This window comes from Frigoribacterium sp. PvP054, assembly GCF_040547465.1.
Taxonomy (GTDB): Bacteria; Actinomycetota; Actinomycetes; order Actinomycetales; family Microbacteriaceae; genus Frigoribacterium.
The window spans coordinates 56,713-172,055 of the sequence record NZ_JBEPPU010000004.1 but is presented as its reverse complement, the minus strand read 5'-3'; the positions used below and the strand labels follow the sequence as shown (position 1 = coordinate 172,055).

Annotated in this window: 107 protein-coding genes and 2 tRNA genes (2 of these 109 only partly in view); 71 read left to right on the top strand and 38 right to left on the bottom strand. The window is 70.9% G+C overall.

What is annotated here, in order from left to right; genetic code table 11:
- From carB to ABID81_RS07740, 24 genes are all read left to right on the top strand, one after another.
- A protein-coding gene (carB, locus tag ABID81_RS07855) for a carbamoyl-phosphate synthase large subunit (RefSeq protein ID WP_354594238.1) crosses the window boundary here: on the top strand, positions 1–215 show its end. Its footprint begins 3,061 nt before the window's first position; the window shows 215 of its 3,276 coding nt (coding positions 3,062–3,276); its start codon lies off the left edge, out of view; the stop codon is at positions 213–215.
- Complete coding sequence (gene pyrF, locus ABID81_RS07850) at positions 212–1,066, top strand: orotidine-5'-phosphate decarboxylase (protein ID WP_354594237.1); 855 nt, start codon at positions 212–214, stop codon at positions 1,064–1,066. Before carB ends, pyrF begins: the two co-directional genes overlap by 4 nt.
- Positions 1,054–1,968, top strand: coding sequence for a guanylate kinase (gene gmk, locus ABID81_RS07845; protein ID WP_354594236.1), 915 nt, complete (start codon positions 1,054–1,056; stop codon positions 1,966–1,968). The genes pyrF and gmk overlap by 13 nt, the downstream gene beginning before the upstream one ends.
- 77 nt (positions 1,969–2,045) lie before the next feature.
- Positions 2,046–2,312: a DNA-directed RNA polymerase subunit omega gene (gene rpoZ / locus ABID81_RS07840; RefSeq protein WP_043592764.1), complete on the top strand. Its 267-nt coding sequence runs from the start codon at positions 2,046–2,048 to the stop codon at positions 2,310–2,312.
- Between the two features lie 167 nt (positions 2,313–2,479).
- Entirely contained in the window at positions 2,480–3,661 is a 1,182-nt protein-coding gene (gene metK / locus ABID81_RS07835; RefSeq protein WP_354594334.1) for a methionine adenosyltransferase, read from the top strand.
- Between the two features lie 2 nt (positions 3,662–3,663).
- Positions 3,664–5,748, top strand: coding sequence for a primosomal protein N' family DNA-binding protein (locus tag ABID81_RS07830; protein ID WP_354594235.1), 2,085 nt, complete (start codon positions 3,664–3,666; stop codon positions 5,746–5,748).
- A gap of 14 nt (positions 5,749–5,762) precedes the next feature.
- Complete coding sequence (gene fmt / locus ABID81_RS07825; RefSeq protein ID WP_354594234.1) at positions 5,763–6,764, top strand: methionyl-tRNA formyltransferase; 1,002 nt, start codon at positions 5,763–5,765, stop codon at positions 6,762–6,764.
- Complete coding sequence (locus tag ABID81_RS07820) at positions 6,761–8,131, top strand: RsmB/NOP family class I SAM-dependent RNA methyltransferase (RefSeq protein WP_354594233.1); 1,371 nt, start codon at positions 6,761–6,763, stop codon at positions 8,129–8,131. The genes fmt and ABID81_RS07820 overlap by 4 nt, the downstream gene beginning before the upstream one ends.
- A gap of 9 nt (positions 8,132–8,140) precedes the next feature.
- Complete coding sequence (gene rpe / locus ABID81_RS07815) at positions 8,141–8,806, top strand: ribulose-phosphate 3-epimerase (protein ID WP_354594232.1); 666 nt, start codon at positions 8,141–8,143, stop codon at positions 8,804–8,806.
- Complete coding sequence (locus tag ABID81_RS07810) at positions 8,803–9,066, top strand: phosphoribosyl-ATP diphosphatase (protein ID WP_056256365.1); 264 nt, start codon at positions 8,803–8,805, stop codon at positions 9,064–9,066. Before rpe ends, ABID81_RS07810 begins: the two co-directional genes overlap by 4 nt.
- Before the next feature lie 64 nt (positions 9,067–9,130).
- Positions 9,131–9,970 (top strand): ATP phosphoribosyltransferase, encoded by an 840-nt coding sequence (hisG, locus tag ABID81_RS07805; protein WP_354594231.1) that lies wholly within the window; start codon positions 9,131–9,133, stop codon positions 9,968–9,970.
- 2 nt (positions 9,971–9,972) lie between these two features.
- Positions 9,973–10,764 (top strand): imidazole glycerol phosphate synthase subunit HisF, encoded by a 792-nt coding sequence (gene hisF, locus ABID81_RS07800; RefSeq protein WP_354594230.1) that lies wholly within the window; start codon positions 9,973–9,975, stop codon positions 10,762–10,764.
- Positions 10,765–10,857: 93 nt separating this feature from the next.
- Positions 10,858–11,274, top strand: a complete 417-nt coding sequence (hisI, locus tag ABID81_RS07795; RefSeq protein WP_354594229.1) for a phosphoribosyl-AMP cyclohydrolase — start codon at positions 10,858–10,860, stop codon at positions 11,272–11,274.
- Positions 11,267–12,799 (top strand): anthranilate synthase component I, encoded by a 1,533-nt coding sequence (locus ABID81_RS07790; protein WP_488627671.1) that lies wholly within the window; start codon positions 11,267–11,269, stop codon positions 12,797–12,799. Before hisI ends, ABID81_RS07790 begins: the two co-directional genes overlap by 8 nt.
- On the top strand, positions 12,799–13,443 hold the full coding sequence (locus tag ABID81_RS07785; RefSeq protein WP_354594228.1) for a Trp biosynthesis-associated membrane protein: 645 nt from the start codon (positions 12,799–12,801) through the stop codon (positions 13,441–13,443). The genes ABID81_RS07790 and ABID81_RS07785 overlap by 1 nt, the downstream gene beginning before the upstream one ends.
- 81 nt (positions 13,444–13,524) lie before the next feature.
- Positions 13,525–13,803, top strand: a complete 279-nt coding sequence (locus ABID81_RS07780; protein ID WP_354594332.1) for a DUF6704 family protein — start codon at positions 13,525–13,527, stop codon at positions 13,801–13,803.
- Positions 13,804–14,577, top strand: a complete 774-nt coding sequence (gene trpC / locus ABID81_RS07775; RefSeq protein WP_354594227.1) for an indole-3-glycerol phosphate synthase TrpC — start codon at positions 13,804–13,806, stop codon at positions 14,575–14,577. It begins immediately after the preceding gene.
- Between the two features lie 2 nt (positions 14,578–14,579).
- Positions 14,580–15,788 (top strand): tryptophan synthase subunit beta, encoded by a 1,209-nt coding sequence (trpB, locus tag ABID81_RS07770; protein ID WP_354594226.1) that lies wholly within the window; start codon positions 14,580–14,582, stop codon positions 15,786–15,788.
- Entirely contained in the window at positions 15,785–16,600 is an 816-nt protein-coding gene (gene trpA / locus ABID81_RS07765; RefSeq protein WP_354594225.1) for a tryptophan synthase subunit alpha, read from the top strand. The genes trpB and trpA overlap by 4 nt, the downstream gene beginning before the upstream one ends.
- An 85-nt stretch (positions 16,601–16,685) precedes the next feature.
- Positions 16,686–17,684, top strand: a complete 999-nt coding sequence (gene lgt, locus ABID81_RS07760) for a prolipoprotein diacylglyceryl transferase (RefSeq protein WP_354594224.1) — start codon at positions 16,686–16,688, stop codon at positions 17,682–17,684.
- Between the two features lie 288 nt (positions 17,685–17,972).
- A complete protein-coding gene (gene gltB / locus ABID81_RS07755) occupies positions 17,973–22,550 on the top strand; it encodes a glutamate synthase large subunit (RefSeq protein WP_354594223.1) in 4,578 nt (1,525 codons plus the stop codon).
- Positions 22,543–24,000 (top strand): glutamate synthase subunit beta, encoded by a 1,458-nt coding sequence (locus tag ABID81_RS07750; RefSeq protein ID WP_354594222.1) that lies wholly within the window; start codon positions 22,543–22,545, stop codon positions 23,998–24,000. The genes gltB and ABID81_RS07750 overlap by 8 nt, the downstream gene beginning before the upstream one ends.
- Positions 24,001–24,079: 79 nt before the next feature.
- On the top strand, positions 24,080–25,528 hold the full coding sequence (gene pyk / locus ABID81_RS07745; protein ID WP_354594221.1) for a pyruvate kinase: 1,449 nt from the start codon (positions 24,080–24,082) through the stop codon (positions 25,526–25,528).
- Positions 25,529–25,613: 85 nt separating this feature from the next.
- Entirely contained in the window at positions 25,614–26,234 is a 621-nt protein-coding gene (locus ABID81_RS07740; RefSeq protein WP_354594220.1) for a hypothetical protein, read from the top strand.
- 140 nt (positions 26,235–26,374) lie between these two features.
- Here ABID81_RS07740 and ABID81_RS07735 read toward each other — a convergent pair whose 3' ends face one another.
- Positions 26,375–26,578, bottom strand: a complete 204-nt coding sequence (locus tag ABID81_RS07735; protein WP_043592793.1) for a cold-shock protein — start codon at positions 26,576–26,578, stop codon at positions 26,375–26,377.
- Positions 26,579–26,869: 291 nt separating this feature from the next.
- A tRNA-Leu gene (locus ABID81_RS07730) sits at positions 26,870–26,955 on the bottom strand.
- A 39-nt stretch (positions 26,956–26,994) separates the two neighbouring features.
- Here ABID81_RS07730 and ABID81_RS07725 point away from each other — a divergent pair.
- On the top strand, positions 26,995–27,600 hold the full coding sequence (locus ABID81_RS07725) for an ANTAR domain-containing response regulator (protein WP_043592796.1): 606 nt from the start codon (positions 26,995–26,997) through the stop codon (positions 27,598–27,600).
- A 54-nt stretch (positions 27,601–27,654) separates the two neighbouring features.
- Here ABID81_RS07725 and ABID81_RS07720 read toward each other — a convergent pair whose 3' ends face one another.
- Positions 27,655–28,011 carry a PaaI family thioesterase gene (locus ABID81_RS07720; protein ID WP_488628702.1) on the bottom strand — a complete coding sequence of 119 codons (357 nt, stop codon included), beginning with the start codon at positions 28,009–28,011 and terminating at the stop codon, positions 27,655–27,657.
- Between the two features lie 184 nt (positions 28,012–28,195).
- Here ABID81_RS07720 and polA point away from each other — a divergent pair, with 184 nt between their 5' ends.
- The 20 genes from polA (at position 28,196) to ABID81_RS07620 (ending at position 52,491) form a co-directional block, all read left to right on the top strand.
- Positions 28,196–30,868 (top strand): DNA polymerase I, encoded by a 2,673-nt coding sequence (polA, locus tag ABID81_RS07715; protein ID WP_354594218.1) that lies wholly within the window; start codon positions 28,196–28,198, stop codon positions 30,866–30,868.
- A gap of 401 nt (positions 30,869–31,269) precedes the next feature.
- The gene (locus tag ABID81_RS07710) at positions 31,270–32,031 is read left to right on the top strand and encodes a DeoR/GlpR family DNA-binding transcription regulator (protein ID WP_354594217.1); all 762 of its coding nucleotides are present in this window, start codon (positions 31,270–31,272) and stop codon (positions 32,029–32,031) included.
- 110 nt (positions 32,032–32,141) lie between these two features.
- Positions 32,142–33,338, top strand: coding sequence for a mannitol-specific PTS transporter subunit IIC (mtlA, locus tag ABID81_RS07705; protein WP_354594216.1), 1,197 nt, complete (start codon positions 32,142–32,144; stop codon positions 33,336–33,338).
- A 47-nt stretch (positions 33,339–33,385) separates the two neighbouring features.
- Positions 33,386–33,694, top strand: a complete 309-nt coding sequence (locus tag ABID81_RS07700; protein ID WP_054146078.1) for a PTS lactose transporter subunit IIB — start codon at positions 33,386–33,388, stop codon at positions 33,692–33,694.
- 2 nt (positions 33,695–33,696) lie between these two features.
- Positions 33,697–34,161 carry a PTS mannitol transporter subunit IIA gene (locus ABID81_RS07695; RefSeq protein ID WP_354594215.1) on the top strand — a complete coding sequence of 155 codons (465 nt, stop codon included), beginning with the start codon at positions 33,697–33,699 and terminating at the stop codon, positions 34,159–34,161.
- 26 nt (positions 34,162–34,187) lie between these two features.
- Positions 34,188–34,457 carry an HPr family phosphocarrier protein gene (locus ABID81_RS07690; RefSeq protein ID WP_043592801.1) on the top strand — a complete coding sequence of 90 codons (270 nt, stop codon included), beginning with the start codon at positions 34,188–34,190 and terminating at the stop codon, positions 34,455–34,457.
- A 131-nt stretch (positions 34,458–34,588) separates the two neighbouring features.
- Positions 34,589–36,280, top strand: a complete 1,692-nt coding sequence (locus ABID81_RS07685; RefSeq protein ID WP_354594214.1) for a DUF885 domain-containing protein — start codon at positions 34,589–34,591, stop codon at positions 36,278–36,280.
- Positions 36,281–36,494: 214 nt separating this feature from the next.
- Entirely contained in the window at positions 36,495–37,943 is a 1,449-nt protein-coding gene (rpsA, locus tag ABID81_RS07680) for a 30S ribosomal protein S1 (protein WP_043592805.1), read from the top strand.
- A gap of 78 nt (positions 37,944–38,021) precedes the next feature.
- Positions 38,022–38,672 carry a dephospho-CoA kinase gene (gene coaE / locus ABID81_RS07675; RefSeq protein WP_354594213.1) on the top strand — a complete coding sequence of 217 codons (651 nt, stop codon included), beginning with the start codon at positions 38,022–38,024 and terminating at the stop codon, positions 38,670–38,672.
- 10 nt (positions 38,673–38,682) lie between these two features.
- Complete coding sequence (uvrB, locus tag ABID81_RS07670) at positions 38,683–40,749, top strand: excinuclease ABC subunit UvrB (RefSeq protein WP_354594212.1); 2,067 nt, start codon at positions 38,683–38,685, stop codon at positions 40,747–40,749.
- Positions 40,739–41,653, top strand: a complete 915-nt coding sequence (locus tag ABID81_RS07665) for an SDR family NAD(P)-dependent oxidoreductase (RefSeq protein WP_354594211.1) — start codon at positions 40,739–40,741, stop codon at positions 41,651–41,653. The genes uvrB and ABID81_RS07665 overlap by 11 nt, the downstream gene beginning before the upstream one ends.
- A 71-nt stretch (positions 41,654–41,724) precedes the next feature.
- On the top strand, positions 41,725–44,676 hold the full coding sequence (uvrA, locus tag ABID81_RS07660; protein WP_354594210.1) for an excinuclease ABC subunit UvrA: 2,952 nt from the start codon (positions 41,725–41,727) through the stop codon (positions 44,674–44,676).
- On the top strand, positions 44,673–46,580 hold the full coding sequence (gene uvrC / locus ABID81_RS07655) for an excinuclease ABC subunit UvrC (protein ID WP_354594209.1): 1,908 nt from the start codon (positions 44,673–44,675) through the stop codon (positions 46,578–46,580). Before uvrA ends, uvrC begins: the two co-directional genes overlap by 4 nt.
- Positions 46,581–46,620: 40 nt before the next feature.
- Positions 46,621–47,502 (top strand): RNase adapter RapZ, encoded by an 882-nt coding sequence (rapZ, locus tag ABID81_RS07650; RefSeq protein WP_354594208.1) that lies wholly within the window; start codon positions 46,621–46,623, stop codon positions 47,500–47,502.
- A 69-nt stretch (positions 47,503–47,571) separates the two neighbouring features.
- On the top strand, positions 47,572–48,552 hold the full coding sequence (gene whiA, locus ABID81_RS07645; protein ID WP_354594207.1) for a DNA-binding protein WhiA: 981 nt from the start codon (positions 47,572–47,574) through the stop codon (positions 48,550–48,552).
- 166 nt (positions 48,553–48,718) lie between these two features.
- Positions 48,719–49,723 (top strand): type I glyceraldehyde-3-phosphate dehydrogenase, encoded by a 1,005-nt coding sequence (gap, locus tag ABID81_RS07640; RefSeq protein ID WP_043595015.1) that lies wholly within the window; start codon positions 48,719–48,721, stop codon positions 49,721–49,723.
- A 61-nt stretch (positions 49,724–49,784) separates the two neighbouring features.
- Entirely contained in the window at positions 49,785–50,996 is a 1,212-nt protein-coding gene (locus ABID81_RS07635) for a phosphoglycerate kinase (protein WP_354594206.1), read from the top strand.
- On the top strand, positions 50,990–51,778 hold the full coding sequence (gene tpiA, locus ABID81_RS07630) for a triose-phosphate isomerase (RefSeq protein ID WP_354594205.1): 789 nt from the start codon (positions 50,990–50,992) through the stop codon (positions 51,776–51,778). Before ABID81_RS07635 ends, tpiA begins: the two co-directional genes overlap by 7 nt.
- Positions 51,779–51,883: 105 nt before the next feature.
- Positions 51,884–52,135, top strand: coding sequence for a preprotein translocase subunit SecG (gene secG, locus ABID81_RS07625; RefSeq protein ID WP_043595012.1), 252 nt, complete (start codon positions 51,884–51,886; stop codon positions 52,133–52,135).
- Positions 52,135–52,491 carry an RNA polymerase-binding protein RbpA gene (locus tag ABID81_RS07620; protein WP_043595011.1) on the top strand — a complete coding sequence of 119 codons (357 nt, stop codon included), beginning with the start codon at positions 52,135–52,137 and terminating at the stop codon, positions 52,489–52,491. The genes secG and ABID81_RS07620 overlap by 1 nt, the downstream gene beginning before the upstream one ends.
- A gap of 111 nt (positions 52,492–52,602) precedes the next feature.
- Here ABID81_RS07620 and pgl read toward each other — a convergent pair whose 3' ends face one another.
- The 6 genes from pgl to tkt all read right to left on the bottom strand — a co-directional run bounded on the left by pgl (position 52,603) and on the right by tkt (position 60,821).
- Entirely contained in the window at positions 52,603–53,373 is a 771-nt protein-coding gene (gene pgl, locus ABID81_RS07615) for a 6-phosphogluconolactonase (RefSeq protein ID WP_354594204.1), read from the bottom strand.
- A gap of 14 nt (positions 53,374–53,387) precedes the next feature.
- A complete protein-coding gene (locus ABID81_RS07610) occupies positions 53,388–54,335 on the bottom strand; it encodes a glucose-6-phosphate dehydrogenase assembly protein OpcA (protein ID WP_354594203.1) in 948 nt (315 codons plus the stop codon).
- On the bottom strand, positions 54,332–55,867 hold the full coding sequence (gene zwf, locus ABID81_RS07605; RefSeq protein ID WP_354594202.1) for a glucose-6-phosphate dehydrogenase: 1,536 nt from the start codon (positions 55,865–55,867) through the stop codon (positions 54,332–54,334). Before zwf ends, ABID81_RS07610 begins: the two co-directional genes overlap by 4 nt.
- A gap of 113 nt (positions 55,868–55,980) precedes the next feature.
- Positions 55,981–57,576: a phosphoglucose isomerase-related protein gene (locus ABID81_RS07600; protein ID WP_354594201.1), complete on the bottom strand. Its 1,596-nt coding sequence runs from the start codon at positions 57,574–57,576 to the stop codon at positions 55,981–55,983.
- Entirely contained in the window at positions 57,573–58,700 is a 1,128-nt protein-coding gene (tal, locus tag ABID81_RS07595) for a transaldolase (RefSeq protein WP_354594200.1), read from the bottom strand. The genes ABID81_RS07600 and tal overlap by 4 nt, the downstream gene beginning before the upstream one ends.
- 27 nt (positions 58,701–58,727) lie before the next feature.
- Positions 58,728–60,821, bottom strand: a complete 2,094-nt coding sequence (gene tkt, locus ABID81_RS07590; protein ID WP_354594199.1) for a transketolase — start codon at positions 60,819–60,821, stop codon at positions 58,728–58,730.
- Positions 60,822–61,105: 284 nt separating this feature from the next.
- Between tkt and ABID81_RS07585 the strand changes: the two genes are divergently transcribed.
- Both ABID81_RS07585 and ABID81_RS07580 read left to right on the top strand, forming a co-directional pair.
- Positions 61,106–62,029, top strand: a complete 924-nt coding sequence (locus ABID81_RS07585) for a heme o synthase (protein WP_354594198.1) — start codon at positions 61,106–61,108, stop codon at positions 62,027–62,029.
- 3 nt (positions 62,030–62,032) lie between these two features.
- Positions 62,033–62,467, top strand: a complete 435-nt coding sequence (locus ABID81_RS07580) for a GNAT family N-acetyltransferase (RefSeq protein WP_354594197.1) — start codon at positions 62,033–62,035, stop codon at positions 62,465–62,467.
- Between the two features lie 39 nt (positions 62,468–62,506).
- Here the strand turns inward: ABID81_RS07580 and ABID81_RS07575 are convergent, their stop codons facing one another.
- A complete protein-coding gene (locus ABID81_RS07575; RefSeq protein ID WP_354594196.1) occupies positions 62,507–63,475 on the bottom strand; it encodes a COX15/CtaA family protein in 969 nt (322 codons plus the stop codon).
- A gap of 299 nt (positions 63,476–63,774) precedes the next feature.
- Here ABID81_RS07575 and sufB point away from each other — a divergent pair, with 299 nt between their 5' ends.
- Genes sufB through ABID81_RS07550 form a run of 5 tightly spaced genes read left to right on the top strand, consistent with a single transcriptional unit; the run spans position 63,775 to position 67,886 of the window.
- A complete protein-coding gene (gene sufB / locus ABID81_RS07570; protein ID WP_354594195.1) occupies positions 63,775–65,193 on the top strand; it encodes a Fe-S cluster assembly protein SufB in 1,419 nt (472 codons plus the stop codon).
- Positions 65,194–66,420, top strand: coding sequence for a Fe-S cluster assembly protein SufD (gene sufD / locus ABID81_RS07565; protein ID WP_354594194.1), 1,227 nt, complete (start codon positions 65,194–65,196; stop codon positions 66,418–66,420).
- Positions 66,420–66,752, top strand: a complete 333-nt coding sequence (locus ABID81_RS07560) for a non-heme iron oxygenase ferredoxin subunit (RefSeq protein WP_354594193.1) — start codon at positions 66,420–66,422, stop codon at positions 66,750–66,752. The genes sufD and ABID81_RS07560 overlap by 1 nt, the downstream gene beginning before the upstream one ends.
- Positions 66,753–66,765: 13 nt before the next feature.
- Positions 66,766–67,551 carry a Fe-S cluster assembly ATPase SufC gene (sufC, locus tag ABID81_RS07555; RefSeq protein ID WP_056256284.1) on the top strand — a complete coding sequence of 262 codons (786 nt, stop codon included), beginning with the start codon at positions 66,766–66,768 and terminating at the stop codon, positions 67,549–67,551.
- 2 nt (positions 67,552–67,553) lie between these two features.
- Positions 67,554–67,886, top strand: coding sequence for a metal-sulfur cluster assembly factor (locus ABID81_RS07550; RefSeq protein WP_043594998.1), 333 nt, complete (start codon positions 67,554–67,556; stop codon positions 67,884–67,886).
- 75 nt (positions 67,887–67,961) lie between these two features.
- Here the strand turns inward: ABID81_RS07550 and ABID81_RS07545 are convergent, their stop codons facing one another.
- Positions 67,962–68,567 (bottom strand): biotin transporter BioY, encoded by a 606-nt coding sequence (locus tag ABID81_RS07545; RefSeq protein WP_354594192.1) that lies wholly within the window; start codon positions 68,565–68,567, stop codon positions 67,962–67,964.
- A 148-nt stretch (positions 68,568–68,715) separates the two neighbouring features.
- Between ABID81_RS07545 and ABID81_RS07540 the strand changes: the two genes are divergently transcribed.
- On the top strand, positions 68,716–70,314 hold the full coding sequence (locus ABID81_RS07540) for an ABC-F family ATP-binding cassette domain-containing protein (protein WP_354594191.1): 1,599 nt from the start codon (positions 68,716–68,718) through the stop codon (positions 70,312–70,314).
- 46 nt (positions 70,315–70,360) lie between these two features.
- Here ABID81_RS07540 and ABID81_RS07535 read toward each other — a convergent pair whose 3' ends face one another.
- The 3 genes from ABID81_RS07535 to ABID81_RS07525 are packed head-to-tail and all read right to left on the bottom strand — an operon-like array spanning position 70,361 to position 71,843.
- Entirely contained in the window at positions 70,361–71,212 is an 852-nt protein-coding gene (locus ABID81_RS07535) for an SURF1 family cytochrome oxidase biogenesis protein (protein WP_354594190.1), read from the bottom strand.
- On the bottom strand, positions 71,209–71,445 hold the full coding sequence (locus tag ABID81_RS07530; protein ID WP_354594189.1) for a hypothetical protein: 237 nt from the start codon (positions 71,443–71,445) through the stop codon (positions 71,209–71,211). The genes ABID81_RS07535 and ABID81_RS07530 overlap by 4 nt, the downstream gene beginning before the upstream one ends.
- Positions 71,445–71,843, bottom strand: a complete 399-nt coding sequence (locus ABID81_RS07525; protein ID WP_354594188.1) for a DUF3099 domain-containing protein — start codon at positions 71,841–71,843, stop codon at positions 71,445–71,447. The genes ABID81_RS07530 and ABID81_RS07525 overlap by 1 nt, the downstream gene beginning before the upstream one ends.
- Positions 71,844–72,049: 206 nt before the next feature.
- Here ABID81_RS07525 and fabG point away from each other — a divergent pair, with 206 nt between their 5' ends.
- On the top strand, positions 72,050–72,760 hold the full coding sequence (fabG, locus tag ABID81_RS07520; protein ID WP_354594187.1) for a 3-oxoacyl-ACP reductase FabG: 711 nt from the start codon (positions 72,050–72,052) through the stop codon (positions 72,758–72,760).
- Between the two features lie 58 nt (positions 72,761–72,818).
- On the opposite strand, the gene serB is transcribed toward fabG, so the two are convergent.
- Both serB and ABID81_RS07510 read right to left on the bottom strand, forming a co-directional pair.
- Complete coding sequence (serB, locus tag ABID81_RS07515) at positions 72,819–73,457, bottom strand: phosphoserine phosphatase SerB (RefSeq protein WP_354594186.1); 639 nt, start codon at positions 73,455–73,457, stop codon at positions 72,819–72,821.
- A gap of 53 nt (positions 73,458–73,510) precedes the next feature.
- Entirely contained in the window at positions 73,511–74,752 is a 1,242-nt protein-coding gene (locus ABID81_RS07510; RefSeq protein ID WP_056256261.1) for a glucose-1-phosphate adenylyltransferase, read from the bottom strand.
- Positions 74,753–74,799: 47 nt separating this feature from the next.
- Here ABID81_RS07510 and glgA point away from each other — a divergent pair, with 47 nt between their 5' ends.
- The 3 genes from glgA to ABID81_RS07495 all read left to right on the top strand — a co-directional run bounded on the left by glgA (position 74,800) and on the right by ABID81_RS07495 (position 77,147).
- Complete coding sequence (gene glgA / locus ABID81_RS07505; protein WP_354594185.1) at positions 74,800–75,984, top strand: glycogen synthase; 1,185 nt, start codon at positions 74,800–74,802, stop codon at positions 75,982–75,984.
- Between the two features lie 10 nt (positions 75,985–75,994).
- Entirely contained in the window at positions 75,995–76,780 is a 786-nt protein-coding gene (locus ABID81_RS07500) for an ABC transporter ATP-binding protein (protein WP_354594184.1), read from the top strand.
- A 118-nt stretch (positions 76,781–76,898) separates the two neighbouring features.
- Positions 76,899–77,147, top strand: coding sequence for a type B 50S ribosomal protein L31 (locus ABID81_RS07495; protein WP_043594989.1), 249 nt, complete (start codon positions 76,899–76,901; stop codon positions 77,145–77,147).
- A 91-nt stretch (positions 77,148–77,238) separates the two neighbouring features.
- Here ABID81_RS07495 and ABID81_RS07490 read toward each other — a convergent pair whose 3' ends face one another.
- Positions 77,239–77,961: a 3'-5' exonuclease gene (locus ABID81_RS07490; RefSeq protein WP_354594331.1), complete on the bottom strand. Its 723-nt coding sequence runs from the start codon at positions 77,959–77,961 to the stop codon at positions 77,239–77,241.
- 54 nt (positions 77,962–78,015) lie between these two features.
- Positions 78,016–79,755, bottom strand: coding sequence for a maltose alpha-D-glucosyltransferase (gene treS / locus ABID81_RS07485; RefSeq protein WP_354594183.1), 1,740 nt, complete (start codon positions 79,753–79,755; stop codon positions 78,016–78,018).
- Between the two features lie 70 nt (positions 79,756–79,825).
- On the opposite strand from treS, the gene ABID81_RS07480 reads away from it, so the two are divergent.
- Both ABID81_RS07480 and ABID81_RS07475 read left to right on the top strand, forming a co-directional pair.
- Positions 79,826–80,731, top strand: a complete 906-nt coding sequence (locus tag ABID81_RS07480) for an alpha/beta fold hydrolase (protein ID WP_354594182.1) — start codon at positions 79,826–79,828, stop codon at positions 80,729–80,731.
- A complete protein-coding gene (locus ABID81_RS07475; protein WP_354594181.1) occupies positions 80,728–81,816 on the top strand; it encodes a glycosyltransferase family 4 protein in 1,089 nt (362 codons plus the stop codon). The genes ABID81_RS07480 and ABID81_RS07475 overlap by 4 nt, the downstream gene beginning before the upstream one ends.
- 58 nt (positions 81,817–81,874) lie before the next feature.
- Here ABID81_RS07475 and ABID81_RS07470 read toward each other — a convergent pair whose 3' ends face one another.
- Both ABID81_RS07470 and ABID81_RS07465 read right to left on the bottom strand, forming a co-directional pair.
- On the bottom strand, positions 81,875–82,522 hold the full coding sequence (locus tag ABID81_RS07470; protein ID WP_354594180.1) for a histidine phosphatase family protein: 648 nt from the start codon (positions 82,520–82,522) through the stop codon (positions 81,875–81,877).
- Between the two features lie 28 nt (positions 82,523–82,550).
- Complete coding sequence (locus ABID81_RS07465; RefSeq protein ID WP_354594179.1) at positions 82,551–83,393, bottom strand: NAD-dependent protein deacetylase; 843 nt, start codon at positions 83,391–83,393, stop codon at positions 82,551–82,553.
- Positions 83,394–83,496: 103 nt separating this feature from the next.
- On the opposite strand from ABID81_RS07465, the gene ABID81_RS07460 reads away from it, so the two are divergent.
- Both ABID81_RS07460 and ABID81_RS07455 read left to right on the top strand, forming a co-directional pair.
- A complete protein-coding gene (locus ABID81_RS07460; protein ID WP_354594178.1) occupies positions 83,497–84,321 on the top strand; it encodes a TrmH family RNA methyltransferase in 825 nt (274 codons plus the stop codon).
- 47 nt (positions 84,322–84,368) lie between these two features.
- Positions 84,369–85,547, top strand: coding sequence for a D-alanyl-D-alanine carboxypeptidase family protein (locus ABID81_RS07455; RefSeq protein ID WP_354594177.1), 1,179 nt, complete (start codon positions 84,369–84,371; stop codon positions 85,545–85,547).
- Between the two features lie 27 nt (positions 85,548–85,574).
- On the opposite strand, the gene ABID81_RS07450 is transcribed toward ABID81_RS07455, so the two are convergent.
- Complete coding sequence (locus ABID81_RS07450; protein WP_354594176.1) at positions 85,575–86,363, bottom strand: SGNH/GDSL hydrolase family protein; 789 nt, start codon at positions 86,361–86,363, stop codon at positions 85,575–85,577.
- Between the two features lie 22 nt (positions 86,364–86,385).
- Between ABID81_RS07450 and ABID81_RS07445 the strand changes: the two genes are divergently transcribed.
- The 4 genes from ABID81_RS07445 to ABID81_RS07430 all read left to right on the top strand — a co-directional run bounded on the left by ABID81_RS07445 (position 86,386) and on the right by ABID81_RS07430 (position 91,113).
- Positions 86,386–87,588 (top strand): acyl-CoA dehydrogenase family protein, encoded by a 1,203-nt coding sequence (locus ABID81_RS07445; RefSeq protein WP_354594175.1) that lies wholly within the window; start codon positions 86,386–86,388, stop codon positions 87,586–87,588.
- A 100-nt stretch (positions 87,589–87,688) separates the two neighbouring features.
- Positions 87,689–88,972, top strand: coding sequence for a DNA polymerase IV (locus tag ABID81_RS07440; RefSeq protein WP_354594174.1), 1,284 nt, complete (start codon positions 87,689–87,691; stop codon positions 88,970–88,972).
- An 86-nt stretch (positions 88,973–89,058) separates the two neighbouring features.
- Positions 89,059–90,840 (top strand): DEAD/DEAH box helicase, encoded by a 1,782-nt coding sequence (locus tag ABID81_RS07435; protein ID WP_354594330.1) that lies wholly within the window; start codon positions 89,059–89,061, stop codon positions 90,838–90,840.
- 18 nt (positions 90,841–90,858) lie between these two features.
- Positions 90,859–91,113, top strand: coding sequence for a hypothetical protein (locus ABID81_RS07430; RefSeq protein WP_354594173.1), 255 nt, complete (start codon positions 90,859–90,861; stop codon positions 91,111–91,113).
- On the opposite strand, the gene ABID81_RS07425 is transcribed toward ABID81_RS07430, so the two are convergent.
- The 11 genes from ABID81_RS07425 to ABID81_RS07375 all read right to left on the bottom strand — a co-directional run bounded on the left by ABID81_RS07425 (position 91,062) and on the right by ABID81_RS07375 (position 103,494).
- Positions 91,062–91,619: a hypothetical protein gene (locus tag ABID81_RS07425; protein ID WP_354594172.1), complete on the bottom strand. Its 558-nt coding sequence runs from the start codon at positions 91,617–91,619 to the stop codon at positions 91,062–91,064. The two genes, ABID81_RS07430 and ABID81_RS07425, sit on opposite strands and share 52 nt — an antisense overlap.
- Positions 91,620–91,711: 92 nt before the next feature.
- Entirely contained in the window at positions 91,712–92,254 is a 543-nt protein-coding gene (locus ABID81_RS07420; RefSeq protein WP_354594171.1) for an FAD synthase family protein, read from the bottom strand.
- 38 nt (positions 92,255–92,292) lie between these two features.
- The gene (locus ABID81_RS07415) at positions 92,293–93,744 is read right to left on the bottom strand and encodes a hypothetical protein (RefSeq protein ID WP_354594170.1); all 1,452 of its coding nucleotides are present in this window, start codon (positions 93,742–93,744) and stop codon (positions 92,293–92,295) included.
- Entirely contained in the window at positions 93,741–94,547 is an 807-nt protein-coding gene (locus ABID81_RS07410) for a CDP-alcohol phosphatidyltransferase family protein (protein WP_354594169.1), read from the bottom strand. Before ABID81_RS07410 ends, ABID81_RS07415 begins: the two co-directional genes overlap by 4 nt.
- Positions 94,544–95,809 (bottom strand): glycosyltransferase family 4 protein, encoded by a 1,266-nt coding sequence (locus ABID81_RS07405; RefSeq protein ID WP_354594168.1) that lies wholly within the window; start codon positions 95,807–95,809, stop codon positions 94,544–94,546. The genes ABID81_RS07410 and ABID81_RS07405 overlap by 4 nt, the downstream gene beginning before the upstream one ends.
- A gap of 80 nt (positions 95,810–95,889) precedes the next feature.
- Entirely contained in the window at positions 95,890–97,476 is a 1,587-nt protein-coding gene (locus ABID81_RS07400) for a sugar transferase (RefSeq protein ID WP_354594167.1), read from the bottom strand.
- A 693-nt stretch (positions 97,477–98,169) separates the two neighbouring features.
- On the bottom strand, positions 98,170–99,183 hold the full coding sequence (locus tag ABID81_RS07395; protein WP_354594166.1) for a glycine betaine ABC transporter substrate-binding protein: 1,014 nt from the start codon (positions 99,181–99,183) through the stop codon (positions 98,170–98,172).
- On the bottom strand, positions 99,180–99,968 hold the full coding sequence (locus tag ABID81_RS07390; protein ID WP_502915189.1) for an ABC transporter permease: 789 nt from the start codon (positions 99,966–99,968) through the stop codon (positions 99,180–99,182). Before ABID81_RS07390 ends, ABID81_RS07395 begins: the two co-directional genes overlap by 4 nt.
- A complete protein-coding gene (locus ABID81_RS07385; RefSeq protein ID WP_354594165.1) occupies positions 99,965–101,227 on the bottom strand; it encodes an ATP-binding cassette domain-containing protein in 1,263 nt (420 codons plus the stop codon). The genes ABID81_RS07390 and ABID81_RS07385 overlap by 4 nt, the downstream gene beginning before the upstream one ends.
- Positions 101,214–101,864, bottom strand: coding sequence for an ABC transporter permease (locus ABID81_RS07380; RefSeq protein ID WP_354594164.1), 651 nt, complete (start codon positions 101,862–101,864; stop codon positions 101,214–101,216). The genes ABID81_RS07385 and ABID81_RS07380 overlap by 14 nt, the downstream gene beginning before the upstream one ends.
- A 241-nt stretch (positions 101,865–102,105) precedes the next feature.
- Positions 102,106–103,494, bottom strand: coding sequence for an LLM class flavin-dependent oxidoreductase (locus ABID81_RS07375; protein WP_354594163.1), 1,389 nt, complete (start codon positions 103,492–103,494; stop codon positions 102,106–102,108).
- Between the two features lie 82 nt (positions 103,495–103,576).
- On the opposite strand from ABID81_RS07375, the gene ABID81_RS07370 reads away from it, so the two are divergent.
- Complete coding sequence (locus ABID81_RS07370) at positions 103,577–104,788, top strand: MFS transporter (RefSeq protein WP_354594162.1); 1,212 nt, start codon at positions 103,577–103,579, stop codon at positions 104,786–104,788.
- A gap of 20 nt (positions 104,789–104,808) precedes the next feature.
- On the opposite strand, the gene ABID81_RS07365 is transcribed toward ABID81_RS07370, so the two are convergent.
- A complete protein-coding gene (locus ABID81_RS07365; RefSeq protein ID WP_354594161.1) occupies positions 104,809–106,266 on the bottom strand; it encodes an MFS transporter in 1,458 nt (485 codons plus the stop codon).
- A gap of 81 nt (positions 106,267–106,347) precedes the next feature.
- Here ABID81_RS07365 and ABID81_RS07360 point away from each other — a divergent pair, with 81 nt between their 5' ends.
- A complete protein-coding gene (locus ABID81_RS07360) occupies positions 106,348–106,920 on the top strand; it encodes a TetR/AcrR family transcriptional regulator (protein ID WP_354594160.1) in 573 nt (190 codons plus the stop codon).
- 89 nt (positions 106,921–107,009) lie between these two features.
- Here ABID81_RS07360 and ABID81_RS07355 read toward each other — a convergent pair whose 3' ends face one another.
- From ABID81_RS07355 to ABID81_RS07340, 4 genes are all read right to left on the bottom strand, one after another.
- Positions 107,010–108,341, bottom strand: a complete 1,332-nt coding sequence (locus tag ABID81_RS07355) for an NAD(P)/FAD-dependent oxidoreductase (protein ID WP_354594159.1) — start codon at positions 108,339–108,341, stop codon at positions 107,010–107,012.
- 114 nt (positions 108,342–108,455) lie between these two features.
- Positions 108,456–108,749 (bottom strand): hypothetical protein, encoded by a 294-nt coding sequence (locus ABID81_RS07350; protein ID WP_354594158.1) that lies wholly within the window; start codon positions 108,747–108,749, stop codon positions 108,456–108,458.
- Between the two features lie 97 nt (positions 108,750–108,846).
- A complete protein-coding gene (locus ABID81_RS07345) occupies positions 108,847–109,824 on the bottom strand; it encodes an aldo/keto reductase (protein WP_354594157.1) in 978 nt (325 codons plus the stop codon).
- Positions 109,825–109,878: 54 nt separating this feature from the next.
- A complete protein-coding gene (locus ABID81_RS07340; protein WP_354594156.1) occupies positions 109,879–110,796 on the bottom strand; it encodes an alpha/beta hydrolase fold domain-containing protein in 918 nt (305 codons plus the stop codon).
- A gap of 180 nt (positions 110,797–110,976) precedes the next feature.
- Here ABID81_RS07340 and ABID81_RS07335 point away from each other — a divergent pair, with 180 nt between their 5' ends.
- A complete protein-coding gene (locus ABID81_RS07335) occupies positions 110,977–111,927 on the top strand; it encodes a ferritin-like domain-containing protein (protein WP_354594155.1) in 951 nt (316 codons plus the stop codon).
- A gap of 128 nt (positions 111,928–112,055) precedes the next feature.
- Here ABID81_RS07335 and ABID81_RS07330 read toward each other — a convergent pair.
- Positions 112,056–112,140, bottom strand: a tRNA-Leu gene (locus tag ABID81_RS07330).
- A gap of 109 nt (positions 112,141–112,249) precedes the next feature.
- Between ABID81_RS07330 and ABID81_RS07325 the strand changes: the two genes are divergently transcribed.
- The 3 genes in view from ABID81_RS07325 to mshC are tightly spaced (at most 28 nt apart) and all read left to right on the top strand, a layout consistent with a single transcriptional unit that may run on beyond the window.
- On the top strand, positions 112,250–113,578 hold the full coding sequence (locus ABID81_RS07325) for a M20/M25/M40 family metallo-hydrolase (protein ID WP_354594154.1): 1,329 nt from the start codon (positions 112,250–112,252) through the stop codon (positions 113,576–113,578).
- A gap of 28 nt (positions 113,579–113,606) precedes the next feature.
- Complete coding sequence (locus tag ABID81_RS07320) at positions 113,607–114,449, top strand: undecaprenyl-diphosphate phosphatase (protein ID WP_354594153.1); 843 nt, start codon at positions 113,607–113,609, stop codon at positions 114,447–114,449.
- On the top strand, positions 114,446–115,343 hold the 5' portion of the coding sequence (gene mshC, locus ABID81_RS07315; RefSeq protein ID WP_354594152.1) for a cysteine--1-D-myo-inosityl 2-amino-2-deoxy-alpha-D-glucopyranoside ligase. Its footprint extends 365 nt past the window's final position; only the first 898 of its 1,263 coding nucleotides appear in the window; the start codon lies at positions 114,446–114,448; its stop codon lies beyond the right edge, outside the window. Before ABID81_RS07320 ends, mshC begins: the two co-directional genes overlap by 4 nt.

Below are 115,343 nucleotides of genomic sequence, written 5' to 3'. Positions count from 1 at the left end.
CCGACGAGGTCGACATCGTGATCAACACCCCGAGCGGGTCGACCGCCCGGGCCGACGGCTACGAGATCCGCGCGGCGACCGTCGCGGCCGACAAGGCGCTCTTCACGACCATCGCCCAGCTCGGGGCGGCCGTGGCGTCCATCGAGGCCGTGCAGAGCGACCTCGAGGTGACGAGCCTGCAGGACTACGGTCTCGCCCGGGCGGCCCGACGGTGAGCTCGTCGTTCGGCGACCGGCTCGCGGCGGCCTTCGCCGCGACCGGTCCGCTGTGCGTCGGCATCGACCCCCACCCCTACCTGCTCGAGCAGTGGGGACTTCCCGCCGGTGCCGCGGGCGTGCGCGAGTTCGGCCTGCGGGTGGTCGACGGCGTCGCGGGTTCGGCGTCGATCGTCAAGCCGCAGGTGGCGTTCTTCGAGCGGTGGGGCTCGGCCGGCTTCGCCGCCCTCGAGGACGTCCTCGCCGCGGGACGCGATCGGGGACTGCTGCAGATCGGTGATGCCAAGCGGGGTGACATCGGCACGACCATGGACGCCTACGGCGACGCGTGGTTCGATCGCTCGTCGCCCTTGCGGGTCGACGCGCTGACCGTCTCGCCCTACCTCGGCTTCGACTCGATGGCCGGGTTGGTCGGTCGTGCACGCGCCGTCGACGCGGGCGTCTTCGTCCTGGCCGCGACGTCGAACGTCGAGGCGCTGACGACCCAGACGGCCGTCCGGACGGACGACCACGGCGCGGAGGGCACCGTTGCGAGCGGTATCGTCGACGACGTGCTCCATGACAACCAGACGGCGGGCGACGCCCCGTTCGGCAGCGTCGGCCTCGTGCTCGGCGCCACCGTCGACCTCGACGACTACGGCATCGACGCGGCCCGGCTGACGACGACGCCCGTTCTCGCCCCGGGCTTCGGGCACCAGGGCGCTTCGTACGCCGACCTGCCCCGCCTGTTCGGTGCCGCTGCGGGTGCCGTGCTCGTCTCCGCCTCGCGGGCGCTCCTCTCGGCGGGTCCCGCCGGGTTCGCCGAGGCCGTCCGTCGTGACGCCGACGAGGTGCGCTCGTGCCTCGTCTGACGCCTCCTCCGGTCGACCGGGCCGCCGCCGCCCGGGCCGCCGTGGCCGCCCGGCGCGGACGCGCGACGGTCAAGAACGCCGTCGCCTCGCGCAGCCGGAGCGCCCTCGACGTCGCCGAGACGGCCTGGGCCGGCGAGCCCACGAGCGCCGAGGGATCGCTGCGGGTCCGCGAGCTGTTGACGAGCATCCCGGGCATCGGACCGACCCGGGTCGCCCGGATCATGACCGAGCTCGGCATCGCCGAGTCCAAGCGCGTCGGCGGGCTCGGCGTCCGCCAACGGCGCATCCTCGGCGACTGGCTGGCCGCCCGCGAGGCCAAGGGGCGCCTCCGGTCCCGGCTCGTCGTGCTCGCCGGCCCCACGGCCGTCGGCAAGGGCACGGTCTCGACCTACATCCGCGAGAACTACCCCGACGTCCACCTCAGCGTCTCCGCGACGACGCGCGCCCCGCGACCGGGCGAGGTCGACGGCGTCCACTACTACTTCGTCGACGACGCCGAGTTCGACCGGATGATCCGCGACCGCGAGCTGCTCGAGTACGCCACCGTCCACAACTCGTACCGGTACGGCACCCCCCGTCCCCCCTTGGACGCCGCCCTGAACGAGGGCCGCAGCGTGCTGCTCGAGATCGACCTGCAGGGTGCCCGGCTCGTCCGCGCCGCGATGCCCGAGGCCGTGCTGGTCTTCCTGCTGCCCCCGACCTGGGACGAACTCGTCCGGCGCCTCATCGGCCGGGGCACCGAGGACGCCGCCGAGCAGCAGCGCCGCCTCGAGACGGCGAAGGTCGAGCTGGCCGCCCAGGACGAGTTCGACGCGCGTGTCGTGAACCACGACGTGGCCGAAGCGGCCCGCGAGGTCGTAGAATTGATGACTGCGCCCGAACCGGGCCGCACCCGCGCGTGAACCGCGCCCCGATCTCGGTGCCCACGCTCGTCTCGAGCGGTGCCGGCACCCACCCCCATCGACACGAGGAGCAACCAATGGCCGACAAGAACCAGGGCATCATCGATCCGCCCATCGACGAGCTGCTGTCGAAGGTCGAGTCGAAGTACGCACTCGTCATCTTCGCCTCGAAGCGCGCGCGTCAGATCAACGACTACTACGCCGACCTGCACGAGGGCAGCCTGTTCGACAACGTCGGCCCGCTGGTCGACAGCTCGATCGACGACAAGCCGCTCTCGGTGGCCATGCACGAGATCAACGAGGACAAGCTCGAGGTGAAGCCGCTCGCCGCTCCCGCCGAGTAGCGCGGCGAGACGACCGACCATCGTGACGGTGGTCGGTCCTATCATCTGACGAGGCCCCCGGGAGTCCATCCCGCGGGGCCTCATCGCGTCCCCACCCCCGTACGACCCAGAGGAACACCGTGACCCTGACCGACACGACCGACCAGACCACGACGACACCGGCCTCCCTGCGACTGTTCACGTCCGAGTCGGTCACCGAGGGCCACCCCGACAAGATCTGCGACCAGATCTCGGACGGCATCCTCGACGCGTTGCTCGCCGTCGACCCCGCCAGTCGGGTCGCGGTCGAGACGATGGTCACCACGGGGCTCGTGCACGTCGCCGGCGAGGTCACCACCAAGGGCTACGTCGACATCCCCACGATCGTGCGCGACCTCATCGTGGGCATCGGCTACGACTCGTCGGCCGTGAGCTTCGACGGTCGCACCTGCGGCGTCGAGGTGTCGATCGGGTCGCAGTCTCCCGACATCGCCCAGGGCGTCGACACGGCCCTCGAGGCGCGCGGTGGCGACGACGACCTGCTGAACCGCCAGGGCGCCGGCGACCAGGGCATCATGTTCGGCTACGCCACGAACGAGACGCCACAGTTCATGCCCCTCCCGGTCTGGCTCGCCCACCGGTTGGCGGAGCGCCTGGCGGCCGTGCGCAAGTCGGGCACCCTCACCTACCTGCGCCCCGACGGCAAGACCCAGGTCACGGTGGGCTACGACGGCGTCGTGCCCAAGACGGTCGACACCGTCGTGCTGTCGACCCAGCACTCGCCCGAGGTCTCGAGCGAGCAGCTCGAGTCCGACGTCGTCGAGCACGTCATCCGCCCCGTTCTCGACGAGGCGGGCCTGTCGTCGGTCGACACCCGGTTCATCATCAACCCCACGGGTCGCTTCGAGATCGGCGGCCCGCAGGGCGACGCCGGCCTGACCGGCCGCAAGATCATCGTCGACACCTACGGCGGCGCGAGCCGACACGGCGGTGGCGCCTTCTCGGGCAAGGACCCCTCGAAGGTCGACCGATCGGCCGCGTACGCCATGCGGTGGGTCGCCAAGAACGCCGTGGCCGCGGGCCTCGCCGACCGCCTCGAACTGCAGGTGGCCTACGCGATCGGCCGGGCGGCCCCCGTCGGCCTGTACGTCGAGACCTTCGGCACCGGCCACGTGGGTGACGACGTCATCACCGAGGCCATCCGCTCGGTCTTCGACCTCCGCCCGGCCGCGATCATCCGCGACCTCGACCTCTTGCGGCCGATCTACGCCGCGACGTCGACCTACGGCCACTTCGGTCGCGACCTGCCCGACTTCACCTGGGAGGCGCTCGACCGCGTCGACGCCCTCCGGGCCGCCGCCGGGCTCTGACCGTGCCGGCGGTCGCCGACACGCCCCTCGAGGGCGACCCGCGCGTCGTCCGGGTGATGGTCGAGTCGCCCCTGCCGCAACTCGACCGGTTGTTCGACTACTCCGTTCCCGAGCGCCTCCGCGAGCAGGTCGCGCCGGGCATCCGGGTCAGGGTGCCGCTGCGCTCGGCCGGTCGCATCGCCGACGGGTTCGTCGTCGAGGTCACGTCGTCCTCCGAGCACGGCGGCGACCTGAGCGAGATCGACGACGTGGTGTCGACCGTCCCGGTCCTCGCGCCCGAGGTCTGGCGACTCGCGCGCGCCGTCGCCGACCGGGCCGGCGGGTCGGCCAGCGACGTGGTCCGGCTGGCCGTGCCACCGCGTCAGGTCCGGGTCGAGAAGGCCCACCTGGCCGCGGCCGCCGCACCCCGAGCGCCCGAGGCGGCAACCGGTCCGGCGCCGTCGGCCGCGGCGGCCGCCGACGCGGCCGAGGCGTCCGCCGACGCGGCCGGGCCGTCCGCTGAAGCGGCCGAGGCGTCCCCGGGGGTCGTGGGCTACCGGTCGACCGACCTCGCGGGCCTCGTCACGGCCCGCGGCCGGGCCGCGGTCGACGCCGTGCCGCTGCTCGTCGAGTTGCCCGACGGCACGTGGGTCGGGCACTGGGCCCTGACCGCGGCGCAGCTCGCCGCCGTCGCACTCGACGCCGGTGACAACGCCATCGTCGCCGTCCCCGACTACCGCGACGAGGAGCACGTCCTGCAGGCCCTCGCCGCCGTGCTCCCGTCCGACCGTGTCGTCCGCCTCGACTCCCGGCAGTCCAACGCCGACCGGTACCGGGCGCTCCTCCGCGCCCGGGGCGACGAGCCCGTCGTCGTGGTCGGCAACCGCTCGGTGCTGCTGGCGCCCTCGGCGCGACTCGGGGTCGTCGTGGTGTTCGACGACGGCGACCCGTCGTTCGGCGAGCCGTTGGCCCCGTACGTCCACGCTCGTGACACGGCGCTGCTGCGGCAGGCCCAGCAAGACAGCGCCCTGGTGTTCCTCGGTCACTCGCGCAGCACCGACGTGCAGCGCCTGGTCGAGATCGGGTTCCTGGCCGAGGTCCGCCCCGACCCGCGGTACCAGCCCCGCGTCGTGCCCACCGTCCACCAGGCGGCGTCCGACGGTTTCGCGGCCAGGGCCCGCATCCCGTCGTCCGCCTACGGCGAGGCGAAGGCGGCGGTGGAGCACGGGCCCGTCCTCATCCAGGTCGCCTCACCGGGCTACTCGCCGCGCCTGGCCTGCGTGGACTGCGGCGACACGGCCCGCTGCCTGCGCTGCAACGGCCCCCTCCAGCAGCGGGAGCGTGGAGCGACCCCCGCCTGCGCCTGGTGCGGCGCGTTGGCCGTCTCGTGGCACTGCCGCACCTGCGAGGGCACGCGCATGCGCGCCGTCGGCACCGGCGCCTCCCGCACGGCCGACGAGCTCGGCAAGGCTTTCCCGGGCGTGCGGATCATCGTCTCTGACGGTGCCAGGGCCCTGACCCACGTCGACGACGCCCCCGCCATCGTGGTCGCCACGCGGGGCGCCGAGCCGGTGGCACCCGGCGGCTACCGTGCGGTGCTGCTGCTCGACGGCGAGCGCATGCTCGCCCGAGAGAGCCTCCGCGTCGCCGAGGACTGCCTGCGCTGGTGGGCCAACGCGACGGCCCTGGCCGCCCGCCGTGCGCCGGTCGTCCTGGTCGGCGTGGGCGGGGCCATCGCCTCGGCCCTCGCCACGTGGGAGCTCGCGCGCTTCGTCTCGGCCGAGCTCGCCGACCGTCGGGTCCTCCGGTTCCCGCCCGCCGTCCGCGTGGCCACCGTGACCGGCACCGTCGACACCGTCGCCCGCGCCCTCGACGACCTGCCCGACGAGGTCCGGGCCGAGACCCTCGGCCCCGTCGACGTCGAGTCGGCGGGGGTCCGTGCGATCGTCCGGTTCGACTACTCGCGGGGTCACGACGTGGCCCTTGCCCTCCGCTCGCAGGTGATCCGTGCGGCGACCGACCGCCGCAAGGCCCTCGGTCAGAAGCGCGCGAGAGCCGTCCCTACACTCAGAGTGCGGTTCGACGACGTCGAGCCGTTCGCCGACTGACCGCCAGGAACCCCATGCGCCTCGTCTTCGCCGGCAGCCCGACGGCTGCCGTGCCCTCGCTCACCGCCCTCGCCGCGGGCCCCCACGAGATCGTCGCCGTGCTCACCCGCGACGACACACCGCAGGGACGCAAGCGCGTCCTCACGCCGACCCCCGTCGCCGTCGAGGCCGATCGCCTCGGCCTGCCCGTGGTCAAGGCCCGGCGCCTCACGCCCGAGGTCACGGCCGAGCTGACGGCCCTCGAGCCGGACCTCGGCGTCGTCGTGGCCTACGGCGCCCTGCTGCGCGACCCCCTGCTCGGCACGCCGCGACTCGGCTGGATCAACCTGCACTTCTCGCTGCTGCCGGCCTGGCGCGGGGCGGCTCCCGTCCAACGCTCGCTCATGGCGGGCGACGAGGTGACGGGCGCGGCCGTCTTCCGGCTCGTCCCCGAGCTCGACGCCGGTGACGTCTACGACACCCTCACGCGTCCGCTCGACGGCACCGAGACGGCCGGCGACCTGCTCGTCGAGCTGTCGCGCTCGGGTGCCGAGCTGCTCGTCGGCGTGGTCGACCGCCTGGCGGACGGCACGGCCGAGGCGACCCCGCAGTCCGGTGATGTCACGCTCGCCCCGAAGCTCACCCTCGCCGACGGCGACCTCGACGCCGGCCGTCCCGCCGCCGAACTGATCGACCGCTTCCGGGGGGTCACCCCAGAGCCCGGCGCCCGGGTCGACATCGACGGCACGACCCTCAAGATCACGGAGGCGCGGGTGACGCCCGCGGGTGAGGCACCCCTCGAGGCCGGTCGCCTCGAGTCCCGGGGCCGACGCCTGCTGCTGGGCACCGCCTCCTCGCCCGTCGAGCTGGTCCGCGTCCAGCCCGCCGGCAAGAAGGAGATGCCGGCGGCCGACTGGTGGCGCGGGCTGTCCGAGACGGAAGACCGCCGTGTGACCCTCCCCACCCCGCCCGGCACGACCGACGTCGACACCCGTGCGGACGCCGACACCGACACCGACACGAAGAGCACCTCATGAGCCGAGTCCAGCCCGCCCGCCAGGTCGCCCTCGACGTCCTCCGGGCCGTCGAGCACGACGACGCGTACGCCAACCTGCTGCTGCCGCAACGCATCGTCCGGGCGCGTCTCGGGGCGCAGGACGCCGGGTTGGCGACCGAACTCACCTACGGCACGCTGCGCCTCCGGGGCTACTACGACCGCGTCATCGCCCTCGCCGCGCGTCGAGCGACGGACGCCATCGACCCCGCCCTGCTCGACGTGCTGCGGCTCGGCACGCACCAGCTGCTCTCGACGCGCGTGGCCGTGCACGCGGCCGTCGACGAGAGCGTCGAGCTCGCCCGCCAGGTCGGCAGCCGCTCGGGCACGGGCTTCGTCAACGGCGTCCTCCGGACCATCTCGCGGTCCACGCCCGCCGAGTGGCGCGAGCGCGTCCTGGCCGGGACGACCGGTGACGACGACCGTCTGGCGGCCGAGTGGTCGCACCCCGCCTGGGTGGTGCGGGCCTTCCGTCGGTCGCTCGCCGCCGAGGGACGCGAGGGCGAGCTCGTCGACCTGCTCTCGGCGGACAACGACGCCCCCAAGGTCAGCCTGGTGGCCCTCCCCGGGCTCGCCGAGGTGGCCGAGCTCGGTGCACCCGGCGGACGCCTGTCGCCGCTCGCGGCGACGAGCGGCGGGGGAGACCCGGCCCAGCAGACGGCCGTGCGAGAGGGTCGCGCCCGCGTCCAGGACGAGGGCTCGCAGCTCGCCGCCCTGCTGCTCAGTCGCCACCGGGCCGCCGAGCCGGGCGAACGGTGGCTCGACATGTGCGCCGGTCCCGGGGGCAAGGCCGCGCTGCTCGGTGCCGAGGCCGCCCGCGTCGGGGCCCACCTCGTCGCCAACGAGCTCGTCCCCGCCCGGGCCGGTCTCGTCCGGCAGGCCCTCGAGGCGGTCCCCGGTGACGTCGAGGTGCTCGAGGGTGACGCCACCCGGTTCGGCACCGAACGTCCCGGCGGGTTCGACCGCATCCTGCTCGACGCCCCGTGCACGGGCCTGGGCGCCCTGCGGAGGCGACCCGAGGCCCGGTGGCGCAAGCAACCCTCCGACGTCGGTCAGCTCACGGCCCTTCAGTCCCGACTGTTCGCCAGCGCCCTCGACGCACTCGCCCCCGGGGGAGTCCTCGCGTACGTCACCTGCTCGCCGCACACCGCCGAGACACGCGGCGTGGTCGAGACGGGCCTGCGCGGCCGCGAGGCCGACCTTACGCTGCTCGACGCGACGGCCGGGGTCGAGCGCATCGCCGGTCGACCCGTCGACCTGGCGTCGGCTCCGTTCGTGCAGCTCTGGCCCCACCGCCACGGCACGGACGCCATGTTCGTCGCCCTGATCGAGCGACGCGCCGGACGGTAGGCTCGTCCCGTGTCGATCCGCATCAGCCCCAGCATCCTCTCGGCCGACTTCGCGAACCTCGAGCGCGACCTGCAGCGCATCGCCGACGCCGACCTCGTCCACGTCGACGTCATGGACGGCCACTTCGTCCCCAACCTCACCCTCGGCCTTCCGGTCGTGCAGCGACTGGGCGAGGTGAGCCCGGTGCCGCTCGACCTGCACCTCATGATCGACGACGCCGACCACTGGGCACCGCGGTACGCCGAGACGGGTGCCTTCTCGGTGACGTTCTCGGCAGAGGCCGCGGTCGATCCCGTCGCGACGGCCCGGGCCATCCGCGCCAACGGGGCCCGTGCCTCCGTCGCCGTGAAGCCCGGCACCGACCTCGAGCCGTACCTCAGGACGCTCGACGCCTACGACATGATCCTCGTCATGACCGTCGAGCCCGGCTTCGGCGGGCAGTCGTTCATGCCCGAGACGATGGCCAAGCTCTCCCGTGCGCGGGACGCCGTCCGCGCCTCGGGTCTCGACGTCTGGCTCGAGGTCGACGGCGGCATCACGACCGAGACGATCGTCACGGCGGTCGAGAACGGCGCCGACACGGTCGTCGCGGGGTCGGCGGTCTACGGCGGGTCGCCCGCCGAGAACATCGCTGCACTCCGGGCCGCCGCCGCGACGGTAGCCTTGACGTCGTGAAATCCTTCGACGACCTGTACTCCGAGCTCAGCGACAAGGCCCGTGACCGTCCCGAGGGGTCGGGCACCGTGGCCGAGCTCGACGCCGGCGTGCACCAGATCGGCAAGAAGATCGTCGAAGAGGCCGCCGAGGTGTGGATGGCCGCCGAGTACGAGGGCGACGTCGCGACCGCCGAAGAGATCTCGCAGCTGCTCTACCACCTGCAGGTCATGATGATCGCCAAGGGCATCACCCCGGCCGACGTCTACCGACATCTCTGAGCCGGCCTCCGTCACCCCCGTTCGTCAGGCCGCCCCCGCGGCTCCCCAGCAGACAGAGAACCCCATGCTCCGCGTCGCAGTGCCCAACAAGGGCTCGCTCAGCGAGACCGCCTCCGCCATGCTCGCCGAGGCCGGCTACACCGGTCGCCGAGACCCTAAGACCCTCCACGTCGAAGACCCCCGCAACGGCGTCGAGTTCTTCTACCTCCGCCCCCGCGACATCGCCACCTACGTGGGCTCGGGCGCGCTCGACGTCGGCATCACCGGCCGCGACCTGCTGCTCGACTCGCACTCGCCCGCCCACGAGGTCGCCCCGCTCGACTTCGGCGGGTCGACCTTCCGCTTCGCCGGTCCTCCCGGCCGGTTCGCCGACCTCCGCGAGCTGCAGGGCACACGGGTCGCGACGAGCTACGCGGGGCTCGTCGGCACGTTCCTCGAGGGCCACGGCGTCACCGCCACGCTCGTGCCCCTCGACGGTGCGGTCGAGAGCGCCGTCCAGCTGGGCGTGGCCGACGCCGTGGCCGACGTCGTCTCGACCGGTGCCACCCTCCGGGCCGCCGGGCTCGAGATCTTCGGCCCGGTCATCCTCGAGTCGACCGCCGTGCTCATCTCGTCCGACGCCGACGTCGACGGCCTGTCGGTGCTGCACCGGCGCCTCCAGGGCGTCCTCGTCGCCCGTCAGTACGTGCTGATGGACTACGACGTGCCCGTGGGCGCGCTCGACGCCGCCACCGCCGTCGCGGGCGGCATGGAGTCCCCGACCGTGTCGCCGCTGCACGACCCCGACTGGGTCGCCGTGCGCGTCATGGTGCCGCGAGCCGACACGAACCAGGTGATGGACGCCCTCTACGACCTCGGCGCCCGGGCGATCCTCGTCAGCCCGATCCACGCCGCGAGGCTCTGACCGTGTCCGCCACCGGTGCGGCCGCCGGCGACGAGTCGCTCGCCGTCCGGGTGATCCCGTGCCTCGACGTGGCGGCGGGCCGCGTGGTCAAGGGCGTGAACTTCCTCGACCTCCGCGACGCGGGCGACCCGGTCGAGCTGGCCCGGACGTACTACGAGCAGGGCGCCGACGAGATCACCTTCCTCGACGTGACGGCCACGGTCGACGAGCGGTCGACCACCTACGACGTCGTCCGCGCCACGGCCGAGCAGGTCTTCATCCCCCTCACCGTCGGCGGAGGGGTGCGCACGACCGACGACGTCGCCCGGCTGCAGGCAGCGGGGGCCGACAAGATCGGCGTCAACAGCGCGGCGATCGCCAGGCCCGACCTCATCGGCGAGATCGCCGACCGGTTCGGCGCCCAGGCCGTCGTCCTCTCGCTCGACGTGAAGCGCTCGTCCGGCACCGCGTCCGGCTTCGCCGTCACGACCCACGGCGGTCGCACCGAGACGACCCTCGACGCGCTCGACTGGGCCCGAGAGGCCATCGAGCGCGGCGCCGGCGAACTGCTGGTCAACTCGATCGACGCCGACGGCACCAAGCAGGGCTTCGACCTCGAACTCGTCCGGGCGATGCGCGCACTCAGCCGCGTCCCGGTCGTCGCATCCGGAGGCGCGGGCCGGCTCGAGCACTTCGCCCCCGCCATCGAGGCGGGCGCCGACGCCGTGCTCGCGGCCTCGGTCTTCCACAACGGCGAGCTGACGGTCGGCCAGGTCAAGGACGAACTGGCCCGGTCGGGGGCCGTCGTCCGCTGAGCCGGGCCGACGTCACCCACCCGACCACGTCACGGCACCGACCTACGCACCGCACCGCACCGCACCGCACCGCACCGCACCGAGGAGCACACCATGACCGACCAGCTGACGCGCGAGACGGTCGAGCCCGTCGTCGCCCGGGCCCGGTTCGACGCGTCGGGCCTGCTGCCCGCCATCATCCAGCAAGAGGGCACGAAGGACGTCCTCATGATGGGCTGGATGGACGCCGAGGCACTGCGACGCACGCTGACCGAGGGGCGGGTCACGTTCTGGTCGCGCTCCCGGCAGGAGTACTGGCGGAAGGGCGACACGTCCGGCCACGCCCAGTTCGTCCGGGCCGCGGCCCTCGACTGCGACGACGACGTGCTGCTCGTCACGGTCGAGCAGCTCGGCGCCGCGTGCCACACCGGTGCCCACTCGTGCTTCGAGGTCGACCCGCTCGAGCCGGCCACCGCCTCCTCGTCCCCGTCGTCCGGCACCACCGACCCGACCGGAGGCCCGCGTGCCTGACGCACCGATCCGCACCTCGACGACCCGCGCGCAGTTCGACGAGCGGCTGGCCGGCCACCGGGTCGTCCCGGTCGTCCGAGACCTCTTCGCCGACGGCGAGACGCCGGTCGGCGTGTACCGCAAGCTCGCCGACGGTCGACCGGGCAGCTTCCTGCTCGAGTCCGCCGCCCAGGGCGGCATCTGGTCGCGGTGGTCGTTCGTGGGCGTCTCGTCCTTCGGCGTGCTGACGACCGACGGCGGCGAGGCGAGCTGGATCGACTACGGAATCGACCGCGACCGGGCACTCGGCGACGCCTCGGGGCGTCCCCTCGAGGTGCTGTCGGCGCTGCACCAGCGCTGGGCGACGCCCCGCATCGACGGCATGCCGCCCCTCACGGGCGGGCTGGTCGGCTTCATCGGCTGGGAGGCCGTCCGCGAGCTCGAGCACCTGCCCGACGCACCCCCCGCCGAGTTCTCGGTGCCGTCGCAGGCGCTGAGCTTCGTCTCCGAGCTCGTGGCCCTCGACCACCGGACCGGCGCGGTGCTGCTCGTCGCGACCGCCCTGAACGACGGGACCGACGACGCTGACGCCCTCTGGGCCGACGCCCAGGCCCGCCTGGACGACCTCCAGTCGCGACTGGCCGCGCCGAGCGAGACGTTCCTCGCCGACGTCGACCTGTCGATCGAGTCGACGCCCACCCGGCGGACGACCGACGCCGAGTACTCGCAGGCCATCGAGCGGTCGAAGCGGTACATCCACGACGGCGACGTGTTCCAGGTCGTCGTCTCGCAGCGCTTCGACCACGAGGTGACGGCCGAGCCGCTCGACGTCTACCGGGTGCTGCGCACGCTCAACCCGAGCCCGTACATGTACCTGGTGACCCTCGACGACGTCGACGGTCGGCCGTACACGATCGTCGGGTCGTCGCCCGAGGCGCTCGTCAAGGTCGACGGCCGACGGGCCTACACGCACCCCATCGCCGGGTCGAAGCCGCGCGGCGCGACGCCCGACGAGGACCAGCACCTCGCCGACGAGCTCTCGTCCGACGAGAAGGAACGCGCCGAGCACCTCATGCTCGTCGACCTCGCGCGCAACGACCTGCTCAAGGTCTGCACGCCGGGCACCGTCGAGGTGACCGAGTTCATGCAGGTCGAACGGTTCAGCCACATCATGCACCTCGTCTCGAGCGTCGAGGGCGACCTGGCGCCCGGGCGGGACGCCATCGACGCCTTCCGTGCCACGTTCCCGGCCGGCACCCTCTCGGGTGCACCCAAACCACGGGCGCTCGAGATCATCGACGAGCTCGAGCCCGCACAGCGGGGCGTCTACGGGGGAGTCGTGGGCTACTTCGACTTCGCCGGGTCCGCCGACGTCGCGATCGCGATCCGCACGGTCCTGCTGCAGGACGGCGTCGCCCGGGTCCAGGCGGGCGCCGGGCTCGTCGCCGACAGCGATCCCGCCGCCGAGAACCAGGAGGCGCGCAACAAGGCCGCGGCCCCGTTGCGTGCCGTCGCGGTCGCCAACGCCATGTCGAGGCTGCGCTGATGACCGCCCGCCGCCTGAAGCTGACGACGATCCTGCTCGGCATCGTGCTGGCCGGGCTCGCCCTGCTCTCGTGGACCCAGGACTGGTTCCACGTCGTCGTCGCCTCGCCTCAGGGCGGTGACCTGCCCCTCGACGTCGCGGGCGACGTGGCCGGCGCCCCGTTGTCCGCGCTCGCGTTGGCGAGCCTCGCCCTGTTCGGTGCGCTCACGATCGCCGGCCGCGTCTTCCGCGTCGTGCTCGGCCTGCTGCAGGTGGTCCTGGGCGCCAGCGTCGTGCTGACGACGGCGACGGCCGTGGCCGACCCCGTCCGGGCCTCCGGCAGTGCCGTGACCACCGCCACGGGCGTCGACGGCACCGACTCGATCCGGGCCATCGTCTCGTCGGTCGAGCCGACGGCCTGGCCCTGGTTGGGCCTCGTGGCCGGCGTGCTGGCCGCGGTGCTCGGACTCGCCACCGTCCTGTTCTCGGGCGCCTGGCCCGAGGCCACCCGCAAGTACTCGGCCACCCGGCTGGTCTCGGCGGACCCCACGGCCGACCCCGCCGCCGCCTGGGACTCCCTCTCGGGAGGCGACGACCCGACCGACGACGGACCCCGTCCCGGCGGAGGCGGGTCGGGTCCGAGCGACCCGGGCGGCACCCGGTAGACTCGGCCCTCGTACCGACCTGATCCAAGGAGCACTGTGAGCACGAACACGACGAGCACCCCCTCCGGTGGCGACGCGCCCCTGAAGAACGCCCCGGCGAAGGTCGACTCCGGCTCGAAGGGCCACGACGCCGAGTCGGCCGACGACCTCGGTCACGGCAACTCGCCTGCGGCGTGGACGGCCGTGGTCATCATGCTGGTCGGCTTCGCCATCGGCACCCTCGCCTTCTTCCTCGACATCCCCTGGATCGTCTGGGCGTCGGCCGGCCTCGTCGTCGTGGGCCTGGTCGTCGGTTTCGTGCTGAAGCGGGTCGGCTACGGCGTCGGCGGGCACCGGTACGTTCCGAAGGCCCACAACTAGGTGCTCGACGACCTGTACGCGGGTGCCGTGGCCGACGCCGAGGCACGCCGCGAAGCGCTTCCGTTCGCCGCCGTCGAGGCGGCCGCCCTGGCACGCCCGGCCGCCCTCGACGCGCGGGCCGCGCTCAGCCCGGCCGACCGGGTGAAGGTCATCGCCGAGGTCAAGCGGGCCAGCCCCTCACGCGGCCACCTCTCGACCATCGCCGACCCGGCCTCCCTCGCCGTCTCGTACGCCACCGGCGGAGCGAGCGCGATCAGCGTCCTCACCGAGGGGCGCAAGTTCAAGGGGTCGCTCGCCGACCTCGAGGCCGTCCGGGCCGCGGTCGACGTCCCCGTGCTCCGCAAGGACTTCATCGCCGACCCGTACCAGGTCTTCGAGGCCAGGGCGGCCGGGGCCGACCTCGTGCTGCTCATCGTCGCCGGTCTCGAGCAACGCGTGCTCGTCGACCTGCACGACTTGGTGCGTCAGCTCGGCATGACGGCTCTCGTCGAGACCCACTCGGCCGACGAGGTGTCGCGTGGCCTCGACGCGGGCGCGACGGTCCTCGGCGTCAACGCCCGAGACCTGACGACGTTCGAACTCGACCGCGACCTCTTCGGTCGGTTGTCCGACTCGATCCCGTCCGGCGTCACGCGCGTCGCCGAGTCCGCCGTCCTGTCACCCGACGACGTCGCCCACTACCGGCGGGCAGGTGCCGACGTCGTGCTCGTGGGCGAGGCCCTCGTCACCCACGGCGACCCCGCCGACGCCATCACCCGTTTCCTGGAGGTCTGACCATGGCACTACGCGACGAGACGGGCCCCTACTTCGGCTCCTTCGGCGGGCGCTTCGTGCCCGAGTCCCTGGTGGCGGCCCTCGACGAACTCGACGCGGCCTACAAGGCCGCTTCGGTCGACCCCGAGTTCGCCGCCGAGCTGAACGCCCTGCACGCCACCTACACGGGACGTCCCTCGATCATCACCGAGGTGCCCCGCTTCGCGGAGCACGCCGGCGGGGCCCGCGTCATCCTCAAACGCGAAGACCTCAACCACACCGGGTCGCACAAGATCAACAACGTGCTCGGCCAGGCCCTCCTGGCCCGCAAGCTCGGCAAGACGCGGCTGATCGCCGAGACGGGGGCCGGACAGCACGGCGTCGCCACGGCCACGGCCGCCGCCCTCTTCGGCATGGAGTGCGTGGTCTACATGGGCCAGGTCGACACCGAGCGTCAGGCCCTCAACGTCGCCCGGATGCGGTTGCTCGGCGCCGAGGTCGTCTCGGTGACGACCGGGTCGCGCACGCTCAAGGACGCCATCAACGACGCCATGCGCGACTGGGTCGCGAGCGTCGACACGACGCACTACGTGCTCGGCACCGTCGCCGGCCCGCACCCCTTCCCCGCGATGGTGCGCGACTTCCACAAGATCATCGGTGAAGAAGCCCGCCAGCAGGTCCTCGACCTGACGGGATCGCTGCCCGACGCCGTGACGGCGTGCGTCGGCGGCGGGTCGAACGCCATGGGCATCTTCCACGCGTTCCTCGACGACCCCTCGGTGCGGCTCTTCGGCTTCGAGGCCGGCGGTGACGGGGTCGAGACGGGCCGCCACGCGGCCTCCATCACCCTGGGGCGCGTCGGCAACCTCCAGGGCACCCGGTCGTACCTCATGCAGGACGAGGACGGCCAGACCCTCGAGAGCCACTCGATCTCGGCGGGACTCGACTACCCGAGCGTCGGTCCCGAGCACGCCTGGCTGGCCGAGACCCACCGGGCCGAGTACCAGCCCGTGACCGACGACGAGGCGATGCAGGCCTTCCGCCTGCTCTCGCAGACCGAAGGCATCATGCCGGCGATCGAGTCGGCACACGCCCTGGCCGGCACGATCAAGCTCGGCCGCGAGCACCCCGACTGGACGATCCTGGTCTCGCTCAGCGGCCGCGGCGACAAGGACGTCGCGACCGCCAGCCGGTACTTCGGCGTCCTCGACGAGAAAGCACAGCAGCTGTGACGACCGACACCCCCACCGGCACCAGCAAGGTCGGCGCGGCCATCGCCGCGCGGCGCGAGGCCGGCACCGGGGCCGTCGTCGGCTACCTGCCGGTCGGCTTCCCCGACCTCGACACCAGCATCGACGCCGCCGTCGCGATGGCCGAGAACGGCATCGACGTCATCGAGCTGGGCATCCCGTACTCCGACCCGGTCATGGACGGCCCGGTCATCCAGGCCGCCACCCAGCGCTCGCTCGCCGAGGGCTTCCGGGTCCGCGACGTCTTCACGGCCATCCGCGAGATCACCGCCCGGGTCGACGCCCCCGTGATCCCGATGACCTACTGGAACCCCGTCGCGCAGTACGGCGTCCAACGCTTCGCCGACGACCTCGCGGCCGCGGGCGGCGCCGGGCTCATCACCCCCGACCTCATCCCCGACGAGGCCGGCGACTGGACGGTCGCCGCCGTGGCGGCCGACCTCGACCGGGTGTTCCTGGCCGCTCCCTCGTCGAGCGAGTCGCGCCTCCGTCAGGCCGTCGCCAGCAGCCGCGGTTTCGTCTACACCGTCTCGACCATGGGCATCACCGGTGCCCGCTCCGACGTCGACGCGGCCGCGAGCACCCTCGTCGCCCGCCTGCGCGAGGTCGGCGTCGAGAACGCCTGCGTCGGGCTCGGCATCTCGACCGCGCAGCAGGTGCGCGAGGTACTCGAGTACGCCGACGGTGCCATCATCGGCTCGGCCTTCGTCCGCGCCCTGGCCGACGGCGGCGTGGAACGCCTCGCCGAGGTGTCGGCCGACCTGTCCTCGGGCGCCGCCCCGTCCGCCTCCTGACCCCTCGGGCGCGAGGGCACTCGCGCTAGAGTCGTCACCCGTCGGGTGACCGACGCCCCGAACCCCTCCGAAAGGCACACCGACCGTGTTCGTTCCCCTGAGCATCCCGAGCCCGTCGGCCGCGTGGCAGTACTTCGACGTCACCGCCTGGTTGAACTCGACCTTCGGGGCCTCGCTGCCCGGCTCGTTGCGCATCCACGCGTACGCCATCTGCATCCTGGTCGGCATCGTCGCCGCCGCGCTCATCACGAACCACCGTCTGAACCGGCGCGGCGCCGAGAAGGGCATCGTCATCGACGTGGCGATCTGGGCCGTCGTCTTCGGCATCGTCGGGGGACGGTTCTTCCACGTGGTGACCCACCCGGGCGACTACTTCGCCGGGCAGGAATGGTGGCGCGCCTTCGCCGTCTGGGAGGGCGGCCTCGCCATCTACGGCGCCCTGTTGTTCGGCGCGGTCGGCGTCTGGCTAGGCTGCCGCTTCACGGGCCTGAGGTTCACGGTCTTCGCCGACGCCCTGGCCCCGGGGCTGCTCGTCGCCCAGGCCTTCGGGCGTCTCGGCAACTGGTTCAACCACGAGCTCTTCGGCATGCCCACCGACCTGCCCTGGGGGCTCGAGATCGAGTCGACGAACGCGGCCTACCCGACCGGCCTGCCCGAGGGCACGCTCTTCCACCCCACGTTCCTCTACGAGATCGTCTGGATGCTGGCCGGGGTCGCCATCCTGCTGCTCCTCGAGAAGAAGTCGTCGATGCAGTGGGGCAAGTCGCTCGCGTTCTACCTCGTCTGGTACGGCATCGGCCGGGCCTGGTTCGAGTCCATCCGCACCGACCCCAGCCTGCTGTTCTTCGGCATCCGGACGAACGTGTGGATGAGCTTCTTCGCGATCGTCCTCGGCGTCGTGATCTTCGTCGTCGCCTCCCGGCGCCACACCGGCACCGAGCCCGGGCCCTACGTTCCCGGACGTGCTCCGAGCGACCGACCGTCTGCGGTAGACTCCGACGACACGTACACGGAGAACGACGAACCCGAGTTGGTCACCGTCGGCGCATCGGACGACAACACCGATCGCTCACCGCGTCCCTAGGTCGTCCACTCCACGACGACCGCGGGCCCGGCGCCCCACCGTCGCGGCGCCCGATCCCCTCCACCCCATCCCGGTGCGAGCGATCCGCCCGCGACACGGTTCTGTGCACGCGCCCGCGCCTCGTAAGATCGAGCGCAGTCGACGTCCCACGTCGGCGTGCACGCCCACGGTCGCCACGAGCCGACCTCTCCCGCCGCGTCGGGGCCGCCCACAGACCCCGGCCCCGTCAGGCACCTCGGGCCGACGACGTCCCGCCCCCTGTCGGATCTCTTCGTGAGGACGGATTCCATGGCTCTCACGCCAGCACACCAGCAGTTCAGCACGGTTCCCGAGGCCACCGGCCTCTACGACCCGCGCAACGAGAAGGACGCCTGCGGCCTGGCCATGGTCGCCACCCTCCGCGGAACCCCCGGCCACGACATCGTCGACACCGCCCTGCGGGCCCTCCGCAACCTCGAGCACCGTGGGGCCGTGGGCTCCGACGCCGGCACCGGCGACGGAGCGGGCATCCTCTGCCAGGTGCCCGACGAGTTCTTCCGGCACGAGGTCGACTTCGACCTGCCGCCCGCCGGTCGATACGCGGTGGGCATCGCGTACCTGCCCCTCGACGACCAGGAGCGAGCCGAGCTGAAGACCGGCATCGAGCGGATCGCCGACCTCGAGCACCTCGACGTCCTCGGCTGGCGTGAGGTCCCCGTGCGTCCGGAAGAGCTCGGCACGCTCGCACGGAACGCGATGCCGGCGTTCGAGCAGCTCTTCGTGGCCAGCCGCGACCACGACGCGGACGGCGTGCCGCTCGCCGGCGTCGCGCTCGACCGCCAGGCGTTCCGGCTGCGCAAGCGGGCCGAGCGCAAGCTCTCCGCCTACTTCACGTCGCTGGGAAGCCGGACCATGGTCTACAAGGGCATGGTCACCACCCTGCAGCTCGAGCCCTTCTACCCCGACCTGAGCGATGAGCGCTTCGCCTCGAAGCTCGCCATCGTGCACTCCCGCTACTCGACGAACACGTTCCCCTCGTGGCCGCTCGCGCAGCCGTTCCGCATGATCGCCCACAACGGCGAGATCAACACGGTCCGCGGCAACCGCAACTGGATGCGGGCCCGCCAGTCGCAGCTCGAGAACGAGCTGATCGGCGACCTCAAGCCCATCCTGCCGATCGTCAGCCCGGGTGCCAGCGACTCGGCCTCGTTCGACGAGGTCGTCGAACTGCTGAGCCTCACGGGCCGGTCGCTCCCGCACGCCGTCATGATGATGGTGCCCGAGGCCTGGGAGAACCAGGTCGCCATCGACCCGACCCTTCGCGACTTCTACGAGTACCACTCGATGCTCATGGAGGCGTGGGACGGTCCTGCCGCCATCACGTTCACGGACGGCACGCACGTCGGTGCGACCCTCGACCGCAACGGCCTCCGCCCCGGGCGATACCTCGTGACCGACGACGGCCTCGTCGTGCTCGCGAGCGAGATCGGGGTCATCGACGTCGACCCCGCCAAGGTGGTCCGCAAGGGGCGGCTCCGCCCGGGCAAGATGTTCCTGGTCGACACCGAGGCCGGTCGCATCATCGAGGACGACGAGATCAAACGCGACCTCGCGACCGCCGCGCCCTACGGCGAGTGGCTCGCCGAGGGACGCATCCACCTCTCCGAGCTGCCCGAGCGCGAGCACATCGTCCACACCCCGGCGTCGGTCACGCGCCGTCAGCGCACCTTCGGGTACACCGAGGAAGAGGTGCGCATCCTGCTGACGCCGATGGCGAAGACGGGCGCCGAGCCCCTCGGTGCCATGGGAAGCGACACGCCGATCGCCGTCCTGTCCGAGCGCCCGCGCCTCCTGTTCGACTACTTCACGCAGCAGTTCGCCCAGGTGACCAACCCCCCGCTCGACTCGATCCGCGAGTCGGTCGTCACGTCGCTCAAGCTGGGCCTCGGCCCCGAGCGCAACCTGCTCGCGGCCACGCCGGAGCACGCCCGTCAGGTGATCCTCGACTTCCCGGTCATCGACAACGACGAGCTCGCCAAGATCCAGCACATCGACCCGAGCCCCGGATCGCGCCTGACGTCGACCATCCGGGGGCTCTACCGCGCCGACAAGGGCCCGCGGGCCCTCGAGAAGCGCATCTCGGCCATGTGCAACGAGGTCGACGACGCCATCGAGGCCGGCGCCGAGTTCATCGTGCTCTCGGACCGCGACTCCAACGCCGACTTCGCCCCGGTGCCCTCGCTGCTCATGATCGCGGCGGTCCACCACCACCTCATCCGCACCGAGAACCGCATGAAGGTCGGCCTGATCGTCGAGGCGGGCGACGTCCGCGAGGTGCACCACGTGGCCACGCTCATCGGCTACGGCGCGTCGGCGGTCAACCCGTACCTCGCGATGGAGACCTGCGAGAACCTCGTCCGTGCCGGCATGATCACCGGGTTGAGTCCCGAGGACGCCGTGCACAACCTGATCAAGGCCCTCGGCAAGGGCGTGCTGAAGATCATGTCCAAGATGGGCATCTCGACGGTGTCGAGCTACGCCGCCGCCCAGGCGTTCGAGGCCGTGGGCCTCAGCCAGGAGTTCGTCGACACCTACTTCACCGGCACCTCGTCGATGCTCGGCGGCGTCGGCATCGACGTCATCGCGGCCGAGAACAAGCAGCGCCACACCAGCGCGTACCCCAGCGACGGCTCGGTCATCGCCCACGAACGGCTCGCCACCGGCGGCGAGTACCAGTGGCGCCGCGAGGGCCCCCGCCACCTCTTCAACCCCGACACCGTGTTCCGGCTGCAGCACGCGACGCGCACGCGCCGATACGACATCTTCCGCGAGTACACGAAGCTCGTCGACGACCAGGCCGAACAGCTGATGACGCTCCGCGGGTTGTTCCGCCTCAAGCACGGGGTGCGACCGGCCGTGCCGCTCGACGAGGTCGAGCCGATCGCGTCGATCGTCAAGCGGTTCTCGACCGGGGCGATGAGCTACGGCTCGATCTCGCAGGAGGCCCACGAGACCCTGGCGATCGCGATGAACCGGCTCGGCGGCAAGTCGAACACCGGTGAGGGCGGCGAGGACGTCGACCGCCTGCTCGACCCCGAACGCCGCAGCGCCGTGAAGCAGGTCGCCTCGGGTCGGTTCGGCGTCACGAGCATGTACCTGACCCACGCCACCGACATCCAGCTCAAGATGGCCCAGGGCGCGAAGCCCGGCGAGGGCGGACAGCTGCCGCCGACCAAGGTCTACCCCTGGGTCGCACGGACCCGCCACGCCACCGCGGGCGTGGGCCTCATCTCGCCCCCGCCCCACCACGACATCTACTCGATCGAAGACCTCAAGCAGCTCATCTTCGACGTCAAGCGTGCCAACCCCGCGGCCCGCGTGCACGTGAAGCTCGTGAGCCAGTCCGGCATCGGGGCGGTCGCCGCAGGCGTGACCAAGGCGCTGGCCGACGTCGTCCTGGTCTCCGGTCACGACGGAGGCACCGGCGCGAGCCCCCTGAACTCGCTGAAGCACGCCGGCACGCCGTGGGAGATCGGCCTCGCCGAGACGCAGCAGACGCTGATGCTGAACGGCATGCGCGACCGGGTGGTCGTGCAGGTCGACGGTCAGATGAAGACGGGTCGCGACGTGCTCGTCGCCGCCCTGCTGGGCGGAGAGGAGTTCGGCTTCGCCACGGCCCCGCTGATCGTCGAGGGGTGCATCATGATGCGCGTGTGCCACCTCGACACCTGCCCGGTCGGCGTCGCGACGCAGAACCCCGAGCTCCGGGCGCGCTTCTCGGGCAAGCCCGAGTTCGTCGTGAACTTCTTCGAGTTCCTCGCGCAAGAGGTCCGCGAGTACCTCGCCGCCCTGGGATTCCGCAGCCTCGACGAGGCCATCGGCCGGACCGACGTCCTCGACGTCGACCGGGCCGTCGACCACTGGAAGGCCTCCGGTCTCGACCTCGCCCCCGTGCTGGTCGGCCCGACCTTCGCCGACGACGAGCCCCGCCGCAACCTCACGACGCAGGACCACGGTCTCGGCGACCACTTCGACGTCCAGCTCATCGAACGCAGCGCAGACGTGCTCGAGAACGGCGGCCACGTCGAGATCACGCTGCCCATCCGCAACACCGAACGGGCCGTCGGCACGATGCTCGGCCACCAGGTGACCCTGCGTCACGGCGAGCACGGTCTGCCCGACGGCAGCATCGAGGTCAACCTGACCGGCTCGGCCGGGCAGTCGCTCGGCGCCTTCCTCCCTGCGGGCATCACGCTCCGGCTCGAGGGCGACAGCAACGACTACGTGGGCAAGGGTCTCTCGGGAGGCAACGTCGTCGTGCGTCCGCCGCGGGGCAGCGGCTTCGCGGCCGAGGAGAACGTCATCGCCGGCAACGTCATCGGCTACGGCGCCACCCAGGGCAGCATGTTCTTGCGCGGCATCGTGGGGGAGCGCTTCCTGGTGCGCAACTCGGGAGCCAGCGCGGTCGCCGAGGGCGTGGGGGACCACGCGCTCGAGTACATGACCGGCGGGCTCGCCGTCATCCTCGGCGACACCGGCCGCAACCTCGGCGCGGGCATGTCGGGGGGGACGGCCTACGTGCACCGGCTCAAGCCCGAACGGGTCAACGCCGAGGCCCTGGCCTCGGGCGAGCTCGAACTGCACCCCCTCGGCAGCGCCGACGTCGAGATCCTGACCGACCTGTTGCAGCGGCACCTGGCCGAGACCGGGTCTCCCGTGGCCCGGCGGATGCTCGACGACCTCGACACCACGGTGGCCGAGTTCGTCAAGGTGCTGCCCCGCGACTACGCCGCCGTCCTCGCCACCCGGCAGACGGCCGTCGACGAGGGTCTCGACCCCGATGGCGACGAAGCATGGAAGAGAATCCTGGAGGTGACCGGTGGCTGACCCCAAAGGCTTCCTGAAGACGCAGACCCGCGAGCTGCCCAAGCGCCGCCCCGTGTCGGTGCGGCTCATGGACTGGAAAGAGGTCTACGAGCAGCAGGAGAGCGGTGAGCTCCGACGCCAGGCCGGTCGCTGCATGGACTGCGGCGTCCCGTTCTGCCACCAGGGGTGCCCCCTCGGCAACCTGATCCCCGAGTGGAACGACCTGATGTGGCGTGGTGAGGGCCGTCAGGCGATCGAGCGACTCCACGCGACCAACAACTTCCCCGAGTTCACGGGCCGCCTCTGCCCGGCGCCGTGCGAGTCGTCCTGCGTGCTGGGCATCAACCAGCCGCCGGTCACCATCAAGCAGGTCGAGGTGTCGATCATCGACCAGGCCTTCGCGAACGGCTGGGTCACCCCGCACCCGCCCGAGCGCCTGACGGGCAAGACGGTCGCCGTCGTCGGCTCGGGCCCCGCCGGCCTCGCCGCCGCCCAGCAGCTGACCCGTGCCGGACACACGGTCGCGGTCTACGAGCGCGAGGACCGAATCGGCGGCCTGCTGCGGTACGGCATCCCCGACTTCAAGATGGAGAAGAAGCAGCTCGAGCAGCGCATCGCCCAGATGCAGGCCGAGGGGACCCGCTTCCGCGCCCGCGTCGAGATCGGGCGCGACATCGCCTGGGACGACCTGCGGGCGCGTTACGACGCCGTGGTCGTCGCGACGGGGGCCACGGTGCCCCGCGACCTGCCCATCCCGGGACGCGACCTGTCGGGCATCCACTTCGCCATGGACTACCTCGTGCAGCAGAACAAGGCCGGTGCCGGCGACACGGTGTCGGACCAGATCACGGCCGAGGGCAAGCACGTCGTCGTCCTGGGCGGTGGCGACACCGGAGCCGACTGCATCGGCACCGCACACCGTCAGGGCGCCCTCTCGGTGACCAACCTCGCCATCGGCCAGCAGCCGCCGGAGGAGCGCCCCGAGGCGCAACCGTGGCCCATGTTCCCCACCCTCTTCGAGGTGTCGAGCGCCCACGAAGAGGGCGGCGAACGCGTCTACCTCGCCTCGACGGTCGAGTTCCTGACGAACGAGGTCGGCGAGGTGCGGGCCATCCGCGTCGCCGAGACCGAGTACCTCGACGGACGTCGCGTGCCGAAAGCGGGCACCGAGCGCGAGGTCCCCGCCGACCTCGTCCTCCTGGCCCTCGGTTTCACCGGCCCCGAGCGGGAGACCATCGAAGAGCAGCTGCGCCTCACCTTCGACGGCCGCGGGTCCCTCGAACGCGGCGCGACCTACGAGACCGGGGAGCCCGGCGTGTTCGTCACGGGGGACGCCGGCCGCGGGCAGTCCCTCATCGTCTGGGCCATCGCCGAGGGTCGCGCGACGGCGTCGGCCGTCGACGCCTACCTCGAGGGCGAGACCGTGCTGCCCTTCCCGGTGAAGCCCACCGATCGGTCCCTCTCGGTCTGATCCCGCCATCCGACGGGAATAAGGTGGTCGTCGGGTCTGCAGTCGTCCCACCACCCTTCCCCCCACACGAACGGAACACATGAGACGCGCAAAGATCGTCGCCACCCTCGGGCCGGCGACGTCGAGCTACGACGACATCCGGGCGATCATCGACGCCGGAGTCGACGTCGCCCGCATGAACCTCAGCCACGGCAGCTATGACGTCCACGAGGGCGTCTACGCGAACGTCCGCCAGGCCGCGGCCGACTCGGGCCGCGCCGTCGCGGTCCTCGTCGACCTCCAGGGGCCGAAGATCCGGCTCGGCAAGTTCGCCGACGGTCCGCACGACCTCGAGGTCGGCGACGTGTTCAAGATCACGACCGACGAGATCCTCGGCTCGAGGGAGATCTGCGGCACGACCTTCAAGGGACTGCCGAACGACGTCGCACCCGGCGACCCGCTGCTGATCGACGACGGTCGCGTCAAGCTGCGCGTCCTCGAGACCGACGGCACGGTCGTCACGACCGAGGTCGTCGTCGCGGGCACCGTCTCGAACAACAAGGGCATCAACCTGCCGGGCGTCGCGGTCAACGTGCCCGCGCTCTCCGACAAGGACGAGGCCGACCTGCGCTGGGGCCTCGCACTGGGCGCCGACCTCATCGCCCTCTCGTTCGTCCGTGACGCCGACGACGTCGTGCGCGTGCACGAGATCATGGCAGAAGAGGGTCGCAAGGTCCCGGTCTACGCGAAGATCGAGAAGCCCCAGGCGGTCGACAACCTCGAGGCCATCATCGACGCGTTCGACGGCATCATGGTGGCCCGCGGCGACCTCGGGGTCGAACTGCCCCTGGAGGCCGTGCCCATCGTCCAGAAGCACGCCGTCGAGCTCTCGCGCCGCATGGCCAAACCCGTCATCGTCGCGACGCAGATGCTCGAGTCGATGATCTCCAGCCCCATCCCGACGCGGGCCGAGACCTCCGACGTCGCGAACGCGGTGCTCGACGGCACCGACGCGGTCATGCTCTCGGGCGAGACGAGCGTCGGCGAGTACCCCGTCATCACGGTGCAGACCATGGCCCGCATCGTCGCCTCGACCGAAGAGCACGGCCTCGAGCGCATCCCCCCGCTGGGCACCCGCCCCCGCACCCAGGGCGGGGCGATCACGTTGGCCGCGGCCGACGTCGCCGAGTTCGTCCAGGCGAAGTTCCTCTGCGTGTTCACGGAGTCCGGCGACTCGGTGCGTCGCATGTCGCGCCTGCGCCACTCCATCCCGATCCTCGCCTTCACCCCCAACGAGGCCATCCGTCGGCGCATGGCCATCAGCTGGGGCGTCCAGTCGTACCTCGTCGAGACCGTCACGCACACCGACGCGATGTTCGCCCAGGTGGACGACATCCTGATCGGCAACGACCTGGCCGAGTCGGGCGACAAGGTCATCGTGATCGCCGGGTCCCCTCCCGGCATCGCCGGGTCGACGAACGACCTCCGCGTGCACCGCGTCGGCGACGCCCACGGCGAGGCCGCGCCGGCCTACGCCTCGCAGCCCTGACGCAGGGCCGTCCGTCCCGAAGAGCCGGGGCGATCCCCAGGGATCGTCCCGGCTTCGTCGTGCGGACGGGGCGTACGCTCACGCCATGTCCGTGGACGCCCGCCATCCCTCGTGCTTCGAGTTCGAGGGCCGTCTCTACGTCGTGCCGTCCTGGAGCGGGCACGGCGTGGCCGAGACGCGGCACAGCCTCGGCGCCGACGAGTCGACGAAACGCCGAGGAGGTGCGGGTCCGGCCCGGTGGGCCGGTCTCGGTGCCCTGGTGGGCGGCTCGTTCCTCGGGGGAGTGGCCGCGACCGTGTGGCGGGTCGACGGCCTCTGGGCGCTGCTGCTGATCTTCGTCCTCGGTGCGGGGGTCGGAGCCGTCCTGGCCGTCGGCACCCGGACGATCTTCCGCGAGGGCGACGCCGCCGACGAGACGACGACGGTGCGCCCGGCGACCGGACCGTTGCCGAGGGTCGAGGTGCCGTGGGACGTGGCCCGCGCGGCCCCCGAGGACTCGACCGGCGACGAACTCGTCCTGTGGTCGACCCTCACCAGTCGGTATCGCGAGGCCCGTGAGGCCCTCGTCGCCGGCGGCGGCGACGACGACCGCTTCACGGACCCACGCGAGGCCGGAGCACGGATCGCCGAGTGGGAGTCGGCCTACCGGACGGCGAGCCGGGACTACGAGCCGGTGGCGCGCCTCCTCGGTTTCCCGCTTCCGTGAGGTCGGTGCGGGTGTCCGGGGCCCGCGACCTCAGCGCCCTGCAGAACGGAGAAAGCCCCGACCCGCGCGAGCGGATCGGGGCTTTCGGTTCAGTGGCGGGCGAACCCGCCGACTGACGGCGTCACGAGGACGCCACCGAGTCAGATGACGCGGATGTTCTCGGCCTGGAGGCCCTTGTTGCCCTGGGCCGTGTCGAACTCGACCTTCTGGTTCTCTTCCAGGTTGCGGTAGCCGTCGCCGGCGATCGCGGAGAAGTGCGCGAAGACGTCAGTGGTTCCGTCGTCGGGGGTGATGAAGCCGAAGCCCTTTTCGGAGTTGAACCACTTAACGGTGCCTGTTGCCATTTTTCTTGTTCCTTCAATCAGAGTTGTCGATCTCGATTTCGAGATCGCTCGTCGCGGTGCCTTTTTGTCCGCTCCCTCTGAGAACGACGCCACCCTCGGAACCCCTCTCGATGAGAGGAGGCCTTCGGCACGTCGCGAGATACAAATGCGTAACACAACAACCAGTAGCACCAGCGTAGTGCACGGATGCTCACGGGGACACACTCTGAGCACAACTCGTGTCGGCGTGTTGCGACGGAGGTCGTCGGCGGGACCAGCCGGCGAGGGAAGGAGGGCCACGTCTCGTCGGGCTGGTGCCGGATGTGGGACTCGAACCCACACGCCCTCACGGACAGAGCATTTTGAGTGCTCCGCGTCTGCCATTCCGCCAATCCGGCGCACAACAACCACGTCGACAATACCGTAGGCTCGACGTCGTGAGTGACCAGGAAGCAACCCCAGCAGCACCCCGTCGCGTCGTCGTGGCCGAAGATGAGTCCCTCATCCGCCTCGACATCGTCGAGATCCTCCGCGACAACGGTTTCGAGGTGGTGGGCGAGGCCGGTGACGGCGAGACCGCCGTCGCCCTCGCGACCGAACTGCGCCCCGACCTCGTCATCATGGACGTCAAGATGCCCCAGCTCGACGGCATCTCGGCGGCCGAGCGGCTGTCGAAGGCGCACATCGCCCCCGTCGTCCTGCTCACCGCCTTCAGCCAGAAAGAGCTCGTCGAACGGGCCAGCGAGGCCGGCGCCCTGGCGTACGTCGTCAAGCCGTTCACTCCGAACGACCTGTTGCCCGCCATCGAGATCGCCCTCTCGCGGTACGCCCAGATCATCACCCTCGAGGCCGAGGTCGCCGACCTCGTCGAGCGCTTCGAGACCCGCAAGCTCGTCGACCGGGCCAAGGGCCTGCTCAACGAGAAGATGGGACTGACCGAGCCCGAGGCCTTCCGGTGGATACAGAAGGCCTCGATGGACCGCCGTCTCACGATGCACGACGTGGCCCAGGCCATCATCGAGCAGCTCAGCGCCAAGAAGTAGCGCACCCCACGCGAGAAGGCCCGCCCCGACGATCGGGGCGGGCCTTCTCGCGTGTCACCCCTCGTCGCGGGCGTCGGTCAGGAAGTTCGTGATGCGCACGGTCGACAACAGCCGCCCGCGGTCGTCGGTCATGACGATCTGGTGGGTCGCCAGGGTCGAGCCGAGGTGGACGGCGGTACAGGTGCCCGTGACCCACCCGGAGGCGGCGGACCGGCTGTGGCTCGCGTTCAGCTCGATGCCCATGGCGACGCGTCCCGGGCCGGCGTGCACGTTCGCGGCGACCGACCCGAGGGTCTCGGCCAGCACGACGTGCGCACCTCCGTGCAGGATGCCCACGGGCTGCGTGTTGCCCTCGACGGGCATGCGACCGACGGCGCGCTCGGCGCTCATCTCGTCGATGACGATGCCCATCTTCTCGGCCAGGGCGCCGACGCCGCGACGCCGGAACAGCTCGACGGCGGCCTCGCTCAGGGACGCGTCCGACGACACGGTCCTCTCGGCGTCGTTCGGGGCGGCGGGCGGACGGGTCATGACTCTCCGGTGGGGGACGGAGGCGCCCGGCGACGGTGTCGGGGGTGCCCGCTAGGCTGACGTGGTGACGGACGACACGAAGCCTACCCTCCTGGTCATCGACGGCCATTCCCTCGCGTTCCGGGCCTTCTACGCCCTGCCGGTCGACAGTTTCGTCAACCGCGAGGGTCAGCACACCAACGCGATCCACGGCTTCATCTCGATGCTGCTCAGCCTGCTCAAGGCCGAGAAGCCGACGCACCTCGCCGTGGCCTTCGACATCTCCCGCTTCTCGTTCCGCACGCGCGAGTACCCCGAGTACAAGGGCACCCGGTCCGAGACCCCCGTCGAGTTCGTCGGTCAGATCCCGCTGCTGCAAGAAGCCCTCCACGCCATGGGCATCACCACGATCACCAAAGAGGACTTCGAGGCCGACGACATCCTCGCCACCCTCGCCACCCGTGGCCGCGCCGAGGGCTTCCGGGTGCTCGTCGTCTCGGGCGATCGCGATGCCATCCAGATGGTGAACGACGACGTGACGTTGCTCTACCCCTCTGCCCGAGGCGTCAGCGAGCTCACCCGGTACGACCGTGACAAGGTCTTCGAGCGCTACGGCATCGAACCGCACCAGTACCCCGAGGTCGCGGCCCTCGTGGGCGAGACCAGCGACAACCTGATCGGCATCGACAAGGTGGGCGAGAAGACCGCCGTCAAGTGGATCAACCTGTACGGCGGCCTCGACGAGATCATCGCCAGGGCCGACGAGATCAAGGGCGTCGTCGGGCAGAAGCTCCGCGAGCAGAAGGACAACGCGGTCCGCAACCGTCGCCTGAACCGTCTCGTGACCGACGTCGAGCTGCCCGTCGGCCCGGGCGACCTCGAACGACGAGGCATCGACGAGGAGGCCGTCCGCGAGCTCTTCGACAAGTTGCAGTTCCGCACGCTCCTCGAACGGGTCCTCGCACTCTCCGACGCGGGCGATCGGTCGGCCGGCGCCCCGACCGAGGCGCCCGTCACGGCTGCCCCGACCGGCCTCCCCGTCGTCCGCACGCTCATCGACGAAGAGCTCGCCTTCTGGCTCAAGAAGCACGCCTCCGACCCCGACGAGCCCGTCGGCCTCACGGTCGAGTACGGGGCCGACGGTGTCGTGGGTCTCGGCATCTCGTCGTCCGACGAGTCCGCCTACGTGCCCTGGGCCGCGGGTCGGGGCGACTACGTCGCGCTCGAGGCCTGGCTCGACGGCCGGACGCCCAAGGTGGTCCACGACGCCAAGCGTGCCTACAAGGCGTTGTCCCGGGCCGGGCTCCGCCTGACCGGCATCGTCGGCGATCCGCGGATCGCCGCCTGGCTGCTGCGCCCGGGCCGCACCTCCTTCGCCCTGTCCGACCTCGTGTACGAGCAGCTCGGCGAGACGCTGCCGGTCGGCGACCCGAACCAGCTGGTCTCGGCCGACGACGACGTCAACGTCGCCTCCGAGGCCTGGTACGTCCTGCGCTTGTCCGAGTCGCTGGTCGCCGCCCTCGACGACGGGTCCCGTCGCGTGCTGACCGAGATCGAGCTCCCCCTCGTCGCCGTCCTCGGCGACATGGAGCTCACCGGGGTCGCCGCCGACCGTGACGCGCTCAAGGCGCTGTCCCTGCGACTCGGCGAACAGGCCGGTGGACTCGCCGCGGCGGCGTTCGCCGAGATCGGGCGCGAGGTCAACCTCGGGTCGCCCAAGCAACTCCAAGAGGTGTTGTTCGACCAGCTCCAGATGCCCAAGACCCGGGCGACCAAGACCGGCTACTCGACCGACGCGGCGTCGTTGGCCGACCTGCAGGAGAAACACCCGCACCCCTTCCTCGACCTCCTCCTGAAGCACCGTGACGCGACCAAGTTGCGGCAGATCATCGAGACGCTCGAGAAGTCGATCGCCGACGACGCCCGCATCCACACGACCTACGACCAGACGGGGACGACCACGGGGCGCATCTCGTCCGTCGATCCGAACCTCCAGAACATCCCCATCAAGGCCGCGGTGGGACGCGAGATCCGCGCGGCGTTCGTCCACGGCCCCGACTACGAGACGCTGCTCACGGCCGACTACTCACAGATCGAGATGCGCATCATGGCGCACCTGTCGGGTGACGAGGGGCTGATCCAGGCCTTCGCCGAGGGCGAGGACCTCCACCGGTTCGTCGGCGCCCGCATCTTCGGCGTCGAGCCGTCCGACGTCACCTCCGCCATGCGCACCAAGGTCAAGGCCATGTCGTACGGCCTCGCCTACGGTCTGAGCGCCTTCGGCCTGTCGAAGCAGCTGCGCATCGAGACCGCCGAGGCCCGCCAACTGATGACGGACTACTTCGAGCGTTTCGGCGCCGTGCGCGAGTACCTCCGGAACGTCGTCGAACAGGCCCGAGAAGACGGCTACACCGAGACGATCTACGGCCGCCGCCGACCGTTCGGCGACCTCAAGTCGCCCAACCGGGTGCTCCGCGAGAACGCCGAACGGGCCGCGCTGAACGCGCCGATCCAGGGCTCGGCCGCCGACATCATGAAGATCGCCATGCTCGGCGTCCGGTCCGAGCTCGACGAGAGAGAGATGGGCTCACGCGTCCTGCTCCAGGTGCACGACGAACTCATCGTCGAGGTCGCACCGGGCGAGGTCGACGACGTCCGCGAGATCGTCCGGCGGCGCATGAGCGGCGCAGCCGACCTCCGTGTCCCGCTCGACGTCAGCGTGGGCCTCGGCGAGAGCTGGGACGCTGCCGCCCACTGACCCCGCGTGGTCCGAAGGCTGCGTCGAGGGCCGGGTCACCGGGCCGCGTCGCGGAGCCGTCCGCTCACGCGACGGCTCCGCGACCGCCCCGACCGGCGCCTCTTCGACCCGCCGACGTCTCGACACGCCGACACCCCGATGCCCCGATGCCCCGACCCCGGTGCCCGGACGGACCCGGACGGGTGTCCGCAACGCCTCGAGCGGGCCGATCGGTGCCCGTCGGGCAACCAACCGTCCCCCGACCCGGGCACAAACGGACACGACACGCGGCACAGACTTGACCGAGCCACACAAACGGACTTATATAAGCGCAGATCAACACCAGTTGAACTCTTTCCGCACTTCCGCACCACCGGCCGACCCCCACGGGGCGACCGTGCAGTCCGACGACGAGGTCTCCCATGTACGCACCGGAGCGTCACCAGCAGATCCTCGACACCGCCCTGTCCCGGGGGCGTGTCGAGGTCGCCGGTCTCGCGCGCGAGCTGTCCGTGGCGCCCGAGACGGTCCGTCGCGACCTGACCGCACTCGAGCGGCGGGGCGTCCTGCGTCGCGTGCACGGGGGAGCGATCGCCGTCGAGCGCCTGGGCATCGAGCCGCCCGTGGTCGACCGTGAGGGCACCGCCGCGACCGAGAAGGAACGCATCGCCCGGGCCGCCCTCGACGAGCTCCCCGACGGCGGCTCGATCATCGTCGACGCCGGCACCTCGACGATCCGGCTGGCCGAGCTGCTGCCGCTCGACCGAGAGCTCACCGTGGTCACGCACTCGCTCGCGGTGGCGACCATCCTGATCAGCCGCCCGAACGTCACGTTGCACCTGCTCGGCGGCCTCATCCGCACCCGCACCTACTCGGCCGTGGGGGACTGGACGCGAGCCCAGATCGCCGACGTCTTCGCCGACGTCGCCTTCGTCGGCACGAACGGCGTGTCGGTCGAGCGCGGCATCAGCACCCCCGACCTGGCGGAGGCGCGGGTCAAGCGCGCCCTCATCGCCGCGTCGCGACGCACCGTCGTCCTCGCCGACCACACCAAGTTCGGCCGCGAGGACTTCGCCAAGGTCGCGCCGCTCACCGACGTCGACACCGTCATCACCGACTCCGGCGTGGACGCCGAGTTGGCCGACGACGTCGAACAGGCCGGCCCTCGGGTCGTGATCGCATGACGCGAGACCGGCCGGCCACCCCCGCCCCACCCCGACGCACCACAGCCCCCCGCTCCACCTCCATCACCCCACATCCCTCTCGTCGCTGAGAGACAAGGAGAACCACCCACATGTCCGAGTTCACCCCCACCGTCACCGGTACGGGAGCCCGCGCGCGCGTCCAGCGCTTCGGAGGCTTCCTGGCCGGCATGATCATGCCGAACATCGGCGCCTTCATCGCCTGGGGCCTCATCACGGCCCTCTTCATCCAGACCGGCTGGACGCCGGTGCCCCAGCTCGGCGGCTTCGGCGAGCAGGCCGACGGCACGCCGTGGCCGGGCCTGGTCGGCCCGATCATCACCTACCTGCTGCCGATCCTGATCGCCTACACGGGTGGCCGCATGGTCCACGGTCAGCGTGGTGCCGTCATCGGTGCCGTCGCCGTCATGGGCGTCGTCGTCGCGACCGACGTGCCGCAGTTCCTCGGCGCCATGATCGTCGGCCCGCTGGCCGCGTGGGTGCTCAAGCAGTTCGACAAGCTGGTCGACGGCCGCATCAAGTCCGGCTTCGAGATGCTCGTCAACAACTTCTCGCTCGGCATCATCGGTGGCGCCATGGCCGTCCTGGCCTTCTTCGGCCTCGCGCCCGTCACGACCGCCATCACCAACGTGTTCGGTGGCGCCGTCGGGTTCCTCGTCGACCGCGGCCTGCTGCCCCTCGCCTCGATCATCATCGAGCCCGCCAAGGTGCTGTTCCTGAACAACGCCATCAACCAGGGCATCCTGACCCCGCTCGGAGGCACCCAGGTGCAGGAGGCCGGCAAGTCGATCCTCTTCATGCTCGAGTCGAACCCCGGCCCCGGCCTCGGCATCCTGCTGGCCTACCTGTTCTTCGGCCCGCGTGCCATCCGCCCGTCGGCCCCGGCCGCGATCATCGTGCACTTCTTCGGTGGCATCCACGAGATCTACTTCCCGTACGTGCTGATGAAGCCGATCCTGCTCGTCGCCGCCATCCTGGGTGGCGCCACCGGCATCGCCACGTTCGCCCTGTTCAACGTCGGCCTCGTGGGCCCGGCGTCGCCCGGCAGCATCATCGCCTACACGCTCGTCGCGGCCCGTGGGGACCTTCTCCCGATCTACCTGGGTATCCTGCTCTCGGCGGCCGTCTCGTTCGTCGTCTCGTCCCTCCTGATGGGCTTCGGCCGCAAGGAGAACCGCGAGGCCCGTGCCGAGGACGCCGCCGCCCAGGAGCAGGCTCTCGCCGACGCCCAGGCCGCCACCGCGGCCAACAAGGCGACCAGCAAGGGCACCGCGGCACCCACCGCGTAGTCCTGCCGCACCACCAGTCAGCACCACCACCACACAAGGAGAAGGTCATGGCAACCCTCGACGGTTCCAGCATCAAGAAACTCATCGTCGCGTGCGACGCGGGCATGGGCAGCAGCGTCATGCTGGCGTCCACGCTCAAGAAGCAGCTGAAGAAGAGCGGTGTCACCGTCGAGCACTCGCCCGTCGCGTCGATCCCGTCGGACGCCGACGTCGTCGTCACCCAGAACAACCTGGCCGAGCGTGCCCGCGGCGTGGTGCCGAACGTGCCGGTCGTGCCGTTCCAGCTGTTCATGGGAGACCCGAACGTCGCCAAGGTCGTCAAGGCGATCCAGGACGGCTCGACGGTCGAGGTCTGACGATGACCGATCAGCAGGCACCCGAGCTCTCGACGCTGCTCGCCGAGTCGTCCATCCGGCTCGACGAGGTCGCCGCCTCGCGCGACGAGGCCATCCGCAAGACGGGGCAGGCCCTCGTCGACGCGGGTGCGATCGACGAGTCGTACGTCGACGCGATGTTCGAGCGCGAGAACTCGGTGTCCACCTACGTCGGCGAGGGTGTGGCGATCCCGCACGGCACCCTCGCCGGCAAGGACTCGGTCAAAGAGGACGCCCTGGTGGTGCTGCGGTTCCCGACCCCGGTCGACTGGGACGGCAACGAGGTCTCGGTCACGGTCGGCATCGCCGCCAAGGGCAACGGCCACATCGCCATCCTCAGTCAGCTCGCGAGCATCCTGATGGACCCCGACAAGGCGGCCGCCCTGCGCGGCTCCACCACGTCCGCCGAGGTCTACGAGCTGCTCGCGTCGACCGACGACGACGACTGACCACCACCCCCTCCAGAGGAGAACACATGCCAGAACGTTCCGTCACCATCGCCTCCAGCGTCGGGCTGCACGCCCGTCCGGCCTCGCTGTTCAGCCAGGCCGCGGGCAAGACCGGCGCGAAGGTCACGTTGACCTCCGCCGCCGGCAAGAGCGTCAACGCCGCCAGCATCCTCGGCGTGCTCTCGCTCGGCATCGGCCACGGTGAAGAGGTCGTCGTCGCGACCGAGGGCGACAACGCCGAGGCAGCCCTCGACGAGCTCGTCGCGCTCCTCGCGACCGACCTCGACAAAGAGTAGGCACCGCACCACGACGCGCACGGGGCGTCCACCGACCACGGTCGGTGGGCGCCCCGTCCGTCGTGAGGGGCCGAGGAGGCGCGGTGCGGGTCGTCCGGCACCGCGCCTCCTCGGTCGTTAGGCTCGTCGCCATGACCGATCCTGCAGCGACGCCCGGCCCCCGCACGCCCACCCCCGTCGACGCGGTCGCCGAACGCTGGGTGGACACGCTGTGCGAGCTCGACCCCACGACCGCCACCTGGATCGGCCGAGAAGGCCGTACCGGCGAGTTCGCCGACCTCTCGCCCGAGGGGCACGCCCGTCACGTCGACGCCGTCCGGGCCACGCTGACCGAGCTGCGGGCCACGACCCCCGCCGACGACGTCGACCGCGTCACGCGAGACGACCTGACCAGCGAGCTCGAGCTCGAACTCGAATACGCCGACCAACGGCTCGAGCTGCGCGATCTCGCCGTCATCGCCTCGCCCGCGCAGGGCATCCGCGAGGTCTTCGACCTCATGCCGACCGAGTCCGAGGCAGACTGGGCGGACGTCGCGTCCCGGCTCGGGCGGGTCGGGACGGCGGTGGGCCAGTACGTCGAGACGCTGCGGGTGGGCATCGCCGAGGGGGTGACCCCGGCGCGGCGCCAGGTCGAGAAGGTGGCCGAGCAGTGTGCTCGCATCGGCGCCGTCGACGGGTTCTTCTCCGAGTTCGCCGACGGAGCCCGGCTCGGCGACGGCAGCGTCCCGGGCGGTGCCCTCGCCCGCGACCTCACGGCGGGCGCCTCGTCGGCCGCCGCCGCCTACGACGGGCTGAGGCGGTTCCTGCTCGACGAGCTGCTGCCCGCCGCCACCCCCGAGGACGCGGTGGGGCGTGACGCCTACGCACTGCACTCCCGACGCTTCCTCGGCGCGACGGTCGACCTCGACGAGACCTACGAGTGGGGCATCGACGAACTCGCCCGCATGACGAGCGAGCAAGAGGCCGTGGCCCACCGGATCGAACCGGGTGCCTCGGTCGCCCGGGCGATCGAGCTGCTCGACGCCGACCCCGCCCGTCAACTCCACGGCACGGGCGCCCTGCGCGACTGGATGCAGGGGCTGAGCGACCGGGCCGTCGCCGAGCTGGGGCGCGACCAGTTCGACATCCCCGAGCCCGTGCGCCGGCTGGAGTGCCGCATCGCCCCGACCAAGGACGGCGGCATCTACTACACGAGCCCCAGCGACGACTTCTCGCGTCCGGGGCGCATGTGGTGGTCCGTGCCCGAGGGAGTGACCCGTTTCGGCACCTGGCGCGAGACCACGACGGTCTTCCACGAGGGCGTGCCGGGGCACCACCTGCAACTCGGCCAGGCCGTGTACAACCGGGCGACGCTGAACACCTGGCGCCGCCAGCTGGCGGGCTCGTCCGGCCACGCCGAGGGCTGGGCCCTGTACGCCGAACGACTCATGGACGAACTCGGCTGGCTGGGCGACCCGGGGGACCGGCTGGGCATGCTGGACGGTCAACGCATGCGGGCGGCCCGCGTGGTGCTCGACATCGGCGTGCACCTCGGCAAGCCCTTCCCGGGCGGGGGCGGGGACTGGGACGCGGCGAAGGCCTTCGCGTTCATGTCCGAGAACGTCAACATGGACACCGAGTTCGTCCGCTTCGAGGTGGACCGGTACCTGGGCTGGCCCGGGCAGGCCCCGTCGTACAAGGTCGGCCAGCGCATCTGGGAGGACCTCCGTGCCGACCGCGCCCGTCGCGACGGAGCCGCGTTCGACGTCAAGGCCTTCCACCACGACGCCCTGCAGCTCGGCGGGGTGGGGCTCGACACCTTGCGCAGGGCCTTGCTCGCCTGAGGTGGTGACCCGTCCCGGCACACGACACTCGGCGCCACCCGACGACGACACCGACGGCCCCGGCACGTCGTTGCCCGCACCCGGGACGCCGCGCTAAGATGACCGAGCGCTATCTGCGTCGATCTGTCCGCACGCCGCGTTCGACACCCCCACCCGAACACCGTTCGATGGACGAACACGGCCCGATTCATGCCCGTACTGGAGCACTAACTACATGACAACCGTAACGACCAAGGCACCCAAGCAGGTCGCCATCAACGACATCGGATCCGCTGATGACTTCCTGGCCGCGGTCGAGAAGACCCTGAAGTTCTTCAACGACGGTGACCTCATCGAAGGCACCGTCGTGAAGATCGACCGCGACGAGGTCCTCCTCGACGTCGGCTACAAGACCGAGGGCGTCATCCCCTCGCGCGAACTCTCGATCAAGCACGACGTCGACCCCACCGAGGTCGTCGAGGTCGGCGACACGGTCGAGGCCCTCGTCCTCCAGAAGGAAGACAAAGAAGGCCGTCTGATCCTGTCCAAGAAGCGCGCTCAGTACGAGCGTGCCTGGGGCGACGTGGAGAAGATCAAGGACGCCGACGGCGTCGTCACCGGCACGGTCATCGAGGTCGTCAAGGGTGGCCTCATCGTCGACATCGGCCTCCGCGGCTTCCTCCCCGCCTCGCTCATCGAACTCCGTCGCGTCCGCGACCTCACGCCCTACCTGGGTCAGGAGATCGAGGCCAAGATCCTCGAGCTCGACAAGAACCGCAACAACGTGGTCCTGTCGCGCCGTGCGCTGCTCGAGCAGACCCAGTCCGAGAGCCGCACCACCTTCCTCAACAACCTCCACAAGGGCCAGGTCCGCAAGGGCGTCGTGTCGTCGATCGTCAACTTCGGTGCGTTCGTCGACCTGGGCGGCGTCGACGGCCTCGTCCACGTCTCCGAGCTCAGCTGGAAGCACATCGAGCACGCCAGCGAGGTCGTCGAGGTGGGCCAGGAGGTCACCGTCGAGATCCTCGAGGTCGACCTCGACCGTGAGCGCGTGTCGCTCTCGCTCAAGGCGACGCAGGAAGACCCGTGGCAGGTGTTCGCCCGCACGCACGCGATCGGTCAGGTCGCTCCGGGCAAGGTCACGAAGCTCGTCCCCTTCGGTGCGTTCGTCCGCGTGGCCGACGGCATCGAGGGCCTCGTGCACATCTCCGAGCTGTCGGCGAAGCACGTCGAACTGGCCGAGCAGGTCGTCGCCGTCGGCGACGAGGTGTTCGTCAAGGTCATCGACATCGACCTCGACCGCCGTCGCATCTCGCTGAGCCTCAAGCAGGCCAACGAGGGCGTCGACCCCGAGGGCACCGAGTTCGACCCGGCGCTGTACGGCATGCTCACCGAGTACGACGACCAGGGCAACTACAAGTACCCCGAGGGCTTCGACCCCGAGACGAACGAGTGGCGCGAGGGCTTCGACTCGCAGCGCGAGAAGTGGGAGCAGGACTACGCTGCCGCCCAGGCGCGCTGGGAAGCCCACAAGAAGCAGGTCGCTGCCTCGCTCGTCGAAGAGACGACGTTCGACGCTCCCACGGGTTCGTCGTTCTCGGCCGAGTCCGCCTCGGGCGCCGGCACCCTCGCCGACGACGAGTCGCTGGCTGCTCTGCGCGAGAAGCTGTCGAACAACAACTGAGTCCGTCCGGTCTCGACCAGAAGGCGGTTCCCCCTCGGGGGAGCCGCCTTCCGGCGTTCGCGGCGTAGTCTCGTCGTCGTGTTCGTCTGTGCGTTGACCGGTGGCATCGCCGCCGGCAAGTCCGTCGTGGCCCGTCGACTCGCCGAACGGGGTGCGGCCCACGTCGACGCCGACGCCCTCGCCCGCGAGGTCGTCGAGCCGGGCTCGCCGGGGCTGGACGCCGTCGTCGCGCGGTTCGGACGCACGGTGCTCCGCCCCGACGGCTCGCTCGACCGGGCCGCGCTCGGGGCCGTCGTCTTCGCCGACCCCGACGCCCGCCGTGCCCTCGAGGACATCACGCACCCCGCCGTCCACGAGCTCTCGACACGCCGCATGGCCGAGGCCGTGGCGGACGATCCCGCGCGCGTGGTCGTCTACGACGTGCCGCTGCTCGTCGAGGCGCGGGGCACGACCGGTTTCGACCTGGTCGTCGTCGTCCACGCGCCCCGCGAGGTGCGCCTCCGGCGGTTGGTCGAGCTGCGGGGGATGGACCCCGAGGAGGCGCGGCGTCGGGTGGACGCACAGGCCGACGACGAGGCCCGCCTGGCCGTGGCGGACGTCGTCGTCCGTTCGGCGGGGTCGCTCGAGCACACCCTGGCTCAGGCCGACGAGCTGTACGACCGGCTCCGTTCGCTGTCAGCGGCGAAGGAGGCGGCCTCCCGCGACGCGAGTGTCGGTGGTGCCTCGTAAGCTGGAATCCATGGAACCGACCCGCAGCGTGCGCCCCTTCGAAGTCGTCAGCGAGTTCGAGCCCAGTGGTGACCAGCCGGCGGCCATCGCCGAACTGGCGGGCCGCATCACGGCGGGCGAGACCGACGTCGTCCTGCTCGGTGCGACGGGCACGGGCAAGTCCGCCACGACGGCGTGGCTCGTCGAACAGGTCCAACGCCCGACCCTGGTGCTCGCCCACAACAAGACCCTCGCGGCCCAGCTGGCGAACGAGTTCCGGTCGCTCTTCCCGAACAACGCCGTCGAGTACTTCGTCTCCTACTACGACTACTACCAGCCCGAGGCCTACGTCCCCCAGACCGACACCTTCATCGAGAAGGACAGCTCGGTCAACGCCGAGGTCGAGCGGCTCCGTCACTCGACGACCAACTCACTCCTCAGCCGGCGTGACGTGATCGTCGTCTCGACCGTGTCGTGCATCTACGGCCTCGGCACGCCCGAGGGCTACATGGAGGCCATGATCGCCCTCCAGGTCGGCATGCGCATCGACCGAGAGACGCTGATCCGCCGGTTCGTCTCGATGCAGTACCAGCGCAACGACATCGACTTCTCCCGAGGCAACTTCCGGGTGCGCGGCGACACCATCGAGATCATCCCGATGTACGAAGAGCTGGCCATCCGCATCGAGATGTTCGGTGACGAGATCGAGGCGCTCTACGCCCTGCACCCGCTCACCGGCGACGTGGTCAAGACGATGGACGCCGTGTCGGTGTTCCCCGGTTCCCACTACGTGGCGGGCACCGACGTCATGCACCGCGCGATCGGCACCATCAAGGACGAGCTCGCCACCCGTCTCGACGAGCTCGACAAGCAGGGCAAGCTGCTCGAGTCGCAGCGTCTGCGCATGCGCACGACCTTCGACCTCGAGATGATGGAGCAGATCGGCTTCTGCAACGGCATCGAGAACTACTCCGCCCACATCGACGGTCGCTCGCCGGGCGAAGCTCCGCACTGCCTGCTCGACTACTTCCCCGACGACCTGCTCGTGGTCATCGACGAGTCGCACGTGACGGTGCCGCAGATCGGCGCGATGTACGAGGGCGACGCCTCCCGCAAGCGCACCCTCGTCGACCACGGCTTCCGGTTGCCCAGCGCCCTCGACAACAGGCCGCTCAAGTTCGAGGAGTTCCTCGACCGCGTCGGCCAGAAGGTCTACCTCTCGGCGACGCCGGGCAAGTACGAGCTCGGCATCACCGACAGCGTGGTCGAACAGATCATCCGGCCGACGGGGCTGATCGACCCCGAGATCGTGGTCAAGCCGTCCGCCGGGCAGATCGACGACCTGCTCGAAGAGATCCGCACGCGGGTCGAGATCGACGAGCGCGTCCTCGTCACGACCCTGACGAAGAAGATGGCCGAAGAGCTCACCGACTTCCTCACCGAGGCCGGCGTGCGGGTCCGGTACCTGCACTCCGACGTCGACACCCTCCGCCGCGTCGAGCTGCTCACCGAACTGCGCCAGGGCGTCTACGACGTGCTCGTGGGCATCAACCTGCTGCGAGAAGGCCTCGACCTGCCCGAGGTCTCCCTCGTGGCGATCCTCGACGCCGACAAAGAGGGGTTCCTCCGGTCGTCGACGTCGCTCATCCAGACCATCGGTCGCGCTGCCCGCAACGTCTCGGGTCAGGTCCACATGTACGCCGACGTGATGACCGACTCGATGAAGCAGGCCCTCGAAGAGACCGACCGTCGTCGCGAGAAACAGGTGGCTTACAACCTCGAGCGCGGCATCGATCCCCAGCCGCTGCGCAAGAAGATCGCCGACATCACCGAGGTGTTGGCCCGAGAGGGAGCCGACACGGCACGCCTCCTGGCCGACCGACAGGGCGGCAAGCGCGCACCGACGCCGAACCTGCGCCGCGAGGGCAAGGCCGCCAGCGCGGCGAACGGCCTCGAGGCGATCATCGCCGACCTCAACGAGCAGATGCTGCAGGCCTCCGCCGAGCTCAAGTTCGAGCTGGCCGGCCGACTGCGCGACGAGGTGGCCGACCTGAAGAAGGACCTCCGTCAGATGGAAGCAGCCGGCCATGCCCGGTGAGCGTCGCCGAGTCGTCGTGACCGGGGCGACCGCGGGTCTCGGCTACTTCGCCGCCGAACGACTCGTCACCGCCGGTCACCAGGTCGTCCTGGCCGCCCGGGACGCCGAGCGCGCCGTCCGAGCCGCCGATCTGTTGCGCGACCGGGTGCCCGGCGCCGACGTCGACACGGTGGCGCTCGACCTCGCCGATCTCGCGTCGGTCCGCTCCGGTGCGGCCACCGTCGCCGCGGGTGGTCCGATCGACGGCCTGCTCGCCAACGCGGGCGTCGTCGGCTCCCGACGGCGTCGGACGACCGTCGACGGATTCGAGCTCCAGTTCGGGACGAACCACCTCGGTCACTTCGCGCTCGTCTCCCACCTGCTGCCGGCCCTCGAATCGTCGGGACGAGCCCGCGTCGTCCACCTGGGCAGCATCAGTCACCGGTTCGTCCGTCTCGACCTGGACGACCCCATGATGGTCTCCAGCTACTCCGGGTCGGTCGCCTACGCACGGTCCAAGTTGGCGGTCATGACCTTCGGGTTCGACCTCGACCGGCGACTGCGAGCCGCCGGGTCGTCGATCTCGAGCGTCGTCGCCCATCCGGGCTTCTCGTGGGAGTCCCTGAGCGATCCCCGACCTCCCGTCGTCGAACCCCGCAGACCGCCCGCCGTCCTCACCTCGATCATGCACACGTTCTCTCAGGGCAAAGAGGTCGGAGCCGAGCCCCTGACCCAGGCCCTCGTGGGCGACGACGTGGTCGGCGGGGAATACTGGGGTCCGGCCGGGTGGTTCCAACTGACCGGCGCACCGGCTCGCGTCCCCGCCCGACGACACGCCCGCGACGGGTCGACCGCTGCCCGGCTGTGGCAGGTGTCCACCGAGCTGACGGGCGTCCAGCCCACCGTCGCGTCCACGACCACCTGAGCCGTCGGTCCCCGGCATCATCCCGAGCGGGCCCGCCCGCCACGACGACGACCGTCGTCGACATCGACAGAATGGTAAGAGTGTCCATCTCACCCGTAGAAGGTTCCCCCACGCTGAGCGTCCGGGGCGCCCGAGTCCACAACCTCAACGACGTCGACCTCGAGATCCCGCGCGACTCGCTCGTCGTGTTCACCGGGTTGAGCGGCTCCGGCAAGTCCTCGCTGGCCTTCGACACGATCTTCGCCGAGGGGCAACGGCGGTACGTCGAGTCCCTCTCGGCGTACGCACGGCAGTTCCTGGGTCAGGTCGACCGACCCGACGTCGACTTCATCGAGGGTCTCAGCCCTGCGGTGTCCATCGACCAGAAGTCGACCAACCGCAACCCCCGGTCGACGGTCGGCACGATCACCGAGATCTACGACTACATGCGCCTGCTCTGGGCTCGCATCGGCGTCCCGCACTGTGCCGTCTGCGGCGAGAAGATCAGCAAACAGAGCGTGCAGCAGATCGCCGACCAGCTGATGACCCTCGAGACGGGCACCCGATACCAGGTGCTCAGCCCGGTGGTCTCGCAGAAGAAGGGCGAGTTCGTCGACCTCTTCTCCGAACTGGCGTCGACGGGCTACTCACGGGCCATCGTGGACGGCGAACAGGTCCAACTCAGCTCACCGCCCAAGTTGAAGAAGCAGGTCAAGCACGACATCTCCGTCGTGGTCGATCGCCTGGTCGCCTCCGACCAGGCCCTCACGCGCCTCACCGACTCGCTCGAGACCGCGCTCCGGTTGACCGACGGCCTCGTCACGATCGACTTCGTCGACACCGACGACGGCGCGGCCGGCAAGTACCGGACCTTCTCCGAGAAGCTGTCGTGCCCCAACAACCACCCGGTCCAGCTCACCGAGATCGAGCCGCGCACGTTCTCGTTCAACGCCCCGTTCGGCGCCTGCCCCGAGTGCTCCGGCCTCGGCACGAAGATGTCGGTCGACTCCGACCTCCTGCTCGGCGACCCCGAGCTCAGCCTCGCCGACGGCGTCATCCTGCCGTGGACGCAGTCGGGCAAGGGCCTCTACAACTACTTCCAGAAGCTGCTCGAGGGTCTGGCGGGCGACCTGGGCTTCAGCCTCAAGACGCCGTGGCACGAGCTGCCCGAGTCGGTCCACAAGGCCGTCCTGCAGGGCAACGACTTCGAGGTGACCGTCAAGTGGCGCAACCGCTTCGGCCGTGAGATGACCTACTCGACGGGCTTCGAGGGCGTCATGCCCTACATCGAACGCAAGTACGCCGAGGCCGAGACCGACACACAGCGCCAGCGGTACGCCGCCTACCTCCGCGAGATCCCCTGCGTGGTCTGCAAGGGCAAGCGACTCAAGCCCGAGGTCCTCGCCGTGCTCGTGGACGGTCACGACATCGCCGCGGTCTCCGAGTTGAGCCTCGCCGACGCCTTCGAGTTCATGAACGGGCTCACGCTGACCACACGCGAAGCGCGGATCGCCGCCCAGGTGCTGCGCGAGATCCGGGTCCGACTCGAGTTCCTCCTCGAGGTCGGCCTGACCTACCTGAGCCTGGCTCGAGCCGCCGGTTCCCTCTCGGGCGGCGAGGCGCAACGCATCCGCCTCGCCACCCAGATCGGTTCCGGCCTCACGGGGGTGCTCTACGTCCTCGACGAACCGAGCATCGGACTGCACCAGCGCGACAACCGCCGGTTGATCGACACCCTGGTCAAGCTGAAGAACCTCGGCAACACGTTGATCGTCGTCGAACACGACGAAGACACGATCAAGACGGCCGACTGGATCGTCGACATCGGGCCGGGCGCCGGCGTCAACGGCGGCACGGTCGTGCACTCGGGCAGCTACGAGGCCCTCGTCGCGAACACCGACTCGTACACGGGGGACTACCTCGCCGGACGCCGGTCGATCGAGACCCCGACGACCCGTCGGCCGATCGACAAGAAACGCATGATCTCCGTCGTCGGGGCGAAGGCGAACAACCTGCGAGACGTCACCGTCGACTTCCCGCTCGGCACCTTCGTGGCCGTGACCGGGGTGAGCGGCTCAGGCAAGTCGTCCCTGGTGAACGACATCCTGTACAAGGTCCTGGCGAACCAGCTGAACGGTGCACGACAGATCCCGGGCAAGCACACGCGCGTCACGGGGCTCGACGCCCTCGACAAGGTCGTGCACGTCGACCAGGCTCCGATCGGGCGCACCCCGCGCTCGAACCCGGCCACCTACACCGGCGTCTTCGACCGCATCCGCACCCTGTTCGCCGAGACGACCGACGCCAAGGCGCGCGGCTACCTCCCGGGGCGGTTCAGCTTCAACGTCAAGGGTGGGCGGTGCGAGAACTGCGCGGGCGACGGCACCATCAAGATCGAGATGAACTTCCTGCCCGACGTCTACGTCGCCTGCGAGGTCTGCGGCGGTGCACGTTACAACCGAGACACGCTGGCCGTGCGCTACAAGGGCAAGAACATCTCCGAGGTCCTCGAGATGCCGATCAGCGAGGCAGCCGACTTCTTCGCTCCGATCTCCGCCATCTCGCGGTTCATGTCGACGCTGGTCGACGTCGGCCTGGGCTACGTCCGGCTCGGGCAGAGCGCCACCACCCTGAGCGGCGGTGAGGCCCAGCGCGTCAAGCTCGCCACCGAACTCCAGAAGCGCTCCAACGGACGCAGCGTCTACGTGCTCGACGAGCCGACCACCGGCCTCCACTTCGAGGACGTCCGCAAGCTCCTCCTCGTCCTGAACGGCCTCGTCGAGAAGGGCAACACCGTGATCACGATCGAGCACAACCTCGACGTCATCAAGTCGGCGGACTGGCTCATCGACATGGGGCCCGAAGGAGGCGCGGGGGGCGGCACCGTCATCGCCACGGGAACACCCGAGCACCTCGCCACCGTGCCCGAGAGCCACACGGGCGTCTTCCTGAAGGAGATCCTCGAGTCGGGTCACACCGTGCCCCGGGTGCAGAAGAAGAAGCCCACCACGGCACGACGTCGGGAGGCCGTCGAAGCCCGATGAGCAACACCGTCTCCTGGCGTCCCAAGGCGGGCGAGATCCCGACCGACCCCGGCGTCTACCGCTGGCGCGACGAGCGGGGCAGGGTGCTCTACGTCGGCAAGGCCAAGAACCTCCGTGCCCGACTGAGCAACTACTTCGCCCCGCTCCCGTCCCTCCACGAGCGCACCCGTCGGATGGTCCTGACCGCCCGATCGGTCGAGTGGACGGTGGTGGGCAGCGACATCGAGGCCCTCCAGCTCGAGTACACGTGGATCAAAGAGTTCGACCCGCCGTTCAACGTCAAGTTCCGCGACGACAAGACCTACCCGTTCATGGCGGTCACCCTGGCCGACGAGGCCCCCCGGGTGATGGTCACGCGCAACCCCAGGATCAAGGGTGCGAAGTACTTCGGCCCCTACCCCAAGATCTGGGCCGTGCACGACACCATCGACCTGATGATCAAGGTCTTCCCGATCCGCACGTGTTCGGACAGCAGCTACAAGAAGGCCATGCAGACGGGCAAGCCCTGTTTCCCGGGCCAGATCGGGCGCTGTGGCGGCCCGTGTTCCCACAAGGTCTCCATCGCCGAGCACCGGGCGATCGTCGACGAGTTCGTCAAGTTCATGGGCAGCTACGACAAGAAGGTGATCGCCGACCTCCAGCGGTCGATGAAGGCGGCCGCGCTCGAGCAGCGCTTCGAGGACGCGGCCTCCTACCGTGACCAGGTCCAGGCCCTCGAAGCCGTGCTCGACAAGTCCGCGGTCGTCCTGCGCGACAGCGTCGACCTCGACCTCTACGCCCTGGCCGAGGACGAGCTGGCGGCGGCGGTGCAGCTGTTCACGGTGCGCGGCGGACGCATCCGCGGTTCTCGCGGCTGGGTGGTCGACAAAGAGATCGACATCTCGACCGGGGACCTCGTCGAGCAGGTGCTGCAGGGCATCTACACGGCAGGGGCCGAGTTGCCCCGCGAGATCGTCGTGACGGCGACACCGGACGACAACGACGCTCTCGAGAGCGTCCTGAGCGAGATCCGTGGACGCGGACGGGTCCAGATCCACACGGCGCAGCGGGGCGAGAAGGCGAACCTCATGCAGACGGCGACCCTGAACGCGCAGCAGTCGCTCATGCTCTACAAGACGCGCCGCAGCGCCGACTTCGCCACGCGGTCCACGGCCCTCGCCGACATCCAGGAGGCGCTGGGAATGAGCGACGCTCCGCTGCGCATGGAGTGCTACGACGTCTCGCACCTCTCGGGGACGAACATCGTGGCCTCGATGGTGGTCTTCGAGGACGGCCTCCCGCGCAAGGACCAGTACCGACGGTTCAACATCCCGCAGTCGACGGACGACACGGAGTCCATCTACCAGACGCTCAGCCGACGCCTGTCCCGGCTCGACGACGAACTCGCCCCCGTCGAGGAGGTCGGCGAGCAACGCAAGCGCTTCGCGTACCGTCCCAACCTCCTCATCGTCGACGGTGGGCAACCCCAGGTGGCGGCGGCCCGCCGGGCCCTCGACGACGCCGGCGTGACCGACATCGCCCTCTGCGGCATCGCCAAACGACTCGAAGAGATCTGGTTGCCCGACGACGACTTCCCCGTCATCCTTCCCCGCAACAGCGACGCCCTGTTCCTCATCCAGCGCATCCGCGACGAGGCCCACCGTTTCGCCATCACGCACCAGCGCCAGCGCCGCAAGCGCGACATCTCGACGCAGCTCGCCGAGATCCCGGGCTTGGGCCCGTCACGGGTCGCCGTGCTGCTCAAGCACTTCGGTTCCGTCAAACGCCTGAAGGAGGCCGAGGCCGCCGACATCTCGGCCATCCGCGGGATCGGTCCGACGCTCGCCTCGGCCGTGGTCGAGCGCCTCCGCGGAGACGAGCAGGTCGACGTCGACGACACCGCGCCTCCATCGGGCCCCGCCTAGAATCGATGCACCGCCCGCCGACCCGGAGGACACCACCGACATGAGCGACGCCAGCGAACAGCAAGAGGTCCTGATCGTCACGGGCATGTCCGGGGCCGGTCGGTCGACGGTCGGCAACGCCCTCGAAGACCTCGACTGGTACGTCGTCGACAACCTGCCGGCTCAGATGCTCCGCCCCTTGCTCGACCTGGCCGAGCGGGCGGGGGACTCCCTCCCCAAGATCGCCGCCGTCGTCGACGTGCGCGGCGGGCGCCTGTTCAGCGAGGCCCAGGAGGCCGTCCGAACGCTCCGGGCGAGCATGCCGAGCAAGGTGCGCGTGCTCTTCCTCGACGCGACGGACGCCGCCCTCGTCCGACGCTTCGAGCAGGTGCGTCGGCCCCATCCGTTGCAGGGCGACGGGACGCTTCTCGACGGCATCCTGGCCGAGCGCGCTCGCATGGAAGAACTGCGCGAGACGAGCGACGTCATCATCGACACCTCCGAGCTCAACATCCACCAGCTCGCCACGACGATCTCCGAGAAGTTCGCCGAGTCCGACCGTGCGGGCGTGCAGGTCACGGTCCTGAGCTTCGGCTTCAAGTACGGTCTGCCCACCGACGCCGACATGGTGGGCGACGCGAGGTTCCTGCCGAACCCCTTCTGGGTGCCCGCGTTGCGATCCCAGTCCGGGCTCGACGAGCCCGTCACGAGCTACGTCATGCAGCAGGACGGCGCCCGGGAGTTCGTCGACGCCTTCGCCTCGTCGCTCGTCCCCGTGCTGGCCGGCTACCAGCGTGAGAACAAGAGACACGCTACGATCGCCATTGGCTGCACCGGGGGCAAACATCGATCGGTCACCCTCGTGGGTGAACTGGCGGCGCGTCTGCGTGGACTCCCGGGCGTGGCCGTCAGCGTGAAACACCGCGACCTCGGCCGAGAATGACCTCACGAGGTCGTTCAGCACGCCCGTGAAGCCGACCAGTGGTCGACCCGACGAAAAGGAACAACCGGAGTGGCTCAGACTGCCGACGTCAAAGAAGAACTCGCCCGCGTCGAGGTGAGCAGGACGACGATCCGAGCCGCCGAGCTGGCGACCGTCCTGCGCTTCGCCGGGGGCCTGCACCTGATCTCGGGCCGCATCGCCGTCGAGGCCGAGCTCGACTCGGCCCTCATCGCCCGTCGCGTCCGGAAGGACCTCGCCGAACTGTACGGTGCCCGCAGCGACGTCGCGATGACCGCGCCCTCCGGTTCCCGCCGCACGCCCGGCTACCTCGTCCGGGTGCACGAGGCGGGCGAGACGCTCGCTCGGCAGACGGGGCTCATGGACGCGCGACGCCGCCCGGTCCGGGGCCTGCCGAACCGCCTCACGACGGGGTCCCGAGACGATCTGGCCGCGATCTGGCGCGGTGCCTTCCTCGCCCAGGGCTCGCTGACCGACCCGGGACGCTCGGCCTCCCTCGAGGTCGTCTGCCCGGGCAACGAGACCGCCATGGCGCTCGTCGGGGCCGCGGGCCGGCTCGGCATCGGCGCCAAGGCCCGCGAGGTCCGGGGGGTCCACCGCGTCATCATCCGTGACGGCGAGGCCATCGGGACGATGCTCAAGGCGATGGGCGCCGAGAAGAGCGTCGCCGAATGGGAAGAGATGCGCCAACGCCGTGAGGTGCGCGCCACGGCGAACCGTCTGGTCAACTTCGACGATGCCAACCTGCGCCGCTCCGCCCAGGCGGCGGTCGCCGCCTGTGCCCGCGTCGACCGGGCCATGGAGATCCTCGGGGACGACATCCCCGACCACCTGAAGTACGCCGGCGAACTCCGCCTGGCCCACCGCGACGCGAGCCTGGACGAACTGGGCCATCACGCGGACCCGCCGATGACCAAGGACGCCGTGGCGGGACGCATCCGACGGCTTCTGGCGATGGCCGACAAGAAGGCGAGCGACCTGGGGCTCCCCGGCACGGACGCGAACCTGCCCTCCGACCTCGACCTCGACTGAGCGCTCGGAGTCGCCGGGACGACACGGGACGGCGAACACCGGAGGGCTGCTGCTACTGTCGTGGATGGTGTCCGGCCCGAGGTCATCGAGAGTTCGGGAGGCGCCGCGGGCCTGGTCGCCCACCCCCTCCACGCGTCCCCACGACGCCTGATCATCAGGAGTTTCATTGACCGTCAAGATCGGCATCAACGGCTTCGGTCGCATCGGCCGCAACTACTTCCGCGCGGCACTCGCCAAGGGCACCGACATCGAGATCGTCGCCGTCAACGACCTGACCGACAACGCCGCCCTCGCGCACCTCCTCAAGTTCGACTCGATCACGGGCCGTCTCGACGCCACCGTCGAGCTCGACGGTGACTCGATCGTCGTCGACGGCAAGCCGATCAAGGTCCTCGCCGAGCGCGACCCCGCCAACCTGCCCTGGGGCGAGTTGGGCGTCGACATCGTCGTCGAGTCGACCGGCTTCTTCACCAAGGCCGAGGACGCGCGCAAGCACATCACGGCCGGGGCCAAGAAGGTCCTGATCTCGGCACCCGCCACGGGTGACGACGCCACGATCGTGCTGGGCGTGAACGAGGGCATCTACGACCCCGCCAACCACCACATCATCTCGAACGCCTCCTGCACGACGAACAGCCTCGCGCCCCTGATGAAGGTCTTCCTCGACAACTTCGGCGTCGAGCGTGGCCTGATGACGACGGTCCACGCTTACACGGCCGACCAGAACCTCCAGGACGGCCCCCACAAGGACCCTCGTCGTGCGCGCGCGGCGGCCCTGAACATCGTCCCCACGTCGACGGGCGCGGCCAAGGCCATCGGCCTCGTCATCCCCGAGCTCGCCGGCAAGCTCGACGGCTACGCCCTGCGCGTGCCCGTGCCCACCGGCTCGATCACCGACGTGACCCTCGAGACCAGCACCCCGGTGACCGTCGAGCAGATCAACGCCGCCTACAAGGCAGCGGCCGAGGGCGAGCTCAAGGGCATCCTGGCCTACTCCGAGGACCCCCTGGTCTCGACCGACATCACGACCGACCCGCACTCGTCGATCTACGACTCGGGCCTGACCAAGGTCATCGGCAACCTCGTCAAGATCACCTCGTGGTACGACAACGAGTGGGGCTACTCGAACCGCCTCGTCGACCTGACGAAGTACGTGGCCGACCGCCTCTAGTCCGACCTCGGTGCCCCGGCCCCCACGGGCCGGGGCACCGTCCTCCTACCGAAACGAACCCATGAGCCTGCGTACCCTCGATTCACTCGGTCCCCTCTCGGGCAAGCGCGTCATCGTCCGATGCGACCTCAACGTCCCCCTGAAAGACGGGGAGATCACCGACGACGGGCGCATCCGTGCCTCCCTCGAGACCCTCGACCTGCTGATCAACCAGGGCGCGAGGGTCGTCGTCATCTCGCACCTCGGTCGACCCGACGGCGAGGCGAAGCCCGAGTACAGCCTCCGTCCGGTGGCGCAGCGGCTCAGCGAGCTGCTCGGCAAGAGCGTCGCCTTCGCGCCGAGCACCGTGGGGGACGAGGCGGCCGCGGCCGTCGGAGACCTCGCGGACGGCCAGATCGTGGTCCTCGAGAACCTGCGGTACCACGCGGCCGAGACGTCGAAGGACGCCGCCGAGCGCCAGCAGTTCGCCCAGCGCCTCGCCGAACTCGGCGACGTCTTCGTCTCGGACGGTTTCGGCGTCGTGCACCGTGAGCAGGCGAGCGTCTACGAGCTCGCCTCGATCCTCCCGAGTGCCGCCGGCACGCTGATCGCCCGCGAGCTCGAGGTCCTCGACAAGCTGACCGAGAACCCCACGCGCCCGTACACCGTCGTCCTGGGCGGGTCGAAGGTGTCCGACAAGCTCGGCGTCATCGAGCACCTCCTGCCACGGGTGGACAACCTGTTGGTCGGCGGAGGCATGCTCTTCACCTTCCTCGCCGCGCAGGGCCTCCCCGTCGGCGGCAGCCTGCTCGAGAAGGACCAGCTCGGCCGGGTGAGGGGCTACGTCGACGAAGCCGCGCGCCGAGGCGTCAACCTCGTGCTCCCCGTCGACGTGGTGGTCGCCTCGGCGTTCAGCGCCGACGCCGAGCACGCCGTGGTCGCCGCCGACGGCATCGAATCCTCGCCGCTGGGCTCCGAGGCCCTCGGGCTCGACATCGGCCCCGAGACGGCTGCCCGTTTCGCCGAGATCGTGCAGACCTCGTCGACGGTCTTCTGGAACGGCCCCATGGGCGTGTTCGAGTTCCCCGCCTTCGCACACGGTACGAAGACCGTCGCCGAGGCACTCACCCACGTCTCGGGTCTCGGCGTCGTGGGCGGCGGTGACTCGGCGGCCGCGGTGCGAGCCCTCGGGTTCTCCGACGACCAGTTCGGCCACATCTCCACCGGTGGTGGAGCCAGCCTCGAGTTCCTCGAGGGCAGACGACTCCCCGGACTGGAGGTCCTCGGATGGTGACCACGCGCACGCCCCTCATCGCCGGCAACTGGAAGATGAACCTCGACCACCTGCAGGCGATCGCGTTCGTCCAGAAGCTGGCCTGGTCGCTCAAGGACGCCAAGCACGATTTCGAGTCGGTGGAGGCCGCGGTGTTCCCGCCGTTCACCGACCTGCGCAGCGTCCAGACCCTGCTCGACGCCGACAAGCTCGTGCTGGCGCTCGGCGCGCAAGACCTCTCGGCACAGGACTCCGGTGCCTACACGGGCGAGATCTCGGGTCGGTTCCTGTCCAAGCTCGACGTCCGGTACGTCCTGGTCGGTCACTCGGAGCGGCGCACGCTCCACGCCGAGGACGACGGGGTCGTCGCCACCAAGGTCGCCGCGGCGCACCGGTCAGGACTCGTACCCGTCATCTGCGTCGGCGAGACCGCCGCCGACCTCGAACAGCACGGCCCCAGCGCCGTGCCCGTGGCGCAGCTCCGGGCCGCCCTGGCCGAGGTCCCCGCGTCCGCCGAGATCGTCGTGGCGTACGAGCCCGTGTGGGCCATCGGCTCCGGTCAGGCCGCCACGGCCGAGCAGGCCGGCCAGGTCTGCTCCGCCCTCCGGACGGCTCTCGCCGACGTCGCGGGATCGGACGCCGCAGCCGCCACCCGCATCCTCTACGGCGGATCGGTCAAGTCGTCCAACATCGCGTCGTTCATGCGAGAGCCGGACGTCGACGGCGCACTGGTCGGCGGGGCCAGCCTCGACGTCGACGAGTTCGCCAGCATCGTCCGTTTCCAGGCGCACGTCGGCGTCTAGGCCGGTGGGGTGCCGCCGAGCGGCGCCCCACCGACTCGGACTCCGCGGGCCACGGCCTCTCGCGGTTATACTGTTCAGCGGTCTCACCGCATCGAAAGGTCCTACGTGGAAATTCTCCAGGTCATCCTGCAGGTGTTGCTCGGCATCACGAGCCTCCTGCTGACCCTCCTCATCCTCCTCCACCGCGGGCGCGGCGGCGGTCTGTCCGACATGTTCGGCGGTGGAGTCACGAGCAACCTCGGGGCCTCCGGTGTCGCCGAGCGCAACCTGAACCGCATCACGGTGTTCCTCGGGCTCGTCTGGATCACGTGCATCGTCGTCCTCGGGCTCATCACCAAGTTCGCGGCGGTCAGCTGATGGCCTCGGGCGGCAGCGCCATCCGTGGCTCGCGCGTCGGCGCGGGCCCCATGGGCGAGCAAGACCGTGGTTTCCACGCTGAGCGCATCACCATCTCGTACTGGGACGCCCTCGGCAACGAGGTCGTCCGCCACTTCGCGGCGAACGTTCCCGACGAAGAGATCCCCGAGACCGTCGACTCACCCTCGAGCGGCCTCCCGGCCGGTCGCGACAAGGCGAACCCGCCGACGGTCGCCAAGCTCGAGCCGTACAAGACGCACCTCGCGTACGTGAAAGAACGACGCACCGAAGAAGAGGCCGAGCAGCTCCTCGAAGAGGCTTTGCAACAACTGCGCGTCCGGCGCGGCAAGGCCTGAGACGCCGGGTGAGCCTCCCGGGCTCGACCGATCAGGATTGAACCAAGGGCCCTGCAGCGGATCGCTGCAGGGCCCTTCGTCATGCCCGACGAGCGGGCGGCCTACCGGTGATCAGTACGTCGACGCGATGAGGTTCTCGGGCACCTCGGCCGCTGCGTCCTGGTCGACGAAGAAGACCGTGCGCTTGCGCCCCTTCACCCCGGCGACGGGAACCTGGTCGGCACCGGCGCCGGCCAGGGCCAGCCCCAACGACGAAGCCTTCTCGGCACCCGCGAGGATCATCCAGACGCGCTGGGAGTTGTTGATGACCGGGAGGCTCAACGTGAGACGCACGGGCGGCGGTTTGGGGGAGTCGTCGATGGTCAGGACCGTGGGTTCGGTCTGCCGGATCTGCGCCTTGTCGGGGAACAACGACGCGACGTGGCCGTCGGGTCCGACACCCAGCAACGTGATGTCGAAGCGCGGGGCCTCGTCGTCTGCCTGGGCGTGCTCGAGCAGGTCCGCGCGGTACGCGGCGGCAGCGGCCTCGACGTCGTCGAAGTCACCCACCGCACCGAACCGGTGCACGTTCTCGGGCGACAGTCCGATGTGGTCGAGCAGGTCGATGCCGGCCTGGGTGTCGTTGCGGTCGGCGTCGCCCGCCGGCACCCAGCGCTCGTCGGCCCACCAGATCGACACCTTCGACCAGTCGACGCTGTCGCGTGCCGGAGACGCGTTGATTGCCGCCAGCACCAACGTGCTGACGGAACCGCCACTCACGACGACCGACGCGTAGTTCTGCTCCTCGAGCACGTCGATGATCTTGGTGATGAAGCGGGCGGCCACGGATGCGCCCAGCGATTGTTTGTCGGGGTGGACCAGCACCCGGCGTTCGTTCGTCACGGTTCTCTTCTGCTCTAGTTGCTCTGGACGGGTTCGCCGAGTTGGCCGACCCCGTGTCTCACGACGTTCCCGAACAGGTCGTCGGGGTCGAGTCTACGGAGTTCCTCGGCCAGGCAGTCGCGCAGCGACCGGCGTGGCAGGGCGAGGTCATGGGTGGGCTGGCCGGGTTGCGTGAGGGTGGCGACGTCGTCGACGTCGCGCTCGAGCACGATGGACCCGGAGGCGCGCACGAGTCGGACGCCGTGGATGCCGCTCGAGCCGGTCGCCCTCGTCGCCAGCTCGGCGTCGACCGGCACCTGCAGTTGCAGACGCAGCCAGGCGGCGAGCAGCAGCGTCGACGGCGAGTCGGGGGCGCCGGACACTCCCACCTCGGTGACGGACTCGTACGGTGGCTGGTCGAGAACGGCGGCGAGCTGGGCACGCCACAACGTCAACCGCGTCCACGCGAAGTCGGTGTCACCCGGTGCGTAGCTGCGTGCGAGGTCGACGATCGACTGACGGGGGTTCGGCTGGCTCGCGGCGTCGGTGATGCGCCGTTGGGCGATGCGCCCCAGGGGGGACTCCGACACGACGCTCGGAGCGGTCTTGGGCCACCACGCCACGACCGGGGCGTCGGGCAGGAGCAGCCCGGTGACGAGCCCCTCCTCGTCGCTGGCGGTCTCGCCGTGGGCCCGCAGCAGGATGACCTCACTCGCACCGGCGTCACCGCCGACGCGGATCTGCGCGTCGAGCCTCCCGTCGACCTGGTCGGACTCCGACGCCGTGGACACGACGATGACCCGCATCGGGTGCTCACGCGAGGCGTCGTTGGCCGCCTCGATGGCTTCCTCCTCGTCACCGAGACTGGTGGAGATGATCAACGTGAGGACGCGTCCCAACGCGACCGCGCCTCCTTCTTCCCGGATCTTGACGAGCGTCTTCTGGACGCGGCTGATGGTGCTGTCGGGCAGGTCGACGATCACGGACGCCTCCAGGTGCGGCCGTCTCGGGCCATGAGCTCATCGGCGGAGGCGGGGCCCCAGGTGCCGGGTCGGTATTGTTCGGGCTGTCCCTGCGTGGCCCAGAACTCCTCGATGGGGTCGAGGATCTTCCACGAGAGCTCGACCTCCTCGTGACGGGGGAACAACGGCGGATCGCCGAGCAGCACGTCGAGGATCAGGCGTTCGTAGGCCTCGGGGCTGGCCTCGGTGAAGGCGTGCCCGTAACCGAAGTCCATCGTGACGTCGCGGACCTGGGTCCCGATGCCCGGCACCTTCGACCCGAAGCGGAGCGTCACGCCCTCGTCGGGCTGCACGCGGATCACGAGGGCGTTCTGTCCGAGGGAGGTCTGCGTCCCGAAGATGTTCTCGGGCACCTGCTTGAACACCACGGCGATCTCGGTCACCCGCCGGCCGAGGCGCTTGCCGGCCCGCAGGTAGAACGGGACACCGGCCCACCGCCGCGTGGCGATCTCGAGCTTGATGGCCGCGAAGGTCTCGGTCTGGCTCTCGGGGTCCATGCCCTCCTCGTCGAGGAACCCCCTGACCTTCTCGCCGCCTTGCCAGCCACCCGAGTACTGCCCCCGGGCCGTGCCCGTGGCGAGGTCGGCGGGCAGACGGACCGCCGAGAGGATCTTCTCCTTCTCGGCCCGGAGGTCGCGCGCCGCGAAGGTCACGGGCTCTTCCATGGCCGTGAGCGCGAGCAGCTGCAGGAGGTGGTTCTGGATGACGTCGCGAGCGGCGCCGATGCCGTCGTAGTACCCCGCACGACCGCCGACCCCGATGTCCTCGGCCATGGTGATCTGGACGTGGTCGACGTGGTTGGCGTTCCAGAGCGGTTCGTACATCTGGTTGGCGAACCGGAGGGTCAGCAGGTTCTGGACGGTCTCCTTGCCGAGGTAGTGGTCGATGCGGAAGACGCTGTCGGGCTCGAAGACGGTCTCGACCACGGCGTTGAGTTCGCGAGCGGTCGCGAGGTCGCTGCCGAAGGGCTTCTCGATGACGACGCGCCGCCAGGCCCCGTCCTTCTCCTCGGCGAGACCCGAGCTGCGCAGCTGCTCGGTCACCATGGGGAAGGCCTTGGGAGGGATCGAGAGGTAGAAGGCGTGGTTGCCCATCGTGCCGCGCTCACGGTCGAGCTCCTCGATGGTGTCCTTGAGGCGAGAGAAGGCCTCGGCGTCGTCGAACACGCCTTGCACGAAGCGGAAGCCCTCTTTGAGTTGCCGCCAGACGTCCTCGTCGAAGGGGGTGCGGGCGTGTTCCTTGACGGCCTGGTACACGACCTGCTCGAAGTCCTGGCCCTCGAACTCGCGGCGGGCGAAGCCGACGAGCGCGAACCCCGGCGGGAGCAGGCCACGGTTGGCGAGGTCGTACACGGCCGGCATGAGCTTCTTGCGCGAGAGGTCGCCCGTGACGCCGAAGATGATGAGGCCGCTCGGGCCCGCGATGCGGTTGAGGCGGCGGTCGGAGGGCAACCGGAGGGGGTTGGACTCCGGCGTGATCGGCACCGGTGGCATGGACTTCCGTTCTGTGGTTCGAGGTCGCCCACGACCGGCATCGCGTGCCGGGACGGGGCGTCCGGGGGCAAGGCGAAAGGGCCGGCGTCCCTGGGGACGCCGGCCCTCTCGGCTCAGCGGAGTGCGGCGGTGATGACGGGCAGCGCGGCGGCCACGTCGGTCACGGTCAGCGTGAGCACGGGGCGACCGTGCTCGGCCAGGACCTTCGCGTCGCCCGCGGCCTGCGCCTGGACCAGCTGCCCGAAGGTGAACGGGCTGTCCGGGATCTCGAGGTCGGTCTCGGGCACCTGCGTGATCTGCAGGAACACGCCGTTGGCCGGCCCGCCCTTGTGGTACTGGCCGGTCGAGTGCAGGAAGCGCGGGCCCCACCCGAAGGTGACGGGACGCTGCGTGCGCGCCGCCAGGAGGTCGCGGACCCCTTCGAGCTGCGGGTTCGCCACGCGGTCCACGTACGCCTGGATCGAGACGTAGCCGTCGTCGTCCAGGTGCGTCAGCAGGGCTGCCACGGCGGACTCGAGCGAGTCGCCCAGCTCGACGCCACCGACCTGACGGACCTCGACGCCCTCGGCCGTGAAGGCCGGGGGAGTCGGCTCGGGACGGTCGTCGAGCAGCGCGCGCGTGGCGACCTTGGCCGACTCGACGTCGGGCTGGTCGAACGGGTTGATGTCGAGCAGCCGCCCGGCGACCGCCACGGCGTACTCCCAGACCATGATCTGGCCGCCCAGCGAGCCCGAGATCTCGACCTCGCCCGGTGCGACCTCGCGGGTCTCGTCGGCGTTCGCGACGAGGCGGACGACCTGGACGTCGTGCAGGCCGGCCGAGATCTCGGGGGCGGACCCGTCGATCACGACGGGGAGCAGACCCCGGCCCTGCTTGCCCGTCGACTCGGCGATGAGCTGTTCGGCCCAGTCCGGGAACCCGACGATGTGCGTGCCGTCGGCGACGATCGCGATCTTGTCACGCAGCGGCTTCGTCCCCGCCAGGACGGCGCCGAGCACCAGCCCGGGGTTGTCGGCCCGGTCCTGGGCGAGCTCGACCGTGACGGCGTCCGCCTCGGCCAGCAGCTCGCGGATGTCGGCTCCCGCGAGGCCGGACGGCACGAGACCGAAGGCCGACAGGGCGGAGTAACGCCCGCCGATGTTGGGGTCGGCGTTGAAGACCCGGTAACCGGCCTCGCGTGCCTGGCCGTCGAGGGGCGACCCCGGGTCGGTCACGACGACGATGCGCTCGACGGGGTCGATGCCGGCGTCGGTGAACGCCTTCTCGAAGGTCTTGCGCTGGCTCGCCGTCTCTACCGTCGACCCCGACTTCGACGAGACGACCAGCACGGTGCGCTCGAGGCGGTCGGCGAGGGCCGTGAGCACCTGGCCGGGCTCGGTGGCGTCGAGCACGGTCAGCTCGACGCCGTAGGTGCGCGTGATGACCTCGGGTGCGAGCGACGACCCGCCCATGCCCGCGAGGACCACGTGGTCGACGCCCTTGGCCGCGAGCTCGTCGCGCAGGGCGTCGATCTCGTCGAGGAGCGGGGTCGAGACCACGACGGCCTCGGTCCAGCCGAGGCGCTTGGCCGACTCGTCCTCGGCCTCGGGGCCCCAGAGGCTGGGGTCCTGGGCCGTGATGCCCGACGCGACGAGGTCGCTCACCAGCTGGGGGACGACCGTCTCGATCGCCTGGGCCGCGTCGCCGCTGGCCGCGATGGTGATGGTCACTTGGCGACCTCGGCGGGCTTGGCGGCCTCGAGGGCTGCGGTCACCGTGTCGAGCAGTTCGTTCCACGAGACGATGAACTTCTCGACGCCCTCTTTCTCGAGGGTCTCGGTCACGTCGTCGTAGGACACGCCCTGTGCCGCGACCGCGTCCATGACCTCGTTGGCCGACGCGTAGGAGGCGCTGATGGTGTCGCCACGGATCTCACCGTGGTCGAAGGTCGCCTCGAGCGTCTTCTCGGGCATCGTGTTCACGACGTCCTGGGCGACCAGCTCGACGACGTACGTCGTGTCGAGGACGGCGGGGTCCTTGACGCCGGTGGAGGCCCAGAGCGGACGCTGCTTGTTGGCGCCCGCGGCGAGCAGACCCTTGGCGCGCTCGGTGTCGAACGCCTGCTGGTACACCTCGTAGGCGAGCTGGGCGTTGGCGACGCCCGCCTTGCCCTTGAGGGCCTTGGCCTCGTCGGTGCCGACCGCGTCCAGGCGCTTGTCGATCTCGGTGTCGACGCGCGACACGAAGAAGGACGCGACCGAGTGGATCTGCGTGACGTCGATGCCGGCGGCCTTGGCCTGCTCGAGACCGGTCAGGTACGCGTTGATGACCGCGCGGTACCGCTCGAGGCTGAAGATCAGGGTCACGTTGACGCTGATGCCCTGGGCGATCACGGCGGTGATGGCCTCGAGGCCCTCGACGGTCGCCGGGATCTTGATGAGTGCGTTGGGACGCCCGACCTTCGCGGCGAGCTTGACCGCCTGGTCGATGGTGCCCTGGGCGTCGTGCGCGAGACCCGGCTCGACCTCGATCGACACGCGGCCGTCGAAGCCACCCGTCGTGTCGTAGATCTCGCGGAAGATGTCGCTGGCGCGCGTCACGTCGTCGGTGGTGATCTCGAAGACGGCGTCGGTGACGCTGACGCCGGTCTTCGCGAGCAGGGCCACCTGGTCGTCGTAGGCCTCGCCCTTGGCGAGGGCCGAGGCGAAGATCGTGGGGTTGGTGGTGACCCCGACGACGTTGCGCTCGGCGATCAGCTTCTGCAGCCCGCCGGCGTTGATGCGCTCACGCGAGAGGTCGTCGAGCCAGATGCTGACGCCCGCGGCGGAGAGCTGTGCGGTGTTCGAATCGGTCATGGTGTCTTCTCTTCTTCCTGTCGACGCTCAGAGAGCGGCGATCGAGTCCTTGGCGGCGGCGACGGCGGCTTCGGTCGTCATGCCGAACTGCTTGAACAGCGTCTTGTAGTCGGCCGACGCACCGAAGTGCTCGATCGACACGCTGCGACCGGCGTCGCCGACGATGCCGCGCCACGGCATGGCCACGCCGGCCTCGATCGAGACGCGGGCCTTGACGGCGGCCGGCAGGACCGCCTCCTTGTACTCGTCGCTCTGCTCGTCGAACCACTCGATGCTGGGTGCCGAGACGACGCGGGCGTTGATGCCCTCGCCGCGCAGGACCTCGCGGGCCTCGACGGCGATCTGCACCTCGGAGCCGGTCGCGACGAAGATCACGTCGGGCGTGCCGCCCGGTGCCTCGGCCAGGACGTAGGCGCCCTTGGCGACGTTCTTCGCCGACGCGAACGTGTCGCCCTCGGCGTCGCCGGTGCCACGCTCGAAGACGGGCAGGTTCTGACGGCTGAGCGCGATGCCGGCGGGGCCGTGGTGGCGTTCGAGGATCGTCGCCCAGGCCCAGGCGGTCTCGTTGGCGTCCGCGGGGCGGACGACGTCGAGGTCGGGGATGGCCCGCAGCGAGGCGAGCTGCTCGATCGGCTGGTGGGTCGGACCGTCCTCGCCGAGGGCCACGGAGTCGTGGGTCCAGACGTAGATCGCGGGCGACTTCATCAGCGCGGCGAGGCGGACCGCCGGGCGCATGTAGTCGCTGAAGATCAGGAAGGTGCCGCCGAAGGGGCGCGTGTTGCCGTGCAGGGTGATGCCGTTGAGGATGGCGCCCATGGCGTGCTCGCGGATGCCGAAGTGCAGCACGCGACCGTAGGGGTCGCCGCTCCACTCGTCCGTCGACCACTCGGTCGGCACGAACGACTTCGAACCCGTGATGGTGGTCAGGTTGGACTCGGCCAGGTCGGCCGAACCGCCCCAGAGCTCGGGGACGACGCCGGCGAGGGCGTTGATGACCTTGCCCGAGGCCGCGCGGGTCGAGACGTCCTTGCCTGCCTCGAAGACGGGCAGGGCCTCCTCGATGCCCTCGGGCAGCTCGTTCGCGAGGATGCGGTCGAGCAGGACCTTCTTGTCGGGGTTGGCCGTCGCCCAGGCGGCGAGCTTCTCGTCCCACTCGGCGTGCTGGGCCTGGCCGCGTTCGACGGCCTTGCGCGTGTGCTCGAGCACGGCGGGGTCGACGTCGAAGGACTTCTCGGGGTCGAACCCGAGGACCGACTTGAGACCCGCGACCTCGTCGGCGCCGAGCGCCGAGCCGTGGATCTTGCCGGAGTTCTGCTTCTTCGGCGACGGCCAGCCGATGATCGTCTTGAGGATGATCAGCGAGGGCTTGTCGGTGACGCCCTTGGCCTTCTCGATGGCGTCGTTCAGCTCGGCGACGTCCTCGACGTACTCGCCGGTCTTCTTCCAGTCGACGACCTGGACGTCCCAGTCGTAGGACTCGAAGCGCTTCTGGACGTCCTCGGTGAAGGCGATGTTCGTGTCGTCCTCGATCGAGATCTGGTTCGAGTCGTAGATCGCGACGAGGTTGCCGAGCTTCTGGTGGCCGGCCAGCGAGGCAGCCTCGCTCGTGACGCCCTCCTGCATGTCGCCGTCACCGGCGATGACGTAGACGAAGTGGTCGAAGGGGCTCGTCCCGGGGGCGGCCTCGGGGTCGAACAGGCCGCGCTCGAAGCGGGCCGCGTAGGCGAAGCCGACCGAGCTGGCGAAGCCCTGGCCCAGCGGACCGGTGGTGATCTCGATGCCGTCGGTGTGGCCGTACTCGGGGTGGCCGGGGGTCTTTGAACCCCAGGTGCGCAGGGCCTCGAGGTCGTCGAGCTCGAGACCGTAGCCACCCAGGTAGAACTGGATGTACTGCGTCAGCGAGCTGTGGCCGACCGACAGGATGAACCGGTCGCGACCGATCCAGGTGCTGTCGCTCGGGTCACGACGCATGACCTTCTGGAAGAGCAGGTACGCGGCGGGCGCCAGGCTCATCGCGGTGCCGGGGTGGCCGTTGCCGACCTTCTCCACCGCGTCGGCCGCGAGGACGCGGACCGTGTCTACTGCTTTGTTGTCAATGGATTCCCATTGCAGATCTGCCACTGGAAGTTGACCCTTCTTGATGCGAACTGCGCGGGGTCGATTCGCTCCCGCGCTGACGTGCGCCTGCCGAGACGTCGTCGGCTGGGTCGCACACACGCTGGGGGCGGTGATCAGGACGGTTCGTCCGGTGATTCGGGGACCGAGAGGGCGTGCGACTGGCAAGCTCCTGCAAGTATAGGGACGAACCCCCCGTGGCCGTCCGCATCCCGCGGTGGGTTCGCCGTCAGCGTCGACGTTCATCGCCTAGACTTCCTGGGCAAACCGTTCGTCTCGTTAGAGGACTCATGACCGCAGCCGTTGACATCCGCCCCGACACGTCACCCCGGGGCTTCCGTCGCAAGGCTCGAGCGTACGTCGCCCTCACGAAACCCCGTGTGATGGAGCTCCTGCTCGTCACCACGGCCCCGACGATGTTCCTGGCCCAGGGGGGAGTCCCGAACCTCTGGCTGGTCGCCGCCACGCTGATCGGCGGTGCCCTGAGCGCCGGTTCGGCGTCGGCGTTCAACTGCTACATCGACCGTGACATCGACCGCATCATGAAGCGGACCCAGGGGCGCCCCCTCGTCACGGGTGACGTCAGCGACCGCGAGGCGCTGGTCTTCTCGTACGTGGTGGGCGTCGCCTCCATCGTCTGGCTCGCCCTGACGGTCAACCTGTTGTCGGCGGCCCTCTCGCTCGGGGCCATCCTGTTCTACGTCGTGGTCTACACGCTCTGGCTCAAGCGCCGCACCCCCCAGAACATCGTCTGGGGCGGCATCGCGGGCTGCATGCCCGTGCTCATCGGGTGGGCGGCCGTCACCGGCGACCTCTCGTGGTCCGCCGTCATCCTGTTCATGGTGATCTTCCTCTGGACGCCTCCGCACTACTGGCCGCTCTCGATGAAGTACCGCGACGACTACGCCGCCGCCGACGTCCCCATGCTCGCCGTCGTGCGGGGTCGCTCCATCGTCGGCCTGCAGGTCGTCCTCTACGCCTGGGCAACCGTGGCGTGCTCCCTGATCCTCGTGCCCGTCGCCGGCATGGGGGCGCTCTACACCGTGGTCGCCCTCGCCAGCGGCGCCTGGTTCCTCTGGGAGTCCCACCGCCTGTACAGCCGTGCCATCCAACACGTCTCCGAGGTGCGTCCGATGCGGGTCTTCCACAGCTCGATCACGTACCTCACGTTGCTCTTCGTCGCCGTCGGCGTCGACCCGCTGCTGCCCTTCTGATCGATGGGCACGATCGCGTGGTCGGTCCGTCCGGCGCGCCCGGACGACCTCGACGTGTTGTCCGACCTCAAGCTCCGGGTGCTGAGGCCCGAGTTCGAGCGGCTCGGCATCTGGGACCCGCCCCGTCACCGGGCGCGCTTCGTGCGTGAGTTCGACGCTGACGAGACGCGCGTCGTCGAAGGCGACCGGCGCCTCCTGGGGTGCATCGCCCTGCACCCCGAGGCCGACACGACCTGGCTGAGACACTTCTACCTGGCCGAGGAGGCGCGAGGTCGCGGGATCGGGACGACCCTGCTCTCCGAGGCGATCGCGTCGGTCACCCCGGGGTCGATCACGCTCGACGTGCTGACGGGCAGCCGTGCCGTGTCGCTCTACGAACGCAGCGGCTTCGTCGAGATCGCCCGCGACCCCGTCGACACGGTCATGCGCCGCACGTAGCCGCCCATGGGGCGGACACGGGCCGGACGGGCCCGACGGTCAGGCTCGGACGGCCGCGGCCTCGACGATGGGCTCGACCTCGTCGGGGGCCTGGTCGTTGCGCAGGGACAGCACGACGGCGGTCGTCGCGGCCACGAGCAGTGCGGCGAGCACCATGTGCGTTCCGACCAGGAGGGGAGGCAACCCCGTGCGGGCCTGCGTGATGCCGACGGCGATCTGCACGAGCTCGACGGCGAGCAGCGCGACGGGGAAGCGGCGGGGGAGACCTGCCGCCACCGTCCAGGCGACCACGGCGACGGTCAGCGCCAGGGTGGCGTAGGCCGGCCAGCTGTGGACGTGGTCCATGATCGCGGGGTCGAGGCCGTTGCGCGGGGTGGCCGCGTCGCCCGCGTGCGGGCCGGAGCCGGTGGTGAGCACGCCCACGACGACGGTGACGCCCACGACCGCGGCGAGGACGTGCACCAGGCGTGCGTAGCCGGGCGGGGTCGCGGCGTGGTGACCGCGGGGCCCCCGGTGCACACGCCAGAGGAGCGTCGTCGTGAGGCCGACGAGGACGATCGAGACGACGAAGTGGGCACCGACGATGTAGGGGTTGAGCCCCGTCAGGACGGTGATGCCGCCGAGCACGGCCTGGAACGGGATGCTCAGGCCCTGCAACAGGGTGAGCCAGAAGAAGTCGCGCCGGACCTTCCGTTGGCGCAGGACGAAGAGGAAGGCGAGGATCACCACCAGGGTGAGCACGAAGGTGAGCAGACGGTTGCCGAACTCGATGGCACCGTGGATGCCCATCTCGGGCGTGCTGACGAACGAGTCCGTCGTGCAGCGGGGCCAGGTGGGGCAGCCGAGGCCTGAGCCGGTGAGCCGGACGGCGCCGCCGGTGCCGATGAGCAACACCTGGCAGACGAACGACGCCCAGGCGATGAACCGGACCCGACGGTCGACCGTCGTGGGCAACCACGACCAGGCTCGGGTCAGGACTCCGGTGGTGCCCACCTGTGCGTTGCTCACGACTTGCTGCCTTTCGTCACTTTCGGCGGTCTGCCCTGTAGAATCGACGGGTTCAGGAACACGACCCGGCAGGGTGTCGACGGAGACATCCGAAGACCGCGAGATCCGCAGAAGCGGTACGCGGCCCTCACCACCAGTCTAAGCAGCGCGACCTGGCGTCTCGATCACCTCGGGCGTCGGCGAACGAGGCGGAGGCCACCGACGTGTTCGACTCGCACCGCGAGCAGCTGGGCCGCTCCACCACCCGGGGAATGCCGTTCGGCCCACCCGTGTTCGGTCCGGCAGAGAAAGAGGTAGTCATGTCAGACGTGTTGATCGATCGACCCGAGCTCGAGAGCCTGGGGCAGTACGAGTTCGGCTGGTCCGACTCCGACACCGCGGGCGCCTCGGCGCGCCGGGGGGTGTCACCCGAGGTCGTCACCGACATCTCGAACCTGAAGAGCGAACCCGAGTGGATGCTCAAGAACCGTCTCAAGGGCCTGGCGCTCTTCGAGCGCAAGCCGATGCCGACGTGGGGTGCCGACCTCTCGGGCATCGACTTCGACAACATCAAGTACTTCGTCCGGTCGACCGAGAAGCAGGCGACGACCTGGGACGAGCTGCCGGACGACATCAAGAACACGTACGAGAAGCTCGGCATCCCCGAGGCGGAGCGCAACCGTCTCGTGGCCGGCGTCGCCGCCCAGTACGAGTCCGAGGTGGTCTACCACCAGATCCGCGAGGACCTCGAGCAGCAGGGTGTCATCTTCATGGACACCGACACGGCGCTGCGCGAGCACCCCGAGATCTTCCAGGAGTACTTCGGAACGGTCATCCCGGCCGGCGACAACAAGTTCGCCGCCCTCAACACGGCCGTCTGGTCGGGCGGGTCGTTCGTCTACGTGCCCAAGGGCGTCCACGTCGAGATCCCCCTGCAGGCCTACTTCCGCATCAACACCGAGAACATGGGCCAGTTCGAGCGCACGCTGATCATCGCCGACGAGGGCAGCTACGTGCACTACATCGAGGGCTGCACGGCGCCGATCTACAAGTCGGACTCGCTCCACTCGGCCGTGGTCGAGATCATCGTGAAGAAGAACGCTCGCGTCCGCTACACGACGATCCAGAACTGGTCGAACAACGTCTACAACCTCGTCACGAAGCGGGCCATCGCCCACGAGGGCGCCACCATGGAGTGGATCGACGGCAACATCGGCTCGAAGGTGACGATGAAGTACCCGTCGATCTACCTGGTGGGCGAGCACGCCAAGGGTGAGACCCTGTCCGTCGCCTTCGCGGGCCCGGGTCAGCACCAGGACGCCGGCGCGAAGATGGTCCACATGGCGCCGTACACGACGTCGTCGATCGTCTCGAAGTCCATCGCCCGCGGAGGCGGTCGAGCGGGCTACCGCGGCGAGGTCCGCGTCGACGAGGCCGCACACCACGCGGCCAACACGGTCCGCTGCGACGCCCTGCTCGTCGACACGATCTCGCGCTCCGACACGTACCCCGCGATCGACATCCGCGTCGACGACGTCCAGCTCGGTCACGAGGCGACGGTGTCCCGGGTCAGCGAGGAGCAGCTCTTCTACCTCATGTCGCGGGGCATGGCCGAGGACGAGGCCATGGCCATGATCGTGCGTGGCTTCATCGAGCCCATCGCCCGCGAGCTCCCGATGGAGTACGCGCTCGAACTCAACAAGCTCATCGAGATGAGCATGGAAGGATCAGTCGGCTAGATGTCCGCCGCAGCACCCACCACCACACCAGAGTCCACCACCACCCCGGGCGTCCAGCACGGAGCAGGGGCCCACAGCGACGGCGGCTGGGGGCTCGTGCCCGTCCAGACTCGGTCCGAGCGTTTCACCTCGACCGACCCCGCGGCGTTCCCCGACGTCACCGGTCGCGAGGTCGACTGGAAGCTGAGCCCCGTGGCGCGCCTCCGTGCCCTCATCGACGGCGACCTCGACGGTTCGCCCTACGCCTACCTGGCTCGCGAGACCCCCGGTGCGACCGTCGAGTGGATCGACCGTGCCGACCCCCGCGTCGGCACGGCGGGCACGCCGGAGGACAAGGCGGCCGCCAACGCATGGTCGAGTGCCGAGAAGGTCCTCTCCGTCACCCTGGACGGCGACGAGCCCTCGGCGATCACGATCGGCCGGTCGAGCCTCGACCGCGAACCCCGCGCGGGTCACACGCTGATCCACGCCAAGGCGAACAGCCAGGCCATGGTCGTGCTCCGCAACACCGGGGCGGCGCACCTCGTCGAGAACGTCGAGATCGTCGTCGACGAGGGAGCCCACCTCACCGTCGTGACCTTGCAGGAATGGGACGACGACGCCGTCCACCTCGCGAGCCACCACGCACGCATCGGGCGCGACGCCCAGCTCAAGCACTTCGTCGTCAGCCTCGGAGGCTCGGTCGTCCGGGTGAACCCGTCGGCCCACCTGGCCGAGCAAGGGGCGGACGCCGAGCTCTACGGCGTGTACTTCGCCGACGCCGGCCAGCACCTCGAGCAACAGGTGTACGTCCACCACGACGCTCCGAAGACCCGCAGCCGCGTCAACTACAAGGGCGCACTGCAGGGTGCCGGTGCCCGCACCGTGTGGATCGGCGACGTCCTGATCGCTCGCACCGCCCCCGGGACCGACAGCTACGAGCAGAACCGCAACCTCGTCCTCAGCGAGGGCACGCGAGCCGACTCGATCCCGAACCTCGAGATCGAGACCGGCGACATCGAGGGTGCCGGTCACGCCAGCGCCACCGGTCGCTTCGACGACGAGCACCTCTTCTACCTGCAGTCCCGGGGCATCTCCGAGCACGAGGCACGCCGTCTCGTGGTGCTCGGCTTCCTCGTCGAGGTCATCCAGAAGATCGGCGACGCCGACCTTCAGACCCGCCTGGTGGACGCCATCGAGGCCGAACTGGCCGCGGGCGAGGCCACGTCGATCGAGACGGTCGCCTGATGGCCATCAAGGTCTGCGGCGTCGACGACGTCAGCCCGGCCCAGGCCCTGCGGGTCGTCGTCGACGGCGTCGCGATCGCCGTCGTGAAGGACAGCGCCGGCACCATCCACGCGATCGGCGACACCTGCACCCACGGCGACATCTCGCTCTCCGAGGGCTTCGTCGAGGACGACACGCTCGAGTGCTGGGCCCACGGCTCGAAGTTCGAGCTCACCACCGGCAAGCCGCTCACGCTGCCCGCCTACGAACCCGTACCGGTCTTCTCGGTCTCCGTCATCGACGGCGAGGTGTACGTCGACACCGCCTCGACCGTCACCGGCGCCGCACAGTAAAGGAACAGAACGCATGTCCACTCTCGAGATCCGCGACCTCAAGGTCAGCATCGACACCGACCAGGGCCCGAAGCCCATCCTCAAGGGCGTCGACCTCACCATCAACGAGGGCGAGATCCACGCCGTCATGGGCCCCAACGGCTCGGGCAAGTCCACCCTCGCCTACACGATCGCCGGCCACCCGCGCTACAACGTCGACGGCGGCTCCATCCTCCTCGACGGCCGCGAGGTGCTCGAGATGAGCGTCGACGAGCGCGCCAAGGCCGGCCTCTTCCTCGCCATGCAGTACCCCGTCGAGATCCCGGGCGTCACCGTCTCGAACTTCCTGCGGACCGCCAAGACCGCCCTCGACGGTGAGGCCCCCGCCATCCGTGGCTGGATCAAGGACCTCCGTGAGTCGATGAGCGCCCTCAAGATGGACTCGGCGTTCGCCGAGCGCAACGTCAACGAGGGGTTCTCGGGTGGCGAGAAGAAGCGCCACGAGATCATGCAGCTCGAGTTGCTCAAGCCGAAGTTCGCCGTCCTCGACGAGACCGACTCGGGCCTCGACGTCGACGCGCTCAAGATCGTGTCCGAGGGTGTCAACCGCGCCAAGGCCAACACGGGCCTGGGGCTGCTGCTCATCACGCACTACACGCGCATCCTGCGCTACATCAAGCCCGACTTCGTGCACGTCTTCGTCGACGGCCACGTCGCCGACGAGGGGGGTCCCGAGCTGGCCGACCGTCTCGAGAACGAGGGTTACGACCGGTACGTGACGGCAGCCGCCGCCGAGGCCGCCGCGACCACGGCGGTCTGACCGTGGCCGTCGCGCTGAGTCCCGAGAAGTTCGACCAGACGATCGAGGCCCTGAAAGAGGTCGTCGACCCCGAACTGGGCGTCAACATCGTCGACCTCGGTCTCATCTACGACCTGGCGATGGACGAAGAACACGAGAACGCGCTCATCATCAGCATGACGTTGACGAGTGCCGGGTGCCCGTTGACCGACGTGATCGAGGGCGACACGGCCAACGCCCTCGACGGCGTGGTCGACGCGTTCCGCATCAACTGGGTGTGGATGCCGCCGTGGGGCCCCGACCGCATCACGGACGACGGCCGTGACATGATGCGGGCCATCGGGTTCTCCATCTGACCCCGCCCGCCCCGACGACGAAGCCCCGCCCCTCGCGAGAGGGGCGGGGCTTCGTCGTGTCGACGGCAGGAGGCGCTAGTCGCCGATGCGCTTCAGCGCGCGCCAGGCGAGGGGCAGGGCCGCCGCCGCGATGAGCCACTTGGCGATGCCGCCCACGACGAACGGGTAGAGACCCGCCGCCAGGACGCTCGACGGGTCGTTCGGCAGGCCGAGGGAGCCGAGCACGACGGCCAGGTAGGGCAGTCCGACGGCGAAGGGGATCAGGCTCGCCAGGAAGAAGGCGACGGCGGAGCGGCCCCACTTCTTGTCCCAGTCGCGTTCGGACAGCCACCCCACGGCCGCGGCGGCGACGACGAAGCCGATGACGAAGCCGAAGCTCGGCTTGAGGACGCTGAGCGGACCACCCGAGAACTCTGCGAAGATCGGCAGACCCGCGACTCCGAGGACGAGGTAGGCGGCGAGCGAGAGCGCACCGCGCCGGGCCCCGAGCGACGCTCCGACGAGCATGACGCCGAGGGTCTGACCCGTGACGGGCACCGGCCAGAGGGGGATCTGGACCTGCGCGAGGGCCGACACGACGGCCACGCCACCGAGCACGAGGGCCACGTCCGTGGCTGCGCCCCGGGCCACCAGACGGTCGGCGAGGACCGGCCGTGAGGTCGATGCGGCGGTGTTCGTCATGGGGACTCCTAGAATGGGTGGGTTGATCGGCCGAGCGGCTGGTCGGCAGCGCAGTGCTGCGACCCTCTCCACACGACGTCCCCATCCTATGGGCGGCCCTCCTCCGGGTCCCGTTGTGGACTCCTCACCAATCGATTGGACATCTGCTGTGCTCTCCGTGCACGATCTCGAGATCCGCGTCGGCGCGCGCCTCCTCATGGCCGACGTCTCGTTCCGGGTCGACCGGGGCGACAAGATCGGCCTCGTCGGCCGCAACGGCGCCGGCAAGACGACCATGACCAAGACGCTGGCGGGCGAGACCCTCCCGACCGGCGGCAAGATCGAGCGGTCGGGCGAGATCGGCTACCTCCCGCAGGACCCACGCAGCGGCAACCCCGAAGACCTCGCCCGCACGCGCATCCTCGACGCCCGGGGGCTCGGGCAGCTGCTGCTCGGCATCCAGGAGGCCACCCTCGCGATGGGCGATCCCGACGCGGACGTCGCGGCCCGGGCCATGAAACGCTACGGCGACCTCGACGATCGCTTCAACGCCCTCGGCGGGTACGCGGCCGAGGCCGAGGCCGCGTCCATCGCCAGCAACCTGAGCCTGCCCGACCGCATCCTCGACCAGCCCCTCTCGACGCTCTCGGGTGGTCAGCGTCGACGGATCGAGCTGGCGCGCATCCTGTTCTCGGCGGCCGACACGATGATCCTCGACGAGCCGACGAACCACCTCGACGCCGACTCGGTCGTGTGGCTGCGCGAGTACCTCAAGACGTACCAGGGCGGCGTCATCGTGATCAGTCACGACATCGAACTCGTCGAAGAAGTGGTGAACCGCGTCTTCTACCTCGACGCGAACCGCCAGGCCATCGACGTCTACAACATGGGCTGGCGCAACTACCAACGCCAACGTGCCGCCGACGAGGAGCGCCGCAAGAAAGAGCGCTCGAACGCCGAGAAGCAGGCCTCGGCCCTGCAGAAGCAGGCTGCCCGCTTCGGGGCCAAGGCCTCCAAGGCCGCCGCGGCACACCAGATGGTGGCCCGTGCCGAGAAGTTGCTGTCGGGCCTCGACGAGGTGCGCGCGGTGGACCGCGTGGCGAAGCTGCGCTTCCCGACCCCGGTCGCCTGCGGCAAGACGCCGCTCATGGCGTCGAACCTCTCGAAGAGCTACGGCTCGCTCGAGATCTTCACGGCCGTGGACCTGGCCATCGACCGGGGGTCGAAGGTCGTCATCCTCGGCCTGAACGGTGCCGGCAAGACGACGCTGCTCCGCATCCTGGCCGGCGTCGACGCTCCCGACACGGGGCAGCTCGAACCGGGCCACGGCCTCCGGGTCGGCTACTACGCGCAGGAGCACGAGACGATCGACGTCAAGCGCAGCGTGCTCGAGAACATGGTGTCGTCCTCGCCGAACATCACCGAGATGGAGGCGCGGCGCGTGTTGGGGTCGTTCCTGTTCACGGGCGACGACTCGGCCAAACCCGCCGGCGTGCTGTCGGGGGGCGAGAAGACCCGGCTCGCCCTGGCGATGATCGTCGTCTCGGGCGCCAACGTGCTGCTGCTCGACGAGCCCACGAACAACCTCGACCCGGCCAGCCGCCTCGAGATCCTCGACGCCCTCAGCAACTACGAGGGTGCCGTCGTCCTCGTCAGCCACGACGAGGGAGCGGTCGAGGCGCTGAACCCCGAGCGCGTGTTGATCATGCCCGAGGGCACCGAGGACCACTGGACGCCGGACTACTCCGACCTGATCAACCTGGCCTGATCACCCCCGCGCCGATCGGGCTGGCCCGGCCCGGTCGGAGACGGGCTCAGCGGTGGACGCCGTCGAGGATCTCGTCCTCGACGTCGTTGTCGTGGCGGGGCCGTGCCTCGCGACGGCGCTGCCGTTCGGCCTCACGCTCGACGAGTTCGTCGTCGTCGGCGTTCTGGTTGCGGTACTCCTGCCGGAAGACGTAGAACAAGAACCCGAACGCCCCCACGGCGAACATCAGCCACTGCACGAAGTACGACAGGTTGAGTCCGGTGTCGACCTCGGGCTTCGACGACGGCACCGGTGCCGTCGAGGGCGCGGGGGTCTCGCTGACGATCAGCCCGTAGGCAGCGGAGTAGATCGGCTGCCCGACCCGAGACTCGACCTCGCTCAGCTGGATCGTCGCGATCTGGTTCGTGCCCGGCACGCCGGTGCGGTCGCCCACGGCGGGCTCGCCCGGCTTCAGGCGGGCCACGACCGTGACCTCGCCCGACGGAGGCGCGGGAACGACGTCGGGGGAGTCCTGGGCGTTCCCGGTCGGCACCCAGCCACGGTCCACGACGAACACGTCGCCCTGCGTGGTGCGGAAGGGCACGAGGACCTCGAACCCCGGCTGGCCGTTCAGGGGCCGGTTGCGCACCAGCAGCTCGTCGTCGGCGAGGTAGCGGCCGGTCATCTCGACCGGCTGCCATTCTCGGGCGGGGTCGTACGAGGACAGCTGGGGCAGGGCCTGCGCCAGCGGGATCGGCTCGGCGTCGTAGGTCTGCTCGAGCTGGTGGACGACCGCGAGCTTCTCGTCGTGGCGGGTCCACTGCCAGTGGGCGAGGAACACGCAGATCACGGCGAAGACGATCGCCACCCCGAGGTAACCCAGCCAGCGTCGGGAGAGGGCGAAGCCGATGTTCGTCACCGCGCCTCCGTTCCGACCCGCTCGACCTGTTCCGACACCCCCGTCACGACGACCGGGAAGTCGCGCGCCTCGAGGAACTCGCGCAGGAAGTCCACGTGCTCGTCGCACGCGGACCACACCTTGACCCGGTCGATGCCGTGGATCTTGGGATTGCGCCAGTGCACATTATGCCGCGCCTCGGCTCGACACGAGGCGCGTGAGCACTGCACGCCTACGGGGTCGAGGCCGAGCATCAGGCGCTCTTCCGGTCGGTGTCCGCCTCGCCGGGAGCCCCACCGGGCGACGCGTCGGGCACGTCGTCACCGGCCGGGGCGGGGCCGGTCGGCCCCGTGTCGCCGTCGACCACGGTGGGACGGAAGGGAGCCTGCGGCTCGCGGTACACCTCGATGCCCCCCGGGCTCTCGACGGCGTCGCCCGCCTCGTGGCCGACGTTGGCGAACACGACGGCGACGTAGGGGATGACGATCGCACCGACGATCGGCAGCAGCGTCCACCACCCCAGGGGGAACACGAAGCACAGGGCGATGCAGACCAGCCTGATGGCCATCGCGACCAGGTACTTGACCATGCGCGAGTGGCGGTCGTCGGTGGGGGAGGGCGGGAGGGACGTGATCGTGTTCGAGGCCTTCACGGGGCACACCTCGATGTCGGGAGGAGGGCGGATGCACCACGGACGGGTGCCGGATCGGTCTCGGGGAGCAGAGGCGCCCGGGGACCGCCTCGATCCTAAGACCCGGGTCCGACAGTAGGCTGGTCGGCGGCCTGCCGATCACAGGTTCGCCGTCCCCGCCGCCGTCCCGAACGGCGACCGTCGAGATCGCACACGAGGAGACCACCATGACCACGCCCCGCACCGTCCTCGTCACGGGTGGCAACCGAGGCATCGGCTTCGCCATCGCCGAGGAGTTCGTCGCCCAGGGCCACCGCGTCGCCGTCACGGCCCGGAGCGGCCAGGGGCCGGAGGGCACGCTGACCGTGGTCGCCGACGTCACGGACGCGGCCTCGATCGACGCGGCCTTCACGACCGTCGAGGCCGAGCTCGGCCCGGTCGAGGTCGTCGTCGCGAACGCCGGCATCACCAAGGACGGCCTGCTCATGCGCATGACCGAGGACGACTTCACGTCGGTCGTCGACACGAACCTGGGCGGGGCCTTCCGCGTCGTCAAACGCGCCTCCAAGGGCATGCTCAAGGCCCGCTTCGGCCGCATCGTGCTCGTCTCGAGCGTGGTCGGCCTCTACGGCGGACCGGGCCAGGCGAACTACGCCGCGTCGAAGGCCGGCCTCGTCGGCTTCGCCCGGTCGCTCACCCGCGAGCTCGGCGGTCGGGGCATCACCGCCAACGTCGTCGCCCCCGGGTTCGTCGAGACCGACATGACGGCGGTGCTGCCCGAGGACCAGCAGGCCGAGTACAAGAAGAGCATCCCGGCCGGCCGCTACGGTACGGCCTCCGAGGTCGCGAAGGCCATCGCGTGGCTCGCCGGCGACGACGCCGGCTACGTCTCGGGTGCCGTCGTCCCCGTCGACGGCGGCCTCGGCATGGGCCACTAGGCCCGCAGGGTCCAGGAGGCGCGGGTCGCCGACGACGTCGGCCCGCGTCGACGGGGGATCAGCCCCGCAACCCGAGCAGGGGCAGCACCTGTGACAGGTCGTTCGTCCCGACGACCACGTCGGCCCGCCGGCGGACGGTCGGCTTGGCGTTGAACGCCACCGAGAGCGCGGCGACGGCCATCATCTCGAGGTCGTTGGCCCCGTCGCCGACCGCGACCGTGTGCGCGAGGTCGACCCGCGCCTCCTCGGCCCACCCCCGGAGGGAGTCCGCCTTCGCCCGTGCGTCGACCACCGGGCCCGCGACGCGCCCGGTCAGGCGGCCGTCGTGCAGCTCGAGCCGGTTCGCCCGGCGGAAGTCCAGGCCGAGGTCGTCGGCCAGGGGGTCGAGCGTCTCGTGGAACCCGCCCGACACGACGCCGACGAGGCCGCCGGCGGCGTGCACGCCGTCGACGAGGTCGCGGACGCCGCGGGTCGGGGTGAGGCGCGACCGCACGTCGTCGAAGACCGACGCGGGCAAGCCCTCGAGGGTCGCCACGCGTTCGGCGAGGCTCGTCGCGAAGTCGAGCTCACCGGCCATGGCCCTCGACGTGATGTCGGCGACCCGCTCGCGGGAGCCCGCGGCGTCGGCCAGCAACTCGATCACCTCGTCCTCGATCAGGGTGGAGTCGACGTCGAGGACGATGAGGAAACGCGGCACGCCGACAGCCTAGGGCCGCCGACGCACCGCGTCGCCCGTGTGACGCCGGGCTGCTACTGGTCGACCCGGACGCCCTTGCCGACCACCGTGATGCCCGACGGCGTCACCGTGAAGCCGCGGGCCCGGTCCGCCTCGGGGTCGACGCCGACGGACGCACCCGCCGCGATGACGACGTCCTTGTCGAGGATCGCCCGGTTGACGACGGCGTTCGGTCCGACGTGGGCCCGCTCGAAGACGACCGAGTCGACGACTCGCGAACCGCTGTCGAGGGTGCACCAGGGGCCCAGCACGCTGCGCTCGACGTGCGCGCCCGAGAGCAGCGAACCGAGCGACACGATCGAGTCGATGGTCGTGCCGAGGTTGCCGTGACCGTCGCGCACGAACTTCGCCGGCGGCGAGTTGAGCTGCTGGCTGAAGATCGGCCAGTCGGTGTTGTAGAGGTTGAAGATCGGCAGCGCCGAGATGAGGTCGCGGTGCGCGTCGTAGAACGAGTCGATGGTGCCGACGTCGCGCCAGTAGTAACGGTCGCGCTCGGTCGAACCGGGGACCTCGTTGCGGTTGAGGTCGTAGACGGCCGCGTCGCCGCGCGAGACGAAGTCGGGGACGATGTCGCCGCCCATGTCGTGGTCGGAGTCGGGCTTCTCGCCGTCCCGCAGCACGGCGTCGATGAGGACGTCGGCGTCGAACACGTAGTTGCCCATCGAGGCGAGGATCTCGTCGGGGGAGTCCGGGAGGCCCGTCGCGTCCTTGGGCTTCTCGAGGAAGCGCCCGATGCGGGTCGGGTCGTCGGAGTCGACCTCGATCACGCCGAACTGGTCGGCGAGCGAGATGGGTTGACGGATCGCGGCCACCGTGACCCCCGCGCCCGAGGCGATGTGCGCCTCGATCATCTGCGAGAAGTCCATGCGGTAGACGTGGTCGGCGCCCACGACCACGACGATGTCGGGCTTCTCGTCACGCAGCAGGTTGAGGCTCTGCAGGATGGCGTCGGCGCTGCCGGCGAACCACCGCTTGCCGAGCCGCTGCTGGGCCGGGACCGAGGCGACGTACGCGCCCAGGAGGCCCTCGATGCTCCAGGTCTGCGACACGTGCCGGTCGAGGCTGTGCGACTTGTACTGGGTCAGGACGACGATCTGGCGGAGACCCGAGTTGATCAGGTTCGACAGGGCGAAGTCGATGAGACGGTAGTTGCCACCGAACGGGACTGCGGGCTTCGCGCGGTCCGCGGTCAGGGGCATCAGGCGTTTGCCCTCGCCACCAGCCAGGACGATGCCGAAGATCTTCTTTGATGCCATGGGGCCAGAATGGCACGATTCGGGCCCGCACGACTACGGTGAACGACGTGCGAGTCGATGTCATCACCAAGGAATACCCGCCCAACGTCTACGGGGGCGCGGGCGTCCACGTCGTCGAGTTGGTCAAGGCCCTCCGCCGCGGCGTCGAGGTGCAGGTGCGGGCCTTCGGCGAGGTCGACCCCGAGCCCGACACGACCGGGTACCCCGACCTGCCCCAGCTCGACCAGGCGAACGCGACCCTGCGGACGCTCGGCGTCGACGTCACGATGGCCCAGGACGTCGCCGGTGCCGACGTCGTCCACAGCCACACCTGGTACGCCAACGCGGCGGGCCAGCTCGCCCAGATGCTGCACGGCGTGCCGCACGTGCTCACGGCGCACAGCCTCGAGCCCCTCCGCCCCTGGAAGGCCGAACAGCTCGGCGGCGGGTACCGCGTCTCGAGCTGGATCGAACGACAGGCCTACGAGACGGCCGACCGCGTCATCGCGGTGAGCGACGGCATGCGCCGGGACATCTTGCGCTCGTACCCGTCGATCGACGAGTCGAAGGTCGAGGTCGTCTACAACGGCATCGACCTCGACGGCTGGCAGCGCGTCGAGGACGCCGAGCTGGTGCGGGGCCTGGGCATCGACCCCGACCGACCCTCGGTCGTCTTCGTCGGCCGGATCACCCGCCAGAAGGGCCTGCCGTACCTCTTGCGCGCGGCCAAGCTGTTGCCCGCCGACGTGCAGCTCGTGCTCTGCGCCGGTGCCCCCGACACCCCCGAGATCATGGCCGAGGTCACCGGCCTCGTCCGCGAACTGCAAGAAGAGCGCACCGGCGTGGTCTGGATCGACACCGTGCTGCCGCGCCACCAGCTCAGCGCCGTGCTGAGCCAGGCGACCACGTTCGTCTGCCCCTCGGTCTACGAGCCCCTCGGCATCGTCAACCTCGAAGCCATGGCGTGCGGCGTGCCGGTCGTGGGCTCCGACACCGGCGGCATCCCCGAGGTCGTGGCCGACGGCCTGACGGGCCGCATCGTGCCGCTCGAACAGGTGCAGGACGGCACGGGCACCCCGGTCGACCCCGAACGCTTCGTCGCCGACCTCGCGGCCACGCTGACCGAGGTCGTCTCCGACCCCGCCCTCGCCCGCCTCATGGGTCGGGCCGGCCGCATGCGCGCCGAGGAGGAGTTCTCGTGGGGGCGGATCGCCGAGCAGACCCTGCGGATCTACCAGGGTCTGCTCAACTAGGCTGAGCGGCATGCCTACCGTCCTGCAGCTCACCGATGTCTCGATCGTCCGAGGCGGCACCCCCGTCGTCGACAAGCTGACCTGGACGGTCGACTCGGACGAGCGCTGGGTCGTCCTCGGCCCGAACGGCGCCGGCAAGACGAGCCTGCTCCAGGTGGCCGCGGCTCAGAGCCACCCGTCCAGCGGGCAGGCGAGCATCCTCGGCAGCGACCTGGGCTCCGTCGACCTCTTCGAGCTGCGCACCCGCATCGGGTTCGCCTCGACCGCGATCGCCCGACGCATCCCCGCGAAGGAGAAGGTCGTCGACGTCGTGCTCACCGCCGCGTACTCGGTCACCGGGCGCTGGAACGAAGAGTACGAGGGCGTCGACGTGCGCCGCGCCCACCGCGTCCTCGAGGAGTGGCAGCTCGACCACCTGTCCGACCGCGCCTTCGGCGAACTCAGCGACGGCGAGCAGAAGCGCGTGCAGATCGCCCGGTCGGTGATGACCGACCCCGAGCTGCTGCTGCTCGACGAGCCCGCGGCCAGCCTCGACCTCGGCGCCCGCGAAGAACTGCTCCGCATGCTCTCGGGCTACGCCTCGTCCGAGGGGGCGCCGGCCATCGTCATGGTCACCCACCACGTCGAGGAGATCCCCCGGGGCTTCACGCACGCCCTGCTGCTCGACCACGGCTCGGTCGTCGCCGCCGGACCGCTCGACGAGGTCGTCACCGCCGAGACGCTCGGCGCCACGTTCGGCCTCGAGTTGCGCGTCGAGTCCGACGGTGGCCGGTACTCGGCCCGCGCGGCGGACTGACCCGCGCCTCCCACGATCCCGGCCCTCGGTCTGGTATCGTGGACAGCTGGCCCGCAGTCATGCTGCGCGTGCCTCCTGAACTCACCACCACCACTCGTTCGCTAGACCTAGGACAATCATGAAGACCGACATCCACCCCGAGTACAAGCAGATCGTCTTCCGGGACCTCGCGTCGGGCGCCACGTTCCTCACGCGCTCCACGACGACCAGCGACAAGACCATCGAGCTCGACGGTGAGACCTACCCGGTCATCGACGTCGAGATCTCGTCCGAGTCGCACCCGTTCTACACGGGCAAGCAGCGCATCCTCGACTCGGCCGGCCGCGTCGAGAAGTTCAACTCGCGCTACAAGAACTTCGGCAAGTAGGCTCCGGCCCACACGCCAGAACGGGGCGGTCCACTTCGGTGGACCGCCCCGTTCGTGCATCTGGGCCCCGGGCGCACGACGAGCAGGAGCCTCAGGAGAACGGCAGCGGTCGATGCGGCCAGTCGCCGTGGGCCGTGAAGGTCGGGTCCTTGGCGCGACGCATGTACTGCTGGAAGCTCTCGGCCTGGGTCGAGCACCAGCCCACCTGGAGGTCGTGCAGCTCGGTCACCGGCACGTCGAGCCGGTCGGGGTACCGCCTGGCCATGGCCTGGGCCACCCGCCCCGCGGCGACGGCGTCGGCCCCTGCGTCGTGGGCGTCGTCGAGGGAGACGCCGTAGACCGCGGCCGCCGCCTCGAGCGTCCGCTTGCCCTTGCGGTAGGTGTCGACCGCCTTGTCGATGACGAGCGGGTCGACGACGCAACCGATGTCGCCCACCTCGCCCAGCGGCTCGACGCCGTGGCGCCGGGCCTCGCGGTCGAGCAGGGTGAGGTCGTAGGGGGCGTTGTACACGACGAGCGGCACGCCCCGCGCGAAGACGGCCCGGATGGCCGCCACGATCTCGGCGACCACCTCGGCCGCCGGGCGCCCCTCGGCGCGGGCCCGTTCGGTCGAGATGCCGTGGACGGCACTCGCCTGCTCGGGGATCTCGACCCCCGGGTCGGCGAGCCATTCACCGTGCGCGACGGTCGCCCCCGTGGCGTCGATCAAGCCCACGTGCGCCGTGACGATGCGGGCCGTCTCGACGTCGATGCCCGTGGTCTCGAGGTCGAAGACGCCGAGGGCCTGCCACCACGAGGCCGGCGGCTCGCCCACGGCCGCGAGGTCGGGAGCGGTGCCGGTCGTCTCGGTGTCAGTCACGCCACGAGTTTAGGAGGCGCCACCGACAGCGGGCGTCCCGGCGACGGGCACGTCGCCGACGTGCAGCCAGAAGAACGCCTGCGTGCCGAGCGTGAGCGTGACCTTGCCCTCGTCGTCGAACGACGGGAACTGCGCCCCGCCGAACAGGTCGAACAAGGTGCGCCCGGCGAACTGCGGGGCGACGATGTCGACCGACGTCGGGTTGTGACCGAACGAGAAGACGCAGAGGATGTCCTCGGCCGAGTCGCCGAACTGCGTGCCGGCCCCCTCGTACGAGCGGACGAACGACAGCACCGACTCCTGGTTCGTCCCGAGCACCTCGAGGGTGCCGAGGCCGAAGGTCGGGTGGGCCTTGCGCACGTGGATGACGTTGCGGACCCAGTGCAGCAGCGACCGCGACTGGGCCAGCTGGCTCTCGACGTTCACCAGGTTGTAGTTGTAGACGAGCGACTGGACGACCGGCAGGAACAACTTGCCCGGGTCGGCCGTCGAGAAGCCGGCGTTGCGGTCGGGGGTCCACTGCATCGGCGTGCGCGACGAGTCGCGGTCGGGCAGCCAGATGTTGTCGCCCATGCCGATCTCGTCGCCGTAGTAGAGGAAGGGGCTGCCGGGCAGGGAGAACAGCAGCGCGTGCACGAGCTCGAGTTCGGCCCGCGAGTTGTCGAGCAACGGGGCGAGCCGGCGTCGGATGCCGATGTTGGACCGCATGCGCGGGTCGTAGGCGTACCAGCCGTACATGGCCTGCCGGTACTCTTCGCTGACCATCTCGAGGGTCAGCTCGTCGTGGTTGCGCAGGAAGACCGCCCAGGCCGCCCCCGGCGGGACCTCGGTGGTCTCGGAGAGGATGCGCTTCAGCTCGTCGGCGCTCTGCGCGCGCAGCGAGTAGAAGATGCGCGGCATGACCGGGAAGTCGAACGCCATGTGGCACTCGGGCTCGTCCTCGGTGCCGAAGAAGGCCGCGGTCTCGGCGGGCCACTGGTTGGCCTCGGCGATGAGCACCCGCCCGGGGAACTCCTCGTCGACCATGGCGCGCAGCCGCTTGATGAAGTCGTGGGTCGCCGGCTCGCCCTCGCCGTTGCCCTCTTCTGTCTCGAACAGGTAGGGGATCGCGTCGAGCCGGAGCCCGTCCACGCCCATCGCCAACCAGTGCCGCACGACGTCGAACACGGCCTCCTGGACGGCGGGGTTCTCGAAGTTGAGGTCGGGCTGGTGCGAGAAGAAGCGGTGGAAGAAGAACTGGCGACGCACCGGGTCGAACGTCCAGTTGCTCTCTTCGGTGTCGACGAAGATGACGCGGATGTTCGAGTACTCCTCGTCGGTGTCGCGCCACACGTAGAAGTCGCCGTACGGACCCTCGGGGTCTTCGCGACTCTGCTGGAACCACTCGTGCTGGTCGCTCGTGTGGTTCAGCACCATGTCGATGACGATGCGCATGTTGCGCTCGTGCGACTTGGTGACCAGGTCGCGGAACTCGTCGAGGGTTCCGAACTCGGGCAGGATCGCCTTGTAGTCCTGGATGTCGTAACCGCCGTCGCGCAGGGGCGACTGGAAGAACGGCGGCAGCCAGAGCGCGTCGACCCCGAGCCACTGCAGGTAGTCGAGCCGGGTGAGCAGCCCCTGCAGGTCACCTGCCCCGTCGCCGTTGCTGTCGACGAACGACCGCACCATCACCTCGTAGAACACGGCGCGGCGGTGCCAGTTGGGGTCGAGGGTCAGTCCGGGCTGCTGGATCGGGGCAGTGAAGCTCACGCGCCCACCCTACGGGCGGACGCCGTGGGGCGCGCACTCCGATCAGCGCGTCGCTCGTAGACTCGGGCGCGTGATCGTCCGACCCCCGCGCGTGAAGTCGCCGTACCGTGCCCGCCTCGACGCCCGCCCCGTGCGCGACGACGTCGTCGAGGTCGCCGGCAGCGTGACCCGGTACTGGACCTACGAAGCTCCGGAGGGGCAGGAGGCGCGGGTCACGATCGTCGCGGTCCACGGCTTCCGGGGCGACCACCACGGTCTCGAACCGGTCGTGGCACACCTCGAGCACGCGCGGGTGGTGATGCCCGACCTGCCGGGCTTCGGCGAGTCGACCCCGCTCGACGGGGAGCACAGCGTGGCGGCCTACGCACGCTGGCTCACCGCCTTCGTGGCGGCCCTCTCGCTCGGCGACGACGTCGTGGTGCTGGGGCACTCGTTCGGCTCGATCGTGACGTCGGCCGCGGTGGCGGACGGGCTCCGCGCCTCCCGGCTCGTCCTGGTCAACCCGATCGCCGCGCCGGCCCTGCAGGGGCCGCGCGGCGTGGTGACGCGCCTGGCCGTCTTCTACTACTGGGCCGGGGCCGCCCTGCCCGAGCGTGCCGGCCAGCAGGTCCTGCGGAACGCCGCCGTGACCCGGTTCACCAGCCTGGCCATGGTCAAGACGCACGACCGGTCGCTGCGCCGGTGGATCCACGACCAGCACGACAGCTACTTCTCTCGGTTCTCGGACCGCCGCGTCGTGCTCGACGCCTTTCGAGCCTCGGTGTCGAGCGACGTCAGCACGTACGCGGCCCGCGTGACGGTGCCGACCCTGCTGGTCGCCGCCGACCGGGACGACATCACGGCCCTGCCCGCCCAGCACCGGCTGCGGTCGGTCTTCCCCGACGCGACGCTCGCCGTGATCGAGGGGGTCGGCCACCTGATCCACTACGAGAAGCCGCGTCAGGCCGCCGCCGCGATCCAGGCGTTCGTCCGATGAAGATCGTCGTCGACTGCCGGTACGTGCGGGTCGGGCGCCACGACGGCATCAGCCGGTTCAGCGCCGGCGTCGTCTCGGCGCTGGCCGAGCGCCACGACGTGACGATGCTCGTCAGCGACACCCGTCAGCTCGACAAGCTGCCCGACCGGCCGCACCTGCTCGTCAGCTCGCCGACGAGCGTCCGTGAGCCGCTCGTGGCCCTCCAGGTGAACCGGCTGCGGCCCGACGTGGTCTGGTCGCCGATGCAGACGATGGGCTCGCTCGGGCGCCGCTACCCGCTCGTCCTCACCCTGCACGACCTGATCTACTACACGAACCGCACGCCCCCGCCCGAGTTCGCCCTGCCGATCCGGCTGCTGTGGCGGCTGTACCACCTGGCCTGGTGGCCGCAGCGGGTGCTGCTCGACCGGGCCGACGCCGTCGTGACCGTGAGCCGCACCACGCGCGACCAGATGCGCCGCCACCGGCTGACCCGGCGACCCGTCACCGTCGTGTACAACGCCGCCGACGCGGTCGACGACGCAGCGCCTCGCACGGCGCCCGAACGGCGCGACCTCGTCTACATGGGCTCGTTCATGCCGTACAAGAACGTGGCCACGCTGGCCAGGGCACTACCGTTGCTCGACGGTTACCGACTGCACCTGATGAGCCGGGTGTCCGAGGCCGAGCGCGCCTCCCTGGAGGCCGTCGCGCCCGCCGGCTCGCTGGTGTTCCACGACGGAGCGAGCGACGACGAGTACCGTGAGGCGCTGCTCGGCGCGACGGCCGTCGTGACGGCGTCGCGCGCAGAAGGGTTCGGCATCCCGCTCGTCGAGGGCATGGCGCTCGGGACGCCCGCGGTCGTCAGCGACATCCCGATCTTCCGCGAGATCGGAGGCACGGCGGCCCTCTACTTCGACCCGTCGTCGCCCGCGTCGGTCACCGCGGCGGTGCGTCGCCTCGAGGGCGAGTGGGAGGCGCGCTCGGCCGCGTCGATCGAGCAGGCCGCCCGGTTCAGCTGGCGTGGTTCGGCCGACGTGCTGCTGCGCATGCTGGCGGACGTCGCGGCGGCGGGCAGCCACCGGCGGCGGACGCGCGGACGGTAGCCGCACGGGCCGGCACCCGCCCGGTCGGCGCTCACGAGGGCGATCGCCGCCCCCGCGGTCACGCGGGGTCGGAACCCTCGCGCTCGAGGGCGTTCTGGTACTCGAAGTCGTAGGTGCCCGGGCGTTCGGACTCGACCTCGATCGGGTCGTCGAACTCGCGCAGCACGAGGGCGTCGCCCGCGAACTCGAACGAGTGGACCGACCCGTTGCGGATCGGCACGCCGAGGTGCGCGTCGGTGTCGGGCGAGACGTGGTTCACCACGGCGCGGATGACGGCGCCGTGCGTGGCGACCACCACGGAGGCGTCGGCGCCGTGCCGCGCGGCGATCGAGGCGAGCGCGGGCAGCACCCGGGCGACCAGGGCGCCACGGCTCTCGCGGCCGGGCACCGGCTTGCCGTGCGGGAACCTCGCCTCGACCTGCTCGCCGGTCAGGCCCTCGGCGTCGCCGTACCGCCGCTCGGCCACCTCGGGGACGAGCTCGGGTGCGGCCAGCCCCAGGCGGTCGGCGATGATCGAGCCGGTCTCGGCGGCCCGGGACAGCGGGCTGGCGACGACGGCGTCGAAGCGACGACGGGCGAGGAGGTCACCCGCCTCACGGGCCTGCGACCGACCCAGGTCGTTCAGGGGGATGTCGGTGGAGCCCTGGATGCGGCGCGCGCGGTTCCAGTCGGTCTCGCCGTGGCGGACCAGGTACAAGAGCGTCATCGTTCCTCCGGTGGGGCGGCCCCGGAGGTCACGCTCCCAGGTGCTCGGCCAGGGCAGCCAGGGTCTCCGACGTGCCGGCGTCCAGCTTAACGGTGGCGCGCGAGTCGCCCTTGGTCGCACCACGGTTCAGCACGACCACGGGCAGCTTGCGTCGCGTCGCCTGGTCGAGGAGGCGGATGCCGCTGTTGACCACCAGGGACGACCCGGCGACGAGCAGCGCCTCGGCCCCGACCACCATCGACCGCGCCTCGGCGAACCGTTCGGTGGGCACGAACTCGCCGAAGAAGACGACGTCGGGCTTGAGCAGCCCGCCGCAGACCGTGCAGGTCGGCACGACGAAGGCGTCGATGTCGTGGACTTCGACGTCGCCGTCGGGTGCGAGGCGCACCAGGTCGGGCTCGTCGATCCAGGGGTTCTCGGCGGCCAGGCGGGCCGCGACCATGTCGCGGGCGAACGCCTGCCCGCAGGTGAGGCACACCACCCGGTCGACCGTGCCGTGCAGGTCGACGACGCGACGCGACCCGGCGCGGACGTGCAGGTTGTCGACGTTCTGGGTGATCACGCCGTTCGTCACGCCCGCGGCCTCGAGCCGGGCCAGGGCCCGGTGCCCCTCGTTGGGCCCGGCGGCGCGGAAGGACTTCCAGCCGAGGTGGCTGCCGGCCCAGTAGCGCTTGCGGTAGGCCTCGCTCGACAAGAACTGCTGGAACGTCATGGGGTTGCGCGGGGGAGCCCCGGCGCCCCGGTAGTCGGGGATGCCCGAGTCGGTGCTGACCCCGGCACCGGTGAGCACGGCCACGCGGCGCCCGCGGAGGGCCTCGACCGCCGCCTCGAGGGCCTGCTCGTCGGTGGGTGCCGCGGGGGCGTTCGACACGGGTGGGGCTCCTTCGGGTGCGGTGACGCTAGCCTAAACGCGTCCCCCTCCGATTCGATTCCGACGGCCGTCCGCCCGTCGGGGCCGTCCCCCGTGGAGCACCGTGCACGTCACCCGCATCACCGACCTCGACCACGAGGCCCTGGCCGACTACACCCGGCTCACCGACGTCGCGCTCCGGCGCGTGTCCGAGCCGGAGGGCGGGCTCTACATCGCCGAGTCGACGAAGGTCATCGAGCGGGCGCTGCGGGCCGGCCACGTGCCCCGGTCGGTGCTGATGACCGACCGGTGGCTGCCCGACGTCGAGCCGCTGGTGGCCGACCACGACGGCGAGATCTTCGTCGGCGACGCCGCGTTGCTCGAGACGCTGACCGGCTACCACCTCCACCGCGGCGCCCTCGCCGCGATGCACCGGCCCGAGCTGCCGTCGGTCGCCTCCGTGCTGCAGGGCGCCCGCCGCGTCGTGGTGCTCGAGGACGTCGTCGACCACACGAACGTCGGGGCGATCTTCCGTGCCGTCGCGGGCCTCGGGGCCGACGCCGTGCTGATCACCCCGCGCTGCGCCGACCCGCTCTACCGCCGCAGCGTGCGCGTGAGCATGGGCACGGTCCTCCAGGTGCCGTGGACGCGACTGCCCGAGTGGCCGTCCGGGACCGCGCTGCTGCGCGAGGCGGGGTTCGAGGTCGCCGCCCTGGCGCTGAGCGACGACGCCGTGACCCTCGACGCCTACGCGGCCGCGCCTCCCGACCGCGTCGCCCTGCTGCTCGGCACCGAGGGGGACGGCCTCAGCCGGGCCGCCCTGCAGGCGGCCGACACGGTCGTCACCATCCCGATGCTGCACGGCGTGGACAGCCTCAACGTCGCGGCGGCCTCGGCGGTCGCCCTCTGGGCCCTGAGGGTGCCGACGGTCGGGGCGGCGGACTCGTGACCCGCGTCGGACCCCGGCGCCCGGGCACCGTCAGGAGGCGCGTGGGCGTGATCGCGCTGCTCGCCCTCGTCGTCGGGGTCGGCGGGTACGTCCCCCTGGCGCTGCTCAGCCCGCTGGCGCCGGCCGCGGCCGACGTGGCCGAGTACGCCGCTCCGGACGAGCAGAGCCCCGACCTGAGCTTCCCGGACTACGGTGCGACGGCGGTCGAGGCGGTCGGCTGGGACGACAGCCTGACGACGAGCGGCGACGAACGGCCCCGTCCGATCGCGAGCATCAGCAAGGTGGTCACCGCCCTCGTCGTGCTCGACGAGAAGCCGCTCGACGGGGGCGACGGACCGACCCTGACCTTCGGTGCGGCCGAGGCGGCGCTCGTCGACTCGTACCGGGCACAGAACGGCAAGGTCGCGCCGATGGCGGCCGGTCAGTCGCTCACCGAGCGTCAGGTGCTCGAGGTGATGCTGATCGAGTCGGCCAACAACTACGCCGAGGTGCTGGCCCGCTGGGCGTACGGCAGCGACCAGGCGTTCGTGGAGGCGGCGCGCGCCTGGCTGGCCGGACACGGACTCACCTCGACCACCCTCGTCGAGCCCACCGGGCTCTCGCCGCAGAACACGAGCACCTCGACCGACCTCGTGGCCCTCGGCCGCTTGGCCCTGGCCGACCCCGACGTGGCCCGCACGGTCGGCACCACGACGGCCACGGTGCCGGGCATCGGCGAGATCCGCAACAGCAACGAGGTGCTGGGCCTCGACGGCGTGGTCGGCATCAAGACCGGCACCCTCGACGAGGCGGGCGCCTGCCTGCTCTTCGCGGCGGACTACACCGTCGGCGACCGGCAGGTCACCGTGGTCGGCGCCATGCTCGGCGGGGTCGACCACGACTCGCTCGACCGTGACGTGCAGGCGCTGCTCGCCAGCGTCGCCGACCGGTTCCGGACGGTCACGCTGACCGACCGCGGGGACGTCTTCGCCGGTTACGAGCTGCCCTGGGGCAGCGGTGCCCACGCGGTCGCGGCCGAGGACGCCAGCGTGCTCGTCTGGGGCGACGAGACCGTCGTGGCCTCGGTCGAGACCGACGAGGTGGGCGCGGCCCCGGCGGGCACCCGGGTCGGTCAGGTGACCTTCACGGTCGACGACGAGCGACACGTCGTCCCGCTCGAACTCGACGCGACCATCGCCGAGCCGGGGGCCTGGTGGCGGCTGACGCACCCCGACGAGGTGTTCTGAGGACTGCCTCGGGGGGCCTCGGGTGGCTCAGGGCGCGTCGCGGTGGGGCACCGAGACGGCGTCGGGCCGCTTGGCCCGGACGAGGTCGCCCGACGACTGGTGCCGGATGCGGCGGACCACCCACGGCACCAGGTACTCGCGGGCCCACCCCATGTCGTCGGCCCGGGCCCGACGCCAGGGGCGCTGCTCGAGGGGCTCGGGTTCGTAGGGCTCGAGGTCGTTCTCGACGGCCAGCGCCTGCAGCACCATGCGGGCGATCGTGTGGTGGCCGAGCGGGCTGAAGTGCAACCGGTCGGGCGCCCACATGCGCGGGTCGACGAGCTGCCGCAGGGCCCACATGTCGGCCACGACGGCGTCGTGACGCAGGGCGATGGCGTGGACGTGCTCGTTGTAGACGGCGACCTTGCCCCGCAGGCGGCCGAGCACGGGCGTCAGGCCGATGTCGGGCCCGGTGAAGACCACCACGGTCGCGCCGTCCGAGCGGAGGCGCTCGACGAGGCCCTCGAAGCCCGCGGCGACCTCGTCCGGGTCGGTTCCGGGCCGGATGATGTCGTTGCCGCCGGCCGAGACCGTGACGAGGTCGGGCCGCAGGGCGAGCGCGGCCTCGGACTGCTCGTCGATGATCTGCTGCAGCAGGCGGCCGCGGACGGCGAGGTTGGCGTAGGCGAAGTCGTCGGTCGACGAACCGAGCACCTCGGCGACGCGGTCGGCCCAGCCCCGGTGGCCCCCGGGCGAGCGCTCCTCCGGATCGCCGATGCCCTCGGTGAACGAGTCGCCGATGGCGACGTAACGGGACCACGGGTGTTGCTGACTCATGCGACCAAACTACTCTCGACGCGTGCCCGCACCGAAGCCCGCCCCCGCGTCCGAGCCGAGCCGCGCCTCCTGGTCGCCGATCGACCTGCTGCCCGACGACCTGCTCGAGCGGTTCCGCGACCGGGCGGCGGGCCACGACCGCGAGAACACGTTCCCGCACGCCGATCTCGCCGAGTTGCGCGAGCGCGGTTACCTGCGGGCCTTCGTCCCGCGCGACCGCGGAGGCGCGGGTCTCGGACTCGAGCAGGTCGCGTCCCTGCAGTCCCGGCTCGCGACCGCGGCCCCGGCGACCGCCCTCGCGGTCAACATGCACCTGGTCTGGACCGGCTGCGCGGCCGTGCTGCACGCGCGCGGCGACGACTCCCTCGACCTGGTGCTCGAGGACGCCGCCCACGACGAGGTGTTCGCCTTCGGGGTCAGCGAGCCCGGCAACGACCTCGTGCTGTTCGACTCGGTGACCTCCGCCGTGCCCACGGGTGACGGCGGGTACCGGTTCACGGGCACCAAGACGTCCACGTCCCTCTCGCCGGCCTGGACGCGCCTCGGCGTGTTCGGCCGCGACGACTCCGACCCCGCCGCGCCGGCGCTCGTCCACGGCTTCGTCCACCGCGACCAGCCCGGGCACGACTCGCTCGGCGACTGGGACACGATCGGCATGCGGGCCACCCAGAGCCACACCACTCGGTTGAGCGGCGTCGAGGTGCCCGCCGGGCGCATCGTCCGCCGCCTGCCCGTCGGACCGAGCGCCGACCCCCTCGTGTTCGCCGTCTTCGCGGTGTTCGAGACGACGATCGCCGCCGTGTACCGGGGGATCGCGCGCCGGGCGCTCGACCTCGCGGTCGAATCGGCACGGACCACGACCTCACGACGCGCCGGGGGAGCCGCCCGGGCGCTCGACCCGGTCGTCCGGTGGCGCGTCGCCGACGCGGGACTGGCCGTCGACGGACTCGAGCCCCAGGTCGACCGCATCGCCCGCGACGTCGACGACCTGGTCGACCACGGCGGCGACTGGCCGCGGCTCGTGGTCGGGTTGAAGACCCGCGCCACCGAGACGGCCAGGGCCGTCGTCGAGCAGGCCGTGACCGTGGCCGGGGGCGGGTCGTACCGGTCGTCGTCCGAGCTCGGCCGCCTGCAACGGGACGTCCTCGCCGGGCGGTTCCACCCCTCGAGCACCGACTCGGCGCACGCGACGATCGCGACCGCGCTCCTGGGACCGGCGTCCTGAGGTCCGACAGGGACGGGTCGACGCGGTCGACACCGGACGGCGGGGCCCGTCCGACGCCGACGCCGGCACCGATGTCGGCGGCCCGTGTGAGGATGCTCCGGTGAGCAAACAAGACGGCAGCGGGCGACTCGTCACCACGGTGCCGACCGACGACGCGACCGCGCCGATCTTCCACGTCGACATGGACGCCTTCTTCGCCTCCGTCGAACTGCTCGACCACCCCGAGCTGCGCGGACGCCCCGTGGTCATCGGGCACCGTTCCGACCGGTCCGTCGTCACGGCCGCGACGTACGAGGCCCGGAAGTACGGCGTCAACTCGGCCATGCCGATGGCGATCGCCCTGAGGCGCTGCCCGCAGGCCGTCGTGCTCGAACCGCACTTCGAGAAGTACCAGCACTGGTCCTCGCGCGTCATGTCGATGTTCGACGACGTCACGCCCCTGGTCGAACGCCTCGGCATCGACGAGGCGTTCCTCGACGTCAGCGGCTCGATCCGCCTGATGGGGTCGCCGTACGAGATCGCCACCGCCCTGCGACGTCGGGTGCACGCCGAGACCGGCCTGCACTGCAGCATCGGCGCGGCGTCGACCAAGTTCGTCGCCAAGCTGGCGTCGAGCGTCGCGAAGCCCGACGGGCTGTTGCTCGTCCCGCACCGCCACACGCTCGCGTTCTTGCACCCCCGACCCATCAGCGCCCTCTGGGGCGTGGGCGGCAAGACCGAGCAGGTCCTGCTCGACCGGGGCCTGCGGACGGTCGGCGACGTCGCCTCGGCGCCGCTCGACATGCTCGTCCACGCCGTCGGTCCGGCGGCCGGGGCCAAGCTCCACGACCTGGCCTGGGGTCGCGACCCCCGCAGCGTGCACACCGACTCGGTCGAGAAGAGCGTCGGCAACGAGAACACCTTCGCCAGCGACGTCGTCGACCCCGACGTGGTCCGGCGCGAACTGCTGCGGCTGAGCGACAAGGTCGCCGTGCGACTGCGCGCCGCCGGCGTCAGCGGTCGCACGGTCGTGCTCAAGCTGCGCACCACCGACTTCGTCACCATCACGCGGTCCCGCACGCTGGCCGACCCCACCGACCTCGGTCGCCGCATCTACGACGAGGTGCGATCGCTCTACGAGGCCACGGGCAAGCAGCACGAGCGCATCAGGCTCGTCGGCGTCCGGGTCGAGCAGCTCAGCGAGGGGGCCGGCGGCGACTCGCTCGGACTCTGGGACGACGACGCCGACTGGCGCGAGGCCGAGTCGACCATGGACGCCCTCCGTGCGCGGTTCGGCTCGTCGATGCTGACGCCCGCCTCACTGCTCGGTGCCTCTCGTCGTCGACCCGGGGCCGCCGCGGGCAGCCCCGCCGAGGCGTCCGGCGACGGCGCCGGTCGAGGGTAAACTCGGTTCGAGTGAGCACCGCCAACGCATCCGACCCCACCGGGGGTGACCAGCACCTCGAGGGCGTCTCGACCGACCCGCTCGACGTGGGCGTCTCCGCCGGCAACTCGGCCGCCGAGCACCTCTCGCCCGCGTTCCCCGAACGTGCCGCCTGGGGCACCGCGAGCAAGCTGCGGGCCTGGCAGGCCGAGGCCCTCGAGCTGTACTTCTCGACCTCGCCGAAGGACTTCCTCGCGGCGGCCACCCCCGGCGCCGGCAAGACCACCTTCGCCCTGCGTCTCGCCACCGAGCTGCTGTCGCGGGGCGAGATCGACCGGGTCGTCGTCGTCGCGCCCACCGAACACCTCAAACGTCAGTGGGCGGACGCCGCCGATCGCGTCAACCTGCGACTCGACCCGATGTTCAAGAACGCCGACGGCACCTTCGGTCGGCACTACCACGGCATCGCGGTCACGTACGCCCAGGTCGGCATGAAGCCCGAGGTCCACAAGGCCATCACGACGGCCGGACGCACGCTGGTCATCCTCGACGAGGTCCACCACGGTGGCGACGCCCTCAGCTGGGGCGACGGCATCCGTGAGGCCTACACCGGCGCCACGCGACGACTGTCGCTGACGGGCACGCCCTTCCGGTCCGACACCGCCCCCATCCCGTTCGTCCAGTACGCCCCCGACGAGCACGGCATCCGCACCTCGCAGGCGGACTACGCCTACGGCTACGGCCGGGCCCTGGCCGACGGGGTCGTGCGGCCGGTGCTCTTCATGGCCTACGCCGGGCAGATGCGCTGGCGGACCCGCATGGGCGACGAGATGAGCGCGTCCCTCGGCGAGGCGGTCACGAAAGACATCACGGCGCAGGCCTGGCGGACCGCCCTCGCCCCCCAGGGCGACTGGATACCCGCCGTCCTGTCGGCGGCCGACAAGCGCCTCACCGAGGTGCGGCGGGGCGTCCCCGACGCCGGCGGCCTCGTCATCGCCACCGACCACACCGCCGCACGCCAGTACGCGGCCGTCCTCCAGAAGATCACGGGCGAGCGACCGACCGTCGTCCTCAGCGACGAGAAGGCGGCGTCCGACCGCATCCAGGCGTTCTCCGACGGCGACAGCCGGTGGATGGTCGCGGTGCGCATGGTGTCCGAAGGGGTCGACGTGCCACGCCTGGCCGTCGGCGTGTACGCCACGTCCGCGTCGACGCCGCTCTTCTTCGCCCAAGTCGTGGGGCGGTTCGTCCGGGCCCGCCGTCGTGGTGAGACGGCCTCGATCTTCCTGCCGAGCGTGCCCTCGTTGATGGCGTTGGCCAACCAACTCGAGTTGCAGCGCGACCACGCCCTCGACCGGCCCACCGACGCCGACGACGGTCTCTTCGCCCCCGAAGAGGACATGATGGCCGCCGCCAACCGCGAGGAGAAGGCCTCGAGCCTCCTCGAGCAGCAGCCCTTCGAGGCGCTCGACTCCCAGGCGTCGTTCGACCGGGTGCTCTATGACGGCGGCGAGTTCGGCACCGGCGGTGAGATCGGCAGCCTCGAAGAACTCGACTTCATCGGCATCCCGGGGCTGCTCGAGCCCGACCAGGTCCGCGACCTGCTGCGCCAACGCCAGGCCACGCAGGCTCGCCGCGCCCCGAAGACGGGCCTGCCCACGACCGCGCCCCGCGACGAGACCCGCCCGCTGTACCAGACGATCAAGGAGCAGCGTCAAGAGCTCAGCCGCCTGGTCTCGATCTGGTCACGCCACTCGAACGAGCCGCACGGACTCATCCACGCCGAGCTGCGACGCGTGAGCGGTGGCCCGTCGGTCGCGCAGGCCAGCACCGAGCAGATCCAGAAGCGCATCGACGTCTTGCGGGGACGTCTCGGCCAGCGCGCCTGACGCGCGTACGATCGACCGATGCTCGATGAGACCACCCCCGACCGGTGGACCGTGCGCACCGACGCCGAGGGCGCACCCGAGGCCGTGATCGAACGGTTCGGCGGCGGTTATCGTCTGAGCCGCTGGTCTCCGACGGACGCCGAACCGGCCCGACTCGGCGTCTACACGTCCCTCGACCTCGCCGAGACCGCCTGGTGGCGGCTGGTCGACCGCGAACGCGGTCAGGGCAGGCGCACGATGTCGGCCAGGCGGACGGGGCTCGAGGACGCCTGACGTCGGTCGTCGGGCCGGGACCGGCCCGAGGTCGGATCGAGCACCGTGACGCCGGCGTCGCCGCACAGCAGCACGGGCCGGACCTCGAAGGCGTGGTGCCGCCCGAGGCCGGCCAGGGCGTCACCCCAGTGGTGGTCGGACGGCGACGAGACCCCGGGCCCCGGCCGTTCGAGGACGAACGCGACCGAGGCCGCCCCGAACTCGGCGGCCACCGCGGCGAGGGCGTCGCCGTAGTGCTCGAGGGCCGCGGGGTCGGGTGCGTCGGGCACGCCCTCGAGCGGCACCATGAGCGGCAGCGCCACGTCGTCCGCGTCGAAGAACAGCGTCCAGAGCTGCCGACGGACCGCCGTGGGGACGATGGCCGCGACGTGCCGGACCAGGTCGTCGACGTCGTGCACGGGTCGGTGGGGATCGGAGGCCGCGGGTCGGTCATCGCCGTCGGACGACCCCGGTGGGTCGGCTGGTGCATGGAAGAGGGGGACGTCGAGGACGGGAGCGGATGTCATGGCTCGAGCCTCGCGGACCGGTGCCCTCGCGACCGGGTTGTCCCCAGGGCGGTCGCCCGGCCCCCGCGTGGGTGGGGGCTGGGGAGGACGGGTCAGCCCTGGAGGCGCACCGACTCGGCGGCGGGAGCCTGCTCGGCACCCTGCCCGCCGGCACCGGACAGCGCCCGGAGGGCCCGGCGGAGGACCGTGCTCGAGGTGCTCATGGTGTACGGGAAGTACACGACCTCGACGCCGACGGCGCCGAACTCCCGCTCGAGACGCAGGCCCTTCTCGGTGCCACGCCAGTCGTCTCCCTTGAAGAAGACGTCGAACCGCAGCTCGCGCCAGACGTCCATCTTGTCGGGGACCATCTCGGCGTGCACGTCGTCGACGACGTCGATGTGCCGGACGATCTCGAGTCGTTCCGCCAGGGGCACGACGGGCGAGATGCCCTTCGTCACCTGGAGCATCTCGTCGGACACCACGCCCGCGATCAGGTGGTCGCACTGCGCGGACGCGTGCCTCAGCAGGTTCAGGTGCCCGATGTGGAACAGGTCGAAGGCGCCGGCGGCGTAACCGACGCGACCCGCGCCTCCTCGGGCGGTCGACGCCTCGGCGGGCTCGGTGCCGGGGGCGGGGGAGGTGGTGACGTCCACGGGGGTGGTCCTCTCGTCGGGGTGGGGTGTGACCGGTGTCACGATCGGGTGCCGGGCCGGCGGCGCGGCCGCGGCAGGTCGGGGAACGGCCGGCCGGAGGCGGGCGCCGCGGCGTGGTCGACCAGGTCGGCGATGCTGAACGACTGCGGGGTCTGCTCGGGTTCGGCCCGGACGTCGCCGTCCCGCCAGGTGGCCCGCACGAGGACGCGGCGCCACGGCGGGACGCCCGTCATCACCACGCCCACGGGCTCGACGTCGAGGCTGAGCAGCTCGGCGCTGAGGCTCCGCAGCGACTCCACGGTGGTGACCCCCGAGCGCACCACGAGCAGGACGCCGTCGGCCTCGGCCGTGACGCTGCGCAACGCGAGCGGGTGGGAGTCGCTCGAGGCCTGGACGACGGCGACGTCGTAGTCCTCGCGGAGTGCCGCGAAGAAGGCGTGGGTCCCCGTGCGGACGTGGTGCCGCGACGAGGCCACGACGCCGTCCGGCACCGGGACGCGGTCGTATCCGTGTCGGTCGCCCTCGACCTCCTCGGGGACGGCGCCGACGGGGACCGTGGAGGGACGCGCGAGGGTCCGGGCGTCGAAGTCGGACTGGACGAGGGCGCAGGTGGCGCCGAGCTCGACGACGGCGCGGGCGAGGCCGCCGTCGACGCCCACCGCCTCGCGCACCGAGTCGGTCCGCGCCAGCAGCAACGTCGAGGGCGACGACCCGCCGCACAGGGCGCGCGTGTTCTGCACGACCTCGCGGAGGGCCGTCCGGGTGCGCGCGGACGAGGCGCCCGTGCCGGAGTCGTCGTCGTGTCGGAGCGTCCCGGGCAGTTGCCCGACGACCGGCAGACCGGTGAGGCGACGGACGTCGTCGACGGTGTCGACGGTCGGCCGGGCCCTGGCCAGGACGAGGGCCGCGGTCAGGCCGACGGCGAGACCCGCGAGGAGTCCGGAGGCGACGGTGAGGACGAGACCCGGCTCGTCCGGCGTGGTGGGGACGCTCGCGGGCGACGAGAGGTCGAGGGCGACGGTCTGGCCGCCGGCCCCTGCCCGGGACTCGAGGCGGTCCACGACCGACGAGAGGCTCTCGGCCACGTCGTCGGCCAGCGTCGACGCCTGCTCGGGGGTCGGTGCCGTCACGTGGACGCGGAGGACCGCCGTGCCGCCGGGGTTCACCACCGAGACCCGGTCGGCGAGGTCGTCGACCGGGACGTCCAGGTCGGTGGCCACCGGCGCGAGCACGTCCGGGCTGGTCCCGAGCTCCGCGTACGACGACACCCGCTGCTGGGCGAACTGGCTCCGGGCTGCGAGGCCGGAGCCGGGGGACTCCACGCGCACGAGCAGGGTCGCGTCGGCGCTCCAGCCGGTCGGAGCCAGCTGGGCCGCTCCGAGCCCGGCCGCCGTGCCGAGGAGGGCCGCGACGCCGACGAGGGCGGCGTGGCGGGAGACCGCCCGGCCGATGCCGCCGACGACGGCGCGCGGTCCGGAGCCGGAGGTCACGGCCTCGTCCCGGCCGGTGAGGGCGTCACGGCCCGCAGTTCACGGAACCACTTGGGGAGCGCCAGGACGAGGTACGCGGCGTTGGCGACGAGCAGGGCGACGTAGACCACGGTGAAGGCGGGGGGCCACGCCAGCAGCACGAACGCCAGGCACATCAGGCCGTAGTCGGTCGGCACCACGGCGAGGGAGTACAGCAGCCCGGTGCGACGGCCGACGGGCGCCGCGACGCCCGTCTTGGCCGCCTCGGCACGACGCAGCTGGTCGGTGAGCACGATCGCGAAGAACGCCACCGTCGCGACGACCTGGTAGACGAGCGGGACGGCGAGCAGCGCCTCCCTGCCCTCCGGTTCGCGCAGCCACGAGGCGAACACCGCGAGGTGCAGCACCGCGATCTTGGTCGCGTCGATGACGTGGTCGAGCCACTCACCGGCGGGGCTGCCGCCACCACGGAGCCGGGCGAGCTGGCCGTCCGCGGAGTCGAGCGCGTAGCCCACGACCAGCAGCAGGACGACGGCGAGGGCCGTGCCGACGCCCGACGGGGCGAGGGCGAGCACCGCGATGCCGGCGAACGTGCACGCGGCGCTCAGGGCGGTGACCTGGTTCGGCGTCGCGCCCAGGGTGTAGGCGGCCGCGGCGGCCCAGCGCCCGAGCCGTCGGTTGACGAAGCGGGAGTACGCGGGGGCGCCCGTCGACGGCTTCTGTGCCGAGACCAGTGCGGCCAGAGCAGGACGGAAGGCCCGGGGGACGGTGCCCCGGGCAGGCGTGCCGAGGGGCGACTCGGCGGTCGAGGACCGGCCGCTCACGAGGCCACCGCCAGCGAGTCGACGTCGGCCGTGTGCAGCTCACGGGTGACGACCGCGCCGATGCGACGACGCATGCGCTCCGGCGTGAACCGCTGGACGTAGGCCTCGCGGGCGTGACGGCCCGCCTCGGCGAGGGTCTCGACGTCCATCGACGCGAGGATGGCGCTCAGGCCGTCGACGTCGCGGCGGTCGAACAGCCACCCGGTGCGTCCCTCGTCGACGACCTCCTCCGGTCCGCCCGACCGGCTCGCGATCACGGGTCGGCCCTGGCTGAACGCCTCGAGCGTCACCAGCCCGAAGCCCTCGAGGGTGTCGGTCGGCAGGATGACCGCGTCGGCGTCGCGGAGGTACGGCGACGCGTCGGCCACCTCGCCCACCACGGTCACGGTCTCGGGTCGTGAGACGATCGCGGCCACGAGCCCGGGCACGTCGACCGCGGACCCGACCGCCGGTGGGCCGCCGAGCACGACGAGCTGACCGGGGCAGCCTGCGGCGTTCCAGGCGGTCAGCAGGGTCGCGTGACCCTTGTGGCCGTTCCACCGGCTGGCGACGACGTAATGCGGCGCACGGTCCGCGACCCGCTCGGTGGCGTCCACGGACCGGTCGGACACGCCGTTGTGCACGACGACGGAACGGGGGTCGTCCGCCAGGCCGGAGGAGTCGAGCACCGACCGCGAGACGGCCACGAGGGAGGTGCAGGCCCGGGCGAGCGGGCGGAGTCCACGTCGGTCGCCGTCGCTCCAGGGTTCCTGGAGGTGGCCGACCACGCGACGCACGCCCATGACGCGGGCCACGGGGGCGACGACGAGGCAGGCGCTCGTGGCGCAGTAGACCAGGTCGAAGTGCCGACCCGACAGGCGGAACGCCGTGCGCACCGCGTCGCGGGCCAGACGCACGAGCCCCAGCGGTCCGAGGCGGGTGCGGCGCAGGATCGGCAGGGGGGTCCGTTCGACGCGGGCCCCGAGCTCACGCAGCCTCGGGCCCAACGGGCCCGCGGCCACGTCGGAGGGGAGCCACACGGTCACGTCGAGATCGTCGCGGGCGGCGAGCTCGCCGACCACCTCGACGACGATCCGGTCCGAGCCGTACATCTCGTCCGACGAGTGCACGAGCAGGACCTTGCTGCGGCGCGAGCCCCTCCGGCGGCGCGGCAGCTCGGGCAGGTCGGTGCCCGAGCGGGCGGTCCCGTCCGTGGTCTCGGCGGTGGAGGACGTCGCGGGCGACGCCTCGCGGTCCTGGTAGTGCCTGATGTCGATCGACATGCTCTCTCCCCTGTCGTCGTGAGCGTGTTCGGAGCCGGTGGACGGCCCGCGGTGGTGCCGGTTGCGGTCTGTGCGGGGGGTCAATACGCCCCGCGGTGTTCGAAGAGCACCCTGACGGTGCGCCACATGATGACGAAGTCGACGGTCAGCGACCAGTTCTCGACGTAGTACAGGTCGAGCCGGACGCTCTCCTCCCAGCTGAGGTCGCTGCGCCCGTTGACCTGCCACATGCCCGTGAGTCCCGGCTTGATGTAGAGGCGGCGGTGCACGTGGTCCTCGTAGCCCTCGACCTCGCTCGGCAACGGCGGGCGGGGTCCGACGACGCTCATGTCGCCGCGGAGGATGTTCAGCAGCTGCGGGAGCTCGTCGAGCGACCACCGGCGGAGGACCGCACCCACGCGGGTGACCCGGGGGTCCGACTTCATCTTGAAGAGCAGGCCGGCACCCTCGTCCGCCTGGGCCAGGTCGGAGAGCCGGCTCTCGGCGTCCACGACCATCGAGCGGAACTTCAGCATCTCGAAGGTCCGCCCGTCACGGCCCACCCGGCGCTGACGGAACAGCACCGGACCCGGGCCGCCGAGGCGCACCGCGAGGGCGACCAGGGCGAAGACCGGCCAGAGGACCACCAGCGCGGCGGAAGCCAGCACCAGGTCGGACAGGCGTTTGAGGGCATGACGCGGCCCGTCGAACTGCGGCAGTTCGACGTGCATCAGCGGGAGGCCCTCGACGGGCCGGTAGTGGATGCGGGGCCCGGCCACGTTCGTCAGCCGGGACGCGATGACGAGTTCGGTGGCTCGTCCTTCGAGGGACCAGCCGAGGTCGCGGAGGTACTCCCGCCCCCGACCCGGTTCACCGGCGACGATGACGCTCTCGGCACCCAACCGCCAGACCGCACGGGGCACTCCGTCGAGGTCGGCCACCACGGGGACGACGCGACCGCCGACGACGATGCCGCGCGGGTCGGAGTCGGGCACCGCGGCGCCGACGACGTCGTACACCGCACCGCTGGTCTTGTCGATCCGTCGCACGACGTCGGCGATGTCGTCACGCGACCCGACCACGACCGCGCGGGACAGGTAGTGGCCCTTCGCGCGCTGACGCTCGAGCCAGCGTCGCATGGTCCAGCGGCCGGTCACCAGGCCGGCGCCACCGACCGGGAGGGCCACCAGGAAGTAGCCCTCGCCGCCGATGTGTCCGACCGAGGCGAAACCGATGGCCACGACCGCGAAGGCCCAGACGCTCGCGGTGAGCAGTCGCTTGTACTCGACGACGCCGCTGCCCACGACCGCGAGGTCGCGGGTCCGGTGCAGGGCGAGGCAGGCCGTCCAGACGAGCCCGACCACGACGGGGAGCCACGGCGAACCGACCGACTCGGCGAGGGTGGTGGCGTCCGTGCCCCGTCCGGCCGCGATGGCCCGGGCCGCGTCGACCGCGACGGCACCGACGATGCTCGCGGCGAGGACGACCGTGTCGACCAGGCGCAGGCGGCGACGGTAGCGGCGCGCCCAGGCCGCACCGGACTCGGCGTCGACGGCCGGTCGGGTGGGCGGGGTGGTCACGCTCGTGACGTGGGCGTCGTCGGCCGTGGGCAGGTCGTGGGGGAGGTCGTTCCGTCGGGGGGACGGTCCGACCAGGGCGGGGCGGAGATCGCTCTGCGTGCTGGTCATCGGGGCTCGGGTTCGGGTAGGCGACGGCACGCCCGCGTCGGTGGTGACGACGGGGCGGTGGGGGGCGGTCGATCGAGGTTCGGGTTCGATCGACCGCCCGGGCGTCGCGCCAGGACACGGGGACCCCGAGGTGCAGGGGCGTCGGTTCGGGCGACGACGGGCGCGACGGGCAGCGGGTCTGCTCGTCGCACGGTTCGGGTCGGTGCGGGTGGGGGAGCCGTGGCTCCGCCCTGGTTCGGGTTTCTCGGCCCTCGTGGCGATTTCGGGTCGACCAGGAGGATGCTGTGACTCTAGTTCGGGGGGCACCCGTGAGAAGAGTCTAGTCGGACCCCCCGTTCGGGGGCGTCCGTGTCCCCCCTGTTGCCGACACCCGAACGGGTGACCCTCGACCGACGCCGTGTCACCCGTGCGGGGGTGACAAACACCCGTGAATCCGGCGAGAGGGTGGGTCTCGCGACCGAGCCGACGTGGCGGAGCCACGAATGATCGACGAAAGTCCCGGACAGAGACGGTTTACATTCGTTGGGACACCGGGTGGGCATCCCGGCCGTCGATCGTTCACTCGCGCGACAGGTGTCGTTCACACCGTCTCGAACCACCCGGTTCGGCCGAGCCAGGGGTACAGACGGACAGCGCCCCCCGGCCCACCGGCCGAGGGGCGCATCACCCGTCACAATCACCCTCGCCCGCGTGTCACGGGCGGGTGACGAACCCCTGCTCGACCATCCAGTCGAAGGCCACGTCGGCGGGCTCCCGACCCTCGACGTCGACAGCCAGGTTGAGGCGTCGCATCTCGGTGTCGGTCAGTGCCGGCGAGATCTCGTCGTACACCTCGGCGAGCTGCGGGTACTCCTCGAGCGTGGCCGTCGAGAGCACGGGAGCGGCGTTGTAGGCCGGGAAGAACCCGCGGTCGTCCTCGAGGACGCTGAGGTCGAGCGAGTCGATGCGGCCGTCCGTCGTGAACACCTCGCCGAAGTTGCAGCGGCCCCGGTCGGTCGCGGTGTAGACCGTGCCCGTGTCGAGGATGCTGACGTTCGCCGTCGGCACGCCGTCGGCGGCGCCGAGCTCGAGGCCGTAGGCGGCGAGCATGGGGGCGAAGCCGTCGGCCCGCGAGTTGAACTCGGCCTCGACGCAGAAGGTCCGTTGGTCGACGGGCAGCGCAGCGATCTGCGAGAGCGAGGTGATGTCACCGAGCTCCGGCACGGCCTCGGACCGCACGGCCATGGCGTACGTGTTGTTGAGCGGTGCCGGGTCGAGCCACGTCAGGCCGTTGTCGGCGTCCGCGTCGCGCACGGCCTCGTACTGCTCGCGCTGGTCGGGGATGCCCTCCGCCTCGGCGAGGTACGTGAGCCAGGCGGTGCCGGTGTACTCGTAGGTCATGTCGGCCGTGCCGTCCAGCATGAGCTGGCGGACCGCCACCGAACCCGGCACGTTCGTCATGTCGGTGACCTCGAAGCCCGCGGCCTGGGCCGCGAGCACCGCGATCTTCCCGAGGATCAGCTGTTCGGTGAAGTTCTTCGCCGTCACGGTGACGGCCGCGTCGTCGGGCAGTCCCTCGATCGCCCGGATCGAACCCGGGGCCACCGCCGGCACGAAGGCCGTGGCCGGTTGCAGACCGCACCCCGTGAGGGCGAGCGTCGCAGCGGCGACGACGGCGAGGGACGAGGAGGCGCGACGCAGCCGGCGGGGCAGGCGGGAGGTGGTCATGCGCGGAGTCCCTTCGGACGGGCGACGTGTTCGACGACGCGACCGATCCAGTCGATCACCAGGGCGAGCAGGGCGATGAGCAGGGCACCGGACACCAGGACCCTGGGCAGGAACAGGTTGACCCCGGTGGTGATGAGCAACCCGAGTCCGCCGGCTCCGATGAACGTGGCCAGGGCGGCCGAGCCGACGAGCAGCACGAGGGCGGTCCGGATGCCCGAGAGCATGACGGGCACGGCCAGCGGCAGTTCGACCTTGAGCAGCACCGACGAGGCGCTCATGCCCATGCCGCGGCCCGCCTCGACGAGGCGCGGGTCGACGCTCTGCAAACCGATCATGGTGTTCCGCAGGACCGGCAACGCCGCGTAGAGCACGAGGGCCACGACGGCGGCCCAGAAGGTGAAGCCGAGCCAGAAGGCGAGCAGCACGATCAGCCCGATGGCCGGGGCGGCCTGCCCGAAGTTCGCGACGACCAGGATCGGCCCGCTGACGCGGACGAACGGGCGTCGGGTCAGGAGCACCCCGAGCGGGATCGCGACCACCAGGACGATGGCGGCCGACACGAAGGTCAGGGCGAGGTGCTCGCCGGTGTAGGCCAGCAGTTCGGAGGGGTTCAGGGTGGTGCGCTCGGCCGCCGTGAGGTCGGCCGTCGTCAGCCACGCGGTGAACGCCGCGAACACGACGAGCACCGCGACGGGCTGGACGAGCAGGCCGAGCCACGCGGGTCGGGCACGGCGACGGCCGGTCGACCGCCCGTCGGCGGGGGACGCTGCGACGGCGGCGGTCACGCCGCGTCCTCGTCGGCCACGGGGGCGCCGGGCACGACGTCGAACGACCCGGTGTTGGTGCCGACGGGGGCGTCGTGCTGGGCCTCGGCGGCCGAGGCGCGCGCCCGGGTGATGGCCTCCATGACGACCTCGACGGTGATGACGCCGATGAAGGCGTCACGGCGACCGGTGACGAGGGCGGCCCCCGCACTCGAGACGAGCATCGTGTCGAGCGCGTCGTTCAGCGTCGCGCCGCTGCCGATGACGGGCAGGTCGACGTCCGGCGTCGACCCGAGGACGCCGAGGCGCCCCAGCTGGCGTCGTGAGGGCCACGACACGGGCCGGTCACGGTCGTCGACGACGACGGCGTGACCGTGGCCGGCCGCCTCGACGCGGGTCAGGACGTCGGCGGCCGACTCGCCCGCCCGGGCCACGACCGCCTCGGCGAGGTCGACGTCGCGCACGCGGGTCAGGGTGAGCTGCTTGAGCCCGGCCCCGGAGCCGATGAAGTTCTCGACGAACTCGTTCGCCGGTTCGGCGAGGATGCGCTCGGGGGTGTCGTACTGGACGATGTGCGCGCCCTCCGAGAAGATGACGATCCAGTCGCCCAGCTTGACGGCCTCGTCGAAGTCGTGGGTCACGATGACGATGGTCTTCTGCAGCTCGTGCTGGATGTTGATCAGCTCGTCCTGCAGGCGCTGGCGGGTGATCGGGTCCACGGCGCCGAACGGCTCGTCCATCAAGAGCACGGGCGGGTCCGCGGCGAGGGCCCGGGCGACTCCGACCCGCTGCTGCTGCCCGCCGGACAACTCCCGGGGGTACCGGTCGCGGTAGGTGGCCGGGTCGAGCGAGACGAGCTCGAGCAGCTCGTCCACGCGGGCGGCGATGCGCTCCTTCGACCATCCCAGCATCTTCGGCACGATCGCGATGTTCGCCGCGACGCTCATGTGGGGGAAGAGTCCGCCGGCCTGGATCACGTAGCCGATGCGCCGTCGTAGCTCGTCGCCGTCGATCGAGGTGACGTCGTCGCCGTCCAGGACGATCCGCCCCTCGGTGGGCTCGATCAGGCGGTTGATCATCTTGAGCGTGGTGGTCTTGCCGCAACCCGACGGGCCGACGAGCATGACGATCTTGCCGGCGGGGATCTCGAGCGTGATGCCGTCGACCGCGGGCTTCGCCTGGCCGGGGTAGCGCTTGGTCACCTGGTCGAGCGTGATGCTGCGGCCCGACACCTCGTCCGAGGGGGACGAGGAGGTGCGGGTGGGGTCAGTTCTGGACACGGATGCCTCTCGAGATGGTCAGGCGGCCGAGGCCGACGAGGAGGAGGTCGAGGACGAGGGCGAGCAGGACGACGCCCACCACGCCCGTGACCACGGAGGCGAGCGCGTTCGCACCGCCGAGACGGGACAGGCCCGAGAAGATGAAGCCGCCGAGGCCGGGGCCGAGCGCGTACGCGGCCACCGCGGCGATGCCCATCACCATCTGCGCGCTGACGCGCACGCCGGTGAGGATGATCGGCCAGGCGAGGGGCATCTGGACGGTCGCGAGGGTCCGGAACCGCCCCATGCCGATGCCGCGGGCCGACTCCACGAGCGAACCGTCGACCTCGTGCAGACCGACGACGGCGTTCCGCAGGATCGGCAGCGCGGCGAAGAAGGTGACGACGATGACCGACGGGGCGACGCCGAACCCCGCGAACGGGATCAGCAGGCCGACCAGGGCGAACGAGGGCAGCGTCAACCCCACGGCGGAGACGCCGTTGGCCAGTGCGTAGAGCGTCGGGTTGCGGTGCACCAGCGCGGCGAGCCCGACCGAGATGACGACGGCCAGCACGAGGCACTGCACGACGAGCGAGAGGTGCTGCCACGAGGCGAACCAGATCTGGCTCCACCGGTCCACCACGAATTCCCACGCCAAGCAGACCATCTCCTCTGAGCAACGACCATCGTCCGAATCGTCGCTTCCCCGAGAGGCGACCGGCGTCCACACTAACCACGGCCCCCGCGCCGCGTCATGTCGCCGACCACCTCTCGCAGGGGTCGAGAGTCAGCTGCCGTTATCAAATCGCACGGAGGAAACCCCAGATGAGGACGGCGTGTCGACCAGGGCCGACACGCCGTTGTAACGATCCTCAGATCGGTGCCCCGCAGGACGTCCGTCAGGTGACCGGAGCCCCGGACGAGACCTTGAACCGTGCCCCGTGGTGCTCGTCCGGCAGCCGGTCGCCCCGACCGAACAGCTTCTGCCGCAGCGTGCCCGGCTCGTACTCGGTGGGGTAGACGCCTCGGGCCTGCAGCACGGGCACCACGTACTCGACGATGTCCTCGAACGTGCCCGGGGTGATGGCGTAGGCGAGGTTGAAGCCGTCGACGTCGGTCTCGTCGACCCACTCCTGGAGCTGGTCGGCGATCTCCTCGCCGGAGCCGACGATGCGGGGCCCGAGTCCACCGATGCCGGCCGCCTCGGCGATGTCCCGGATCGTCCACTCCTTCCCCGTGTCGCCCTCCTGCGCCTGGAAGTTCGCCAGCGCCGACTGGATGGCGTTGCTCTCGACGTCGCCCACCGGGTCGTCGAGGGAGTACGTCGACAGGTCGACGCCCATCCAGCCCGACATCAGCGTCAGGGCCCCCTCGTGCGAGGCGTAGCGCCGGTACTCGTCGTGCTTCGCCCTGGCACCCTCGGGGGTGGCGTCGGTGATGATCGTCAGCAGCGTGTAGATGCGTGCCGAGTACCGGTCGCGCCCCGCGGCCTCGAGGGCGTCCCGGATCTTCCCGACGGTCGCGGCGAGTCGCTCCTTCGTCGGGGCGGCCACGAAGATCGACTCGGCGTTGCCCGCGGCGAAGCGGATGCCCCGCGGCGAGGCGCCAGCCTGGTAGATCACCGGCGTGCGCTGCGGGCTGGGCTCGGCGATGTGGATGCCGGGCACCTTGTAGTAGGTGCCGTCGTGGCCGATCTCGTGGACCTTCGCCGGGTCGGTGAAGACGCCCGACTCGCGGTCGCGGACCACGGCGTCGTCCTCCCACGAGCCCTCCCACAGCTTGTAGAGCACCTCGAGGTACTCGTCCGCCTGGTCGTACCGGGCGTCGTGGTCGAGCTGGTCGTCGGCACCCATGTTGCGCGCCGCGCTCGGCAGGTAGCCCGTCACGACGTTCCACCCCACGCGTCCGTCGGTCAGGTGGTCGAGGGTCGACATGCGACGGGCGAACGGGTACGGGTGCTCGTAGGCGGTGCCGGCCGTGATGCCGAAGCCGAGGTGCTCGGTCGCGGCGGCCATGGCCGAGACGAGCAGCACGGGGTCGCCGACCGGGGTCTGCGTCCCGTTCCGGAGGGCCGCGTCGTGGTTGCCGCCGTACACGTCGTACGTGCCGAGCACGTCGGCGATGAAGAGGCCGTCGAAGACCCCCCGCTCGAGGAGGCGCGCGAGGGAGGTCCAGTAGCTCAGCTTCGTGTAGTCGGCCGAGCGGTCGTCGGGGTGCCGCCAGAGACCGGGGGACTGGTGCCCCACGCAGTTCATGTCGAAGGCGTTGAACCGGATTCGTCGAGTCATGGGGACATCCTCGCGACCGGGTCGCGTGCTGTCGCCGGGCCCGACACACGGCGTCACACTCCGGGACCCGTAGCCTGTGTCGGTGCACCCGTTCCGCCCTCGCGTCGTCGACGTCGACCGCCCCCGCCTCACCCGTGACGTCTACGTCCTCGGCGTCATCGCCTTCTTCGTCATGGTGGGCTTCGGAGTGGTCGTGCCCGTCCTGCCGGTCTACGCCCGCAGCTTCGGCGTCGACCACGCCCTGGTGGGCGCCGTGCTGTCGGCCTTCGCCCTGATGCGCCTGGTCGCGAGCCCGTTCGTCGGACGGCTGATCGACGTGATGGGCGAGCGCGTCGTGCTGTCGGTCGGCATCGGCATCGTGGCGGTGTCGAGCGGGCTCGCGGGACTCGCCCAGACGTACCCCCACCTGTTGCTGCTGCGAGGCGTCGGGGGCATCGGGTCGGCCATGTTCAGCATCGCGGCGATGACCCTGCTCCTCGGGGCGACCGACCCGTCGCTGCGGGCACGGGCGGTCGGCTTCTACCAGGGGGGCTTCCTCGTCGGCGGCATGGCCGGTCCCGCCCTCGGCGGCCTGCTCGCGACCATCTCGCTGACGGCACCGTTCTTCTTCTACGCCGGCACCCTCGCGGTGGCCGGGCTCGTGGGCGTGGTGCTGCTGCGTCGGGCACCGCAGCACGCCTCGACGACCGCGGTCGCGCCTTCCGTGCCGATGGGGGTGGTCCTGCGCGACGTGCGGTTCCGGGCCGCGTGCGTGGCCAACTTCGCCCAGGGCTGGTCGTCGCTCGGGGTGCGCAGCGCGCTCGTGCCGGTGCTCGTGGTCGAGGTGCTGCGGGGGCCCACCGCCTGGACCGGCCTGCTGTTCGCCGCCTCGGCCGTGGCGCAGACCCTGGCCCTCGCCCCGGCCGCCCGCTTCGTCGACACGGTGGGTCGGCGACCGGCCGTGATCGGCTCGTTCGCCGTCGCCGCCGTCGCCCTGTTCGCGGTCGCGTTCGCGGGTGACGTCTGGACCCTCGGCGCCCTGCTCTGCGTCTACGGCGTCGCCACGGCGTTCATGGGCACCGCACCCGCGGCACTCGTGGGCGACGCCGCGGGTGCCCGCGGTGGCCGTCCGGTCGCGATCTTCTCGATGTGCTCGGACGTGGGGGCCATCGCCGGGCCGCTCGTCGCCGGGCTGCTCGTCGACACGGTCTCGTACCCGGCGGCGTTCGGCGTGGCGGCTGTCTTCCTCGCCGTCGCGGCCGTGACGGCGGTCCGACTCCCTCGGACCGCCGTCGGCGCACCGACCCCGGCCTGACGGCCACCGGGGCGCGCGGCTCAGCCCAGGTGCACCGGCGCCTGCGTGGGCAGCAGGTCCTCTTTCCGACCGCGGATCAGCACGAACGAGATCGGCGCGGCCAGCAGCATGGCGATCGCCGCGGCGAGGAACGCCACCGAGTAGCCGTCGACGAGCGGGCCGAGCGGCCCACCCACCGTCGACGTCGACGAGGCGACCGCCCCGGCGTACAGGTTCGTGAAGACGGCGAGGCCGATCGAACCGCCGATCTGCATCATGGCGTTCGACGTCGCGCTGGCGGCCCCGGCGTCGTGCGGCTCCACCCGGCTGAGGGCGAGGTTCTGCATGGGCACGAAGACCCCCGCGAGCCCGACGCCCATGACGAGCAGCGCGGGCAGCACCTGGGCGGCGTACGAGCCGTCGGCGGTGATCTGCGTGGCCAGCCAGAGCAGGCCCGCTCCGGCCACCAGCGGGCCGACGATCATCATCGGGCGGGGCCCGACGACCGGCAGCAGCTTGGTCAGCAGCGGAGCGCACACCATGATGACGAGGGTCATCGGCAGGCTCGCGAGCCCTGCCTCGAGGGGGCCGAAGCCGAGCACGATCTGCAGGTGGAACGTGAGGTAGAGCAGGGCGCCGATCATGACGCTGCCGACGATCAGCTGCACGAGGAACGCCCCGCCGCGGACGCGGTCGGCCAGCACGCGCATCGGCAGCAGGGGGTGGTCGCTGCGACGCTCGACGACGACGAAGAGCACGAGCAGGCCGGCGCCGAGGGCGATGAACCCGATGACCACGGCCGAACCCCAGCCGTCCTCGGCCCGGGTGAAGCCGTAGACGAGGCTGGCGAGGCCGGCCGCGACGACGACCGTGCCGACGACGTCGAGTCGGTTGCGCCCCTCGGCGCGGCTCTCGCTCACGACGAGCGCGGCGGCCACGATGGCGACGACCACGATCGGCACGTTGACCAACAGGCACCAGCGCCAGCTGACGAACTCGGTGAGCACGCCGCCGAGCACGAGTCCGACGGCCGCACCGGCGCCCGAGATCGCACCGAAGACGGCGAACGCCGTGTTGCGGTCACGCCCCGAGGCGAACGTCGTGGTCAGCACGGCGAGGGCGGCCGGGGCGAGCAGGGCGGCGAAGACGCCCTGCAGGCCGCGGGCGACGATGAGCTCGCCGCCGGTCTGCACGAGACCGCCGAAGGCCGAGGCCGCGCCGAAGCCGACCATGCCGACGATGAAGGTGCGCTTGCGCCCCCAGAAGTCGGCGATGCGGCCACCGAGCAGCAGCAGGGCGCCGAAGGCGAGGGCGTAAGCCGTGACGACCCACTGGCGGTTCTCGTCGCTCAGGCCGAGGTCGGCCTGGGCGTCGGGCAGGGCGATGTTGACGATGGTGCCGTCGAGGACGACGACGAGTTGCGCGAGGGCGACGATGACGAGCACCCACCAGCGACGCGACGAGCGCGTCTCGGTGGGGGCGGGGGCGACGGTGGTCACTGCGGTACCTGTTTCTCTGGGGGGACGACGGATAAGCCTACCTACTAGTTGGTTGGTTCGTTGGTCGGCTACGGTGATCCGATGCGAACCGATGCCGCCGAGACCCGTCGAGCCATCCTCGAAGCGGCGACGGCCGAGTTCTCGCGCCACGGCCTGGCCGGGGCGCGCGTGGACCGCATCGCGGCCGAGGCCGGCTGCAGCAAGGAGCGCCTCTACGCGAACTACGGCGACAAGCGCTCGCTCTTCACCACCGTGCTGAACGGCACCTTCGAGACGATGGGCGACGCGGCTTCGCGCCCCGCCGGGAGCATCGAGGAATTCGCCCTGGCGGTCTTCGACCACATGCAGGCCCACCCGGACCACAACCGGTTGCTCGCCTGGGCACGACTCGAGGGCGAACACGACTGGGAGGCCTCGGTGCCGACCCTGCGCGCCGTGCAGCAGGCCGCCCTGTCGCAGCTCGACCGCCTGCGCGACCAACCGGCGGTCACGGTCTCCTGGAGCAGCGACGACATCTTCGCCCTGGTCATGTCGCTCGCCTGCGCGTGGCAGAACCTCCCCGGCCTCGGCGAGGCGCATCCGGGCGTCGTCCTCGATCCCGCCCTGCAGCGGGAGATCGTCCGCGAGGCCGTCCGCCGGTTGACGACGGCCTGACCCGGGCGCGCCGTCCCCACCCGCACCGGCGACGAAGGAGGCGCGCCCCGGTCATCCGGGACGCGCCTCCTCCGGCCGTCGGCTCGCGTCTACTTCTTCGCGTCGACCTTCGGGGTGACCTTGAGGAACCCGGCGCGCGGGTCGCCGAGGCCCACCAGGGGAGTCGTGTCGCGGCCGCCCACGAAGTTCGTCACCCAGCCCGACAGGATGCGGTACTTGCGGTTCACGGTCGGCATCGCGTACAGGTGGTAGCCGCGGTGGGCCAGCCAGGCCGGCACGTTCTTCAGCTGCAGGCCGAACATGCTGGCCGCACCCTTGCCGATGCCGTAGCTCGCCACGGTGCCGAGCGACTCGTGGCGGTACTCCTTCACCGGCTCGCCGGACAGCGTCGCGATGACGTTGTCGGCGACCGTGACCGCCTGCCGCACGGCGTTCTGCGCGTTCGGCGGGTAGTACGCCGGCTGCTTCTCGGCCAGCAGGTCGGGGACCTGCGCGCCGTCGCCGAGGGCCCAGACGCCGTCGAGCTTGTCGCCGTCCTCGGTCTGGACCTGCAGGGTGGCGCTGACGTTGACGTGACCCTTCGGGCCGAGGGGCAGGCCCATGTCGCCGAGGACGGGGTTCGGCTTGACGCCGGCCGTCCAGACGATCGTGCCGGCCGGGATGGTCTCGCCGTCGCTCAGCACGACGTCGCCGTCGACGCACGACGGCATCGTGGTCTTGAGACGGATGTCGATGCCCCGTCCGCGCAGCTGACCGAGCGTCCACTTCGAGAGCTCGGGCCCGACCTCGGGCGCCACGCGGTCGAGGGCCTCGACCAGGACGAAGCGCAGCTCGTCACGGGAGAGGTTCGGGAACGTGTCGACGGCCGAGTTGGCGGCGTCCGACAGCTCGGCGAGCGCCTCGACGCCGGTGTAGCCGCCCCCGACGAACACGACCGTCAGCAGCTTGCGACGCACGGCGGGGTCCTTGACGCTGGCCGCCTCGGCGATGTTGCCGAGGATGCGGTCGCGGACGTACTGCGCCTCTTCGACGCTCTTGAAGCCCACGCCGTTCTCGGCGAGGCCCGGCGTCGGGAACGTGCGCGTGACGGCACCGAGGGCGACGACGAGCTGGTCGTACGCGATGTCGGTCGTCTCGCCGTCGGCGCTGGTCACGGTGACCTTCTTGGCCTCGCTGTCGAGCCCGGTGACGGCCGCCTCGACGACCTTGGTCCGCTTGAGCGTCTTGCGCAGCGGCACCGTGACGTCGCGGGCGGCGATGTGACCGCCGGCGACCTCGGGCAAGAACGGCTGGTAGGTGAAGTACGGGGCCTGGTCGACGAGGGTGATGCTCGCCGCCTGGGGTGGGTGCCGCTTCTGCAGTTCGAGTGCGGTGGTGAGCCCGGCGGAACCGCCGCCGAGAATTACGATTCGCTTGGTCATGTATGTGTTCCTCCCTCAGACGACCGTACCCCCGGGCCGGTCGGCGGGGTGACACACGACCGGCCGGTCCGGGCCCCGACGGGTCCGTTCCGGCCGGTCGTCGCCGTCGGTGGGTCAGCGACCGCCGTCGACGTCGCTCTGCGTGAACGACCCGTCGGGCTCGCCGTCGTGCGGGCCGCCGGCGGAGGCGGACTCGTCCGGGACGTCGGCGTCGACGTACGAGCCGTCGCCCTCGCTGCTGCCGGGCTCCTCGGTGTAGGTGCCGTCGGCCTCGCCGTCGTGCGGGCCGCCGGAGCGGTGCGTGCCGTCGCGGAGGTCGTCGTCGACGTACGAGCCGTCCTGTGCCGAGACCCGGTCGTCGGCGTCCGAGCCGTGCTCGTGCTCGTGGTGGTTGGCGTCGCTGCCCATGACTGCTCCCGTTCGTCGAGGTCGGACGGCGACGTCGCCGTCCGTGCCGCTCACCTTAGACCGCGGGGCCGTCCGCCGGACGGGCCGTCGCGCGAACTCAGAAGCCCTCGTTCTCGCGGGTGACGTACGGCGACTCGAGGGTGTCGAGCTCGTCGTCGGTCAGCCACAGGTCGACCGAGGCGACGGCGTCGTCCAGGTGCTGCATCTTCGTGGCGCCGACGATGGGCGACGTGACGGCGTCCTGCTGCCGCACCCAGGCCAAGGCGACCTGCGCGCGTGAGACGCCCCGCGCCTCCGCGACGTCCGCGACGGCCTGCGCGACGCGGCGGTCCCCGTCCTCGCGCTGCCGGTAGAGGGTCTGGCCGAACCGGTCCGACTCGGTGCGCGCGGTCGTGGCGTCCCAGTCGCGCGTCAGCTTGCCGCGGGCGAGCGGTGACCAGGGCAGCACCCCGACGCCCTGGTAGAGGCAGTACGGGTGCATCTCGCGTTCCTCCTCGCGCTGGATCAGGCTGTACTGGTCCTGCATCGAGACGAAACGTGTCCAGCCGCCGAGGTCGGCCGCGTGCTGCATCGTCGCGAACTGCCAGGCCCACATGCTCGAGGCACCCACGTACCGGGCCTTGCCCGCCTTGACGACGTCGTGCAGCGCCTCCATGGTCTCCTCCACCGGCACGTCGGGGTCGAAGCGGTGGATCTGGTACAGGTCGACGTAGTCCGTGCCGAGCCGACGCAGGCTGTCGTCGATCGCGCTCATGACGTGGCCCCGGCTGAGCCCGGCGCCGTTCGGACCGGGCCGCATGCGTCCGTGCACCTTGGTCGCCAGCACGACCTCCTCGCGGGTGGCGAAGTCGCGCAGGGCCCGGCCGACGATCTCCTCACTCGTGCCGTCCGAGTAGACGTCGGCGGTGTCGAAGGTCGTGATGCCGAGCTCGAGCGCCCTGGCGATGAACGGACGGCTCTCGTCCTCCGGCAGGCTCCACTCGTGCGTGCCACGGTCGGGCACCCCGTAGCTCATGCAGCCGAGCGTCACCGCCGAGACCGTCAGACCGCTCGTCCCCAGTCGTGCGTACTCCATGGGTCGTCCTCTCGTCGTCCTGACGCGGCACCGGCGGCCTCGCCGTCTGCGACCCTACGCGCGGGTGGGCGCGGTCCGACCCGACGGGGTCGCGTCCCCGCGGATCACCGAGGCCGCGTGACGCAGCGCACGCCGCGCCTCCGGGGTCCAGGGGGCGCCGACGAAGACGTGGAACGCCCCGCGGTACAGGCGAAGCTCGGCGCGCCCGCCGGCGAGGGTGACGCCACGGACCAGCCGCTTCACGTCGGGCGTCAGCAGGTCGCGGTCGCCGGCGTACGAGAACACCGGCGGCAGCCCCGACAGGTCGCCGCGCACCGGGCTGACCGCGGGGTCGGCCGGATCGCGGTCGCTCGCCCACCAGCGGCCCGCGGCGACGAGACCGTCGAGGCCGAGCATCGGGTCGATCAGCGCGACGTCGTGGGCACCGGGGGAGTCGAGCAGCGCGTCCACCCACGGCGAGAACAGCACCAGCGCGTCGGGTGGCGTCCGCCCGGCGTCACGGGCCCGCATGGCGGCGACCAGCGCGAGCGCCCCGCCGGCGGAGTCCCCGGACAGCACGACGCGGGACGGGGAGGCGCGGCGGACGTCGTCGAGGACGGCGTCCAGCAGCGGCAGCGCCTCGTCCACGTCGTGCGCGGGCGCGAGCCCGTAGAGCGGCACGGTGACGGCGGCCCCGGAGGCGCGGACCAGACGGGCGAGGAGGTTCCAGTGGGTCGTCCGGACGGGGTGCACGTACGCGCCCCCGTGCAGGTGGACGACGTGGACGCCGCTCGGGGACCGACGCGGCCGGAGGGTGACGACGCGGACATCGTCGACCCGCGCCTCCTCGACGATCGCGACCCGCCGTGCCGCCCGCGAGACGGGGGCGGCGGAACCCTGTCGGGCGATCGACCGCACGAGGGCGTCCTCCGACCCGGTGGACCGGGGGCGGAGGCGGAGCAGGGCCCGGGTGGCGGCCATCGAGAGCGACATGACCCGACCCTACGGGCCACGTCCCGGCCGGTTCGCGTCGGGGGCTATCGCAACCGCCCCCGACGGGTCTAGCTTGACCCCCGAACGGGTCACCCGACCCCGACGTCGCCGGTGCCCGTCATCTGGGAGCGCGCACGGGCGGTACGCATCGCTGCACGAATCCACCCCGAAGGAACGACGATGTTCGACACACGTTTCATCAGCAGTGCCATCTCCCGGAGCGCCGAGACCCCGATCGACCGACGACGGCTGCTCGCCGCCGCCGGCGTCACGGGTCTCGGCACGGGGCTCGCCGCGGTCGCCGCGACGCTGCCCGCCCAGTCCGCCGCCGCCGTCTCGCCGTCCGACGAGGCGATCAGCGACTCGACCATCCTGAACTTCGCCCTCAACCTCGAGTACCTCGAGGCGGAGTTCTACCTCCGGGCCGTCACCGGCTCGGGCCTGCCCGCCGACCTGATCACCGGCATCGACCCCCAGGGGGGCGTGACCGGCGGTGCCCCGGTGCCGTTCAAGACGACGGTCGTCAAGCGCATCGCCCAGGAGATCGCGGCCGACGAGAAGGCGCACGTCGCCTTCCTGCGGTCGGCGCTCGGCGGGGCGAAGGTGTCGCGCCCGGCGATCGACCTCAAGAGCAGCTTCACGGCGGCGGCCCTGGCGGCCGGCGTCATCACGCCGGGTCAGACCTTCGACCCGTTCGCCTCGGAGGAGAACTTCCTGCTCGGGGCGTTCATCTTCGAGGACGTCGGGGTGACCGCCTACAAGGGGGCCGCGCCCCTGATCTACAACAAGACCTACCTCGGAGCGGCGGCCGGCATCCTGGCGGTCGAGGCCTACCACGCGGGCATCATCCGCACCACGCTGAACGCCAAGGGGCTGCAGGTGCCCGCGACGAAGATCTCGGACGCCCGCGACTCCCTCGACGGGTCGACGGACGACGACCAGGGCCTCACCCTGGGCGGCGTCCAGAACCTCGTGCCGACCGACGCCAACGCGATCGTCTACGGGCGGACGGCCGAGCGCGTGCTCAACGTCGTGTACCTGACGCCGAACCAGATCGACAAGGGCGGGTTCTTCCCCGCGGGCATCAACGGCGCGATCGTCGCCAGCGGCAACCCCGGCAGCGCGGTCTGACGGCAGACGACGAGCACCGAACCAAGGAAGGCCCGCACACCAGGGGTGTGCGGGCCTTCCGTCGCTTGCGAGCAAGCATCTGTCTCAACACAGATCGTGGGGAACGTCTCTCGAGAGAGAGTTCCGAGTGTCCGAGGGGGGACTTGAACCCCCACGCCCTATACGGGCACTAGCACCTCAAGCTAGCGCGTCTGCCATTTCCGCCACCCGGACCGGATGGTGTCGACCGAAGCCGACACGAAACATTAGCACGGCCCCGAGGGTGCTCGTGACCACGGCCACGTCCGTCGTCGCGACGATCGTGGCAGGTAGCGTGGGGCGCATGACGACCACCCCCACGAGCACCGGCCCGACCGATCCCGAGCTCGACGAGACGGCCCGCATCGCCCGCGACCTGATCCGCTTCGACACGACGAACCACGGCGGTGGGCGGTCGAACGGCGAGGCCGACGCGGCCGAGTACGTCGAGGCGGCGCTGCGCGACCTGGGCCTCGAGCCGCAGCTGTTCGAGTCGGAGCCCGGCCGGGTCAGCGTGATCGCGCGCGTCGAGGGTGCCGAGCCGGCCAAGCCCGGCCTGGTCGTCCACGGCCACCTCGACGTGGTGCCCGCCGATCCGGCCAACTGGTCGGTCGACCCGTTCGGCGGCGTCGTCCGCGACGGCATGCTCTGGGGGCGTGGCGCGGTCGACATGAAGAACATGGACGCCATGATGCTGACGGCCGTCGGTGACATCCTCCGCGCCGGCGAACGACCGGCGCGCGACCTGGTCCTGGGGTTCCTCGCCGACGAGGAGGCCGGGGGAGTCCTCGGCTCGCACTTCCTCGTGACCGAGCACCCCGAGCTGTTCGACGGCGCCACCGAGGCGATCAGCGAGGTCGGCGGCTACTCGACCTTCATCGACGGTCGCCGCTCGTACCTGCTGCAGACCGGCGAGAAGGCCCTGATCTGGATCAAGCTGCGGACGCGGGGCACCGCGGGCCACGGCTCGCAGATGATCGCGGCGAACGCCGTGACGCGCCTCGCCGAGGCCGTCGCCGTCCTCGGCCGGCAGGAGTGGCCGATCGTCCTGACCGACACGACGACCGCACTGCTCGGCGAGGTGGCTCGCATCCTCGACGTCGACGTGCACGAGGTCGCGCCCGACGAGCTCGTCCTGCGCACCGGCACCGCCAAGGGGTTCATCCGGGGGTCGTTGCGCACGACCACGAACCCCACGATGCTCACGGCGGGCTACAAGCACAACGTCGTGCCCGACACGGCCGAGGCCCTCGTCGACATCCGGTGCATGCCCGGCCAGGAGGAGGCCGTGCTGGCCGAGGTGCGCTCCTTGATCGGCGACGACGTCGAGATCGAGACCGTGCACACCGACATCGGCCTCGAGACGCCGTTCTCGGGTCCGCTGGTCGAGGCCATCACGGCCACCCTCGACCGGCACGACCCGGGCGCGCCCGTGCTGCCCTACCTGCTCTCCGGAGGCACCGACAACAAGGCCCTCAGCCTGCTCGGCATCGCGGGGTACGGCTTCGCGCCCCTGCGGCTCGACGAGGGCATGGACTTCCCGGCGATGTTCCACGGGGTCGACGAGCGGGTGCCGCTCGACGCACTATCCTTTGGCAGTCGCGTCCTGCGGGACTTGTTGTCGACGTACTAGCAACCCCCGCACCAGAAGGGTCACCCGCGTGGAGCATCTCCTCCAGGCACTCCTGCTCGGCCTCGTCCAGGGCCTCACGGAGTTCCTCCCCGTCTCGTCGAGCGCCCACCTGCGGCTCGTCGGCCTGTTCTTCAGCGACCCCGGGGCGGCGGCCGAGTTCGACCCGGGCGCCACGTTCACGGCCATCACGCAGCTCGGCACCGAGCTCGCGGTGGTCATCTACTTCCGGCGCGACATCACCCGCATCGTGTCGCGCTGGTTCGCCGGGGTCGCGGGCAAGATCCCGCGCACCGACCCCGACGTGCGCATGGGCTGGCTCGTCATCATCGGCACGCTGCCGATCGTCCTCGTGGGCTACGTCGCCCAGGAGTACATCCGGACGGTCTTCCGCTCCCTCTGGATCGTGGCGATCGTCCTGATCGTCTTCGGCGTGCTGCTCGGCCTCGCCGACCGCCTCGGCAAGAAGACCGAGCGCTTCGAGGACATGAGCTACGGGCACGGCATCGCCGTCGGCGTCGCCCAGGTGCTGGCCCTCTTCCCCGGCGTCTCACGGTCGGGCGCCACGACCACCACGGCCCTCGCGCTCGGCTACACCCGCCCCGCGGCCGCCCGGTTCTCGTTCCTGCTGGCCGTGCCCGCGGTCTTCGGCAGCGGCCTCTACGAGCTGGTCCAGAGCTTCAGCGAGCCCGGTCCCTACTCGCTGGGCGAGACCCTGGCCGCGACCGTCGTCGCCTTCGTCGTCGGCTTCGTCGTCATCGCCTTCTTCATGAACTACATCTCGCGCCGCAGCTTCGCCCCCTTCGTGGCGTACCGCATCGCGCTGGGCGTCGTCCTGCTCGTCCTGCTGGGCACGGGCGTGGTGGCCGCATGAGGTCCTGGGCAGAACCCTACGTGCCGCGCCTGCCGGGCCTCGGCGACCTCCCGTCGCTGCACGACACGTCGACCGGCACGGTGCACACCACCGAGGTCGAGGGCTCGCGGGCCGGGCTGTACGTCTGCGGCATCACGCCCTACGACGCGACCCACCTGGGCCACGCATCGACCTACCTGGCCTTCGACACCCTGCTGCGCGCCTGGCGCGACGCCGGGGTCGAGGTCGTGTACGCGCAGAACACGACCGATGTCGACGACCCGCTCCTCGAGCGCGCGGCGGCCACCGGCGTCGACTGGCGGACGCTCGCCGACGGGCAGACCGACCTCTTCCGCAGCGACATGGAGCACCTCGCCGTCGTTCCGCCGACGCACTACGTCGCGGTGACCGAGGTGGTGACCGACGTCGCCGACGCCGTGGCGCGCCTCCTCGACCGGGGCCTCGCCTACCCCGTGCCGACCGACGACTCGTCGGCCGGCGACGACCTCTACTTCGACGTCCGCCGGGCCGAGCGCGACACCGACTGGCACCTGGGCCTCGAGAGCCGCTACGACGCCGAGACGATGGCCCGGTTCTTCGCCGAACGCGGGGGAGACCCCGGTCGCCCCGGCAAGCGCGACTCGCTCGACCCCCTGCTCTGGCGGGCGGCCCGCGACGACGAGCCCTCGTGGCCCTCGGTCCTGGGCGCCGGTCGCCCCGGGTGGCACATCGAGTGCACGGTGATCGCGCAGCAGCACCTCGACGTGCCGATCACCGTCAACGGCGGCGGCAGCGACCTGGTCTTCCCGCACCACGAGATGAGCACCGCCCACGGCACGGCCCTCACCGGTCGCCCGTACGCCGCGCACCACACGCACACCGGCATGATCGCGTACCAGGGCGAGAAGATGAGCA

Bases quoted from the DNA above. Each gene is read 5' to 3' on its own strand.
- rpoZ (WP_043592764.1), top strand. From the start codon at position 2,046: ATGGCCGACAAGAACCAGGGCATCATCGATCCGCCCATCGACGAGCTG.
- fmt (WP_354594234.1), top strand. From the start codon at position 5,763: ATGCGCCTCGTCTTCGCCGGCAGCCCGACGGCTGCCGTGCCCTCGCTC.
- ABID81_RS07820 (WP_354594233.1), top strand. From the start codon at position 6,761: ATGAGCCGAGTCCAGCCCGCCCGCCAGGTCGCCCTCGACGTCCTCCGG.
- hisG (WP_354594231.1), top strand. From the start codon at position 9,131: ATGCTCCGCGTCGCAGTGCCCAACAAGGGCTCGCTCAGCGAGACCGCC.
- hisI (WP_354594229.1), top strand. From the start codon at position 10,858: ATGACCGACCAGCTGACGCGCGAGACGGTCGAGCCCGTCGTCGCCCGG.
- ABID81_RS07785 (WP_354594228.1), top strand. From the start codon at position 12,799: ATGACCGCCCGCCGCCTGAAGCTGACGACGATCCTGCTCGGCATCGTG.
- trpB (WP_354594226.1), top strand. From the start codon at position 14,580: ATGGCACTACGCGACGAGACGGGCCCCTACTTCGGCTCCTTCGGCGGG.
- gltB (WP_354594223.1), top strand. From the start codon at position 17,973: ATGGCTCTCACGCCAGCACACCAGCAGTTCAGCACGGTTCCCGAGGCC.
- pyk (WP_354594221.1), top strand. From the start codon at position 24,080: ATGAGACGCGCAAAGATCGTCGCCACCCTCGGGCCGGCGACGTCGAGC.
- ABID81_RS07740 (WP_354594220.1), top strand. From the start codon at position 25,614: ATGTCCGTGGACGCCCGCCATCCCTCGTGCTTCGAGTTCGAGGGCCGT.
- ABID81_RS07735 (WP_043592793.1), bottom strand. From the start codon at position 26,578: ATGGCAACAGGCACCGTTAAGTGGTTCAACTCCGAAAAGGGCTTCGGC.
- ABID81_RS07720 (WP_488628702.1), bottom strand. From the start codon at position 28,011: ATGGGCATCGTCATCGACGAGATGAGCGCCGAGCGCGCCGTCGGTCGC.
- ABID81_RS07710 (WP_354594217.1), top strand. From the start codon at position 31,270: ATGTACGCACCGGAGCGTCACCAGCAGATCCTCGACACCGCCCTGTCC.
- mtlA (WP_354594216.1), top strand. From the start codon at position 32,142: ATGTCCGAGTTCACCCCCACCGTCACCGGTACGGGAGCCCGCGCGCGC.
- ABID81_RS07700 (WP_054146078.1), top strand. From the start codon at position 33,386: ATGGCAACCCTCGACGGTTCCAGCATCAAGAAACTCATCGTCGCGTGC.
- ABID81_RS07695 (WP_354594215.1), top strand. From the start codon at position 33,697: ATGACCGATCAGCAGGCACCCGAGCTCTCGACGCTGCTCGCCGAGTCG.
- ABID81_RS07690 (WP_043592801.1), top strand. From the start codon at position 34,188: ATGCCAGAACGTTCCGTCACCATCGCCTCCAGCGTCGGGCTGCACGCC.
- ABID81_RS07685 (WP_354594214.1), top strand. From the start codon at position 34,589: ATGACCGATCCTGCAGCGACGCCCGGCCCCCGCACGCCCACCCCCGTC.
- rpsA (WP_043592805.1), top strand. From the start codon at position 36,495: ATGACAACCGTAACGACCAAGGCACCCAAGCAGGTCGCCATCAACGAC.
- uvrB (WP_354594212.1), top strand. From the start codon at position 38,683: ATGGAACCGACCCGCAGCGTGCGCCCCTTCGAAGTCGTCAGCGAGTTC.
- ABID81_RS07665 (WP_354594211.1), top strand. From the start codon at position 40,739: ATGCCCGGTGAGCGTCGCCGAGTCGTCGTGACCGGGGCGACCGCGGGT.
- uvrA (WP_354594210.1), top strand. From the start codon at position 41,725: ATGGTAAGAGTGTCCATCTCACCCGTAGAAGGTTCCCCCACGCTGAGC.
- uvrC (WP_354594209.1), top strand. From the start codon at position 44,673: ATGAGCAACACCGTCTCCTGGCGTCCCAAGGCGGGCGAGATCCCGACC.
- rapZ (WP_354594208.1), top strand. From the start codon at position 46,621: ATGAGCGACGCCAGCGAACAGCAAGAGGTCCTGATCGTCACGGGCATG.
- ABID81_RS07635 (WP_354594206.1), top strand. From the start codon at position 49,785: ATGAGCCTGCGTACCCTCGATTCACTCGGTCCCCTCTCGGGCAAGCGC.
- tpiA (WP_354594205.1), top strand. From the start codon at position 50,990: ATGGTGACCACGCGCACGCCCCTCATCGCCGGCAACTGGAAGATGAAC.
- ABID81_RS07620 (WP_043595011.1), top strand. From the start codon at position 52,135: ATGGCCTCGGGCGGCAGCGCCATCCGTGGCTCGCGCGTCGGCGCGGGC.
- zwf (WP_354594202.1), bottom strand. From the start codon at position 55,867: ATGCCACCGGTGCCGATCACGCCGGAGTCCAACCCCCTCCGGTTGCCC.
- tal (WP_354594200.1), bottom strand. From the start codon at position 58,700: ATGACCGATTCGAACACCGCACAGCTCTCCGCCGCGGGCGTCAGCATC.
- ABID81_RS07585 (WP_354594198.1), top strand. From the start codon at position 61,106: ATGACCGCAGCCGTTGACATCCGCCCCGACACGTCACCCCGGGGCTTC.
- ABID81_RS07580 (WP_354594197.1), top strand. From the start codon at position 62,033: ATGGGCACGATCGCGTGGTCGGTCCGTCCGGCGCGCCCGGACGACCTC.
- sufB (WP_354594195.1), top strand. From the start codon at position 63,775: ATGTCAGACGTGTTGATCGATCGACCCGAGCTCGAGAGCCTGGGGCAG.
- sufD (WP_354594194.1), top strand. From the start codon at position 65,194: ATGTCCGCCGCAGCACCCACCACCACACCAGAGTCCACCACCACCCCG.
- ABID81_RS07560 (WP_354594193.1), top strand. From the start codon at position 66,420: ATGGCCATCAAGGTCTGCGGCGTCGACGACGTCAGCCCGGCCCAGGCC.
- sufC (WP_056256284.1), top strand. From the start codon at position 66,766: ATGTCCACTCTCGAGATCCGCGACCTCAAGGTCAGCATCGACACCGAC.
- ABID81_RS07545 (WP_354594192.1), bottom strand. From the start codon at position 68,567: ATGACGAACACCGCCGCATCGACCTCACGGCCGGTCCTCGCCGACCGT.
- ABID81_RS07530 (WP_354594189.1), bottom strand. From the start codon at position 71,445: ATGCTCGGCCTCGACCCCGTAGGCGTGCAGTGCTCACGCGCCTCGTGT.
- fabG (WP_354594187.1), top strand. From the start codon at position 72,050: ATGACCACGCCCCGCACCGTCCTCGTCACGGGTGGCAACCGAGGCATC.
- ABID81_RS07510 (WP_056256261.1), bottom strand. From the start codon at position 74,752: ATGGCATCAAAGAAGATCTTCGGCATCGTCCTGGCTGGTGGCGAGGGC.
- ABID81_RS07500 (WP_354594184.1), top strand. From the start codon at position 75,995: ATGCCTACCGTCCTGCAGCTCACCGATGTCTCGATCGTCCGAGGCGGC.
- ABID81_RS07495 (WP_043594989.1), top strand. From the start codon at position 76,899: ATGAAGACCGACATCCACCCCGAGTACAAGCAGATCGTCTTCCGGGAC.
- ABID81_RS07475 (WP_354594181.1), top strand. From the start codon at position 80,728: ATGAAGATCGTCGTCGACTGCCGGTACGTGCGGGTCGGGCGCCACGAC.
- ABID81_RS07470 (WP_354594180.1), bottom strand. From the start codon at position 82,522: ATGACGCTCTTGTACCTGGTCCGCCACGGCGAGACCGACTGGAACCGC.
- ABID81_RS07450 (WP_354594176.1), bottom strand. From the start codon at position 86,363: ATGAGTCAGCAACACCCGTGGTCCCGTTACGTCGCCATCGGCGACTCG.
- ABID81_RS07430 (WP_354594173.1), top strand. From the start codon at position 90,859: ATGCTCGATGAGACCACCCCCGACCGGTGGACCGTGCGCACCGACGCC.
- ABID81_RS07425 (WP_354594172.1), bottom strand. From the start codon at position 91,619: ATGACATCCGCTCCCGTCCTCGACGTCCCCCTCTTCCATGCACCAGCC.
- ABID81_RS07405 (WP_354594168.1), bottom strand. From the start codon at position 95,809: ATGTCGATCGACATCAGGCACTACCAGGACCGCGAGGCGTCGCCCGCG.
- ABID81_RS07400 (WP_354594167.1), bottom strand. From the start codon at position 97,476: ATGACCAGCACGCAGAGCGATCTCCGCCCCGCCCTGGTCGGACCGTCC.
- ABID81_RS07395 (WP_354594166.1), bottom strand. From the start codon at position 99,183: ATGACCACCTCCCGCCTGCCCCGCCGGCTGCGTCGCGCCTCCTCGTCC.
- ABID81_RS07375 (WP_354594163.1), bottom strand. From the start codon at position 103,494: ATGACTCGACGAATCCGGTTCAACGCCTTCGACATGAACTGCGTGGGG.
- ABID81_RS07360 (WP_354594160.1), top strand. From the start codon at position 106,348: ATGCGAACCGATGCCGCCGAGACCCGTCGAGCCATCCTCGAAGCGGCG.
- ABID81_RS07355 (WP_354594159.1), bottom strand. From the start codon at position 108,341: ATGACCAAGCGAATCGTAATTCTCGGCGGCGGTTCCGCCGGGCTCACC.
- ABID81_RS07350 (WP_354594158.1), bottom strand. From the start codon at position 108,749: ATGGGCAGCGACGCCAACCACCACGAGCACGAGCACGGCTCGGACGCC.
- ABID81_RS07345 (WP_354594157.1), bottom strand. From the start codon at position 109,824: ATGGAGTACGCACGACTGGGGACGAGCGGTCTGACGGTCTCGGCGGTG.
- ABID81_RS07340 (WP_354594156.1), bottom strand. From the start codon at position 110,796: ATGTCGCTCTCGATGGCCGCCACCCGGGCCCTGCTCCGCCTCCGCCCC.
- ABID81_RS07335 (WP_354594155.1), top strand. From the start codon at position 110,977: ATGTTCGACACACGTTTCATCAGCAGTGCCATCTCCCGGAGCGCCGAG.
- ABID81_RS07325 (WP_354594154.1), top strand. From the start codon at position 112,250: ATGACGACCACCCCCACGAGCACCGGCCCGACCGATCCCGAGCTCGAC.